At 35.0% G+C, this 115,343-nt stretch carries 106 protein-coding genes, 2 pseudogenes and 2 other annotated features (1 of these 110 running past the window's edge); of the genes and pseudogenes, 83 read left to right on the forward strand and 25 right to left on the reverse strand.

What is annotated here, in order from left to right; translation table 11 throughout:
* The first annotated feature begins 12 nt into the window (after positions 1-12).
* From CAO17_RS04455 to motS, 10 genes and pseudogenes are all read left to right on the forward strand, one after another.
* Positions 13-2,619, forward strand: a complete 2,607-nt coding sequence (locus CAO17_RS04455) for a DNA translocase FtsK (protein ID WP_085991659.1) — start codon at positions 13-15, stop codon at positions 2,617-2,619.
* A gap of 66 nt (positions 2,620-2,685) precedes the next feature.
* Positions 2,686-3,801 (forward strand): nicotinate phosphoribosyltransferase, encoded by a 1,116-nt coding sequence (locus CAO17_RS04460; protein WP_085991660.1) that lies wholly within the window; start codon positions 2,686-2,688, stop codon positions 3,799-3,801.
* The gene (locus CAO17_RS21320; protein WP_218775532.1) at positions 3,794-3,946 is read left to right on the forward strand and encodes a hypothetical protein; all 153 of its coding nucleotides are present in this window, start codon (positions 3,794-3,796) and stop codon (positions 3,944-3,946) included. The genes CAO17_RS04460 and CAO17_RS21320 overlap by 8 nt, the downstream gene beginning before the upstream one ends.
* Complete coding sequence (gene murC, locus CAO17_RS04465; RefSeq protein WP_085991661.1) at positions 3,918-5,228, forward strand: UDP-N-acetylmuramate--L-alanine ligase; 1,311 nt, start codon at positions 3,918-3,920, stop codon at positions 5,226-5,228. The genes CAO17_RS21320 and murC overlap by 29 nt, the downstream gene beginning before the upstream one ends.
* 369 nt (positions 5,229-5,597) lie before the next feature.
* Complete coding sequence (locus tag CAO17_RS04470) at positions 5,598-6,014, forward strand: DUF948 domain-containing protein (protein ID WP_085991662.1); 417 nt, start codon at positions 5,598-5,600, stop codon at positions 6,012-6,014.
* A gap of 11 nt (positions 6,015-6,025) precedes the next feature.
* Positions 6,026-6,433, forward strand: coding sequence for a YtxH domain-containing protein (locus CAO17_RS04475; protein WP_085991663.1), 408 nt, complete (start codon positions 6,026-6,028; stop codon positions 6,431-6,433).
* Positions 6,434-6,652: 219 nt separating this feature from the next.
* Positions 6,653-7,729: a bifunctional 3-deoxy-7-phosphoheptulonate synthase/chorismate mutase gene (locus CAO17_RS04480; protein ID WP_085991664.1), complete on the forward strand. Its 1,077-nt coding sequence runs from the start codon at positions 6,653-6,655 to the stop codon at positions 7,727-7,729.
* Positions 7,730-7,928: 199 nt separating this feature from the next.
* Positions 7,929-8,930 carry a catabolite control protein A gene (gene ccpA, locus CAO17_RS04485; RefSeq protein WP_085991665.1) on the forward strand — a complete coding sequence of 334 codons (1,002 nt, stop codon included), beginning with the start codon at positions 7,929-7,931 and terminating at the stop codon, positions 8,928-8,930.
* A gap of 77 nt (positions 8,931-9,007) precedes the next feature.
* A pseudogene (gene motP / locus CAO17_RS04490) lies at positions 9,008-9,827 on the forward strand (flagellar motor protein MotP).
* The gene (motS, locus tag CAO17_RS04495; RefSeq protein ID WP_085991666.1) at positions 9,824-10,582 is read left to right on the forward strand and encodes a flagellar motor protein MotS; all 759 of its coding nucleotides are present in this window, start codon (positions 9,824-9,826) and stop codon (positions 10,580-10,582) included. The pseudogene motP and the gene motS overlap by 4 nt, the downstream one beginning before the upstream one ends.
* 139 nt (positions 10,583-10,721) lie before the next feature.
* On the opposite strand, the gene CAO17_RS04500 is transcribed toward motS, so the two are convergent.
* The 4 genes from CAO17_RS04500 to CAO17_RS04515 form a co-directional block, all read right to left on the reverse strand.
* On the reverse strand, positions 10,722-11,876 hold the full coding sequence (locus CAO17_RS04500; RefSeq protein WP_085991667.1) for an acetoin utilization protein AcuC: 1,155 nt from the start codon (positions 11,874-11,876) through the stop codon (positions 10,722-10,724).
* A complete protein-coding gene (locus CAO17_RS04505; protein ID WP_085991668.1) occupies positions 11,873-12,523 on the reverse strand; it encodes an acetoin utilization AcuB family protein in 651 nt (216 codons plus the stop codon). Before CAO17_RS04505 ends, CAO17_RS04500 begins: the two co-directional genes overlap by 4 nt.
* The gene (locus tag CAO17_RS04510) at positions 12,523-13,176 is read right to left on the reverse strand and encodes a GNAT family N-acetyltransferase (RefSeq protein WP_085991669.1); all 654 of its coding nucleotides are present in this window, start codon (positions 13,174-13,176) and stop codon (positions 12,523-12,525) included. Before CAO17_RS04510 ends, CAO17_RS04505 begins: the two co-directional genes overlap by 1 nt.
* Before the next feature lie 232 nt (positions 13,177-13,408).
* Entirely contained in the window at positions 13,409-16,396 is a 2,988-nt protein-coding gene (locus CAO17_RS04515) for a transglycosylase domain-containing protein (RefSeq protein WP_085991670.1), read from the reverse strand.
* A 132-nt stretch (positions 16,397-16,528) separates the two neighbouring features.
* Positions 16,529-16,802 (forward strand) — a binding site (T-box leader).
* Between the two features lie 49 nt (positions 16,803-16,851).
* Between CAO17_RS04515 and tyrS the strand changes: the two genes are divergently transcribed.
* The gene (gene tyrS, locus CAO17_RS04520) at positions 16,852-18,123 is read left to right on the forward strand and encodes a tyrosine--tRNA ligase (RefSeq protein ID WP_085994405.1); all 1,272 of its coding nucleotides are present in this window, start codon (positions 16,852-16,854) and stop codon (positions 18,121-18,123) included.
* Positions 18,124-18,616: 493 nt separating this feature from the next.
* On the opposite strand, the gene CAO17_RS04530 is transcribed toward tyrS, so the two are convergent.
* Entirely contained in the window at positions 18,617-19,552 is a 936-nt protein-coding gene (locus CAO17_RS04530) for an aldo/keto reductase (RefSeq protein ID WP_085991672.1), read from the reverse strand.
* A gap of 414 nt (positions 19,553-19,966) precedes the next feature.
* Here CAO17_RS04530 and CAO17_RS04535 point away from each other — a divergent pair, with 414 nt between their 5' ends.
* From CAO17_RS04535 to CAO17_RS04545, 3 genes are all read left to right on the forward strand, one after another.
* Entirely contained in the window at positions 19,967-21,562 is a 1,596-nt protein-coding gene (locus CAO17_RS04535; RefSeq protein ID WP_085991673.1) for a solute:sodium symporter family transporter, read from the forward strand.
* A 328-nt stretch (positions 21,563-21,890) separates the two neighbouring features.
* On the forward strand, positions 21,891-22,223 hold the full coding sequence (locus CAO17_RS04540; protein ID WP_085991674.1) for an MGMT family protein: 333 nt from the start codon (positions 21,891-21,893) through the stop codon (positions 22,221-22,223).
* A gap of 226 nt (positions 22,224-22,449) precedes the next feature.
* The gene (locus tag CAO17_RS04545; RefSeq protein WP_143833718.1) at positions 22,450-24,570 is read left to right on the forward strand and encodes a glycoside hydrolase family 3 protein; all 2,121 of its coding nucleotides are present in this window, start codon (positions 22,450-22,452) and stop codon (positions 24,568-24,570) included.
* Between the two features lie 201 nt (positions 24,571-24,771).
* Here CAO17_RS04545 and rpsD read toward each other — a convergent pair whose 3' ends face one another.
* Positions 24,772-25,374, reverse strand: coding sequence for a 30S ribosomal protein S4 (gene rpsD, locus CAO17_RS04550; protein ID WP_085991676.1), 603 nt, complete (start codon positions 25,372-25,374; stop codon positions 24,772-24,774).
* Between the two features lie 324 nt (positions 25,375-25,698).
* Positions 25,699-26,178: a GAF domain-containing protein gene (locus CAO17_RS04555; RefSeq protein ID WP_085991677.1), complete on the reverse strand. Its 480-nt coding sequence runs from the start codon at positions 26,176-26,178 to the stop codon at positions 25,699-25,701.
* 187 nt (positions 26,179-26,365) lie between these two features.
* Between CAO17_RS04555 and refZ the strand changes: the two genes are divergently transcribed.
* The 5 genes from refZ (at position 26,366) to CAO17_RS04580 (ending at position 31,772) form a co-directional block, all read left to right on the forward strand.
* Complete coding sequence (gene refZ, locus CAO17_RS04560; protein ID WP_085991678.1) at positions 26,366-26,998, forward strand: forespore capture DNA-binding protein RefZ; 633 nt, start codon at positions 26,366-26,368, stop codon at positions 26,996-26,998.
* A gap of 159 nt (positions 26,999-27,157) precedes the next feature.
* Positions 27,158-28,852: a septation ring formation regulator EzrA gene (ezrA, locus tag CAO17_RS04565; RefSeq protein ID WP_085991679.1), complete on the forward strand. Its 1,695-nt coding sequence runs from the start codon at positions 27,158-27,160 to the stop codon at positions 28,850-28,852.
* A 165-nt stretch (positions 28,853-29,017) separates the two neighbouring features.
* Positions 29,018-30,157: a cysteine desulfurase family protein gene (locus CAO17_RS04570; protein ID WP_085991680.1), complete on the forward strand. Its 1,140-nt coding sequence runs from the start codon at positions 29,018-29,020 to the stop codon at positions 30,155-30,157.
* Between the two features lie 6 nt (positions 30,158-30,163).
* Positions 30,164-31,366 (forward strand): tRNA uracil 4-sulfurtransferase ThiI, encoded by a 1,203-nt coding sequence (gene thiI / locus CAO17_RS04575; RefSeq protein WP_085991681.1) that lies wholly within the window; start codon positions 30,164-30,166, stop codon positions 31,364-31,366.
* A gap of 196 nt (positions 31,367-31,562) precedes the next feature.
* On the forward strand, positions 31,563-31,772 hold the full coding sequence (locus tag CAO17_RS04580) for an alpha/beta-type small acid-soluble spore protein (RefSeq protein ID WP_085991682.1): 210 nt from the start codon (positions 31,563-31,565) through the stop codon (positions 31,770-31,772).
* A gap of 48 nt (positions 31,773-31,820) precedes the next feature.
* Here the strand turns inward: CAO17_RS04580 and CAO17_RS04585 are convergent, their stop codons facing one another.
* Positions 31,821-32,621, reverse strand: a complete 801-nt coding sequence (locus CAO17_RS04585; RefSeq protein ID WP_085991683.1) for an NAD kinase — start codon at positions 32,619-32,621, stop codon at positions 31,821-31,823.
* Positions 32,622-32,773: 152 nt separating this feature from the next.
* Between CAO17_RS04585 and CAO17_RS04590 the strand changes: the two genes are divergently transcribed.
* The 5 genes from CAO17_RS04590 to CAO17_RS04610 all read left to right on the forward strand — a co-directional run bounded on the left by CAO17_RS04590 (position 32,774) and on the right by CAO17_RS04610 (position 37,022).
* The gene (locus tag CAO17_RS04590; RefSeq protein ID WP_085991684.1) at positions 32,774-33,340 is read left to right on the forward strand and encodes a DUF2953 domain-containing protein; all 567 of its coding nucleotides are present in this window, start codon (positions 32,774-32,776) and stop codon (positions 33,338-33,340) included.
* Between the two features lie 71 nt (positions 33,341-33,411).
* The gene (gene ytfJ / locus CAO17_RS04595) at positions 33,412-33,963 is read left to right on the forward strand and encodes a GerW family sporulation protein (RefSeq protein WP_085991685.1); all 552 of its coding nucleotides are present in this window, start codon (positions 33,412-33,414) and stop codon (positions 33,961-33,963) included.
* A gap of 188 nt (positions 33,964-34,151) precedes the next feature.
* Positions 34,152-34,652, forward strand: coding sequence for a thiol peroxidase (gene tpx, locus CAO17_RS04600; RefSeq protein WP_085991686.1), 501 nt, complete (start codon positions 34,152-34,154; stop codon positions 34,650-34,652).
* A gap of 160 nt (positions 34,653-34,812) precedes the next feature.
* Positions 34,813-35,805, forward strand: a complete 993-nt coding sequence (locus CAO17_RS04605) for a class I SAM-dependent methyltransferase (protein ID WP_085991687.1) — start codon at positions 34,813-34,815, stop codon at positions 35,803-35,805.
* A gap of 23 nt (positions 35,806-35,828) precedes the next feature.
* Positions 35,829-37,022 carry an acetate kinase gene (locus CAO17_RS04610; protein WP_143833719.1) on the forward strand — a complete coding sequence of 398 codons (1,194 nt, stop codon included), beginning with the start codon at positions 35,829-35,831 and terminating at the stop codon, positions 37,020-37,022.
* 159 nt (positions 37,023-37,181) lie between these two features.
* Here CAO17_RS04610 and CAO17_RS04615 read toward each other — a convergent pair whose 3' ends face one another.
* Entirely contained in the window at positions 37,182-37,610 is a 429-nt protein-coding gene (locus CAO17_RS04615) for a universal stress protein (RefSeq protein ID WP_085991689.1), read from the reverse strand.
* A gap of 127 nt (positions 37,611-37,737) precedes the next feature.
* Between CAO17_RS04615 and CAO17_RS20955 the strand changes: the two genes are divergently transcribed.
* Entirely contained in the window at positions 37,738-37,914 is a 177-nt protein-coding gene (locus tag CAO17_RS20955) for a hypothetical protein (protein WP_179151834.1), read from the forward strand.
* 93 nt (positions 37,915-38,007) lie between these two features.
* On the opposite strand, the gene CAO17_RS04620 is transcribed toward CAO17_RS20955, so the two are convergent.
* Entirely contained in the window at positions 38,008-39,102 is a 1,095-nt protein-coding gene (locus CAO17_RS04620; protein ID WP_085991690.1) for a M24 family metallopeptidase, read from the reverse strand.
* Positions 39,103-39,336: 234 nt separating this feature from the next.
* Between CAO17_RS04620 and CAO17_RS04625 the strand changes: the two genes are divergently transcribed.
* The 6 genes from CAO17_RS04625 to CAO17_RS04650 all read left to right on the forward strand — a co-directional run bounded on the left by CAO17_RS04625 (position 39,337) and on the right by CAO17_RS04650 (position 44,077).
* On the forward strand, positions 39,337-39,855 hold the full coding sequence (locus CAO17_RS04625; RefSeq protein WP_085991691.1) for a DUF4178 domain-containing protein: 519 nt from the start codon (positions 39,337-39,339) through the stop codon (positions 39,853-39,855).
* Between the two features lie 12 nt (positions 39,856-39,867).
* Positions 39,868-40,539 (forward strand): PspA/IM30 family protein, encoded by a 672-nt coding sequence (locus tag CAO17_RS04630; protein WP_085991692.1) that lies wholly within the window; start codon positions 39,868-39,870, stop codon positions 40,537-40,539.
* 103 nt (positions 40,540-40,642) lie between these two features.
* The gene (locus CAO17_RS04635; RefSeq protein ID WP_085991693.1) at positions 40,643-41,293 is read left to right on the forward strand and encodes a DUF4247 domain-containing protein; all 651 of its coding nucleotides are present in this window, start codon (positions 40,643-40,645) and stop codon (positions 41,291-41,293) included.
* Positions 41,294-41,308: 15 nt separating this feature from the next.
* Positions 41,309-41,704, forward strand: a complete 396-nt coding sequence (locus tag CAO17_RS04640) for a DUF350 domain-containing protein (RefSeq protein ID WP_085991694.1) — start codon at positions 41,309-41,311, stop codon at positions 41,702-41,704.
* A 67-nt stretch (positions 41,705-41,771) separates the two neighbouring features.
* Complete coding sequence (locus CAO17_RS04645; RefSeq protein WP_085991695.1) at positions 41,772-43,328, forward strand: polyamine aminopropyltransferase; 1,557 nt, start codon at positions 41,772-41,774, stop codon at positions 43,326-43,328.
* 68 nt (positions 43,329-43,396) lie between these two features.
* Positions 43,397-44,077 carry a metal-dependent hydrolase gene (locus CAO17_RS04650; protein WP_085991696.1) on the forward strand — a complete coding sequence of 227 codons (681 nt, stop codon included), beginning with the start codon at positions 43,397-43,399 and terminating at the stop codon, positions 44,075-44,077.
* Between the two features lie 368 nt (positions 44,078-44,445).
* Here the strand turns inward: CAO17_RS04650 and CAO17_RS22075 are convergent, their stop codons facing one another.
* Complete coding sequence (locus CAO17_RS22075; RefSeq protein WP_425435907.1) at positions 44,446-44,550, reverse strand: prepilin-type N-terminal cleavage/methylation domain-containing protein; 105 nt, start codon at positions 44,548-44,550, stop codon at positions 44,446-44,448.
* 203 nt (positions 44,551-44,753) lie between these two features.
* On the opposite strand from CAO17_RS22075, the gene CAO17_RS04655 reads away from it, so the two are divergent.
* The 4 genes from CAO17_RS04655 (at position 44,754) to CAO17_RS04665 (ending at position 47,400) form a co-directional block, all read left to right on the forward strand.
* Positions 44,754-45,494 (forward strand): prepilin peptidase, encoded by a 741-nt coding sequence (locus CAO17_RS04655; protein ID WP_085991697.1) that lies wholly within the window; start codon positions 44,754-44,756, stop codon positions 45,492-45,494.
* An 11-nt stretch (positions 45,495-45,505) separates the two neighbouring features.
* Positions 45,506-45,661 carry a hypothetical protein gene (locus tag CAO17_RS20960; RefSeq protein ID WP_179151889.1) on the forward strand — a complete coding sequence of 52 codons (156 nt, stop codon included), beginning with the start codon at positions 45,506-45,508 and terminating at the stop codon, positions 45,659-45,661.
* Positions 45,662-45,793: 132 nt separating this feature from the next.
* Positions 45,794-46,021 carry a hypothetical protein gene (locus CAO17_RS04660; RefSeq protein ID WP_085991698.1) on the forward strand — a complete coding sequence of 76 codons (228 nt, stop codon included), beginning with the start codon at positions 45,794-45,796 and terminating at the stop codon, positions 46,019-46,021.
* 71 nt (positions 46,022-46,092) lie between these two features.
* Entirely contained in the window at positions 46,093-47,400 is a 1,308-nt protein-coding gene (locus CAO17_RS04665) for a DRTGG domain-containing protein (RefSeq protein WP_085991699.1), read from the forward strand.
* Between the two features lie 44 nt (positions 47,401-47,444).
* Here CAO17_RS04665 and CAO17_RS04670 read toward each other — a convergent pair whose 3' ends face one another.
* Positions 47,445-47,741: a YtpI family protein gene (locus CAO17_RS04670; protein ID WP_085991700.1), complete on the reverse strand. Its 297-nt coding sequence runs from the start codon at positions 47,739-47,741 to the stop codon at positions 47,445-47,447.
* A gap of 104 nt (positions 47,742-47,845) precedes the next feature.
* Between CAO17_RS04670 and CAO17_RS04675 the strand changes: the two genes are divergently transcribed.
* Entirely contained in the window at positions 47,846-48,787 is a 942-nt protein-coding gene (locus CAO17_RS04675) for a DHH family phosphoesterase (RefSeq protein WP_085991701.1), read from the forward strand.
* Positions 48,788-49,135: 348 nt separating this feature from the next.
* Here CAO17_RS04675 and CAO17_RS04680 read toward each other — a convergent pair whose 3' ends face one another.
* From CAO17_RS04680 to ytrH, 3 genes are all read right to left on the reverse strand, one after another.
* Positions 49,136-49,330, reverse strand: a complete 195-nt coding sequence (locus tag CAO17_RS04680) for a YtzJ family protein (protein WP_085991702.1) — start codon at positions 49,328-49,330, stop codon at positions 49,136-49,138.
* A 198-nt stretch (positions 49,331-49,528) separates the two neighbouring features.
* On the reverse strand, positions 49,529-50,032 hold the full coding sequence (ytrI, locus tag CAO17_RS04685; RefSeq protein WP_085991703.1) for a sporulation membrane protein YtrI: 504 nt from the start codon (positions 50,030-50,032) through the stop codon (positions 49,529-49,531).
* On the reverse strand, positions 50,032-50,364 hold the full coding sequence (ytrH, locus tag CAO17_RS04690) for a sporulation membrane protein YtrH (protein WP_085991704.1): 333 nt from the start codon (positions 50,362-50,364) through the stop codon (positions 50,032-50,034). The genes ytrI and ytrH overlap by 1 nt, the downstream gene beginning before the upstream one ends.
* 146 nt (positions 50,365-50,510) lie before the next feature.
* On the opposite strand from ytrH, the gene dnaE reads away from it, so the two are divergent.
* The 8 genes from dnaE to CAO17_RS04730 all read left to right on the forward strand — a co-directional run bounded on the left by dnaE (position 50,511) and on the right by CAO17_RS04730 (position 61,292).
* Positions 50,511-53,864 (forward strand): DNA polymerase III subunit alpha, encoded by a 3,354-nt coding sequence (gene dnaE / locus CAO17_RS04695; RefSeq protein ID WP_085991705.1) that lies wholly within the window; start codon positions 50,511-50,513, stop codon positions 53,862-53,864.
* A gap of 141 nt (positions 53,865-54,005) precedes the next feature.
* Positions 54,006-55,250, forward strand: a complete 1,245-nt coding sequence (ystJ, locus tag CAO17_RS04700) for an NADP-dependent malic enzyme (protein ID WP_085991706.1) — start codon at positions 54,006-54,008, stop codon at positions 55,248-55,250.
* A gap of 23 nt (positions 55,251-55,273) precedes the next feature.
* A complete protein-coding gene (locus CAO17_RS04705; protein WP_245831919.1) occupies positions 55,274-55,876 on the forward strand; it encodes a FadR/GntR family transcriptional regulator in 603 nt (200 codons plus the stop codon).
* A 136-nt stretch (positions 55,877-56,012) separates the two neighbouring features.
* Positions 56,013-56,870, forward strand: coding sequence for an acetyl-CoA carboxylase, carboxyltransferase subunit beta (gene accD / locus CAO17_RS04710; RefSeq protein ID WP_085991708.1), 858 nt, complete (start codon positions 56,013-56,015; stop codon positions 56,868-56,870).
* On the forward strand, positions 56,870-57,829 hold the full coding sequence (gene accA, locus CAO17_RS04715) for an acetyl-CoA carboxylase carboxyl transferase subunit alpha (RefSeq protein WP_085991709.1): 960 nt from the start codon (positions 56,870-56,872) through the stop codon (positions 57,827-57,829). The genes accD and accA overlap by 1 nt, the downstream gene beginning before the upstream one ends.
* Before the next feature lie 225 nt (positions 57,830-58,054).
* A complete protein-coding gene (gene pfkA, locus CAO17_RS04720) occupies positions 58,055-59,014 on the forward strand; it encodes a 6-phosphofructokinase (RefSeq protein WP_085994406.1) in 960 nt (319 codons plus the stop codon).
* A 25-nt stretch (positions 59,015-59,039) separates the two neighbouring features.
* Entirely contained in the window at positions 59,040-60,800 is a 1,761-nt protein-coding gene (gene pyk, locus CAO17_RS04725) for a pyruvate kinase (protein WP_085991710.1), read from the forward strand.
* Positions 60,801-60,902: 102 nt separating this feature from the next.
* Positions 60,903-61,292, forward strand: coding sequence for an FxsA family protein (locus CAO17_RS04730; RefSeq protein WP_085991711.1), 390 nt, complete (start codon positions 60,903-60,905; stop codon positions 61,290-61,292).
* Between the two features lie 2 nt (positions 61,293-61,294).
* Here the strand turns inward: CAO17_RS04730 and ytvI are convergent, their stop codons facing one another.
* Positions 61,295-62,401, reverse strand: a complete 1,107-nt coding sequence (ytvI, locus tag CAO17_RS04735; RefSeq protein ID WP_085991712.1) for a sporulation integral membrane protein YtvI — start codon at positions 62,399-62,401, stop codon at positions 61,295-61,297.
* A gap of 380 nt (positions 62,402-62,781) precedes the next feature.
* Here ytvI and citZ point away from each other — a divergent pair, with 380 nt between their 5' ends.
* The 19 genes from citZ to CAO17_RS04830 all read left to right on the forward strand — a co-directional run bounded on the left by citZ (position 62,782) and on the right by CAO17_RS04830 (position 84,323).
* A complete protein-coding gene (gene citZ / locus CAO17_RS04740; RefSeq protein WP_085991713.1) occupies positions 62,782-63,903 on the forward strand; it encodes a citrate synthase in 1,122 nt (373 codons plus the stop codon).
* A 219-nt stretch (positions 63,904-64,122) separates the two neighbouring features.
* Positions 64,123-65,394: an NADP-dependent isocitrate dehydrogenase gene (gene icd, locus CAO17_RS04745; RefSeq protein ID WP_085991714.1), complete on the forward strand. Its 1,272-nt coding sequence runs from the start codon at positions 64,123-64,125 to the stop codon at positions 65,392-65,394.
* Positions 65,395-65,743: 349 nt separating this feature from the next.
* Complete coding sequence (locus CAO17_RS04750; RefSeq protein WP_085991715.1) at positions 65,744-66,436, forward strand: response regulator transcription factor; 693 nt, start codon at positions 65,744-65,746, stop codon at positions 66,434-66,436.
* Positions 66,436-67,806 (forward strand): two-component system histidine kinase PnpS, encoded by a 1,371-nt coding sequence (gene pnpS, locus CAO17_RS04755; RefSeq protein WP_085991716.1) that lies wholly within the window; start codon positions 66,436-66,438, stop codon positions 67,804-67,806. The genes CAO17_RS04750 and pnpS overlap by 1 nt, the downstream gene beginning before the upstream one ends.
* Positions 67,807-68,157: 351 nt before the next feature.
* Entirely contained in the window at positions 68,158-70,797 is a 2,640-nt protein-coding gene (gene polA / locus CAO17_RS04760; RefSeq protein ID WP_085991717.1) for a DNA polymerase I, read from the forward strand.
* A gap of 14 nt (positions 70,798-70,811) precedes the next feature.
* Entirely contained in the window at positions 70,812-71,636 is an 825-nt protein-coding gene (gene mutM / locus CAO17_RS04765; RefSeq protein WP_085991718.1) for a DNA-formamidopyrimidine glycosylase, read from the forward strand.
* 192 nt (positions 71,637-71,828) lie between these two features.
* Positions 71,829-72,428, forward strand: coding sequence for a dephospho-CoA kinase (gene coaE, locus CAO17_RS04770; protein WP_085991719.1), 600 nt, complete (start codon positions 71,829-71,831; stop codon positions 72,426-72,428).
* A gap of 174 nt (positions 72,429-72,602) precedes the next feature.
* The gene (locus CAO17_RS04775; RefSeq protein WP_085994407.1) at positions 72,603-73,628 is read left to right on the forward strand and encodes a glyceraldehyde-3-phosphate dehydrogenase; all 1,026 of its coding nucleotides are present in this window, start codon (positions 72,603-72,605) and stop codon (positions 73,626-73,628) included.
* Between the two features lie 297 nt (positions 73,629-73,925).
* The gene (gene speD / locus CAO17_RS04780) at positions 73,926-74,309 is read left to right on the forward strand and encodes an adenosylmethionine decarboxylase (protein WP_342744183.1); all 384 of its coding nucleotides are present in this window, start codon (positions 73,926-73,928) and stop codon (positions 74,307-74,309) included.
* A 420-nt stretch (positions 74,310-74,729) separates the two neighbouring features.
* On the forward strand, positions 74,730-75,197 hold the full coding sequence (nrdR, locus tag CAO17_RS04785) for a transcriptional regulator NrdR (RefSeq protein ID WP_085991721.1): 468 nt from the start codon (positions 74,730-74,732) through the stop codon (positions 75,195-75,197).
* Positions 75,198-75,224: 27 nt separating this feature from the next.
* A complete protein-coding gene (locus tag CAO17_RS04790) occupies positions 75,225-76,580 on the forward strand; it encodes a replication initiation and membrane attachment family protein (RefSeq protein ID WP_085991722.1) in 1,356 nt (451 codons plus the stop codon).
* Between the two features lie 18 nt (positions 76,581-76,598).
* The gene (gene dnaI / locus CAO17_RS04795) at positions 76,599-77,525 is read left to right on the forward strand and encodes a primosomal protein DnaI (protein WP_085991723.1); all 927 of its coding nucleotides are present in this window, start codon (positions 76,599-76,601) and stop codon (positions 77,523-77,525) included.
* 436 nt (positions 77,526-77,961) lie between these two features.
* On the forward strand, positions 77,962-78,822 hold the full coding sequence (gene ytxC, locus CAO17_RS04800) for a sporulation protein YtxC (protein ID WP_085991724.1): 861 nt from the start codon (positions 77,962-77,964) through the stop codon (positions 78,820-78,822).
* Positions 78,823-79,211: 389 nt separating this feature from the next.
* Positions 79,212-81,158 carry a threonine--tRNA ligase gene (gene thrS / locus CAO17_RS04805; protein ID WP_085991725.1) on the forward strand — a complete coding sequence of 649 codons (1,947 nt, stop codon included), beginning with the start codon at positions 79,212-79,214 and terminating at the stop codon, positions 81,156-81,158.
* Between the two features lie 750 nt (positions 81,159-81,908).
* Positions 81,909-82,036: a sequence feature (ribosomal protein L20 leader region), on the forward strand.
* 66 nt (positions 82,037-82,102) lie between these two features.
* Entirely contained in the window at positions 82,103-82,609 is a 507-nt protein-coding gene (gene infC / locus CAO17_RS04810; protein ID WP_143833720.1) for a translation initiation factor IF-3, read from the forward strand.
* 33 nt (positions 82,610-82,642) lie between these two features.
* On the forward strand, positions 82,643-82,837 hold the full coding sequence (rpmI, locus tag CAO17_RS04815; protein WP_085991726.1) for a 50S ribosomal protein L35: 195 nt from the start codon (positions 82,643-82,645) through the stop codon (positions 82,835-82,837).
* 55 nt (positions 82,838-82,892) lie between these two features.
* Positions 82,893-83,249 carry a 50S ribosomal protein L20 gene (rplT, locus tag CAO17_RS04820; protein WP_085991727.1) on the forward strand — a complete coding sequence of 119 codons (357 nt, stop codon included), beginning with the start codon at positions 82,893-82,895 and terminating at the stop codon, positions 83,247-83,249.
* Between the two features lie 69 nt (positions 83,250-83,318).
* The gene (locus CAO17_RS04825) at positions 83,319-83,588 is read left to right on the forward strand and encodes a DUF1294 domain-containing protein (RefSeq protein WP_085991728.1); all 270 of its coding nucleotides are present in this window, start codon (positions 83,319-83,321) and stop codon (positions 83,586-83,588) included.
* Positions 83,589-83,750: 162 nt separating this feature from the next.
* Entirely contained in the window at positions 83,751-84,323 is a 573-nt protein-coding gene (locus CAO17_RS04830) for a TVP38/TMEM64 family protein (RefSeq protein WP_085991729.1), read from the forward strand.
* 56 nt (positions 84,324-84,379) lie between these two features.
* Here the strand turns inward: CAO17_RS04830 and CAO17_RS04835 are convergent, their stop codons facing one another.
* A complete protein-coding gene (locus tag CAO17_RS04835; RefSeq protein ID WP_085991730.1) occupies positions 84,380-84,775 on the reverse strand; it encodes a sigma-w pathway protein ysdB in 396 nt (131 codons plus the stop codon).
* Between the two features lie 278 nt (positions 84,776-85,053).
* Between CAO17_RS04835 and CAO17_RS04840 the strand changes: the two genes are divergently transcribed.
* Both CAO17_RS04840 and CAO17_RS04845 read left to right on the forward strand, forming a co-directional pair.
* Positions 85,054-85,539: a dUTP diphosphatase gene (locus CAO17_RS04840; RefSeq protein ID WP_085991731.1), complete on the forward strand. Its 486-nt coding sequence runs from the start codon at positions 85,054-85,056 to the stop codon at positions 85,537-85,539.
* A gap of 46 nt (positions 85,540-85,585) precedes the next feature.
* Positions 85,586-86,671, forward strand: a complete 1,086-nt coding sequence (locus tag CAO17_RS04845) for a M42 family metallopeptidase (protein WP_085991732.1) — start codon at positions 85,586-85,588, stop codon at positions 86,669-86,671.
* A gap of 98 nt (positions 86,672-86,769) precedes the next feature.
* Here the strand turns inward: CAO17_RS04845 and CAO17_RS04850 are convergent.
* The 6 genes and pseudogenes from CAO17_RS04850 to sspI form a co-directional block, all read right to left on the reverse strand.
* Positions 86,770-87,353: pseudogene (locus CAO17_RS04850) on the reverse strand (lytic transglycosylase domain-containing protein).
* Positions 87,354-87,516: 163 nt separating this feature from the next.
* On the reverse strand, positions 87,517-88,185 hold the full coding sequence (locus CAO17_RS04855; protein WP_085991733.1) for an ABC transporter ATP-binding protein: 669 nt from the start codon (positions 88,183-88,185) through the stop codon (positions 87,517-87,519).
* A complete protein-coding gene (locus CAO17_RS04860; protein ID WP_179151890.1) occupies positions 88,172-89,299 on the reverse strand; it encodes an ABC transporter permease in 1,128 nt (375 codons plus the stop codon). The genes CAO17_RS04855 and CAO17_RS04860 overlap by 14 nt, the downstream gene beginning before the upstream one ends.
* A 2-nt stretch (positions 89,300-89,301) precedes the next feature.
* Positions 89,302-90,534, reverse strand: coding sequence for an ABC transporter permease (locus tag CAO17_RS04865; protein WP_143833721.1), 1,233 nt, complete (start codon positions 90,532-90,534; stop codon positions 89,302-89,304).
* Positions 90,535-90,559: 25 nt separating this feature from the next.
* Positions 90,560-92,125, reverse strand: coding sequence for a DUF6583 family protein (locus CAO17_RS04870; RefSeq protein ID WP_085991736.1), 1,566 nt, complete (start codon positions 92,123-92,125; stop codon positions 90,560-90,562).
* A gap of 342 nt (positions 92,126-92,467) precedes the next feature.
* Positions 92,468-92,686 carry a small acid-soluble spore protein SspI gene (gene sspI, locus CAO17_RS04875; protein ID WP_085991737.1) on the reverse strand — a complete coding sequence of 73 codons (219 nt, stop codon included), beginning with the start codon at positions 92,684-92,686 and terminating at the stop codon, positions 92,468-92,470.
* Between the two features lie 106 nt (positions 92,687-92,792).
* Here sspI and CAO17_RS04880 point away from each other — a divergent pair, with 106 nt between their 5' ends.
* The 4 genes from CAO17_RS04880 (at position 92,793) to CAO17_RS04895 (ending at position 98,573) form a co-directional block, all read left to right on the forward strand.
* On the forward strand, positions 92,793-93,530 hold the full coding sequence (locus CAO17_RS04880; RefSeq protein WP_085991738.1) for a TrmH family RNA methyltransferase: 738 nt from the start codon (positions 92,793-92,795) through the stop codon (positions 93,528-93,530).
* Between the two features lie 431 nt (positions 93,531-93,961).
* Positions 93,962-94,996 carry a phenylalanine--tRNA ligase subunit alpha gene (gene pheS, locus CAO17_RS04885; RefSeq protein ID WP_085991739.1) on the forward strand — a complete coding sequence of 345 codons (1,035 nt, stop codon included), beginning with the start codon at positions 93,962-93,964 and terminating at the stop codon, positions 94,994-94,996.
* 13 nt (positions 94,997-95,009) lie between these two features.
* Positions 95,010-97,439, forward strand: a complete 2,430-nt coding sequence (gene pheT / locus CAO17_RS04890) for a phenylalanine--tRNA ligase subunit beta (protein ID WP_085991740.1) — start codon at positions 95,010-95,012, stop codon at positions 97,437-97,439.
* 336 nt (positions 97,440-97,775) lie between these two features.
* Positions 97,776-98,573 carry a 3D domain-containing protein gene (locus CAO17_RS04895; RefSeq protein ID WP_085991741.1) on the forward strand — a complete coding sequence of 266 codons (798 nt, stop codon included), beginning with the start codon at positions 97,776-97,778 and terminating at the stop codon, positions 98,571-98,573.
* 90 nt (positions 98,574-98,663) lie between these two features.
* Here CAO17_RS04895 and rnhC read toward each other — a convergent pair whose 3' ends face one another.
* Entirely contained in the window at positions 98,664-99,608 is a 945-nt protein-coding gene (rnhC, locus tag CAO17_RS04900; RefSeq protein WP_085991742.1) for a ribonuclease HIII, read from the reverse strand.
* Between the two features lie 220 nt (positions 99,609-99,828).
* Between rnhC and zapA the strand changes: the two genes are divergently transcribed.
* From zapA to uvrC, 12 genes are all read left to right on the forward strand, one after another.
* The gene (gene zapA, locus CAO17_RS04905) at positions 99,829-100,092 is read left to right on the forward strand and encodes a cell division protein ZapA (RefSeq protein WP_085991743.1); all 264 of its coding nucleotides are present in this window, start codon (positions 99,829-99,831) and stop codon (positions 100,090-100,092) included.
* A gap of 2 nt (positions 100,093-100,094) precedes the next feature.
* Positions 100,095-100,649: a CvpA family protein gene (locus tag CAO17_RS04910; protein ID WP_085991744.1), complete on the forward strand. Its 555-nt coding sequence runs from the start codon at positions 100,095-100,097 to the stop codon at positions 100,647-100,649.
* A gap of 381 nt (positions 100,650-101,030) precedes the next feature.
* On the forward strand, positions 101,031-102,749 hold the full coding sequence (gene polX / locus CAO17_RS04915) for a DNA polymerase/3'-5' exonuclease PolX (RefSeq protein ID WP_085991745.1): 1,719 nt from the start codon (positions 101,031-101,033) through the stop codon (positions 102,747-102,749).
* A gap of 20 nt (positions 102,750-102,769) precedes the next feature.
* On the forward strand, positions 102,770-105,109 hold the full coding sequence (locus CAO17_RS04920; RefSeq protein ID WP_085991746.1) for an endonuclease MutS2: 2,340 nt from the start codon (positions 102,770-102,772) through the stop codon (positions 105,107-105,109).
* 92 nt (positions 105,110-105,201) lie between these two features.
* Positions 105,202-105,609: a DUF350 domain-containing protein gene (locus tag CAO17_RS04925; protein ID WP_085991747.1), complete on the forward strand. Its 408-nt coding sequence runs from the start codon at positions 105,202-105,204 to the stop codon at positions 105,607-105,609.
* Positions 105,610-105,785: 176 nt separating this feature from the next.
* A complete protein-coding gene (locus tag CAO17_RS04930) occupies positions 105,786-107,471 on the forward strand; it encodes an AMP-binding protein (RefSeq protein ID WP_085991748.1) in 1,686 nt (561 codons plus the stop codon).
* A gap of 124 nt (positions 107,472-107,595) precedes the next feature.
* On the forward strand, positions 107,596-108,186 hold the full coding sequence (locus tag CAO17_RS04935; protein WP_085991749.1) for a fatty acid metabolism transcriptional regulator FadR: 591 nt from the start codon (positions 107,596-107,598) through the stop codon (positions 108,184-108,186).
* A 49-nt stretch (positions 108,187-108,235) separates the two neighbouring features.
* Entirely contained in the window at positions 108,236-109,006 is a 771-nt protein-coding gene (locus CAO17_RS04940; protein WP_085991750.1) for an enoyl-CoA hydratase, read from the forward strand.
* A 50-nt stretch (positions 109,007-109,056) separates the two neighbouring features.
* On the forward strand, positions 109,057-109,830 hold the full coding sequence (locus tag CAO17_RS04945) for an electron transfer flavoprotein subunit beta/FixA family protein (protein ID WP_085991751.1): 774 nt from the start codon (positions 109,057-109,059) through the stop codon (positions 109,828-109,830).
* A 28-nt stretch (positions 109,831-109,858) separates the two neighbouring features.
* Positions 109,859-110,836 (forward strand): electron transfer flavoprotein subunit alpha/FixB family protein, encoded by a 978-nt coding sequence (locus CAO17_RS04950; RefSeq protein WP_085991752.1) that lies wholly within the window; start codon positions 109,859-109,861, stop codon positions 110,834-110,836.
* Positions 110,837-111,025: 189 nt separating this feature from the next.
* Positions 111,026-111,340 carry a thioredoxin gene (trxA, locus tag CAO17_RS04955; protein WP_085991753.1) on the forward strand — a complete coding sequence of 105 codons (315 nt, stop codon included), beginning with the start codon at positions 111,026-111,028 and terminating at the stop codon, positions 111,338-111,340.
* Positions 111,341-111,478: 138 nt separating this feature from the next.
* Complete coding sequence (gene uvrC / locus CAO17_RS04960) at positions 111,479-113,260, forward strand: excinuclease ABC subunit UvrC (protein ID WP_085994409.1); 1,782 nt, start codon at positions 111,479-111,481, stop codon at positions 113,258-113,260.
* Between the two features lie 41 nt (positions 113,261-113,301).
* Here uvrC and CAO17_RS04965 read toward each other — a convergent pair whose 3' ends face one another.
* On the reverse strand, positions 113,302-113,739 hold the full coding sequence (locus CAO17_RS04965; protein ID WP_085991754.1) for a YslB family protein: 438 nt from the start codon (positions 113,737-113,739) through the stop codon (positions 113,302-113,304).
* 333 nt (positions 113,740-114,072) lie between these two features.
* On the opposite strand from CAO17_RS04965, the gene CAO17_RS04970 reads away from it, so the two are divergent.
* Both CAO17_RS04970 and sdhA read left to right on the forward strand, forming a co-directional pair.
* Positions 114,073-114,696 carry a succinate dehydrogenase cytochrome b558 subunit gene (locus tag CAO17_RS04970; protein ID WP_085991755.1) on the forward strand — a complete coding sequence of 208 codons (624 nt, stop codon included), beginning with the start codon at positions 114,073-114,075 and terminating at the stop codon, positions 114,694-114,696.
* A gap of 29 nt (positions 114,697-114,725) precedes the next feature.
* Positions 114,726-115,343, forward strand: partial view of a succinate dehydrogenase flavoprotein subunit gene (gene sdhA / locus CAO17_RS04975; protein ID WP_085991756.1) — the 5' end (the start) only. The gene runs 1,134 nt beyond the window's last position; only the first 618 of its 1,752 coding nucleotides appear in the window; the start codon lies at positions 114,726-114,728; its stop codon lies beyond the right edge, outside the window.

Here is a 115,343-nt window from a genome sequence, read left to right on the forward strand (position 1 = left end):
AGAGTGAGTTTGATGTTGGATAAATGGAAGAATAAAATAAAAAAATTATTTTCCGATGATTTGGAGGAAGCCCCACAGGAGAGAAAACCACCAAAAGTGGAAAAGAAAAAGCAGAGTTTAGAAGCGAAAGTTACGTACCAATATCCAAAACAAAGGCCTTTTCGCTTTCCTGTAATCCCAGATGAACCAACTCAGTATAATCAAAAAGGTAGAGGTAAAGGAAAACGTAAAGATGAACATAAACCACCTCATAATGAATCTAGTAATAATGAAAGTTTAAAGGCTAAGCCCGAGAAAAAGAAGAAGGAAGAACGTCAAGAAGAAAAAGTTTCAACAAGTAAAGGGGTTCCATCAGCTGATAAGAAAAAAATATATAAACAATCGGACGAGCCTTTCAGAGTATCCGAAGTACCATCTCCTATTTTTGGATTTCAAAAAAGGGATAAGCAAGAAGAAAAAAACAAAAGTATGCCAGCGGTAGATGACAGCAATAAGGATTATAATAATAAAAAGGAAACATCATATGAGACTAACCATGAACATAGAGTTGAATTGGAATCTTATAATGAAATCGCAAATACGGTGGAAATAGAAGAAGTCGAAGAATCCTCCCTTAATCAAGTAGAATTGGGTTCAACAGAAACAGAAGAGGATTTGATTCAGAAACATGTAACTGAAATGGAACCAGAGAATGTACATAGAAATGATGTAATGAACGAATTTGAGAACGAAGATAAAGAAACTTCTAATTTAGAACCAAAAGAAAGTGAACTGGAAGGAAATAGTAATGATGTAGACCCAGCCCAACAATTAGAAGAAGAATTGTCAATGCCAGAACAACAAGTGAATGAGAATGAGGATAAACACGAAATACTAACAGAAGAGGAAATGGAATTAAAGAGTGAACAAAAGGAAAATAATGCAGAAAATCAAGACGGGAGAAAGGAAGAACCTACACAGAAAAACAAAACACAAAAAGAAACCTTATCAGAAAATAAAGAAGAAAAACCATACGTTTTCCCATTCAATGTCATTATGACACCAAGTGATAAAAGGAATTTACAAAGGCGAAAAAAGGAAAATCAAATTCAAAAAAAGCAAACTATAAAAGATACATCAGATAATAAAACAACAGATGCGGTTGATGAGGTTAAAGAAACTCAAGGAAACGAAATCAGTTCAGAAACATCTGAGGTGCTTGAAGACGTTGAAAGAAAGGATATCTATATCCCATATCACCTGTTAGATGATCCATCGCCAATAAATAATGATGATCGTAAATGGGTGGAAGAGCAACAGGCTCTGCTTGAGCAAACACTGAAGTATTTTAAAGTTAGGGCGGAGGTTGTAAAGGCAACAAAAGGTCCTTCTGTTACTCGTTTTGAGGTTCATCCAGAACTTGGGGTAAAGGTTAGTAAAATAAAAAACCTTAGTGATGACTTGAAATTAAACATGGCAGCCAAAGATATTCGCATTGAAGCACCAATTCCAGGGAAAAATACGGTTGGGATTGAAATACCGAACGAAAAAGCTCAAACAGTAGGCCTTCAGGAAATCTTTGAAACAGAAGCGTTTAAAGAAAATGAATCACCGTTAACCATTGCTCTGGGTTTAAGTATCGAAGGAGAACCGAAAATTACGAACATCCAAAAAATGCCACATGGTTTAATAGCTGGAGCTACAGGATCAGGTAAAAGTGTATGTATAAACACCATGCTTGTAAGCTTGCTTTATAAAGCCCATCATGATGATGTTAAAATTTTATTAATTGATCCAAAAATGGTTGAACTAGCGCCTTATAATGGAATTCCGCACTTGGTGGCACCGGTAATTACAGATGTGAAGGCGGCAACTCAAAGTTTGAAATGGGCTGTTAATGAGATGGAGGATCGTTATGAGAGGTTTGTTCAGGAAGGTGTTCGAAATATAGAGGGCTATAATAAAAAAGTGAAGCAACAAGGTCACTTTAGTAAAAAAATGCCATTTATCGTTATTGTAATCGATGAATTAGCAGATCTAATGATGACGTCACCACAGGATGTAGAGGATTCTATTAGTAGAATTGCTCAAAAAGCGAGAGCATGTGGAATTCATTTAATCTTGGCAACCCAACGACCTTCTGTTGATGTAATAACAGGATTAATAAAGGCCAACATACCGACTCGAATTGCCTTTAGTGTATCCTCGCAAGTAGATTCAAGAACCATTATTGATACTAGTGGTGCTGAAAAGCTTCTAGGAAAAGGGGATATGTTATTCGTAGAGAATGGGGCAGGCAAAAGTATTCGACTCCAAGGACCTTTTGTTTCAGATGATGAAATTGAACGAATCACAAATTATGCTAGAAGCATTGCAGAACCAGATTATTTATTTGAGCAAGAGGAATTACTGGAACAGGTCCACATAGATGAAGAAGAGGATGAATTATTACAGGAAGTAATTGAATTTGTAGTAAGTCAAAATTCTGCTAGCACTTCTATGATTCAAAGACGTTTCAAAATTGGATACAATAGGGCAGCTCGATTAATGGATACACTCGAATATAGGGGAATTATTTCGGGTCAAAATGGGAGCAAACCAAGAGACGTACTAATAAGCCAAAAACAGGAAGATTTGTAAGACATATGTTAATATAAAAAAATCGATATAGTGCAATACTTCACAGTCAAAGGAGTAACATAAAAAATGAAAGAAATCACATTAAAGCTGAATGGTGAAATTAAAAGATTAACCAATAGAACATTTAAGTTTGATGAACGTATTAAGGAAGGATGGTTTTCAGCTGTCTATTTTTTGAAAACCAAGAAAATCGTAGAAGCAAAAGTACCAAATAACTATGTAACAATGCAGTTTTTTCAAAAGGACAATGCTGTACTTTGTGGTACGGATGAAGCTATAGCTTTAGTTCATACGTTTGCAGACAATCCAGAGAAATTAGAAATCCATTCATTAAAAGATGGTGACAAAATTGAACCTTTTGAGACGGTTCTTACCGTTTCAGGTTCCTATCAGGATTTTGGTTATTTAGAAGGAATTATTGATGGGATACTTGCAAGAAGAACATCCGTTGCAACGAATGTATACAATGTTGTAAAAGCCGCACAGTCTTCCGGTAAGCAAAAACCAGTTATTTTTATGGGAGATCGAGATGATCATTATACCACTCAAGCTGGAGATGGGTATGCAGCATATATTGGAGGATCAACAGCTCAAGCTACACATGCCATGAATGAATGGTGGGGAAGAGAGGGAATGGGTACAATGCCACATGCTTTAATTCAAATGTTTCGTGGTGATGTGGTGGCAGCTACAAAGGCATATCATGAAATTTATCCTGAGGATGAACTGGCAGCACTTGTTGATTATAATAATGATGTTATTACCGATTCCTTAAAAGTTGCCAGAGAATTTGGTGATCAATTAGTTTCAGTAAGGCTTGATACCTCAAGGACTTTGGTTGACAAGTACTTTCTTAGAAATCACCATCTCATGGGTTCGTTTGATCCTAGAGGTGTAAACCCTGAATTAATTTTTGCGCTTAGAAAAGCATTGGATGAAGAAGGATTTCATCATGTGAAGATTATGGTATCCGGTGGTTTTAATGAAGAGCGTATTCTAAAATTCGAATCAAAGGGAGTTCCAGTAGATATGTATGGTGTAGGCAGGAGTCTACTAGAACGGAATATTGGATTTACGGGAGACAACGTTTTATTAAATGGGGAACCGGAAGCAAAAGAAGGACGCAGATATCGACCAAATCCTCGACTGGAAAAAGTGGAATATTTTAATGTAAATGAATAAGTTAATACAGAGATATAAAAGATTATTTTATTATGATTTAATTTTTGATATAATATATCAGGATTACAAGCATTTTCAGGATGAATTATTTGATGAACATGATGGAGGTTCGTTTTATGACAACTTACCATTTTATTGGTATTAAGGGGACGGGAATGAGTGCTCTCGCACAAATACTTCATGATTCTGGTGAAATTGTGCAAGGGTCTGATGTTGATAAACGATTCTTTACACAGGAAGCTTTAGAACATAAAAACATTCCAATCTATCCCTTTTCAGAAAGTAATATTAAAGAAGAATATACAATTATTGCGGGAAATGCTTTCCCAGATAATCATATTGAGATTGAAGAAGCTAAACGGTTAGGATGTGCTTTTTATCGTTATCATGAATTTTTAGGAGAGTGGCTGAAGCAATATACCAGTATTGCTGTAACAGGAGCTCATGGGAAAACGTCTACTACAGGTCTATTAGCTCATGTTTTGAATGAGTCGTATCCCATATCTTATCTAATCGGTGATGGAACTGGAAAAGGGCATGTAGATAGTGAATATTTTGTTTTTGAAGCATGTGAATATAGAAGGCACTTTTTAAGTTACGAGCCGGATTACGCAATAATGACGAATATAGATTTCGACCATCCGGACTATTTTACAAGTATTGAAGATGTATTTGACGCCTTCCAATCGATGGCCGACCTTGTCAAAAAAGGTATCATAGCCTGTGGTGATGATGAACAATTACAGCAAATTACAGCGAAAGTTCCCGTTGTTTACTATGGATTCGGCGATACTAATGATTTCCAAGCTCAAAATATTCATGAGACGGAAGAAGGGACTACTTTTGATGTTTTTGTAAGAAATACCTACTATGATACATTTACCATCCCGATGTTTGGAGATCATAATGTTTTAAATGCACTGGCTGTTATTGCAATTTGTCATTATGAGGATGTAAAAGCGGAGAAAATTAAAAAAATGTCCATTTTCCAAGGGGTAAAGCGTAGATTTACTGAAAAGAAAGTAGGAAGTCAAGTATTGATAGATGATTATGCTCATCATCCAAGAGAGATTATGGCAACTATCGAATCAGCTAGAAAAAAATATCCAAAAAAACAAATTATAGCCATTTTTCAGCCACATACTTTTACAAGAACGAAAACTTTTCTGCAAGAGTTTGCCGATAGTTTAAGTGGTGCGGATTTTGTTTATTTGTGTGATATTTTTGGGTCTGCAAGAGAAGAGTCAGGGAAATTAACAATAAACGATTTAAAAAAACGAATTGAAAAAAGTGAAGTACTGGCATTGGATCATACGAAAGTACTTGCAAACTATAGTGACAGTGTTTTAATTTTCATGGGTGCAGGTGATATTCAAAAATTCCAGGATGCTTATGAAAATACATTAGATAATACAATTCAGCAGTAAGAAATTTATTTAAATGATGGAAGATAGAGTCTGAAAGTTATTTCAGGCTTTTTATTTTGTAATTGAAAAGTAGCGTTCAGAGCGTTCCAATTTTCGTCTATACGGTGATTGTCTACGCTTTTGATTTTAACTATTTTTTCCTTCTTTTTATCGAAAATACAACTTTTCTTGATTTTCATAAAAGGAATTTCGGTGTTCACTGTCGAAATTATTAGGAGAAAGGGATATACTAAATATGCTTATTAATTATTTTTACATAGGTTTAGGCATTTATGATTAGGGAATGAATAATGATATCTGCTATAAAATATTTCTTGATTGTCTATTCATGTAAAAATGTTATACACATACACAAGGAGCTGACATAATATGGAATTCTTATTGTACATTTCTGCTTTTATTGCTGCTATCGCTTTTGTCATACTAGTTATTTATGTTGTTGGTGCAATAAAAGCAACCAAACAGACTTTAAATGATGTTTCTGAAACGATGCAGGGGATTGAAAAGCAAATAGAGGGTGTTACCACAGAGACAACACAGTTGTTAAATAAAACAAATAAATTAGCAGATGACATGGGCCAAAAAACTACTAAATTAGACTCATTATTTGAAGGTGCAAAAGGAGTTGGAGACACTCTAAAAGATTTTAATCAATCATTATCAAAATTATCTAGCAGTATTTCCTCAGCATCAAAAGTAGATAGTGAAAAAACTGCTCAAGCAGTGAAATGGGGAGCTGCCATTGTAGATTTTGTTAATGGTAGAAAAAATAATAAAAATAAATAGGAGGTATATGGATGAGTGAAAGTAATATAGACACAAAGGATTTTGTTATTGGAACATTAGTAGGTACAATTGTCGGTGCTTCTGTAGCCTTAATATTTGCACCAAAATCCGGAAAAGAACTTCGTGGGGATATTAATCAAGGTGCTATTCAAGTGAAAGACCGTGCAGGTGATTGGAAAGAAATTGCACAGGAAAAAGGCACTAACTGGAAGGAAAAAGCATTTACAACTAGTGCAGACTTCAAACAACGTGCGATGGATACATCATCAAAAATAACAAAGAATGTTTCGCAAAAAACGCAAAACATTACTAAAAATTTATCAACTAAATTGAGTGATGAACAAAATGATGCTAATGCAACCATAGAAAATGTTGCTGAAACAGAAGAAGAAAAACAAGTAACGGAAGAAGCAAAATAAGGAAAAAAACTACAGTTAATGACGCTGTAGTTTTTTTGTGTGATAAACTTTATTATAGCCGTTTGAAAGATTGCTTATTAATGGAAATAACATAGATTATTTCTTACATAAAACATAAATCTACAAATATAGTAAAACAACTGGTGACAAATGAGCAGATTTTAGCTATAATTGTCACTAATTATTAAAATCTTAATTATTTCTACAGGGGGACTAATAATGACAAATGAATTCGAACAATTAAGAAACCAGTTGGATGATGTAAATTTAGAAATACTGCAGTTAATTAATCAACGTGCAGCTTTGGTTCAACAAATTGGCCAGGTTAAAACAAAACAAAGTATAAGAAAAGAATTTGACCCTGTAAGAGAACGTGAAATGCTGGATTTAATCACATCCAAAAATACGGGACCATTTGAAAATTCTACAATTGAGCATATCTTTAAGGAAATCTTTAAAGCCGGCTTAGAATTACAGGAGGATGATCACCGTAAAGCATTACTAGTATCACGTAAAAAGAAACCAGAAAATACGGTTATCGATATTAAGGGTGTAAAAATTGGTAATGGTAATACCAACCATGTTTTCGGTCCATGTGCAGTTGAAAGCTATGAGCAAGTAGCACAAGTAGCAGAAGTTGTAAAAAGTAAAGGACTAAAACTTCTACGAGGTGGTGCATTTAAACCAAGAACTTCTCCGTATGATTTCCAAGGTCTTGGACTAGAGGGATTGCAAATTCTTAAAGAAATAGCAGATAAGTATGATTTAGCAGTTATAAGTGAGATAGTTACTCCTACAGACTTAGAAAAAGCTGTTGACTACATTGATGTCATTCAAATTGGTGCAAGAAACATGCAGAACTTTGAATTGCTAAAAGCAGCTGGAGAAGTAAATAAACCAGTACTATTAAAACGTGGTCTATCTGCTACGATTTCAGAATTTATCAATGCTGCTGAATATATTATTTCTAAAGGTAACGGCAATATTATCTTATGTGAACGTGGAATACGTACTTATGAAAAAGCAACACGTAATACATTGGATATTTCTGCTGTTCCTATTTTAAAACAAGAAACACACTTACCAGTAATGGTTGATGTCACACATTCAACCGGTAGACGTGATTTACTTCTTCCTACTGCAAAAGCTGCCCTTGCAATTGGAGCAGACGGTATTATGGCGGAAGTACATCCAGACCCATCTGTTGCGCTTTCTGACTCTGCTCAGCAAATGGATATTCCAACTTTCGATAAGTTTTATGAAGAATTAACAGATTTAGAGAATCGTCTAAAATAATTTAGTTTCTAAAAAGACTAGCCATTAACGGTTAGTCTTTTTACAATTTAGGGAAAATATAAAGGAACAAAAGAAGAATTTTCTTTTTTCCACCTATCGAATCTGGTTTTGAACTGATAAATATTTTGTAATTTTTTTCATGATAGAGTATGATATAAACAACAGTAGTGCTTTTTGAAAATTAGGAGGTAACATAATAATGACTATAACAATATATGATGTAGCAAGGGAAGCAAATGTATCGATGGCTACTGTATCTCGAGTAGTAAATGGTAATCCGAACGTTAAGCCAACCACTCGAAAAAAAGTGCTAGCAACGATAGAACGTTTAGGTTACCGTCCAAATGCAGTTGCAAGAGGTCTTGCTAGTAAAAAAACAACAACTGTCGGTGCGATTATTCCTGATATATCTAGTATATTCTTCTCCGAATTAGCGCGTGGGATAGAAGATATTGCAACAATGTATAAGTATAATGTAATTTTAAGTAATTCTGATCAAAATAAAGATAAAGAAATTGCCCTTATTAATACAATGTTGGAGAAACAAGTTGATGGAATCCTATTTATGGGTGGTACGATTACAGATGACCATCTTCAGCAATTTAAAACAGCAAATGTTCCTGTAATCTTAGCTGCAACGTACGATGACACAAAAGAAATGGCAATGGTAAATATCGACTATGAAGAAGCGGCCTATGAAGTGACAAAATATTTTATTGAAAAGGGAAAAACACATCCTGCATTTGTTAATGGAGGAGAAGATACGAGTGTTAATCGTTATAAATATAATGGATATAAGCGGGCTTTAGAGGAAGCAAATATCTCTATTAATGAGGATTACATTGTACAAGGTGACTTTTCATATGAGTCAGGTATCGAAGCGGTTAAACAGCTAGAAAAACTAGAAAATAGACCAGAAGCAATTTTTGTAGCTTCTGATGAGATGGCATTAGGTGTTATTCATGGTGCGCAAGATATGGGATATCAGGTACCAAATGACGTAGAAGTATTTGGTTTTGATAATACACGTCTTGCTACAATGGTTCGACCTACCCTATCAACTGTGGTACAACCAATGTATGATATTGGTGCAGTAGCTATGCGTCTATTAACGAAATATATGAACAAGGAAGAAGTTACAGAAAAAAATGTGATTTTACCACATCGTATTGAGTTAAGAAATTCAACATTAGATAAATAATGCCGATATAGATTATAGATGTTGATTTATAGTCCTCATCTATTTTGTCATTTTTGAAGTTTGAGGAGATTTTAAGAATGAATAAACGTGATATATTAACTCCATTCGGCATTACCATAGGATTTATAATGATTATACTTGCGATTTTATCAAATGGAGGGACGGATGAAATTGCTTCATTCGTTGATTTAGCAGGTATTTTCATTGTTATTGGTGGCTTAATTGCTTCAATGTTGGTTACTTTTAGATTCAATGATTTAAAACAAATTGGAAAAATCCTGAAAGCTGCATCATATCAGAATAATATACCATTACCTGAACTTATAGAGCTTTTTATCACATTATCAGAACGTGCTAGAAGAGAAGGGATACTTGCGTTAGAGAATAATATAGATGAAATAGAGGACCCTTTTATTCGTAAAGGTATATTATTAGTAGTGGATGGAATGGAACCTGAAGTTATTAAGGATGTATTAGAGGCTGAAATAATGGCAATGGAAGACAGGCATTATAAAGGTAGAATATTGTTTGAAAAAGCAGGGGGAATATGCCCCGTCATGGGGAGGTACATTAATTGGTTTAGTCCGTATGCTGAATCGACTATCCAATCCCGCTACTTTGGGACCAAGCATGGCCGTTGCATTACTAACCACGTTATACGGAACTATTTTAGCTAATCTGTTTTTTAATCCCATGACTAATAAATTAGAAGGGAATACAAATGAAGAAATTTTTATAAAACAGATTATGATTGAAGGAATCTTAGGAGTACAATCCGGTCAGAATCCGCGGATTTTGGAAGAAAAATTAAATGCCTTTCTATCCAATGAAGATAAGCTTAAACAACAAGAAAATGTAAGGAAAGCATCAGAAGAACTTTTAGGAGAACATTCATGAAGCGTAGACGTGTAAAAAAGTCAACAAATAAGGGTACTCCAAAATGGATGGTTACCTATTCTGATATGATTACACTTATCCTTGTATTTTTTGTCCTAATTTTCTCTATGTCTCAAATCAACGAGGAAATGTTTGAAGCGGTATCGGAATCTTTTCAGAATCGAATGATATTTGACTTTATGCCATCAGCTGTACCAGTGGATTATCCGTCAGAGTCATCGGTGCATGATAAGGAAGCTTACGATGAGTTAGAAAAGCCATTGGATAGTAGAAAGAATAATGAAGTTTATGAAGAAGGTTCATTAAATAGTTTAGTAGAGGACATTGAATCGTTTTTAGACGATAATGAATTAAATGGTGTGATTACCGCGGAAAGATCTGACGAAGGTGTTGTATTAGTTTTACAGGAAAGTATTTTATTTGAAACTGGTCAAGCCTCTATACTAGAATCTGCAGAGTCTTTCTTAAATCAGATTGGTGTGTATTTACAAGGTGTACCAAATCAAGTGCGTGTAGAAGGCCATACAGATTCTCGTCCTATTACTAGTTATCGCTATCCATCGAATTGGGAACTATCTGGTGCAAGGGCAAGTAGTGTTATTCGCTATTTAGTTGATAGATTCAATATAGAAGAATTCAGATTTACCTCCATAGGCTATGCCGATACAAAACCTACTGTTCCTAATAACTCAAAAAATAATTGGAGAAAAAATAGAAGAGTGGAAATAGTTATTATGGAGAGTGAAAATGGCTAAGAGGCTGGGACACATAATTCATGTGTTTAACTCAAAAAACGAACAATGTTCTAATTTCCGAGTGCTTTTCGCACCGCCATGTTCGGAATTTGTTTGAAAAAACCTTTGTCACAGCCTCTTTTTTTTCCACGATAGCCAATTATACTGGTGTAGTATACTTTAATAGTTGAGTTAACAGTTTTTTATTTTTTTCCTCAATCTCTGTTTTTCTAGGAATATGTGGAATTGCCTCTTCGGTATCATGCCAAAATAATGGTAGTGAAGTATCTGACTCTTTTTGCCATTTCTTAATCCAGTTAGTTGGAAGAGAGCCAGTTGCGATGCTATCTGTATTCATTATGTTCCATATTTGAGCCCATGCTCTTGGAACAACCCTCCAAATATCATAACCACCACCGCCCAAAGCAATCCATTTACCCCCACAATATTCATGTGCTAATTCATGTGCGATTTTGGGAATTTGTTCATAAATTTTCATCGAAGCGCAAAGATGAGTTAGCGGATCAAAGGTATGTGCGTCTGCTCCATTTTGCGTAATGATGATGTCAGGTTTAAAATACTCGGTAATAGCACGTATAGCAGATTCATAGACTTCTAAAAATGACTCATCCTGTGTAAAAGCATCAATTGGTAGATTGAAAGAAAATCCATGTCCGTTTTTAATTCCTCGTTCGCTAATGTTTCCAGTACCTGGGAATAAATATCTACCTGTTTCATGAATGGATAATGTACAGACATTTGGGTCATCATAGAATGCCCATTGAACACCATCTCCATGATGTGCGTCCGTATCAACATATAGCACTCTTAAATTATAATGTTTTCTAATATATTTGATGGAAATCGCACCATCATTATAAATACAGAAGCCTGAAGCTTTTCGCCTCAAACCATGGTGGAGGCCTCCGCCAAGATTTAAAGCATGATCCGTTTTTCCATGAAGTACCTCATCTACAGCTGTTAATGACCCACCTACAATAAGTTTCGATGCCTCATGCATTCCCTCAAAAACCGGTGTATCCTCTGTTCCTAATCCAAATTCTTGGCCTTCATGCTCAATGAAGCTTCCATCGCTTGCCTTTTTCACTGCATCTATATATGTCTGATCATGAAAAAGAGCAATTTCTTCCTCTGTGGCCATTCTAGGTGAAATCAGATTATCACTGGTTAGGACATTGGAAGCCTCTAATAGTTCTTTTGTTAATAGAATGCGTTTCTGGTTAAAAGGATGTTTTTCGTGGAAGTGGTAACCTAAAAATTCATCCGCAAAAATAAAGGAGGCTTTTTTTTTCATAACCTAGACTCCTTACTATCGTTAGGCCACATTAATGAATAGCCGGCTTCTCGTAAATCTTGGATAATTGGATTTGGGTTCATGGTTTGAATACGAAATACAAGTACTTTATAATCTGGGTCATTTTTATAGGGATAGACAAGGATAGATGCTATATTGACTTTACGTCTTCCAAAGATTTCTGTTACTTTCGGTATAATCCCAGGCACATCTGGAACCTTTACTTCAACTAATGAACTTTGTACATGTGTACCAGTTAAATGGATGAAGGTATAGAGCATGTCTTTTTCTGTTACAATACCTATTAAGTTATCATCTTGCACCACTGGAAGACTAGCTATTTCCTTATCATAAAAGATATGAGCAATATCTTCCACAAAATCCATAGGGTGGACCGTAATAACCGGATGGCTCATAATCGTTTGAATTTCTTCATTTAGTACACGGTTATTCGTGGTCTGTATTAGACTGGATGGGCTTGCGTCTCGAATATCGCGATCAGAAACGATTCCAATCACACAATTTTTATCATCCACAATAGGAATATGCCTAATTCGATGCTCCTCTAGTAATGCTAATGCTTCACTAATGGGAGCAGTTGGGCGTAATGTAACAACCTCCTGATTCATAATTTCTTCTACAAGCATTATAAGCCCTCCCTCATGGAACGATGATGATGTTTCGATAGGAAACGCAATTTATCAAATCTTTCAATTGATTCGCATTGAATATTTTGGCCTATGCGAACCATTAAGCAATTTGCGGGATGTGAAATAATTTCTGGATCGTCGGTTGGGGCAGGAAGAAGACCACCTGCTGCCATCATTTTTTCCATTATTTTTCGATAGTTCCATATGCTTAGATTCGATCCTTCTAAATCCCAATGCCAATAATACTCTGTAGATATAACGATATAATTTTCCATGTAGGAATCCATCATCGATATTCTAAGTAAGTTGGATGCAACATGTTCGCCGCGAAATGAAGGAATAATTTCTACTGCACCAAGTTCAATTAATTCCTCCATGTTAAAAGTAGACCATCTTTCCAATGGATCTGGATGAAGATAGGTTACATATCCGATAATTGTGTTATCTGTTCTTGCTATAATAATCCTACCTTCTGGAAAATCCGCAATGCTTAGTATTGCTTCAAATTGCTTTTGTGCTGGTCGAAAAGCGATTAGCTGTTCATGGAAGTAATACTTTTTTAATTCAGTAGAAGGAAGTGGACCTTCAATTGTTATTTCGCCTAAAGAAGTTTCTAATTTCTTCTTATAATATGTTTTGGTGTGCTCCATTGCTTATCCCACCTATTTCGCGTGTTGTTGTCTTCTTATCATTAGTATACCGTATTTGTTAGGATAAATTTAGTGTTAATATACAAGAATTATGGCATATTTCTGACTAATTGGATATAGTGAAACTTCATTTAGCTAAAAAAGTGTTTCCTGGTAGCTATCTGTCTGATGTAATGTGAGTCTTCCTTCAACTACAATAAAAAAGAAGGGATTGTTCCCTTCTTTAAATTTCTTATTCTGATTCTTCCTCTGTGTTATCTGTTTTTGTATTTTCTTGATTCGTTTTTTCTTGTTTTGTTGATTCTTCGTTTTTACTGCTCTTTTCCTGGTTATCGGTATTTTCTATTGTTTCGTTATTGTCGTTGGTAGGTTCCTTATTTGTTTCCTTTTCCGATGTTTCTTGTTGTGCTTTTTGTTCGGCTATTACTTTATTGGAAGGGCTGGATTCATGTCCAAAATAGTCAACCGCCTTTACATAGTAACTTGCATTATGATCTTCTATAGGGAAGGTAGTTGAGGTAGTTTCACCTACATATTGGAAATTCCCATTTGATCCTTCTGAGCGATATACACGATATCCAACGATATCTGCAGTATCAGGTTTATTCCAGGTTAATGTATCTCCTGATTTTGAAAGAGATTGGGGAGCAGCTGGTGCATCTCCATCATTTTCAATAGTTAGTGATCCGATAGCCCTATTTGGTGCAGCAATTTTTTCCCATTTACCTCTTTCTGTACGAGGATATAACTTTCTAACGTCATTACCGTATCCTTTTCGTTCTAACCATTCCGGATTAAACATTAATCCATTTCCTTGTACAAATTCATCTGGTGTGTTAGATGAAGGTGCTACTGCCTTTCCGTTAACTATTACCTGGTTACCGGTGATTAAACTATCATCTACTTTTGATGGCACATATTTCGAATTGAAAATATCTGATTTTACTAATCCAGCTTTTTGGCATAAATCAGATGGAGCCATTCCGGAAATCCCACAAAAACTACTTGATACTATTCCATTAGGTTGTTTAAAGCTTTCAGACGGTGCGAGCAAATCAGGTTTAATATCAGTTGCTGCATTGATTAATTCTGCCCATAACTTAATATTTCGCTGACTATAACTTAACGGGTAATTACTCGCATAGATGGAATCCTGGTATTCATATCCAATCCATGTACCAAAAGTAACATTTGGATTTGTTGCAATAAACCAAGCATCGGAATAGCTTTGAGATGTACCTGTTTTACCAGCCCAATCAACACCACCGTGTTTTAACTGGGATCTAAGATAAGCAGCTGTTCCGTTTGAAATTACGTCTCTCATCATATCAACGGTTAAATAGGTTGTTTGTGGCGAGAATACATCAACAGGTTCCGACTTATGCTCATAAACAACCTCACCGTCCGTTGTTGTTATTTTCTCTATCATATATGCATCTACAAATTTTCCGTTATTACCAAAGGTAGCATAAGCATTTACGTTTTCTTCAACCGTAATCCCATTTGCCGAAGAACCAAGAGCAAATGAACGGATTGTATGATCTGATTTTGTTAAAGATGTAACACCCATTTTTTCCAAATACTGGGCTGGGTCCTTAGACAGGATTTTACTGTAAACTACCACAGCAGGAATGTTATATGAACTCGCTAATGCTTTTCTTACAGTAACTGTACCATAATGTCCTCCACCATAGTTTTTTGGTTGATAGCCTCCTTGAAATGTTCGTGGATAGTCAGCGATTGTGGTTCCAGGCTGAACAACACCCATTTCCATTGCTGGGGCATATACAACCAATGGTTTAGAGGTACTACCAATTTGCCTTGGTGCATCCATTGCATAGTTCAATTGGTCGTCTTCACTATAGTTCCGACTTCCTAGAAAACTTATAATTCTACCTGTCTCGTTTTCTATGAGAATACCACCTGCTTGAATATATTGGGAAACTAGTTTTTTACCCTCAGGAAAGGGCACTAATGTTTCGGTATCCGGCCCATAATATTGATAGTTTTTAGCTACTTCCTGAAAAGCATCGTAGATTTCTTTGTCTATCGTAGAGTGGATTTCATATCCTTTTGTTTTTAAATCACGAGTAGCTAATCTTTCATATTCACTCGCAAGTTCATCATTTTTTTCAAGGTCTTCTTCCGTATAACCATCCACTTCTGCTAACTTAAGCGCGATTATCTTAGCTGCTCTTTCCTGTATTTCGGTAGTTAGTAGTGGATAGTTTTCTTTAGAAGAATCATCATATTTTTTAAAATCTGCAACAATATCATATTCTAATGCTTCTTGATATTGTTCTTCCGTAATGTATTCCATCTCAAGCATTCTACTTAATACTGTTTTCATACGATTAAGCCCAGGTTCAATCCCCTCAGGATCCTTTAAACCACCTGAGTTTTTGAATGGTGTATAACGAGAAGGGCTTTGGGGAAGACCTGCCAAATATGCTGCTTGTGCTAAATTAACTTCATCAGCATTTATCCCAAAAATACCTTGTGCAGCTGTTTGAATCCCGGCGATATTTCCACCAGAAGCATTTCGTCCATAGGGAACAATATTTAAGTAAGCTTCTAGAATCTCATCCTTTTCAAAGAAACGCTCTAATCTCAGTGCTAGTAGTATTTCCTTCGCTTTTCTTTCAAAAGAAACCTCATTAGTGAGAATTTGGTTTTTGATTAATTGTTGGGTAAGTGTACTCCCGCCACTTTGGGTGCTAGCATTCGTGAATTCTTGGTATAAAGCGCGGAAAATAGCTTTAGGTACAATTCCTTTATGTTCTTCAAAATATTCATCCTCCGTAGCAATAACGGCCTGTATTAACGTTGGAGAAATTTTATTAAGAGTTGTTTTTTCTCGATATAAATCTGCATTTACATCCGAAAGATAGACATTATCTGCGAAGTACATTTTGGATGTTTCTTCATAGTTGTATATTTGCTCTTCCATATCTGCATATGCTCGTATCGGTTCATCCTTAACGAGGGAGGCAAAATAGCCTACTCCTAGGCCACCGACAAAGAAAGCACCGATAAATCCAACAATTATAAAGAATAAAATAACATTCCAAGCCACATCATATGTAATACGGGAAGTCCTCTGAATTTTTCCAGTACGCCAAATGGATTGGAATTTTTTGGTATGTTTATGGTCAAGAATGGTATTCCATCGTTCTTTTGTTTTCTCGCTAAGTCGATGAAACATCTGTTTAAGTTTCATGATAAATCCCCCCAAAATTCTTTACTTATTATAGCATATCTATGATTTTAGTTGTACGATTATTTCATATTCGTTGCATATTATAAACAAGTATGGTAATAATAATTCATAATAAAAATCATAAAATAATGCTAGGAAGCTATGAAAGATCGCAGTAGTTTTACAAATCCCTTTTATAGAGAGCTAACGGATGGTGGAAGTTAGTAAATATTTGTAGGCGAATTACAATCTGGAGCTATTTCTTTTAAAAGGTATGTTCATGTAGGTGTTCAACAGGATGATAGAAACATTCTTATTGGACGTTTTGGACAACCTCTAAATAGAACGGTGGAGACATCGTTAAAAATCCCAAGTGGCATGATTGTGCAACAAGGGTGGTACCGCGTGTTTAGAACTCGTCCCTTTTTAGGGAGGAGTTTTTTTTGTTTTAATTAAAAATATTGGGAGTGAAAGAATTGGATATTTTACATGATTTGGAAAGCCGTGGATTAATTCAGCAAATAACAGATGAGGAAGGATTAAAAGACCATCTTGCAAATAATCAAGTAACTTTATATTGTGGATTTGACCCTACAGCGGATAGCTTACATATTGGCCATCTAGTCCCACTTATTATGCTAAAACGATTTCAGAAAGCAGGCCATAAACCAATAGCACTTGTCGGTGGAGGTACAGGGATGATTGGTGACCCAAGTGGTCGCTCAACGGAAAGGTCTTTAAATACAGCTGAGGTTGTACAAGGGTACAGTGAAGGACTGAAACAGCAAATAAGCAAAATTTTAGAAGTAGAGGATAATGAAAGTTCTGTATTGGTAAGAAATAACATGGATTGGCTAGGTCAAATGACAGTTATTGACTTTTTACGTGATGCAGGAAAACATTTCAGTATTAATTATATGCTTGCAAAAGAATCTGTGTCAGCACGTATTGAAAATGGACTCTCTTTTACTGAATTTAGCTACATGATTTTGCAATCTTTAGATTTTCAAAAATTAAATGAAGAAGAAAATTGTACCTTACAAATTGGTGGAAGTGACCAGTGGGGAAATATAACTGCCGGGATGGAATTAATTCGTCGTACTAGAGAGGATCAAGAGGGAGAAGCGAAGGCGTATGGATTAACTGTCCCTTTAATTACTAAAGCTGATGGAACAAAATTTGGTAAAACTTCCGGAGGAGCAATTTGGTTAGACCCTGAAAAAACAACTCCATATGAATTTTACCAATTCTGGATTAATACGGATGACAGGGATGTTATAAAATTTATTAAATATTTTACATTTATAGAAGAAGAAGAAATCGCTCAATTAGAAGAGGAGGTTGCAAATCAACCAGAAAAACGTGTTGCCCAAATAAGACTAGCAGAAGAAATGACAAGAATGGTTCATAATGAGGAAGCATTAGCACAAGCTCAGAAAATTTCTCATGCCTTATTCAGTGGAGAACTAAAACAATTAACGGCAAATGATATTGAACAAGGGTTTAAAGATGTTCCAACATATAGGGCGGAAAAAGAAGAAATAGGATTAGTTGACCTTCTAGTTCAAGCGAAAATCTCTTCATCCAAGAGACAGGCTAGAGAAGATATTACAAATGGAGCAATTTATATTAATGGGGAACGTGAGCAAGAAGTATCCTATACACTAGGAGCGGATGATCGAATTGAAGACAAATTTATTATAATCCGACGCGGGAAGAAAAAATATTTCTTAATCGAATTTAATTAAATCGAATTACTTTTGGAGGTACAAATCATATGGTGGTTTGTATCTCTTTTTTAATACGCTTGACCATAATACTAGTTTACAATACCACTCCATCCATATGGATGAAGGAAATAATTTTTGTAAATATGAATCCTTGTTACTTTATGAATTTACACTTTTATCGCTATGTGACGATAAAGAGGGGAGAGACAGGGGGTAGTCCCTTTACCAACTTTAAAAAATTAGTTTACCGACTAGAATTGGATTATGAGGGTTAGGCTAAGTTATTTATTAATGGTTCTGAAAAAAGAAATTAAAATAGCACAATGATGAAAGTGAAATCCATTTTATTTGAGAAAGTAATCAAGAAGTATAGAAGAACTATATCTGCCCCCTAAATGTTGGAAAATTATCGAACATTTAGGGGGCAATCAGAATTTACTTCAATAGTTTCCTAGGTTCATTGCAGTGATTTAATACCTAATTATCGCTATTTTAGTTTAAGGTAATGAAATTATTTGTGGAAGATCTGATCAATTTCCTGGATTTCTTCGTTGGTTAGCTGGACATCTAGTGTTTTTAGATTATTTATTACTTGTTCTGCACTTTTTGCACCTGGGATAATGGTATCAATGGCGTCACTAGTTAAATACCAAGCTAGTACTAGGTGAGCAACTTCTACCCCTTTTGCATTGGCAATCTTGCGTACTTCTTCAACCTTCTCAAGATTTTGTTTAAATACATCCCCTTTAAAGTATGGTAAATCTTTGCGTAAGTCTTCAAAAACTGCATTTTTATTATATTTTCCAGCTAAAAGACCTGAAGCTAGAGGGAAATATGGTACAAAGGAAATGTTATTTTCTATCAAATAAGGGAATAGAGTTTCCTCTGCACTTCTACTTAATAAATTGTATTCACCTTGGAATACTTCAACATACCCATCCTTGTTCGCTTCTTCTAACTGATCAGGTGTGAAGTTGGATACACCGATAGCACGGATTTTCCCTTGCTCTTTTAATTCTTGCAATGCGCCAACTGCTTCATCTTTAGGTGTAACTTTATCTGGATAATGAATATACATCAAGTCAATATAATCAGTTTGTAGTCGCTTTAGGCTTTTCTCCACTTCTTGTTTTAAGAAAGTCGGATTGTTATCAATCTTCATTTTTTCTCCACCAAAAATTGGAGCAATTTTTGTAGCGATAACCAATTCCGAACGTTTTCCGGTTTCCTTCACCACTTCACCAACTAACTCTTCTGAACGACCAGGTCCATAAAGGAGTGCTGTATCGATAAAGTTGATTCCGTTATTAATTGCAGAACGAACAAGGTCTTTACCAGTTTCTTCATTTAGATTAGGGTAAAGGTTATGTCCACCAACAGCGTTTGTTCCTAGTCCAATAGGATTAACATATAAATCAGATTTACCTAATTTAATTTGATTTGCCATGATATCAATCTCCTTTCCAACATTTTACAACCTATACTAAACAAGGTTAAACCAATCTAATGGCGGAAGCAAATATCAGGCGGAGTGATAGCCAATTATTTAAACTACCTATAAATGAGGGGAGATTATTGTTGTCTTGACCTTTTTTGACCAAAGGGCATATAATTAATTGTAAGGAGGTGCTATATATGTAGAAATATAATGTATAGCTATTTTTTTGTGTGTGTAATTATGTGTTATGTTTCACAAATATAGCTAATTAATTTATAAGATTAACCCATTTACAGCCCAGAAAAAGCTCATAATTAGGGCTATACGATTCAGTAACTTGTGACGATAGTAACGATAGACAGAAAATGGAACTTTAAAACAAAAAGAAGCTTTTATGGTAATAACTGCATGGAAGGTGACAAAATGAATGGATTTGTTTTATTTAGTTTTATTTTGATTGTTGTTGGAATTGGAGGGTATGCTTATGTGAAAAGTCGTAAGGTTAATACGAATACTTCGGAAGGTTATTTCCTTGGTGGTCGAAGTTTAACCGGTATTACGATTGCTGGAACAGTTGTTATGACGAATCTGTCAACCGAACAGCTTGTTGGTCAGAATGGTCAAAGTTATGTTGCTGGGATGGAAGTTATGGCGTGGGAAGTGACAGCTGCTATTGCTTTAGTATTCCTCGCTCTCGTATTTTTACCGAAATATATGAAATATGGCGTAGACACGATTTCGGATTTTATTGAAATACGTTATGACACGACAACGAAACGAATCGTTTCCTTACTATTTATTTTTACATATATGACCTCGTTTTTACCAGTAGTTTTATACTCTGGTTCTCTTGTGTTTAACCACATTTTTAGTATTGATAAAATACTAGATGTTGATCCGTTGGTAGCTGTTGCGATTATATCGACTGTCATTGGTGTACTTGGTCTTGTATACTTACTATTGGGTGGACTGTCGCTAGCAGCCTTTAGTGACACCATTTACGGGGTGCTTTTAATCGTTGGAGGAATTTCTATACCAATCATTGGTCTCATGATTCTTGGTGATGGTAGTTTTCTTGAGGGGCTAAATTCTGTAAGAGAAAAAGCACCAGAAAAATTAAATGCAATTGGATCCATTGATTCCGAAATTGTTCCGTGGCCAACGTTGTTTTTAGGGATGTTTTTCAATAATCTGTACTTTTGGTGCACGAACCAAATGATTGTACAAAAAACTCTCGCTGGAAAGAATTTGAAGGAAGGGCAGAAAGGTGCCTTGTACGTGGCATTCTTTAAAATCTTTGGTGCATTGTTCTTGGTATTCCCTGGAATCATTGCATTTCATATGTTTGGAGATTCTATTGAAAATCCGGATCATGCCTACCCCGTGTTACTTACAGCAGTATTACCAGATTGGGCTTATGGTATCTTTGGTGCAGTAATTTTTGGTGCCATATTAAGTTCATTTGTAGGATCGCTTAATGCTACAGCAACATTGTTTACACTTGATTTCTATAAACCTAGGTTGAAAAAAGGTGTGACAGACTGGCAGATTGCTAGAGCAGGTAAAATAGTAACAATTCTTGTAGGTCTGATATCTATTATGATTTCACCTTTAATTTCCTTTGCACCTTCAGGATTGTATGCATTATTACAAGAGTTTTACGGATTATATAGTATGCCCCTGCTTGCAATTATTGTGTTTGGATTCTATTCGAAATATGTTACTGCACAGGGTGCAAAAATAACGTTTATATTCCATATTGTTGTATACCTGTTTGCGCAGATTTTCTTTTCTGATGTTCATTATTTGTATGTATTGAGTATTCTATTTCCGGTAGATGTGTTGGTATTATGGTTAGCAACGAAAATCAAACCATTGACTACGCCATTTACGTTTGAAACCGATGATAACAAAGTGAATGTTACGCCATGGAAACATCGCTACTTGATTAGTGCGCTTGTTGTCATAGCTATGGTTAGTGCATATATAGTATTTTCACCACTTGTTCTTGCTAATTAATGAATTATATTTAAGGAAGGCTGGTGATTGTTGAAAATTAGCTAAAAACAGATGGATCCTCATTGACAAACCCCGATTCATGCCTTCATATAGACTCTCTTACATGAACCTCAAGGTTTCATCGCAGGTTAAGGGGGCAGTAATACCCCCACCTTAAAAATAGAGGAAAAACGAATCCTTTTAGATGGGGGATATAAGAATCCTCTCACTGATTGAAGGTTCACTTTATTATAAAGAAATTCCTTTTGGTAAAATGAAGTAAGGTTCCAAATGGATCTTGTTATATGAAAGATAATGCAAAGTAAATAGATAGGAGGTAGATGGTCCATTGACACCCTTTACCAAAAATGTTATTGACATTATTCAAAAAATACCAAAAGGCAAAGTTATGACATATGGACAAATTGCAAAGCTTGCAGGAAGTCCAAGAGGTGCTCGCCAAGTGGTTCGCGTCCTTCATTCCCTGAGTAAGAGATATCATCTCCCTTGGCATCGTGTTGTTAATGTGAAAGGACAAGTAGTAATTAAAAATGAAGAGTTGTATCAAGAGCAGGTATGGAATCTAAAAGCTGAGGGAGTAGAGGTCAGTTTGGAGGGAAGGGTTAATTTGCAGAGGTATCAAGTAAAATGTAGTGCAATCCTACCTATTTCTTGGGAATAATTGATAAAATCCTGAAAATTTACACTGAAATTCTGAAAACGACAGATATTCACAGCAAGGTTTACAATGGTTTAAGCAATAAATGTTGTTTTTATAATGTTACCATTGTTATTATAAGGTAGTTGAGGTTTAAAAAGTTATTAATGATTGAAAAATCCTCACCTTCGAATATAACGGAATAAAACAAGAAAGATAAATAGAGAGGACGTAAATAGGAGGATTTCGTGTGTATAATAAACAACCAGAATTGCAAGTGAAGGTTAAGAAAATTATTGAAGAAGATGGTTTGAAATTTAAAGATCTCAATAATAATGGAAAACTAGACCCTTATGAAGATTGGCGGTTGAGCCCGAAAGAACGTGCAAAAAATCTAGTTTCATTAATGAATATTGATGAAAAGATCGGTATGATGCTTATTAATTCACGTAAGATGGGCCTTGCCCAAGAGGATAAAAGTAAGACGAGTCATGACGGGATATTAGATGAAGGAGTAATAGAAAAAGGGGAAACTATCTTTGCTACAAGTAAAGTTTACGGAACTACTCATACAATTGAAGAAAGAAAGCTTAGACACTTTATTTTAAGGGATAACTATAGTCCAGCCGAAACGGCAGAATGGATTAACAAGATGAATGAGGTAGCAGAGGGAACGAGACTTGGTATTCCTGTTATTATTGCATCCAACTCCAGAAATGAAAACGGTGAACCTGTATTTGGAATGAATGATGCAATTGGAATCCTCTCTACTTGGCCAGGAACTTTAGGACTAGCTGCTGCAGCAAAGGGAGATATTAAAAATGGTGGAGATGCCTCCTTAATTAATCAATTTGCTAGCATTGCTCGTAAAGAATGGGATGCAATCGGCTTACGAAAAGGTTATATGTATATGGCTGATGTGGTTACAGACCCGAGATGGCAACGCACTTACGGTACTTTAGGGGAAGATCCAGAATTTATTGCTGATGCGATTGGTCGGATTATTGATGAATTCCAAGGTGAAGAACTAGGTAAAAATAGTATTGCCATGACAATAAAGCATTTTCCGGGTGGTGGAGCGAGGGAAAATGGATTTGACCCGCATTATAAAGAGGGAAAGTGGAATCTCTACCCAACTCCAGGAAGTTTAGAAAAATATCACCTACCTCCATTTAGAGCAGCAGCAAAACATGGAACATCTTCTATCATGCCATACTACTCTATCCCTAGCATTAAAAAGAGTGTGGTTCAGGAATTTGAAGGGGAAGACATTCCATTTGAAGAAGTAGGATTTGCGTTTAATCATTATTTCTTAAATACAATTCTTCGCAAAGAACTAGGTTTCAAAGGTTATGTTAATAGTGATAGTGGTATTATCAATAACATGAGCTGGGGGATGGAAAATAGTAGTGAAGCAGAACGTTTTGCTAAAGCGATTAATGCTGGTACAGATATCGTTGCAGATACCAATGATATCGAAAATCTTAAATTGGCCATTACCAAGGGATGGATTAGTGAAAAACGAATTAATGAAGCGAATGTCCGACTTCTAACGGAAATGTTCGCTCTAGGCTTATTTGATGATCGTACGTATAATGAACCAGAACAGGCTACAGAGGTAGTTAATACTAAAGCGCATTGGGATATTGCATATGAAGCACATAAAAAATCCGTTACGGTATTGAAAAACACGGATGAAACTTTACCACTAACTGCAGACAAGCTCAAAGGAAAGAAAGTGTATGTGGAAGTTTTCCATAAGGAACCTGAAAAAGCTACTGCCTTCACAGAAAAAGCTAGAAATGAAGCGAAGGAACTTGGCCTATTTACGATGACAGATAACTATGAAGAAGCAGAGAAAGCTATTCTTTTCTTACAATCAAAATCCGGAGCATATTTCGACGCAACTCCAGGATTATTAGAACTGGAATTATGTGAAAATAAAGTTTTATCAGCTATGGATGGTAACTTATATCAGGAGACTACTTTAAGTGGAATGGACCATCTAAAAGAAGTGGCAGACAGCATTCATAGTCGCGGAGGGAAGGTCGTTATGAGTGTGAATATTATTCTTCCATGGATACTTAGAAATGTCGAACCATTGGCAGACGCATTAATTGCTGGCTATGATACATTCTACAATGCACAATTCGAAGTTATTGCTGGAAATCACAAACCAACAGGTGTTTTACCATTGACATTGCCAGCTAGTGACGATGTTATCGCTGTTCACCATGACGGTCACTGTATATCACCAAACGATGTTCCAGGTTATGACAAAGATAAATATATGCCAGAAGGACTCAGCTATGCCTACAAGGATAGTGATGGAAATGTCTATAAACTTGGACATGGATTACAATATGAATAGAGAATTTTAATTAGAAAGTAAAAGCCCTGAAAGCTTACATAGATTGCAAGGCTTTAATGCTGGAGGAGGGAGATATCGAACACTAGTAGTTATATGGAAAATTAGTATATTATACTATCTCGGAAACCAAATAAAAAGTCCTTAAAATGTTGATTTAACATTTTAAGGACTTTTTGTGTGTTAACATGCAAATAGTGTAGATTAACGTGAATAGAACTCAACGATAAGAGCTTCGTTAATTTCAGCTGGAAGTTCAGAACGCTCTGGGTAACGAGAGTATGTTCCTTGTAATTTATCCGCATCAAATGTTAAGTATTCAGGTACGAATGAGTTTACTTCAATTGCTTCCTTAACAATGTCAAGGTTTTGAGATTTTTCACGTAAACCAATTACTTGACCTGGTTTAACACTATAAGATGGAATATCTACACGACCTCCATCAACTGTAACGTGCCCATGGTTTACAAGCTGACGTGCTTGTCTACGAGTACGAGCAAGACCCAAACGGTAAACAAGGTTATCTAGGCGAGATTCAAGTAAAATCATGAAGTTTTCACCATGAATACCTTTCATTTTACCAGCTCTGTTGAATAAGGTACGGAATTGGCGTTCGTTTAGTCCGTACATGAAGCGTAGTTTTTGCTTCTCTTGCATTTGTAAACCATATTCAGAAATCTTTTTACGTTGATTTGGTCCATGTTCACCAGGAGCATAAGGACGTTTATCTAATTCCTTACCAGTTCCAGTTAGAGAAATTCCAAGACGGCGTGACTTTTTCCATACCGATCCAGTATAACGAGACATATAAAATGTCCTCCTTTATTTATTTTATTTGCATAAAATAAAACGAGCGTGTCCCTTACGTTGTCCATTTTGTTTTCATGTACCATCGCTCTGGCAGCAGAGAGTTACACGATACACCTCTTGACTATTCGTCATAAAGAGGAACAAAATGGGGTCATACGTCGGTTCACATAGGCTACCTATTATTTTACACAAAGTCTAGTATATAGTCATTAATTAACAATGTCAAGATTATTATAGATAAATAATAAAAAAACACGCTTGTTAGTCGATATATTAGCAGACAATTGCCAAACAAACTTGTTTCTATTGAAAAGGAGCATTCTATATATATATTTCTAATATCGCTACAAATTTTTCAAGGCATATTTGGTCTACTTGATCAAACCGGTCTTTGCTAGGACTATCAATGTCAAGAACACCATATATTTCCCCTTCTTTATAAATAGGTACAACAATTTCAGAATTACTTGCACTATCACAAGCTATATGCCCTGGAAAAGCATGTACATCAGCTATTCTCTGTGTTTCCCCTTCTTTTATTGCTGTGCCACAAACACCTCTACCATATCCGATACGAACACAAGCAGGTAATCCTTGAAATGGTCCGAGTACAAGTTCTTCCCCATTCCATAGATAGAAACCTACCCAATTTATATCATCTAAAAATTGATTTAATAGTGCAGATGCATTGGATAGGTTAGCTATCTCATCTTTTTCATCTTCAATTAATGCTTCTAATTGCTTTAATGTAGTTTCGTAATCTTTCTCTTTTTCACTTATATATGAGTTTGATTGAAACAATTTAAATCCCACCTTTTAATGTAATTGAATGTTATAGGAATGAAGGCTATATGTATAGTATCTTCCTTATTAATAAGATGCCTATATCGAATTCAAAATTCGACAACACGTACATTATTTGTCGAGAAAAAAATGAAGGATTTATCCCCCGAATGTCGTAAACAACAAGTAAGGAGTTGAATCGAAAATGAAGAATAATCCTTCTAAACAAAAAGTTATCAAAGCTGCGTCTACATTGTTTTTTCAAAAAGGGTTTCATGGAACTTCAGTACGTGATATAGCTGCACGCGCATCTGTTAATGTTTCTTCCATTAGTTATTACTTTAACAGTAAACAAGGTCTATTAGAATATGCTGTTACAAATTATTATGAAGAGTATTTAAAAGACATTGAAGATATGCTAAAACAATCTGATTTACTTACTCCAATTGAAAAATTAAAATCACTTATTTCAACAATTATACAGTATAAGCAAAGTAACTATCAATTAACGTGTTTTATTCAACGAGAACTTTCCTTAGACTCTGTATTTGTACGCGAAATGACTGTTACCTATTTAGCGAAAGAAAACTTTTATATTCGAAAAGCTTTCTTCGATGCACTAGGTAACAGGGTAATTGGGGAGCATAAGCAGTATTTACTTATGCAATTAAAGGGAATGCTTATAACACCATATATTTTGCATAATGACTGGAAAGATCAAGTGATTGGTGAATATTCCCATCGTCTGTTTGTAAAAAAATATGTCGATGTGATACAACAATGGATCGAATTTACCATTTTTAATGGATTAGAGACGGAAAATAGAGTCGCTTATTAAAAACACATGACGAATAATGAATTTATTTGTATAATTTTAGCCATAAATGGGAAATCCATGGTATCATAGTTATATAATTTTTTAGAGACATCGAATTGAATATCCTATTATATAAAATATGGAGTATCCTCTTATTGGAATTTGGTTGGGAGGCTTTTTATGGCATACATCATTGGAAGTATATTGTTCGTCATTGTTTTATTAATTATTGGGCTAATTTTCAGAAAGCGAATATATGATGCGGTAGATAAGCAGGAAAATTGGAAGCTAGATATAATGAGCAGGAATATTGCTTCGCAGTTAAGCCGGATTAAGGCGTTAAATTTATCCGGGGAAACACAAGACCGGTTTGAAATATGGAAAGAACGTTGGGAAGATATTGTTGCCAAAGAGTTGCCAGATCTTGAAGAACACTTATTAGATGCTGAAGAAGCTGCAGACAAATTTCTATTCCCAAAAGCTAAAAGAGTGTTAGCTGATGGGGAAAAGGTATTGAAAACCATTGAAAAAGATCTTGAAGAAATGTTAAATGGGCTTGAAGAACTTCTTGAATCAGAAGAGATTAGTAGAAAAGAAGTAGAGGAATTAGAACCGAGTATTAAAAAGTTAAGAAAGAAGCTTTCCCAAAATCGTTATCTGTATGGAAAGGCGGAACTACAATTTGATGTTGCATTAGACGAATTAGAGGAAGCTTTTGGGGAATATCATGAATTAGTTAATAAAGGGAATTATTTTGAAGCAAAAGAACTAGTAATTCAGATTAAACAGGACAAGGAAGAAATAGAGGACTTAATAGAGAATTTTCCTTCTATTTTAAAAAAATGTAAATACGATGTTCCTGGACACTTAGATAATCTCCTTGCAGGTATTAAGGAAATGAAAGAAGACGGATATCGAGTAGAACATCTAGGCTTTGAGAAAGATATTCATACATATCAAGAAAAACTTAAAGAATTATTACTATTACTGGAAAAAGGGAAGACGAAGGAAACAGTGCAATTTTTAGCGGAAATGGATGAACGGATAAATGAAATGTACCAGCTTCTAGAAAAAGAGGCTATTGCTAAAAATTATTTGGAAACAAGAGTACCAAGCTTTCAACATTCCCTTGATATCATGAACGATAAATATGAAAAGGCACAATCTGAGGTAGAAGAACTAAGGCATGCATATTTCTTTGAGGATAGTGACATGGAAAAGTATATGAGTCTTGGTAATTCTATATCAATGCTTGAGGATAAAATAAATGAAATATCTATGGATATGGATGATAGAGGAATTAGTCATGCAGAATTGCGTGACCGATTAGAAATTGGATACCAAAAATTGGAAGAACTTGATAAGGATTTAGAAGAATTTAAAGAAAGTATCCAGAACCTCCGTAAAGACGAGCTAGAAGCTAGGGATAAACTTGCAGAAATGCGTAGACAGCTATATAATCTAAATAGAAAATTGAAGAAAAGTAATATACCTGGAGTTCCAACGTATATTTGGAACAGTATGGAGGAAACAGCAATAAAAAATAGTAAGGTTATTGCAGCGTTAGAGAAAACACCATTAGAAATGGTTGCTGTCAATGAAGCATTATTAGAATCTAAAGTTGCACTTGATGAAACGATGGAGCAAACGGATTTAATGCTAGAGCAGGCCTATCTTACAGAACAGGTTATTCAGTATGCTAATCGCTATCGTAGTAAATATCCGTTATTAGCTGCTAAATTGGCTGAAGCGGAACGTTTGTTTAGATTATACGAGTATGAGTTAGCACTGGAAACTGCTGCAAAAACACTAGAAGAAATTGAACCAGGTGCACTCAATAGAATTGAAGAAGCACAAGCTACAATTCACAGTTAATTTTACATAGGGCTGTCGTTAAGTCTAGGGGTTGTCCTTTACTTAATGAACAGCTCTTAATTTTTGTTTTTCAAGGTTTATAGGAATTAATATTTTCCTACTGATAGAAGTTTCCATTATAATGGGAACCATACTAATAGCAAAGGTAAAGAAGGAGTTTTTTACATGATATATTTAGATAATAGTGCTACAACTAGACCTGATCCTTCTGTATTAGAAAGCTTTAACGAAGTGTCAAAAAAATTTTTTGGCAATCCATCTTCTATTCATCAATTTGGTGGAACAGCTGAGAAATTGTTGTTTTCGGCTAAAAAACAAGCTGCTGACTTACTAAATGTGGATACGGATGAAATCATATTTACTTCAGGTGGTACTGAAGGAAACAATATGGCTGTAAAAGGGATAGCACTTGAGCATCAGAATCGGGGGAAACATATTATCACAACCGAAATTGAGCATCCTTCCATCTTTGAAGCTTGCAAAAGTTTAGAGAAGCTGGGCTTTGAGACAACCTATCTACCTGTGAATGAGGAAGGGATTGTATCGGTCCAGGATGTAGAAAAGGCTATACGGGAAGATACAATTCTAATCACGATAATGCATGTTAATAATGAGCTAGGATCTATTCAACCGGTTGAAAAAATTGGCGAAATTGCGAAAAAGTATCCGAAGCTATTTTTTCATGTGGATGGTGTACAGGGATTAGGAAAAGTTCCTTTAACACTACGAAAAAGTGGTATTGATTTATGTACGTTTTCTGGTCACAAAATTCACGGTTTAAAAGGAACTGGTATGCTGTATATCAATAAAAGAACGAAAATTTTCCCTCTATTCCATGGCGGGAGTCAAGAATCAGCATTAAGGTCTGGTACGGAAAATCTAGCTGGTATTGTTTCTTTGGTTAAAGCTCTTCGTTTAATTAAGGAAAGAGAAAAAAAGGAAGGGACCCACTTATTTGAATTACAACGATATGTGATGGACCAAATAAAAGAGATAGAGGGTGTCCATATTAATACACCAGCGAATGCTGCACCACATATTGTTAATATTTCAGTTCCTGGAATTAAACCAGAAGTAATTATTCATATGCTTGGTGAGCAAGATATTTATATATCCACGAAATCAGCTTGTTCATCTAAATTAAAAGATGAAAGTAAAGTATTAGTAGCTTGTGGGTTTGAAACAAGTCGCTCAACATCTGCTTTACGTATTAGTTTGTCTTATGACAATACAATGGGAGAAATAAAACAATTTATTACAGCATTGAAAAAAGCAATTAAACAATTTAAAGATGCACTGGAGTAGATAACGATGGAATTTGATCATATATTAATCCGTTATGGAGAAATGGCATTAAAAGGAAAAAACATTAAACAATTTATAAATCAGCTACAACAGAATATACAACAAAAAATCAAAGATTTTCCTCATGTCAAGGTAAAAAGAACGCAAGGAAGAATGTTTGTATTATTAAATGGAAACGACCCAGAACCAGTTATGGAAAAATGTAAGAATGTATTTGGAATTCATAGTTTAAGCCTAGCCATAAAAGTAGAAAATGATGTTGATAAAATAAAGGATGCTGCACTTTATGCTCTTAAAAATGAAGATAATGTGAAGAAATTTAAAGTTACTGTGAAACGCATCAATAAGGATTTTCCGGTGCGCTCTCAAGAGATGAACCAAATATTAGGCGGACATTTACTAACTAATACCAATGATATCACTGTAGATGTTCATCAACCAGATGTGGAAATAAAGGTAGAAATTAGAAAAGAAGCAACCTATATTACTTCTGGGATAGTTCCTGGACTAGGTGGCTTACCTGTAGGAACCTCTGGTAAATCCCTTTTATTACTTTCGGGTGGAATAGATAGCCCTGTTGCTGGATTTTTAGCTATGAAACGTGGTGTGGAGCTGGAGGCAATTCATTTCCATTCGCCACCATATACAAGTGAGCGGGCAAAACAAAAGGTTTTAGATTTAACAAAACAGTTAACGAAATTTGGTAAGTCTATTAAAGTGCATATTGTTCCGTTTACAAAACTGCAACAGGAAATTTTTCGTGAAATGCCTGATGCTTATGCCATGACCATTATGAGAAGAATGATGTTCCGAATTAGTGAAAGAGTGTGTGAAAAAGAGGGGATTCTTTCGCTTGCATCAGGAGAAAATCTTGGGCAGGTAGCAAGTCAAACCATGCAGAGTATGCATACAATCAATGAAGTAACGAATTATCCAATTATACGACCATTAATAACGATGGATAAACAAGAAGTTATAGAAATTTCTCAACGTATCGGAACATACCAAACATCCATTTTACCTTATGAAGATTGCTGTACGATTTTTGTTCCAAAATCACCTAAAACCAAACCAAAACGAGATAGAGTAAATTACTATGAATCAACATATAATTTCTCAGAAAGTATTCAAGAAGCAATAGACGGTATTGAAACGATTAAAATAACGGATAAGAAGAATCTAGACGAATCATTTAGTGATTTATTTTAGAGGCCTTTTTCTAGAATAATCTTGTTTCTAACACTATAGCTTTATTATGCGCGGTTTCTTGACACCATTTGGTACATGTTGAATTCCACTCCCAGCATTCGCGAACGAAGATAGACTGGTAAAAACTTCTATCTAAAAAAATGTATGGATTCACTACATGGTGCACAATCTATGAGTACCAAGGAGGTGAACACACATGGCAAATAACAACAGCAACAACTCAAATCAATTAGTAGTTCCTGGTGCAGAGCAAGCACTTGAACAAATGAAGTTTGAGATTGCTCAAGAGTTTGGAGTTCAACTTGGTGCAGATACTACTTCTCGCGCTAACGGTTCTGTTGGTGGAGAAATCACAAAACGTTTAGTTTCAATTGCTGAACAACAGTTTGGCGGTCAACAACAATAAAATATAAATGGCTAGGGCTATCCATGTAGGATAGCCCTTTAACATTATTCAAAGAAACATCCTCTTTACACGATCCCAGTATGTATTGTTTTTTAATTTAACCGTTTTGACTACCTTGTCATCCATGGAAATTTCAATTTTATTTATTTTTCTAATTGGGAAAGCTTCATTATCAAAGCTAACAATGGGATGATCGTTTCCGTCTTCTATCTCAAGTAGTGTTAATTTTCGTTCTTTATTTAAAACAAAGGAAGAACCTAGTGTACGGAAATTATTATTATTCATTGATGCAATTTCAGTTACTTGATAACAAGAAATTTTAGGGTCAATGATAGCTCCATTTGTTGATTTATTATAAGCCGTACTTCCAGTTGGTGTCGCAATAACCATACCATCCCCCCGGAACGTTTCAAAATGCTGATCATCAATAAAGACATCTAATACAATGGTTTTAACGATAGTAGAGCGAATGGTAAGTTCATTTAAGCAATAAAAGTCTCTTCCTTCGTTAACCCTGGCTTTAATGATAGGAAAACGGCGAACCTCCATTTCCTCATGTAAAACGGAATACAATAATTCATCAAAATTATCCAAATTGAAATCACAATATAGACTGGATTCTCCATCACGTGAGAGTCCCGCATATATAGCGTTTTGTCTAAAATTGGATTCCCTTACAGCCTGTAGAAACATACCATCTCCACCGACACTAATAATGACATTAGCCTCTTGAATATTATCAACCAAGTTAAATTGGTTATTTTTGGCTAATTGAAATAAAGGCTTTAATTTCGCTTCGACTTCTTCTTCTTTACTGTAATAAAAATACATGTTGTTTCGCACCGACATGACCTCCTTATTTTCTTAATTTAGCTTGAGTCTTATGAAGGTAGTGTATCACGTTATTTCATCTTGCCCTAATCGTTCATAAAATAACATGATTATAATTGGAAAAGTGTAGCAAAATAAAAATGGATGAATAATTCTTTAGAGGTGCTATTATGCTATTGCTATTCGTTGTTGTTGTGCTTTTGCCTATCTTTATATTATTAAGCCTGTTGATAAAAGTCTACGTAAGAATCCATTATTCATTTAAACCAGATAATCAACAGCTCCAAGTATCTATATCCCTGTTTAAGTTTCGCATTTTCCAAAGGTCTATTCCATTAAATGATGGAATAGAAAATACTGATTTTATGAAAGGTTTAGAATTTACATCATCTCCATCATCGTTAGAAGAGTGGATAAAGTCGATTCCGAAAGCAATAGAGGCACTTCATTCCCTGTTAGGCAAAACAAAGCTCCATGAATTGAGTTGGTCTACTTTAATAGGGACGGGAGAGGCCAGTTCTACGGGAGTAGTTAGTGGAGCAATTTGGACAATGAAAGGGACTTTAGTTGGGTATCTAGCGGAAAAGTTTATATTAATGTGTAATCCAACTATACAAGTAAATCCAAAATATCAACAAGAATATATCCAAACAAATTTGGATTGTATGGTTTCCATAAGAATAGGAAAAGCTATACAAGCAATCTTACAAATTAAGCGAATAGTAAAGAAAGCATAATAAGGATTTGCTCAATGAGCAAAACGAATCCCAATTTTTCTTAAGATATTCAAATAAAGGAGGTCATTAAAATGGAAGAGCATCCTATACAAGGTTTGATGACAACTGCAATGGAAAATTTAAAAGATATGGTAGAGGTTAACACCATTGTTGGTGATCCTGTTGAATCTCCTGATGGAAGTATTATCATTCCCGTATCTAAGCTCGGTTTTGGTTTTGCAGCAGGAGGAAGTGAATTTAGCCCAAGTAGTCAAGGCGAAGCTGATACACTTCCATTTGGTGGAGGTAGTGGTGGGGGAGTTTCTATTACTCCAATTGCATTTTTAGTTTTAAATAAAGATGGGATAAAGATGGTCCATCTCGATCAACAGACACATTTATATGAAAAAATGCTAAATCAAGCACCTCAGGTTGTACAAAAAATCCAGGAAATGCTGAAGGATTCTGGTATAAGCCTACCAAAAAGAAAAGGCTCTGATGGTGGAGAACAAGGAAAGTCAAATAAGGAAAAAGAGAAAAGAGATTCAGAAGAAGAAAATAATGAGTCAAGCAATTCATCCGATAACAAAGAAGCGAATAAAGACAAGAAAAAACAAGACTCCTCCATCAATTATGATATTTAGAACCGATTAGTTTACAGATATTAACATATTCATAATCTTAATTATTGGACAGAGTATTCAGTTGGATTCATAATAGGAATAGAAGAGGTGGTTCAAAAAGTCCGGTAAAAAATGACACGTCAACGTCCTTTTTTATCCTTTTTGTTAAACACTTATTTAGAAGAAATTACGGAGGAGGAATGAATCGAATGGCTAATGTTACATTCGGGCAAGAACCTGTTACATTACTAGGAAGTGAAGTAAAAGTAGGGGACACGGCTCCAGACTTTACTGCACTATCTAATGATTTGAAGGAAGTTTCATTAGAAAATTATAAAGGAAAAGTAAAATTAATTGCTGCTGTTCCATCTGTTGATACAGGTGTATGTTCGGCTGAAGCAAAGCGGTTTAATGAAGAAGCGTCTAGCTTGGATAATGTACAAGTATTAACGATAAGTATGGATTTACCTTTTGCACAAGCACGTTGGTGTGCAGCAGAAGGTGTTAAAAATCTAGATACCTTATCAGACCACCGTGATGCTTCCTTTGGTGAAAATTACGGTGTACTTATGAAAGAAAATCGTTTGTTAGCTAGAGCTGTTTTCGTTGTTGACTCTGAAAACAAAGTGACATATGTTGAATATGTCCCAGAGGTTACAACACATCCGAACTATGAAGCGGCATTAGAAGCTGCAAAACAGGCTAAATAAATATCTATTACGGCCTCCATTTTAATGGGAGGTCTTTTCTATTGATTAAAAATTGAATAAAAATTTAAAAAACAGAAGCCTTCATGTGTTATTCTTTTACATATTCCTATATCGTTGGTACAATAAATTAGTTGTAATGAAGCGATTGGAGGCTAGTATCATGGAAAAGTCAAATGTTGAAGTTTTATTCAGCTGGTTAGATGAAACTTCTGAATTAATCCAACAGCATATGAATGAAACATACTTAGGAAGCCTAACCTTAACGATGGATATCCTTTTCTATCAGGAACCACCAGAAGAATTGGATGACATCGTCTCAGATAAACTAAAAAATGCATTATCGAAAATAGATGTATCTTCTTATAAAACAGAAGAAGTTCGTAAAGCAGTACAGCTTGCCATACTGAAAGGCATGAAAGGCTCAACACAACAGCAGCATTTGATGACACCGGAGACAGTAGCTATGATAGTGGGTTATTTAGCCGATAAGTTCATGGATGGTAAAGAACGTGTAAAATTGTTTGACCCTGCTAGTGGTACGGGAAACCTTATTACAACCGTAATGGAACAACTCAAACAGAATGTGGAAGCTTATGCTAGTGAAGTGGATCCAACGTTAATTGAATTAGCAGTACTTAATGCCAATTTACAAAAAAAGCAGATTGAGTTCTTCCATCAGGATAGTTTACGTCCATTCTTGCTAGACCCCGTTGATTTAGTTATAGCGGATTTACCTGTTGGTTACTATCCTGACGATGTTCAAGCAAGTAATTATGAATTAAAAGCAGATGAAGGCCATTCTTATGCTCATCACTTATTTATTGAGCAAGCTCTAAAATATACAAAAGATGCAGGGTATTTGGTCCTTGTAATTCCTGAGTTTTTGTTTGATAGCGATCAATCGGACAAGTTAAACAAATTTCTTCATAATCATGCACATATTGTTGGGGTTATACGTTTACCTGAAAGTGCATTTAAATCAAAAAACAATACAAAAAGCATTCTAATTCTCCAGAAGAAAGGTGAGCATACTAAAGATGTTAAACAACCACTTCTTGTCCAAATGCCATCTTTTAAAAATGCCAATGCAATGGCAGATATTTTGCAGCAAATGAATGCTTGGTTTGAAACGTATTATACTAAGAATAACTGAAATGAATGGTAGGAGTGACATCTATGAGTAACAATGTATTATCAGTAAATGCAGGAAGTTCATCTTTAAAATTTCAATTAATTAAAATGCCTGAAGAAACAGTTACAGCAAAAGGTTTAGTGGAAAGAATTGGATTAAATGATTCTATTTTTTCAATCGAAGTAGATGGAAAGAAAGATGAAAAGGTTGGCGATATCGCGGATCATGCAGTTGCCGTTAAAATGTTATTAGAATCATTAATGACTACAGGCGTATTGAAATCATTTGATGAAATTGATGCAGTTGGCCATCGTGTTGTTCATGGTGGTGAGTATTTTAATGATTCTGTGGTAATTACCGACGAAGTAATACAAAAAATTGAAGAAACATCAGAACTTGCACCATTGCATAACCCTGCAAACCTGACTGGTATCTCAGCTTTTAAGGAAATTTTACCAAGTGTTCCAATGGTAGCAGTTTTTGATACAGCTTTCCATCAAACGATGCCAGAATCATCTTACCTTTATAGCTTACCATATGAATATTATAAAGACTATGGTATCCGCAAATATGGTTTCCATGGTACGTCCCATAAATATGTAACAGAAAGAGCTTCTGAACTATTAGGTGTTCCATTGGAAAATCTACGCTTATTATCTTGTCATATAGGTAATGGAGCTAGTATTACAGCTGTTGAAGGTGGAAAATCAATCGATACTTCTATGGGATTCACACCACTTGCTGGTGTAACGATGGGAACTCGTTCAGGTAATATTGATCCTGCGTTAATTCCTTATATTATGGAGAAAACAGGTAAATCCGCGGATGAAGTTATCAATGTCTTGAATAAAGAAAGTGGATTACTTGCATTATCTGGCTTTTCTAGTGACTTACGTGATATTGAAAGTAAGGCTGATACGGATGAACGAGCACAGCTAGCATTAGATGTTTTTGCAGGAAGAATCCATAAATATATCGGTTCTTACGCTGCGAAAATGTCTGGTGTTGATGCTATTATCTTCACTGCTGGTGTTGGTGAAAACAGTGATACAATGCGAGAGAAAATTTTACACGGTTTAGAATTTATGGGGGTGTACTGGGATCCAACTAGAAATAATGTTCGTGGCAAAGAACAATTCATTAATTACCCTCATTCACCAGTGAAAGTTATTGTAATTCCTACAAATGAAGAGGTCATGATTGCAAGAGACACCGTTCGATTATCTAACATTCAGTAATGTTGGTTAAAGTTTACTTGGTTGCTTTAAATTGAACAGAACTGAAATTAAAGTACTTTTACTCAAAAAGGTTTTGTTATGTTAGCTAGCATAGCAAAACCTTTTTCTACTTCATGCGAGAGTGGATTATATATTGTAGTCATTGATTTTATAAAATAATTATCGTACAACTAGTACATCACAAGTTGCATGTCTTGTAATACTTTCCGATACACTTCCAATAATAAACCTTTCTACTGCATTTAAACCTGTTGCACCACAAATAATTAAGTCTGCATGAAAGTTGTTAGCAATAGTTTTTGCAATTTTTATTTTCGGGGAACCATATTCAATACACCGTACTAAATGTTTAAGTCCAGCATTCTTTGCACTCTCGACATAACTGTCAAGCAATTCTTTAGCATATTCCTCTGAGCGTTCTGCCAACGAACGGTCATAGGATTCTGCTGTAGCAAATGTTCGTGAATCAATAACATGGGCCAAAATTAGACGAGCATCGTTACGTTTTGCTATGTCAATTGATTTGATAAATGCTTTTTCAGCTGCTTCCGAACCATCTACAGCTACGACTATTTGTTTATATTCCAAAATAATCTCCCCCTTATACTTCCATTATATACCTATGATGTAAGCGCTTCAATGTGTGAATTGGAAATAAAAGTTACAACTTTATCACAGATATTCGAACATACTAAATGATGTGGAGGTGATTCGATTGGCTAATAAAAATAAACAGCATTTTATGCATGATACGAAGCGCCAATTTATCGAGGATAAAGATGGAATCCAATCCGTAAAAAATCAATTGTTTGAAAGCTATCAAAGTGGTGTAGTGGATGATGAATTACAAAACAATATAGGAATTCATCATTTTAACAATCAGAAGAATTAATAAAATTAATAATCAGCAAAAACCATTCATTATCATAATGAATGGTTTTGTTGAGTTTCTTCTTATTATTGAAATGAATGGTGACAATTGTGCTTATATGATTTGTAATTCCTTAGGATATTTCGTTAACACTTTTGGCCCATTTTCTGAAGTAAAAATCATATCTTCAATACGGACCCCACCTAAATTTGGAATATATACTCCCGGCTCAATCGTAAAAGACATTCCAGCTTGTAGGGGGAGGGAATTTTTACTAGTCACGGATGGGTATTCATGTGTTTCGATTCCTAACCCATGACCAATACGATGAGTAAAGTATTCCCCATATCCATTCGCAGTAATAATACCTCTAGCAGTTTGATCCATCTCTCCAACTGGTTTCCCAATAACAGCATGTTTAATAGCTTCCCGTTCTGCTTCTAAAACGGTTTCATAAATCCTTCTTTGTTCATCTGAAATAGATTGGAAGGCAACTGTTCTCGTAATATCAGAGCAATAGCCTTCATACACGACGCCTAAATCAAATAGAATTAAATCACCTGGATTTATTTTTTGGGTGGACGGTGTACCATGTGGTGAAGCTGTTTTTGTTCCAGACAACACCATCGTTGAGAAGGACATTTCCTGTACGCCTTGTTTTTTGATTTCATATTCTATGTTAGCAATAATTTCTAATTCACTAACACCCTCTCGTATGGCTTTAACTCCTATTTCTATTCCATAGTCAGCGAGTGCTGCTGCTTTCTTTAATAACCTATGTTCTTCTTTCGATTTAATCACTCGTAAATCTGCCAATATTTCTTTAGCGTCAAGGAATTCGGTATAGGGGAAAACTTCTTGTATACTATAGAATCGGTCCAAGGTGATATGATTTTTTTCTATGGCTAAGGATTGTGGGATACTCTCTGTTTTCCTTACGTATTCTAATAGTAATTGCCATGGGTTTTCATGATCGTGATAACTGATAATTTTATGTTCCCATCCACTAGCTTTCGCGTCCTCAACTTCCATTTCTGGAACAAGAATAACTGGGTCTGTCTTTTTACTTATAAAAGCAGCAATCACTCGTTCATGTGGCTCCGTGTAATAATTACTTAAGTAAAAAAAGTTTGCTTTTGATGTTACAAGCATACTATCTGCATCGATATTTTTTAACTTTTCCATTAGATTTGTTAATCTACTTGCCATGTGTCACACTCCATATGATAGAATATAATTAAATATCAGATGTGTTCCGTCTTCATAAAATGACAGATTTAAAAAAAAGGAATATTGCGACGAGCCGCTAAACTCGAAAAACAGTTTTAATTTGAATCACAAGTTATGTAAACAATATTTAAAAAAACGTTAATTTTTTTGAAACCTTTTTTATAGTTATTCGTATTACTGGTATAGGAAAAGTAATAAGTGTGAGGTGAAGTCGTGGGGTTATTTTCAAGGTTATTTTCCAATAAAAAAAAGGATAAACCTGAACCAAAAGATCGTACAGTTCTAACTATAGAAATTGGCGATATTATTACTTATGATTTAAAGGATTATGAAGTGGTAGGTAAAATCACCTATCGTGATGGCGGTTATGAATGGCTTAGTTATCAGCTGCTTGAAGATGGTAACCATGAAACGATTTGGCTATCGGCAGAAATGGATGATGAATTGGAGTTAGGTATTTATAAACGTATTCAGCTTCCGGTTTCTAAACCCTACCCAAAAGAAATAACATATGATGGTAAAACCTTTTATAAAGAAGAAGAAGGGAATGCCAGAGTATTAGGTCAGGGCAGAAGTGAGAATTTACAGGGCATGGAAACACATTATGTAGATTATACGGATAGCGAGGAAGAGAGTTTTCTGAGCCTAGAATCTTGGGGGACCGAAGTAGAAGCAAGTGTTGGTTATCCAATTAAGCCATATGAATTAAAAATTATTGCAGGATCATATTAAGGAGGAAATAGAATGTTTAAATTATTCAAACGTATGAAAACCGTAGTGAGTTCAGAATTAAATTCTGTATTGGATAAAGCAGAAGATCCAGTGAAAATGCTTGATCAGTATATGCGTGATATGTCAGAGGACATTCGTGAAGTGGAAGCTGCTGTAGCTAAACAAATTGCTAATGAAAAAATGTTAAAACGTAAAGCAAATGATGCCAATGCGATGGTGGAAAAACGGCAAGAACAAGCAGAAAAAGCGATTGAAGCAGGGAATGAAGATCTAGCTCGTCGTGCACTTCAAGATAAGAAAGATCATGCTGCAACCGCTGAAGCCTTAAACGAGTCTTGGGAGCGAGCTAAAAAGGATGCAGATACGCTTCGTGATAAATTAGATGAAATGAAAAAAGAATATCAGGAAATGAAATTGAAAAAGGATTCCTTAAAAGCACGTGCAGAATCTGCTAAAACAAGAACAAAAATGAATCGTACCATGTCTAACGTTGGAAGTGATGAATCCAAGCAAGGCTTCGAACGTATGGAAGAAAAAGTTTTACAATATGAAGCAGAGGCAGAAACAAGTGAAGATATATCCCAGGCAAGCCGTTCCATTGATGATGAATTTGAAGAGCTTGATAAAAAAGATGATATTGATGATGAATTAGCAGCATTAAAGGAAAAATTAGGAAAAGAATAATCTTATATTCGGATTTCTAATAGTAAAAACGAACAAAATGGAGCAGTTGGTGCTGCTCCATTTATGTTCATATAATACATATTTACAGAGAGGGGGATTGTTTTTGAATAAAAAATGGGTATTCCTTTTCGGACTTTTTATGGTGGCCCTCTTTTTAACGGCTTGTTCATCTACGGATAGAGGTATCCAACAAGAATCATCTATTACTGTCGGTGATATTCCTAATGAACCTTCAAAAAAAGATATTATCCAATCGATTCAGAATAGCCCTAGTACACAAATCGATGCCATTATTGCAGCGAACTTCCCATTAGTGGACGTCGTTACAGAAGATGATACTACAGCCGAAATTTATGCAACAACAAAGTTTAATCTTTCGGAGTTAAGTTCTGTTTTAACAGAAAATATAAAACCAGATGAAGAAAGTGAAGTGATTGACAACCGGCAAATATTTATATATCCCGATCATTTTGTGACATTAAAGCCAAGTGAAGCGGATAATGATGTACTCTTAGTGGAAGTAGCAAGCGAAACATTTGTTGAACGGAATTATTCTCCTAATTTTTTAAGTACGTATTTTACCATTCGAATGTTAGATAGTTTGTTTGGAAATAATTGGAGTACAAGAAGGTCTAATGCATGTGTTACTGGGGATTGCTATGGAGGATATAGTGGAGGTTCAAGTGGAGGATTTGGAACGACTAGGCGCGGGAATTCATCCTATCGTGGTGGTGGACCTAGCTTTGGAAAATAAAAGGAGGGGACGTAAATGAATGCATTTCTTGCTACCGTTGTATATTTTATTATTTCAACGGCTGTTGTATTGGTAGGATTGTATATTTTTGAAATAATGACAAGACAGTATAAAGACTATGAAGAAGTAAAAAATGGAAATATTGCTGTTGCACTATCCGTTGCTGGTAAAATTGTAGGTATTTGTATCATACTTGCTTTCGCCATTTATCATAGTACATATATTTATGATACGGTGATTTGGGGAATAGTTGGTGTTGTTTTACAAATGCTTGCGTACTATTTAATGGAGTTCTTTACTCGCAGTTTCTCTATGGAAGAACAATTGAAAAACAATAATGTGGCAGTAGGTATTTTATCTTTAAGTGTATCGATTGGCCTTGGCTTAGTTGTCGGTGCATCGATTACGTAAAAAAATAATATGTAATATTAGAGAATGGCCAGGCAAATGCTTGGCCTTATTTGTTGGAGTGAGATATATGAATAATGAAGCAATACGTAAAAGTAATATTATCTATTGGTCCAGTGGTATTGTCTCTATTTGTGGAATTATCTTTGAGGTTTTATTCGGAGCGCTAGGATCTTACATATTAGGGGATGGTGTGAAGCAATATACGCTAACCATTTCGCTATTTTTAACGGGAATGGGAATTGGTGCTAGTTTAAGTGAACGGGTGATGAAAAATTTAATTCTTGCATTTGTATGGATAGAATTATCAGTTGGTTTAATTGGTGGATTCTCTAGTTTCATGATGTTTGGAATCACTGCCTTTGCTCCTGCTGGTACGGATGCCTTTTATCTCTATTTTATAACCGTATTAATCGGTGCTTTAACTGGGTTTGAACTTCCGATATTAATTCGTAAGGCTAATGAAATTGGGGTCGATTTAAATCGAAGTACAGCACGTGTCCTATTTTCTGATTATGCTGGAGGATTAATTGGTGGGCTATTATTTGCATTTTTATTACGACCACAGCTAGGTTTAGTGAAATCTGCATTCATTGTTGGGACAATTAATGTCATTATTGCCTTAATTGTATTATGGCTTTTCCGGAAAGAAATAAAAAGATTTCTTATTCATGCCACCGCTGGACTTATCATCCTTATTGCTTTAGTTATTGGATTGTTTTTTGGGGAGGAAGCGGCTTTTCACTTTGAGCAGAAAATATATCAGGATCCAATCATGCATATGGAAGAAACAGCCTATCAAAAAATTATACTAACCCAAGATCCGAGTACCAAGGATGTTAGGCTTTATTTAGATGGATCCTTGCAATTCAGTTCAGCTGATGAATACCGTTATCATGAAGTATTGGTTCACCCAGCAATGGAATATGTCGAGCATTCAAAAAATGTTTTGATTCTTGGTGGTGGAGATGGAATTGCTGTAAAGGAAGTACTTAAACATGATGATGTAGAGGAGGTTACATTAGTCGACTTAGATCCTGCAGTTGTAGAACTAGCTACTTCTAACCGACTTTTATTAAAGGTCAATGATGGAGCGTTAACGAATGAAAAAGTAAACGTTATTAATACGGATGCCTTTCAGTTCCTTGAAAATACAGATACTTTCTATGATGTGATTATTGTTGATCTACCTGACCCAAATAATGAAAGTCTAAACAAATTGTATACATGGGAATTTTACTCTCTTGTTCGAAATCGCTTATTGCCAAATGGGGTAGCGATGATACAGGCTACTAGCCCTGTGTTTGCGACAGAAGTATATTGGACGATATCTGAAACGATTGCTTCTACCGGTTTATATATAGAAAATCTCCATGTTGATGTACCGAGCTTTGGGAACTGGGGGTTTGTGATGGCAAGCAGAAATCCAATTGACCTTCAAAATCTTGAAATTCAAGTTCCTACCAGATTCTTAACTAATGAGCTATTGCTTAGTTTAACTCATTTTGGAAAGGATGAGGACGGGGAGATAATAGATCGAAATGGTGAGAGAATTGAGCTAAAACCAAATACATTAATTGATCCACATTTGATAGGTATTTATGAGAACTCTTGGAAAAATTACTAAATATTGGATGAATGAATGAACCTTATGTAAAATGGAGGTAGAATCATTTGATAAAAGGAGAGTATATCATGAAGGTATCTTATCATGGACATTCTGTAGTAAAAGTGGAAACAGAAAATCATAGTATTCTATTTGATCCATTTATAAATGGAAATGGGGGTTGTGATTTAGATGCGAGTACGGTAAAAGCAGATGTCATTCTGCTTACCCATGCACACAATGATCATGTTGGGGACACGGTAGAGATTGCTAAGCGAAATAATTCGTTAGTTGTCGCACCAAATGAGCTGGCAAATTACTTAGGAGAAAAAGGGCTAAATGCTCATCCGATGCATATCGGAGGTTCTCATGAATTTGATTTCGGAAAAGTAAAATTCACGCAAGCATTCCACGGTTCTTCCTATACGGAGGAAGATGGTACAGTCATTTACGGTGGTATGCCTGGAGGAATTCTATTAACTATTGAAGGTAAAACAATCTATCATTTAGGGGATACGGCATTATTTACGGATCTAAAAATGTATGGAGAAATGAATGACATTGATGTAGCGTTCGTTCCAATTGGGGACAACTTTACAATGGGACCAGAAGATGCACTGGTAGCAGCTGATTGGATTGATGCAAAAATTGTTGTACCTGTACATTATAATACCTTCCCTGTAATTGAGCAGAATCCTGAGGATTTTTCTAGTAAAGTGAGGACTGGTGAAGGAAGAGTGTTGAAGGTTGGAGAAGGGATTGAATTATAAAAGGAGAGGCGTGAACTCAAAATGTTCACGCCTTCTGATATTTTGTTTTTCCATTTTATGTTAGTAATATCATTGATATGATAAATGTTTTCCTCCTTGACATTGAGGGTTCCAATCTCCTTAATATCTACTTCAATATATATATTTTTTCGTACATAAATATTGTTGTTAACTGTAACATCCACACTATTTTGAAATTTTATGCCTGAAAAAAAGCTACACTTTGGAACTCATATGTTTCACAAACCCCAGGTTTATTTATTATTACCATTTTTAAAGTGTTTTGTAAATTTTACATTTGTATCATATGAGCATTTTCCATCTTGTTTATCAAATTTTGATGGGATCATTACCTATCATTTGAAAAATCAAGTTGGGGAAAGAGTAATCACCACAGCAGATAAACCTAGAACTGCTAGTAGCTCAACGAAAGTCATCCCTTTTGGATTAAAAAAATGTCGTATTTCGTATATAGTTACATCCTAATAATGATATAATAGGATAAAAGTCTCATTACTTTTACCTATTTTTCCACAAATTTTGAGTTGGACGTAAATTACAGAAGACGAATTAGTTTTGAGTAATTTGTTAAGTCAATTTGTAAATGAAGCCAAAGGTTTAAATGTTACTAGCTTTTTTGTAGGAGTTCATTCATATTAGATTGGAGCTATAATAAATGATCATATTTTTCTTCTCGCTAGGGCTCATCCTCGGTTCTTTCTTCAATGTCGTCGGCCTCCGTTTCCCAAAAAACATACCCTTCGCAAACGATCGTTCTGCATGTCCTCATTGCAATCATCAACTATCATGGTATGAAAACATTCCAGTTTTATCATTTATCATTCAAAGGGGAAAATGTCGGCATTGCAAAGAGAATATTTCGTACATATATCCGATAGTTGAGCTATTAACTGGAATATTATTTGCAATAAGTTTTTCAATCATCGGTTTTCAACTAGAACAAATCACAGCCCTATTACTTATATCCATGCTGATGATTGTCTTTGTTACCGATATTAAATATATGCTCATCCCCAATAAAATTCTGCTTTTCTTTTTACCTGTATTTATTTTTATGAGGATCATTGTACCAATACATCCGTGGTGGTCATCTTTATTGGGGGGGATAATTGGTACAGGACTTTTAGCGTTAATTATTATCGTTAGTCGTGGAGGAATGGGTGCAGGGGATATGAAGCTATTTGGTGTTCTGGGAATTGTTTTAGGAATGGAAAAGATTTTACTAGCATTTTTCCTGTCCTGTATGATTGGTGCAATAATTGGAATTATCCTTCTTCTATTTAAAATTGTAGAACGAAAACAACCTATACCCTTTGGACCATATATCGTTTTTGCGGCTCTTATTTCATATTTTTATGGGGATGCGTTAATCATTTGGTATTTTAACTTGTTATAAGAGGTGACAGCATGGGTTTAATGAATAATGGTAGGGGGAACCTAGTAATTACCAATCATGTACTTCGCTATTCCTATTATAAGTCGAATAAGTTGGATGGCCTAGTTGATTATGTGGAAGTTGGCATACCGTCCCGATACAATGAATGTGCAATAATCCGAAAATGAAGTAACACTCTCCATCACATTTACCACTTATTACGCCGGATAGCTTTTCTTCTATTAGAAGCTATCTTTTTTAACGCTTGTTCTGACTTTCGACCTTTATTCATATGAATATAATAGGAAGGGGGGATATTCATGAAAAACTATGCAATCTTGCGTCTATTACTTGCTGGTTTTTTCTTGTATGTTGCTTGGCCAGTTTTTCCATATGCTCAAACAACACTAGAGCAGTTGTTTTGGGGATCCTGGTTAGTATTTTTATTACTTGTAGTAGGGGCAAATCTTGCTACCCTTTTACAAATGACGAGACCTCCAGTGATGGAACAGGAAGAGTTACGTTCTAGACAGGTTGATATGAATTGAGTTTCTAGGTTTTCAACTGTATAATTAATTTTATAAAGTGATATAGTACAGTTGAAGGCTGGTGTAAGTTAATGGCAACTAAACACGAACAAATTATCCAACATATCATTTCACTTGAAGTCGGGCATAAAATTTCTGTACGACAAATTGCTAAGGATTTAAATGTAAGTGATGGTACGGCCTACCGTGCCATTAAAGATGCGGAAAATCAGGGGTTAGTAAGTACGATTGAACGTGTTGGTACAATACGCATTGAACGTAAGAAAAAAGAAAACTTTGAGAAGTTGACCTTTGCGGAAGTCGTGAATATCATCGATGGACAAGTTCTCGGTGGCAAAAACGGACTACATAAAACGTTAAGTAAGTTCGTTATCGGGGCGATGCGGCTTGAGGCGATGATGCGTTATACGGAAGCTGGTTCCTTGTTGATTGTTGGAAACCGAACCAATGCACATGAATTAGCGTTAAATGAAGGTGCTGCTGTTTTGATTACAGGTGGTTTCGATACAGAGGAACATATTAAAAGATTAGCGGATGAAAAGGAATTACCAATTATTTCAACAAGTTATGATACCTTTACCGTTGCAGCAATGATTAACCGAGCAATATATGACCAATTAATTAAAAAGGAAATTATTTTAGTTGGGGACGTTGCAACGACTCTTGAAGAAACTAACTATTTAAAAACAAAGGATACAATCGCTAAATGGTATGAGTTAAATGAAGCTTCCGGACATACGCGTTTTCCAATTGTTGATAGTAAAATGCGTGTAATTGGTATGATTTCATCAAGAGATGTCGTTGGAAAAGATAAAAACGTAGTAATTGATCGGGTGATGAGCAAGAAACCTCTCGTCGTTCAATCAAAAACATCTCTTGCATCTGTCTCACATACGATGATCTGGGAAGGAATTGAAGTTATTCCGGTAGTTGATGACTTTGGAAAGTTAAGAGGAGTTGTTTCAAGACAGGATGTTCTCAAGGCAATGCAGCAAATTCAACGACAGCCACAAGTAGGACAAACAATAGATGATATTGTTTCTAGTAATTTAGAAAACTCAGATGAAGATGAAGCAATTTTTGAAACTGAGGTTATTCCACAAATGACAAATCAATTAGGGACATTGTCTAATGGTGTGTTTACAGCATTAATTACCGAGGCAAGTTCAAGGCACCTACAACAGGTCCGAAAGGCAGATATGTCTGTTGAAAGTCTGACTGTATTTTTTAATAAACCAGTACAAATTGATAGTAATCTAATAATCAAACCAACTATACTTGATGCCGGTCGATTATATGCCAAAATCGATGTGGAAGTATTTAGTGAAGAGAAATTGATTGGAAAAGGGTTAATCATGGCTCAGCTAATTCATCGTTAAAGCAGAAACGCTCAGATTATAATCTGAGCGTTAACTTTGCCATTTTAATGATCAGGATTCAAACGTTTCCATTCATTACGATAATGTCGTGTTGCCTTAAATCCATCATACATCTGGTAACCACCTAATAGAACAAAGATAACTCCGATGAATAGGGAAATTTGTGATAGATAAAATAGATATTGATTAATCCCAAAAAAGAATACAAAACTACCAAGACAGATTCTGGAACGAGAATTAAAATAGTTTTGTGTTAATCCATCTTTACTCTTTAAAATGGCAACTTTATAATATAACCATAAGACCAATGATATTACAATAAGTATAGGGAAAATAATCATGTCATCTCTCCTACATATTTCAATTTATGCTAATGTTATTGTATCTTTTTTTTTTAATTAATGCTAGGAGTAGAGTACAAATACTTATCGAATAGGGGATTTTGATGCAAAAAAAGAAGATTTTAGAAGCAATAAAAGAATTTGAGAAGATTATTATACATCGTCATGTAAGACCGGATCCGGATGCGCTTGGTTCACAGGGAGGGTTGAAGGAGATGATTAAAGCTTCCTTCCCGGACAAAAAGGTGTACATTGTAGGTAAAGAAGATCCTGAGTTAACGTTTTTAACAAAGATGGATGATATAGGGGATTCAGTTTATCAAAATGCTCTTGTCGTTGTATGTGATACAGCCAATTCGCCAAGGATTGATGATGAACGATATGGATTGGGGAAAAAAATAATTAAGATTGACCACCATCCAATCGTGGATGAGTACGGTGATATTAGGTGGGAAAACACTATGGCAAGTTCAACAAGTGAAATGATTTTTGAACTATATATGGAAGGTAAGGACCATGACTTTATTTTAAATGATGAAGCTGCAAGGCTTTTATATGCTGGAATTGTCGGGGATACGGGTAGATTTATGTTTGCTAATACAACGAATAAAACCTTTCAGTATGCTGCGGAACTTGTCACTTATCCATTTGATCGCTCTGAGCTTTATACAAATTTATATAAAGTGAGTGATAGCATTTCGAGGCTGAAGGGTTACATTCTCCAGCATTTTTATTTGTTTCCATCAGGCTTATGTGTTGTAAAATTAACAAAAGATATTTTAAACCAATTTGGTGTTACTCCATCTGAAACAAGTAAGCTTGTGAATGTTCTAAGTGATGTAGAAGGTATAAAAGCATGGGTATTTTTTATTGAGGAAGAAACGGAAATACGCGTTAGACTTCGTTCCAAAGGCCCAATCATTAATAAAATTGCAGAAAAATATAATGGTGGTGGACATCCTTTAGCATCAGGTGCGACCATTTATAAATGGGAGGAAACGGAAGCCCTTACTAAAGATTTAGATAAAGCATGCAGGGATTTTTGAACATAACAGCTGTGAACAAAAACGTGAGTACCTATATAGCGTGAAGGAAGTTTCGCTACTCAGGTTTGTAGAGGTCATAACTGTTCATGATTGGAATTATATGTCTAGTATTTTATCGCTTGTTAAAGGCAGTAGTAACACCTCCACCTTAAAAAATGGAGGATAAACTGCCTCTAAAAGCCCGAATCGTTCGGGTCTACAGGACGTAGGTCTCAGTAGGTGGTAACGGACATTGCGACTTTAGATTTTGTTCAGTGGGGGGTGGAAGAATGCCTCGCTGATTAAAGGTTGACTTTATGGCTAATAGTTAAAAAAGAGATGATACATTAACATGTTATCATCTCTTCATTAGCTGCTTTTTCTTTCATCTAAAGGAATAAACCAGCATCCGGTATTTGTTTCATCATACAAAATATTTAAATGTTCTTTTTCGATATGACGTTTTATTAGACGGATAAGTTCTGAGGACTCAGCATATGCATTATGGCCTTTTTTTAGTTGGGTGATTTTAATATCACGTAAACGATTTCTGTTGATAATCATGTCAATCAACTCCTTTTAAATTTTTGTAAGATTTTGTTTATAATTACTTTTCTGTCTCTTGGATTTATTATACAATAAATTTAATTCTGATACTATAGTATACAATGAATTTTCAAAAAGTGTTCAAAATGAATTACTCCCTGTTTACTATATGACAATGGAATAATAGTTGTGACATTGTTATTGTAGAACACTTTATTAGTCAGTTAATTTCACGTCTAAGGTTAATTTCAGTGTATCCCAAATATATAGTTTTCTTATTTCAAAGTAGTAGGTTGTCTTATCAATGGGAAATCGTTTGTTTTCAATAGCACGTTCTAAGAGAAAGTCACTCTCTGCAACTTGAGAAATTTCCTCTCCGATTAGGTGGTTTATCTCCTCTTTTACCATTTCCTCCAATTGATGAACAATTAAACGATCCAATTTAAGCTCTTCCCAATTGGGTATTTCTACTTCTATGCTTTCAATAATCGGCTCTTCATTTGTTTTTTCATTAAGGTCTTCATAATCTTTAATTAGGGCTTCATTTTGTAGTTTTAATTCATTAATTTCTGACTCCATCTCGTAATTTTCCTCCATAAGTTGTTCATACATGGAGCCATACATGTACAATAGAGTCATATAAGCAACGATTCCTCCAGTAATTGCACCAACGATAAACCGTTGCCAGGATGGTTTTTTATGATAAGGAGGAATATGCATTAAGTAATTTCCTCCTGGATGAGCCATTCGATTAAAATGGTAGCCATTTTCACGCCACCCATTGCTGATAATATTAAGAGGACTTGTTTTAGTAAATCTATTGTTGAACCGTCTAATAAACCTCTTTGAAAATTTTCAATGGCATCGAATGTTCCGCCAATTGCAGCAACAATTGCCCAAATACGTAAATTATTGGCTGTTCGAACAATGGATGTCAGTGGTGCGTCTCCTGTTGCGAAAGCTCCAATACTACCGATTATGGACCCACCAACAATGACGCCGAATGCAATAAAAAAACAATGAATAAATGATTCGAAAAAACGTTCTTCCATATAGACAATCCTCCTTAAGGAAGGTTCTATATACTTTATGATAGAATGAGACAAGTTATGATTAAGACTAATGCGGTAGTGTTCAGAAGGATGACCGTATGCATGTTCTGTCTAAAATAGATTTAATGAAAGAAGGCGGGATATAGATGGCATATACACACTTACAAATAAGAAGCGGTTATAGCATTATGAACAGTTCAATCACGATTCCAAAATTAGTTAAAAAAGCAAAGGAATTGCAAATGGAGGCAATTGCGCTTACCGATGAACATGTTTTATACGGAGTTATTCCCTTTTATAAGGAATGCGTGAAAAATAACATTAAACCGTTAATTGGAATGATTGTTCAAGTTAAGATAGAAAATCGAATGAATGAAATGGTGCTACTTGCAAAGAACCATGTTGGATATCAACAACTTGTGCAACTTAGTACCACCTTACAATTAAACAAGCAATCATTCATAGAAATAGATCATTTATTTACATATACCAATGAATTAATTGGTGTACTATCTGCTAGTAATGAAGACTTGTCTGAAAACTTACGAACAAACTCTTTCAGTCAAGTAGAGTCATATATCGCAAATTGGCGAGACCTATTTCAAGAAGGGGATTTTTATATTGGGGTACAACCAGAATGTAAGGAAGAAATTATTCAATCTTTAAAGGCCTTTCAAGATCAATACCATGTTCCTGTTGTTGCACATTGTGATGTTCGTTATCTAGATGAAAAAGATGAGATTGCATATGACATTTTGCAAGCTATGAGAAAAGGAAAACAATGGCGAATGAGATTATCTTCACAAGATGTAAGGAATAGACATTTACGATCTGAAATGGAGATGGAGAAATTCTTTTATTTCTGGCCAGAAGTATTGCAGGAAACGGAGGCGGTAAAGGAAAAATGCAATGTTAAGTTTGACTTTGAGCAACGATTACTTCCTTCTTTTCCTGTTCCAGAGGAAATGAATGCTGATTCTTATTTGAATAAGCTTTGCTGGGAAAATGTTAAGGATAAATATGAACACATTACGGATACAATTTCTAATCGCTTGAAATATGAATTAAGGATTATCCAAAAAATGAAATTCAGTGATTATTTTCTCATTGTTGCAGATTTCATCAATTATGCAAAAGAGAATAACATCTTAGTTGGCCCTGGTAGGGGATCTTCGGCAGGCTCACTTGTTGCCTATGTTTTGAATATAACGGATGTAGATCCAATTAAATACAATCTATTATTTGAACGATTTTTAAATCCTGAAAGAAAGACTATGCCAGATATTGATGTCGATTTTTCTGATGAACGCCGAGATGAGGTGATCCATTATGTTCGACATAAATATGGAGAGAATCGAGTTGCTCAAATAATTACATTTGGAACATTTGCTACCCGTTCCTTACTTCGAGAGTTAATGAAGACATTAGATGTTAGTCAGCAGGATGCCTATTTTATTCTCAAACAAATTCCCCAACAAACATCGAAGAAAATAAAAGAAATCTTCCAAGAATCAGAGGAATTAAGAGAATATGTGAATAGTTCCAAATCATTAAAAGTATTGTTCGCTGCCGCTATGAAATTGGAGGGGATACCGAGAAATATATCAACACATGCAGCAGGGATTGTAATTAGTGAGAATCCCTTAGTAGAGCATATACCATTGACGATAGGTGCAAATGATACGTATTTAACACAGTTTACGATGAATGACTTAGAATCATTAGGTTTATTAAAAATGGATTTCTTAGGTTTGAGAAATTTAAGCTTACTGGAAAAGATGATAAAGTCCATTCGATATACTACGTCCAAACATCTAACATTAGATGGCATACCAGAGCAGGATGAAAAAACTTATGCCTTATTGCGAAGGGGAAATACAAATGGAATATTTCAATTGGAATCCCAAGGAATGAAGGATGTTTTGACAAAGTTAAGCCCAGATACATTTGAGGATATTGTTGCGGTAAATGCTCTGTACCGCCCGGGACCAATGGATTTTATTCCTGTATATATTGCTAGAAAAGAAGGCAGGGAAGAGGTTCACTATCCTCATCCGGATTTAGAACCAATTTTAAATAAGACGTATGGTGTTTTAGTCTATCAGGAACAAATCATGCAAATTGCCCATCAAATAGCAGGATTTACTCTTGGGGAAGCTGATATTTTAAGAAGAGCCGTAAGTAAGAAAAAACACGAAGTAATGAAAGAACAGAAAGAAGCATTTGTCCGCGGCTGTTTGAATAATGGTTATTCCCAAAATGTAGCTAATGAAATATTTAGTTGGATTGTTAGATTCTCCAACTATGGGTTTCCAAGAAGCCATGCGGTGGCATACAGTAAGATCTCTTATCAATTAAGCTACATAAAAGCACATTTTCCTGCTAATTTTTTTGCCGAATTATTAAGTTCTTTTCGAAATCAGCAGGAAAAATTAACCCTTTACTTGAAAGAGTTAAAGGAAATAAAATTACAGATATTACCACCATCGATTAACCATAGTTTTGGAAAGTATTCTGTAGAGAAAAATCGAATACGAATGGGATTATCTGCTATCAAAGGGGTGGGGAATCAGGCAATTAATGAAATAATACGAGTGCGAAAGGAGGGGAAGTTTAAACATCTTTTTGATTTCTGTATGCGTGTGGATGTGAAATTAGTAAACAGACAAACTATCGAGAATTTGATAATGGCTGGTGCATTTGATGAAACCTATGCGAATAGGGCAAGTTTACTTGCTTCTATCGATCAGGCAATAGAACAAGGGGAATTATTTAGCGAGTTTTCCAATCAACCTAGCTTGTTTCATGATCAGCTTGAATTGGAAATTGAATATGTTGATATTGAGGACTTCAGTATTGTAAAAAAATTAGCAGATGAAAAGGAATTAATTGGAACATATGTATCTAGTCACCCTTTAAAAGAATATCGTTCAAGACTTCGTGCCAATGGTTTTATTGCTCTTAAGAATGCACCAAAAATGGTGGGTAAACGTAATGTGAAAAGCACCGTTATTATTCAATCCATCAAAGCCATCCGTACAAAACGTGGAGATCCAATGGCCTTTATTACGATAGGTGATGAAACAAGGGAAATGGATGCAGTTGTATTTCCAGAACTTTATCGTAACAGTAATAGATGGCTTAAAGAAGAGATGATGGTTGAAATTCACGGGAAAATCGAAACAAGAAATAATCGGATTCAATGGGTTGTGGAACAAATCCGTCCATTTGATGAAAAGGAATTAACAGCAGTTTCCGATAAGCGGTTGTTTATTAAGGTGAATGAGGAAATGGAAAATCAAGCATTGCAATGGATTCAAAGGATAGCAGAGAAGTACCCAGGAAGTACGGTCATTATTATTTATCATTCAAAGAAAAAGCAGACATATCGTTTAGCAAGTGAATATTCCATCCATGAGACATATGAATGTTTAGAAGCTTTTAGAAGTTATTTTGGTAAGGAAAATGTTGTATTACAAAAATCAAATGGAAAAGAATAGAAAATAATATTTATCATAGACTAATACATTACTTTACAGGAGAATACCATCTGATATAATGTAGGATTATAGGTGGTCAGACCACCTGTGAAATCTTAAATAGGATATGAATTCAATACCACAAAGGAGCGAATTTTTAAAATGGCGAGCTTTAAAGATGAAGCACTACACATGCATAAAACAAACCAAGGGAAACTTTCAACCGAATCAAAAGTACCTGTACGAAATGCAGGAGATTTGAGTTTAGCATATTCACCAGGTGTTGCAGAACCTTGCAAAGAAATCTATGATCGTAAAGAAACCGTATATGACTATACGATGAAGGGAAACATGGTAGCTGTTGTGAGTGATGGCTCAGCTGTTCTAGGGTTAGGTAATATTGGACCAGAAGCAGCACTTCCAGTAATGGAGGGTAAATCGGTATTGTTTAAAACTTTCGCTGGTGTTGACTCCTTTCCGATTTGTTTGGACACGCATGATGTAGACAAAATTGTGGAAACCGTTAAATTAATGGAACCGACATTTGGTGGTGTTAATTTAGAGGATATTGCCGCTCCGAACTGCTTTATAATTGAAGAACGTCTAAAAAGTGAAACGAATATTCCTATATTCCACGATGATCAACATGGAACAGCAATTGTAACAGTTGCGGGATTAATGAATGCATTAAAATTAGTAGGAAAGTCTTTTTCTAATATACGTGTGGTAGCCAATGGTGCTGGAGCTGCTGGAATAGCAATTATTAAGCTGCTAAAAAGCCTTGGTGTTCATGAAATGATAATGTGTGATTCAAAGGGTGCTATATTCGAAGGTAGAACATACGGCATGAATAGTATAAAAGATGAAGTAGCAAAATTTACGAATCGAAATAAAATTGAAGGTAGTTTAGAGGAAGTATTAGAAGGGGCAGATGTATTTGTTGGTGTATCCGTTGGTGGAGCTCTTTCTAAAGAAATGGTTCAAAAGATGAATGATAATCCGATTATTTTTGCTATGGCTAACCCTGAACCGGAAATTATGCCTAAGGATGCTAAGGAAGCAGGTGCACGTGTTATTGGTACTGGCCGTTCTGATTATCCAAATCAAGTGAATAATGTTTTGGCATTCCCGGGTATATTCCGTGGGGCTTTGGATGTTCGAGCAACGCGCATAAATGAGGAGATGAAAGTAGCTGCTGCGGAAGCAATAGCTTCATTAATTAGAGAAGACGAGTTAAGTGATAATTATGTTATTCCTGCTCCTTTTGATGAACGTGTCGCACCAGCTGTTGCAGCTAGTGTAGCAAGAGCTGCTATGGATACGGGAGTTGCTCGGATAACCGTTGAACCAAGTGAAGTAGCTGATAAGACAAGAAAATTAACAAATCAAGATAGGAATACTCTTTAAAGGAGTGGAAGCAAGCTGTGACAATGTTTCCCAATCAGAAAGTTTATCACGGAGTATTAGAACAGATTCGCACATTTATAGAAGACAACAACCTAAGTCCTGGGGATAAACTTCCGTCCGAACGAGAACTTTCGGATACACTACATGCTGGAAGGTCTTCTGTTCGGGAAGCATTACGTGCTTTAGAACTACTGGGAATTATCGAAACAAAACTTGGGGAAGGTACCTTTCTTAGTTCATATAAATCATTCCAGTCGGTAGAGATATTAGCCTCATTTATTTTGAGGGATAAAAGTACAAAAGAAAGTTTGCTGACGACAAAAAAATTAATTGAAAAAGAAGCGTCTAAGCTCGCGTTTTCTAATATGGAGAATCCAGATATTATTAAGTTGAAGAATATAACTGAAGAGTTCACATCCAGTCCTATAGGAACGCATATCCGATTTTTCCAGTTTATATTACAGAAAACAGACAATGTGCTGTTAATAAAAATTTGGCACCTCATTGTAGAATTTTCACAGACATTTGATAAGCAAACCTATACAATGCAATTCTATAAAAATCTTATTAATTTATATGAAACTGGAGAATATTCAAGGATAGAACAGCTTTTTATAAACGAATAATATAAATTCCACTGAAAAGGGAAATTTTTGACACTTATCATCGTTATTCTCTAAAATGATGAATTACACTTTTATATCATTTAAGAATCATACATAACGAGTAGAACAGTAAAAGTGTAGTAGAGGAGGAAACAGTTTGCAGCTTAAAGGAATTTTTACTAAACGTAGAAAATATGCAACCATTCCTAGTGAAAGTAGTAAAGTAGATGTTCCACAAGGGTTAATGCAAAAATGCAAGGGTTGTAATAAAATATATTATCGTAAAGAATTAATTAAATCTTTAAATGTTTGTCCAAATTGTGGCTACCATCATCCCTTATCAGCTTGGGAACGGATAGACAGTTTAGTGGATGAAGGTACATTTGAGGAATGGGATCAAGATATAACTTCTTCCAATCCGTTAGATTTCCCAGGTTATGAAGAGAAAATAGCGAAAGATAGAGATAAAACAGGTTTAAACGAAGCTATTGTAACAGGAAAAGGATTAATCAATGAACAGGCTACTGCCATAGCGGTTATGGATTCCTTTTTCCGTATGGGGAGTATGGGTTCGGCAGTTGGAGAAAAAATTGCCAGAGCAGTCGAAAATGCACGTGAACAAGGATTGCCAATTCTAATTTTTACAGCCTCCGGCGGGGCAAGAATGCAAGAAGGTGTCCTAAGCTTAATGCAAATGGCTAAAACATCCGTCGCAATTAAACGTTTTCATGATGAGGGCGGTTTAATGATTTCCATCATGACACATCCTACAACTGGTGGAGTATCAGCAAGTTTTGCTTCCATTGGGGATTATAATTTTGCGGAACCTGGAGCACTAATAGGGTTTGCAGGTAGAAGAATTATTGAACAAACGATACGGGAAAAACTTCCTAAGGATTTTCAGACAGCAGAATTCTTACTGGAACATGGGCAATTAGATAAGATTATTCATCGTCATGAAATGAAAAGCCTTCTAACTACTTTATTGGAAATGCATCAGAAGGAGGCTAAATAATGGGAAATCAAGTTCTAGATTTTGAAAAGCCAATCGTTAATTTAAAAGAGAAAATTAATGAATTAAAAAAGTTCACTGAGGATAGTGAAATAGATTTAACGGAAGAAATATCCACTCTAGAAAATAGATTGCGGGAATTAGAAAGTGATATTTATGGGAATTTAAAACCATGGAACCGAGTTCAGATGGCAAGACATTCTGAACGACCAACGTCTTTAGATTATATAGACAAGCTATTTACCAATTTTATCGAATTTCATGGAGACCGTCGCTTTGGTGATGATCGAGCAATTATTACCGGTGTCGCATATTACAAGGATCAGCCGGTAACTGTTATTGGACATCAGCGAGGCAAGGATACAAAAGAGAACATAAAGCGAAATTTTGGAATGCCGCATCCTGAAGGATATCGTAAAGCATTACGTCATATGGAGCAGGCAGAGAAATTTAACAGGCCCATTATTTCCTTTATTGATACGAAAGGGGCATATCCTGGGAAGGCAGCTGAAGAGCGAGGACAAAGTGAGGCGATTGCTAGAAATCTAATGGAAATGGCAGGGTTAACTGTACCAATAATCTGCATCGTTATCGGTGAAGGTGGAAGTGGAGGTGCATTAGGGTTAGGTGTTGGTGATCATATCCACATGCTTGAAAATTCCACATATTCCGTTATTTCCCCCGAGGGTGCTGCATCAATCTTATGGAAGGATGCAGGATTAGCAAAAAAAGCAGCTGAATCTATGAAAATCACGTCATATGATTTAAAGGAACTAGAAGTAATTGATGAAGTTATTCCGGAACCAAAAGGAGGGGCACATAAAAATATTGATGAACAAGCCCATTATATTGAGCAAGTATTAACTCAATCTATTAAGGAGTTATCTGAATATTCTTCGGTTGAATTACTTGAGAATAGGTGGGAAAAATATAAAAGAATAGGCGATTACAAACTGTTGTAATCACTTTCATTAAAGGTTGATAGTACACATTATCAACCTTTAATTTGTTGCTTAATTTAAAATATTAATTCTTTGTCAATTTATGAGGGTTTTTGTTGATATTTAAACGTTTTTACTTTATCGTTAACATGTATAAGGTATTTATGACATTTATAGTACAGAACAAATATATTGGTTAGTACAGTTTGGAGTAGCTAATTTGAATATACAGAGGTGAACGAAATGATTAAGAAGATAGGTGTATTAACGAGTGGTGGAGATGCACCAGGCATGAATGCGGCAATACGTGCGGTTGTCCGTAAAGCCATATACCATGATGTAGAGGTGTTCGGTGTCCGTTATGGTTTCCAAGGTTTAATGGACGGGAATATTAATCAAATGGCGTTAGGTACTGTCGGAGATATCATTCAACGTGGTGGAACTGTTCTTTCAACCGCTAGAAGTTCAGAGTTTAAAACGGACGAAGGACAGCAGAAAGCCATTGAACAAATGAAAAAACGTGGTATTGAAGGGCTTGTAGTTATCGGTGGTGATGGTAGTTTCCAGGGAGCGAAAAAACTTACGGAGAAAGGCTTTCCGTGTATCGGGGTTCCCGGAACAATTGATAATGATATTCCAGGCACTGATTTTACGATTGGTTTTGATACTTCCCTGAATACGATATTAGAAGCTATTGATAAAATTAGAGATACTGCTACTTCTCATGAACGTACATATATCATTGAAGTAATGGGTAGAGATGCTGGAGATTTAGCATTGTGGGCTGGATTATCCGGTGGTGCAGAAAGTATTATTATTCCTGAGGAGAAAGAGAGTATAGACGATGTAATTTATCGTCTTAAACGTGGTCAGGAAAGAGGTAAAAAACATAGTATTATCATTTTAGCTGAAGGTGTTGGGAGTGGTTTTGAATTTGGTAAGATGATCGAAGAACGTAGTCAATTAGATACACGCGTTACCGTTCTAGGTTATATTCAGCGTGGTGGCTCTCCAACTGCACAAGACCGTGTACTGGCAAGTCGTATGGGGGCTAAAGCCGTAGAACTGTTAATAGAAGGTAAAGCAGGAAGAATGGTTGGAATGGAGAACAATCAATTAGTTGACTACGACATAAATGAGATTTTATCTAAAAAACATCAAATTAATATGGATATGTACAAACTATCTAAAGAATTAGCAATATAGTTGCCATCTAGGAGGAGATGTAAAGATGAGAAATACGAAAATTGTATGTACGATAGGACCTGCTTCAGAATCTGTAGAAATATTGGAAAAACTGATTGATGCTGGGATGAATGTAGCACGATTAAATTTTTCACATGGTGATTTTGACGAGCACAGAGCTCGTATTGAGAACATCCGTACTGCTTCTAAAAATAAAGGGAAAACGGTAGCTATTTTGTTAGATACAAAAGGTCCAGAAATTCGAACTGGGAATTTTAAGAATGGACAAGATGAGATTATCGCAGGAAAAACAGTCTATGTTTCAATGAATGATGTAGAAGGTACCGCGGAGCGTTTCTCTGTTACATATGAGGGACTGATTAATGATGTTCATGAAGGATCCAAGATTTTACTTGATGACGGATTAATTGAACTTGAAGTTGTAGCTATTGACAAAATGGCTGGTGAAATTAAAACAACAGCATTAAATAGTGGAACAATTAAAAATAAAAAGGGTGTTAATGTCCCGAATGTGTCGGTGAATTTACCCGGTATTACAGAAAAAGACCGTGCAGATATACAATTTGGGATTGAGCAGGATGTGGACTTTGTTGCCGCATCGTTTGTACGCCGACCATCCGATGTACTTGAAATAAGAGAAGTACTAGAGGAAAACAATGCTAGCCATATTAAAATCATTCCTAAAATCGAGAACCAAGAAGGTGTCGACAATATTAATCGAATCCTAGAAGTAAGTGATGGGCTAATGGTTGCTAGGGGAGATTTAGGTGTTGAAATTCCTGCTGAAGATGTTCCTCTTGTACAAAAGCAATTGATAAAAAAATGTAATAATGTAGGGAAACCAGTAATTACAGCAACGCAAATGTTGGACTCTATGCAAAGAAATCCACGACCAACAAGAGCTGAAGCATCCGACGTGGCAAATGCTATCTTTGATGGAACGGATGCAATCATGCTTTCTGGTGAAACAGCTGCAGGGGACTATCCTGTTGAATCTGTAAAAACCATGAATAATATCGCTGTTAAAGCAGAATCAGCTTTAGATCATACGTCTATTTTAAGCGAACGTTCAAAAAATGTTGAAAAGTCAATTACGGAAGCTATTACTCAATCTGTATCCCATACAGCAATGAATCTAAACATTGATACGATTATTGCTCCAACAGAAAGTGGACATACAGCAAGAATGATTTCGAAGTACCGTCCAAAAGCGCCAATTTTAGCTGTAACTTTTTCTGACCATGTAAATCGTCAGCTCTCATTAGTTTGGGGTGTTCATGCAGTAGTTGGTCAAGAAGCACAATCAACGGATGAAATGTTGGATATCGCTATTGATCGAGGATTGGATTCCAACCTTTGTCAAAGAGGTAGTCGTGTAATAATAACTGCTGGTGTTCCAGTAGGAGAAAGTGGTACAACGAATTTATTAAAGGTACATGTAATTGGTGATGTTGTTGCAAAAGGACAAGGGATTGGTAAACGAAGTGCATATGGTAAGGCTGTCTTTGCTAAGAATGCAGAGGATGCATTGAATAAAGTAAAAGATGGAGATATCGTCATTGCATACGGTACAGATCGTGACATGATGCCTGCACTGGAAAAAGCCGGTGGAATTATAACGGTAGAAGGTGGATTAACCTCCCATGCTGCAGTCGTTGGTTTGAACCTTGGTATTCCAGCTATTGTTGGTGTGGAGAATATTTTTGATGTATTGGAAGAGGGCCAAGATATAACTATTGATGGTACAAAAGGTGATATCTATAAGGGACATGCAAGAGTACTTTAATAAGTGACGATTGAAATAGAAAAGAGGAATCGGCAGGTAGACTGATTTCTCTTTTCTATTTAGTTATAAGAATGTTAATATAAAGAAAAGGGGGTACAATGGATGCGGTGGTTACTATTAATCCTATTTATTCTTCCGGCAATGGAAATAGGTGTGTTTTTATGGATTGGTGGAAAGATTGGGCCGTGGTGGGTTGTTCTGCTTATCCTTCTAACAGGAATTATAGGTATATCGATTGCTAGAATGCAAGGAATGGATACATTGAATAAGGCAAAGGTGTTAATGAACAAAGGTCAAGCCCCAACCGAGCAATTAGTAGATGGTATTTGTATTTTTATTGGTTCGGTATTTCTATTTGCGCCAGGCTTTATTACCGATACCATTGGCTTTTTCTTGGTTTTACCAATAACAAGAAGACCGTTTAAACGTATTATTGCCGAATTGATTAAGAAGAAAATGAATAATGGAACAATCATTTATCGTAAATGGTAAAACTATCCTCTAATAAATTGCCAAACCCATTTTAGTGCACCTGTTTTTAACATAACATTAATCAAGATAATAGCTATTGGAGCAATCAATAAGCCAAAAAGCCCCCAAATCTGAAGCCCTAAAAAATACCCTATTAATGCCACTAGAGGGTGAATACCGATATTGGAAGATAGTATTTTAGGCTCAAGAATTTGCTTAGTGATGACAGTAATCATGTAAAGGATTGTTATCCCAATTGTTAATGTATAATCTCCGCTAAGAAATAAATAGATAATCCAAGGCAAAAAAATAATTCCTGTTCCGATAAATGGTATTATATCAACGAAGGTACTTAGTATGGCAATCGTTAATGCATGATTAACCTGAAGGATTAGTAGTCCCATAAAAATTAGTGCACCAGATATGCTCACTAATATAAGTTGAGCTTTTACGTATCCTCCAAGTGCTGATTTGAAATGAAAAACTATTTTTTTAGTAGATGAATTCATATTTTCTGGAATCATTCTTTGAGCATGATTACTCAGGTTTTGCCAGTCATTTGCAATAAGGAATGTTCCTATAAGGATGAAAATAAGAATGGTAACTGAATTAGGTAGATGCGACAGAATACTTGGAATATTTGTAAGGGCCTGTCTTAATAAGTCTGATCCGGTCATTGCAATATGATTTAATAATTCATTTAAGCTTCTTTTTAATGATTCCTGTTGTGACGGGTCCAGTGAGAAAAAAATGGATAAAAGCTTTTCTTGAATTGGTATAATTCTTGTATTGAAAATTGTTTCAAAATATAGGATAAGATCCTGGAAGTATACTGGTATTTTTTCAGCTAAGAATACTGTCCCATGATATATTTCAATACTGATAACAACTACTATGCCAATAGATACAATAAAAATACTACTAATGACGGTCAACGTTGCCAAACTTCGGGGGAAATGTAATGTATTTTCCGTAAACCGAATAAATGGCTTGATAATATAAGCGAAAAGTACCGATAATAGTAAAGGGTATATATATGGAATTGTATATGATAAAAATAAATAACTTAGAATGATAAAGATAAGTGTGGTTAGAAATCTTATAAGTTGCATTAATTGTTTTTTATACATTCTCTACTCCCCCGAGTTAATAAAGCTTGTACTACTTTTATTTATGTTCCAACAATGGGAAATAGAAGTTTTTGGTGCAAATAGCTGTCTGTTACTTTAATTAATAGTGTAAAAAGAAAGTTGTTTTCAAACGAATTCTATTAAGTTTTTTATGTTATTTTAAAAACTTAAGCGGTTTCAATTCACATTATCTTGATAATACTTTATAATTAGGTTTGGGGAGGACAATATTTATACACATTATCAATTATTTTTCGTTATTTTATAATTGAATAATTTTGATACTTCGATAAATACAATATTAATGGTATAATGAGAATATAAATATTGTCAGAAAGTTGTTTATTAGGCAACAATAAATAGAAAAGGAGAGGTTTCTTATGACAACAACTACTAAAGGGCTTGAAGGGGTAGTAGCATCAAGGTCACAAATAAGTTCTATCATTAATGATCAACTTACGTATGTTGGTTATTCTATCGATGATTTGGCTGAGAATGCTAGTTTTGAAGAAGTAGTTTTCTTATTATGGAATAAGAGGTTGCCAAATCAATCCGAATTAGATGCAATTCAGAAGGACCTTGTTGATAACATGGAAGTGCCTGAAGCAATTTATGATCATTTAAAATCGTATGATTTAACTAAGGTACACCCAATGGCGGCACTACGTACAGCTGTATCTCTTCTAGGGTTATATGATGATGAAGCGGATGTCATGGACACGGAAGCGAATGAACGTAAAGCAATTCGTATTCAAGCGAAAATTTCTACCGTTGTGACTGCGTTTGCAAGAATTCGCAAGGGTTTAGAGCCGGTTAAACCTAAAAAGGGTTTAAGCTATTCCGAGAATTTCTTATACATGTTAAATGGAAAAGAAGCGAATGAAGTGGAAGTAGAAGCAATTAACAAGGCGTTAGTTCTACATGCTGATCATGAATTAAATGCATCTACATTTACCTCCAGAGTTTGTGTAGCTACATTATCAGATGTTTACTCTGGTATTACAGCTGCAATTGGAGCGCTTAAAGGACCGCTTCACGGTGGGGCTAATGAGAATGTAATGAAGATGCTTCTTGAAATTGGAGAAGAAGAAAATGCAATTCCATATGTTGAAAAGAAATTAGCTAATAAAGAAAAAATAATGGGTATGGGACACCGTGTATATAAAAATGGTGATCCTCGTGCTAAGCACTTAAAAGAGATGTCAAAACAACTGACGAAGATTACTGGACAAGAAAAATGGTACAATATGTCAGTCAAGATTGAAGACTATATTAAGAAGAATAAAGGTCTTCCTGCAAATGTTGATTTCTACAGTGCTTCTGTCTACCACAGTCTAGGTATTGACTACGATTTATTTACACCAATATTTGCAGTTAGCCGTACATCTGGCTGGTTAGCGCATATTCTAGAGCAATATGCAGACAATCGACTCATACGCCCTCGTGCAGAATATATCGGTCCAAAAAATCAAAAATATGTAGTCGTTTCCCAACGTGGATAAGATTATTTGAAAAGGGCAGTTATATATAGGTATCTACAAATATAATAATAATTATTTGATTATAGGTGGATGCAGACTGCCCTAAGCAATTATGAATTTGTGCAGAAATTTTAAAAATAAATGTAATATTACTTTATTTAAATATAGCAATCTATTAAAATAGTCTGTGGAATAGTAACACACACTATTCACCTGTATAACATTAGGAGGTATTTGTTCATGACACAAGGAGAAAAAATCGTAGTAGAAAATGGTAAAATGACTGTACCAAATAAACCAGTTATTCCTTTTATTGAAGGAGATGGAACCGGTCCCGATATCTGGGCTGCAGCTAAGCGAGTAATTGAGGCAGCTGTTGAAAAAGCCTATAATGGAGAAAAATCAGTTGATTGGTTAGAAGTTTATGCAGGAGAAAAGGCATATAACAAAACAGGAGAATGGTTACCACAGGATACATTAGATAAGATTAATGAATATAAAATTGCTATTAAAGGACCTTTAACAACACCAATTGGTGGTGGAATTCGTTCCTTAAACGTTGCACTTAGACAAGAACTTGACTTATTTACTTGTCTTCGTCCAGTCCGTTACTTTAATGGGGTACCTTCTCCGGTTAAACGACCTGAGGATGTAGACATGGCTATCTTCCGTGAGAATACAGAAGATATCTATGCAGGTATTGAATGGCAAAAAGGTTCAGATGATGTGAAGAAAATAATTGATTTTCTAAAAAATGAAATGGGTGTTAATAATATTCGTTTCCCTGAAACTTCAGGTATTGGTGTTAAACCTGTTTCAGAAGAAGGGACGAAGCGCTTAGTACGTTCTGCAATTCAATATGCTTTAGATGAAGGACGTAAGAGTGTTACTTTAGTACATAAAGGTAACATCATGAAATTTACAGAAGGTGCTTTCAAGCAATGGGGTTATGAAGTTGCGGAAGAAGAGTTTGGTGATAAAGTCTTCACTTGGGCTGAATATGATCGTATCGTTGAGAAAGATGGTAAGGATGCTGCAAATAAAGCCCAGGATGATGCATTAGCAGAAGGTAAAATCCTGGTTAAAGATGCTATTGCGGACATTTTCTTGCAACAAATTCTTACACGTCCGAAAGAATTCGATGTAGTAGCTACTATGAACTTAAATGGTGACTACATTTCTGATGCATTAGCAGCTCAAGTTGGTGGTATTGGTATTGCTCCAGGTGCAAATATCAATTATGACACAGGACATGCGATTTTCGAAGCTACTCATGGTACTGCTCCAAAATATGCAGGATTAGATAAGGTTAATCCTTCTTCTGTAATTCTTTCAGCAGTATTAATGTTAGAACATATAGGCTGGAGAGAAGCGGCAGATCTAATTACAAATTCAATGGACAAAACGATTGAATCTAAAGTAGTAACGTATGACTTTGCTCGCTTAATGGATAATGCAACAGAAGTAAAATGCTCCGAATTTGCGGATGAATTAATTAAAAACTTAGGATAATAAACAAAAATGTATTACACGCAAGAAATTTTCGATTGATTTCTTGCGTGTTTTATAATTTACCTGGTTTTATCGTAGGTTAACACATTATGTTCATTAAATGGATAGAGCGAAATAGTGTATAAATAACGCTACGGAAAGCGATTGCTCGTAACGGAAATAAACGTTCACAAACGAATGAACATGATCCTTAAATGTGTGAGAAAAAAGAATAAAATAGATTCTAAATAAATTTCATATATACTTGTGTAAATTTTTATTAACAAACCTCCGTTTTGGTTCATAGAAACCTTGTTCAATGGTAAGATGAAAGATATAACATATTTTACATACTGATGGGGGATTATTCATGAATGAAAAAATTCTTATCGTTGATGATGAAAAATCTATTGTAACTCTATTAAGCTATAATATTGGAAATGCTGGTTTTGAGACAGATGTTGCATATGATGGGTTAGAAGCAATTGAAAAGATAGAAAATAATGACTATGATTTAGTTGTTTTAGATTTGATGTTACCAGGGATGGATGGTATGGAGATTTGTAAACATTTACGAAATAATAGAATGGATACACCTATTCTTATGTTAACAGCAAAGGATGATGAGTTCGATAAGGTGTTAGGCTTAGAATTAGGTGCTGATGATTATTTAACAAAGCCATTTAGCCCGAAAGAGGTCATAGCAAGAATCAAGGCTATATTAAGAAGAACAAAAAATACATCTCAAATTAAATTTAATAAAATAGTAGTTGGCGATTTGGTCATTTATCCTGAAAGATATGAAGCGGAAATGAATTCCAATCTTGTTACATTTACTAGAAAGGAATTTGAATTATTGTATTATCTTGCAAAAAATGTAGGAAAGGTTATTTCAAGGGATCAGCTTCTCAGTGGTGTTTGGGATTATGATTTTGTAGGAGATAGCCGTATTGTGGATGTTCATATTAGCCATTTAAGAGAAAAAATAGAACCGAATTCAAAGAAACCAATTTATATTAAGACAGTTCGGGGGTTAGGATATAAATTGGAGGATCCTTCATAATGAAAATCTTATTCAAAAAACCCTTAAATCGCTATGTACTTTTGTTTTTACTTACTACTTTATTTAGTGGAATGATTTTATTACCTTTTACAGAAAATATAATTATTCTTTTTGCCGTGTTATCTATCAACTTTATTATTTTGGTCGTATTTTTTCAGTTTCTATTTACAAATTATATAAAACCTTTAAATAAAGCAACAAAAACGTTAGGGGAAATGAATAAAGGAAATTTTAGCGCACGTTTTCACCATTCTTCACCTAATATTTTAGGAGAATTAAGTATTAAAATAAATTCACTTGCTCGCCATTTAAGTGAATTTTCAATTCAAGAAAAAATTCAAAGGGAACAGCTATCTACGATTATTGAGAATACTGAGAACGGTTTAGTGCTTATCGATGAGAAAGGGTATATCCATCTAGTTAATAGGAAATTTCTAACGATGTACGGAGGAGGACCTAGAAATTACAATGGTTATCTGTACTATGAAGTATTAGAGCATAATGTCTATCATGACACGGTTCAACAGGCATTTCTTTATGAAAAGAATGTAAAAAACGAATTTTCACATTATATTGGGATTGATAAATTTTACTTTGAAATTGTAGGTGTTCCAGTTTTCAATAATAATAATAATCGATTAAAGGGTGCTATTCTTGTTATTCATGACATAACGGAAATGAAGAAATTAGAGTTAATGCGTAAAGACTTTGTAGCGAATGTTTCCCATGAATTAAGAACACCAATTACTTCAATCAGGGGATTTGCAGAGACTTTATTAGATACGGGATTAAAAGATACAGAAACTGCAAATGAATTTCTAAAAATTATCTATAATGAAAGTGATCGGTTGCAGTTGTTGATTGAAGAATTATTAACACTATCAAAATTAGAAGAAGAAAATTTCCAGCTTGTTCTACACCAAATAAATGTAGAGGAACTGATAAAGGATATTACGACATCCTTTCAGATGAGAGCAAAAGATAAAAATATTGACTTATCTATCGTAATTGAAGAAAACCTGGAGTTTAAAGCAGATAAAGACAAGGTTAAACAAATTATTGTGAATTTATTAGATAATGCCATAAACTATACTTCTGAACTAGGCAAGATTACCCTAAATATGACTTCAACAAAAGATGAAGTTCACATTAAAGTGACAGATACGGGAATAGGAATTGATCAGGAATCAATTCCACGAATATTTGAGCGGTTCTACCGGGTTGATAAAGCTAGGAGCCGAAATACGGGGGGCACAGGTTTAGGCCTAGCAATTGTTAAGCATATTGTTGATGTACATGATGGTAAAATTGAAATTGAAAGTGAAGTAGATCAAGGAACTACTGTACATGTCTACTTACCGAAGAAATAACATCCTTTGTGTGTAAAGGGTGTTTTTTTGAATGTATTAAAAGATTGTTGGAATTGCACACAATCTATATAATTGCGCAGTAGATAAAGAAAGCTTCGGTAGCATTATATCTTCGTTAGAAAAAGTACTTTTCTATCGTGGAGGCTGAAGCCATGTACTAAGGCACGACTGTTTGTAGCGAAAATAAATAAGCGCAAAAATAAAGGTACTGCTCCTTATCTTTTAACAATGATGAATTCTTCTGTTTTTTCGAATGAAACTATGCTTTCTACTTAAAATTGGTCTTATTTTTATTTCCTATAAGACAGTGCTAAAATAAGAATAACTGTATATAATGGAGGTTTTTGTTACATGGCTAGGAAAAAAATGGTTTTAATTGATGGAAATAGTGTTATTTATCGGGCATTTTTTGCATTGCCTTTATTAAATAATGATAAAGGTGTTTACACGAATGCTGTATACGGTTTTACAACAATGCTACTAAAAATTTTAGAGGACGAGAAGCCCACCCATCTCCTTGTTGCCTTTGATGCTGGTAAAACAACCTTTCGACATAATACATATAAAGAATATAAGGGAGGGAGGCAGAAAACTCCTTCAGAGCTTTCGGAGCAGTTTCCAGTTCTAAAAGAATTACTGGATGCATTTAAGATCCAACATTATCAATTAGAACAGTATGAGGCAGATGATATTATTGGAACACTTTCCTTACAAGGGAAGGAAAAAGACTATGATGTTACTGTTATTTCCGGTGATAAGGATATGTTACAGCTTGTTTCAGAAAAAGTAACTGTAAGTGTTACCAAAAAAGGGATAAGTGAAGTTGAAAAATACACACCAGAATATTTAATAAATAAAATGGAAGTCACTCCAGAGCAAATTATTGATTTAAAGGCTCTTATGGGGGATAAATCGGATAATATTCCTGGTGTACCTGGTGTAGGGGAAAAGACAGCCGTTAAATTGTTAAAGCAGTTTCCTACATTAGAGGAAGTGTATGAACATGTTGATGAAGTTAGTGGGAAGAAATTAAAGGAGAAACTTTCCACACATAAAGAGGATGCCTTTATGAGTAAGGAGCTTGTGACCATTAATCGAAATTCACCCGTTGAAATAACAATAGAGGATATTGTATATGAAGGTTTTGAACAAGCAAAGGTAAGTGCGATGTTTAAAGATTTAGGTTTTTTATCACTCTTAAATAGGATTTCAGGGGATTTTGATGTAGAGGAGGAAAGTAAAGACTTAGAGGAAGTCCACTTTCAAAAAGTCGATGATATTACATCTGATATGCTAACAGATGGTGCTGCACTTGTTGTTGAAATGCTTGGTGATAACTATCATAAAGAGGAAGTATTAGGCTTTGGTCTTGTTAATGATAAAAACAAGTACTTTATACCAACAAAGGTTGCGCTAGAATCGGATACTTTTAAACAGTGGGCGGAGGATTCCAAGAAGACAAAAAATGTATTTGATGCTAAAAAAACATTAGTAAGCTTGTTACGATACGGCATACATATGAGAGGTATTATATTTGATATGTTATTGGCATCTTATTTAATTAATCCATCCGAAAACAATCATGATATTCCTGCTATTGCCAACCGAATGGGTAAAACGAATGTATTATTTGATGAAGAGATATATGGAAAAGGTGCAAAGCAAAAAATTCCAGAGGATTCCGTTCTAGAAGAACATATCATCCGTAAAACCATTATCTTGCACGAATTATACAATCAAATGGTTGACAGGTTAAAAGAAAATGAGCAATATCAATTATTAATCGATTTAGAGATGCCACTTGCCTTAATTTTAGGAGAGATGGAGCATCTAGGTGTTCTAGTTGATATAGATCGAATTAAGGAAATGGGAGATGATTTAACCAATCGTCTTCAAACTCTAGAAAAAGAAGTATATGATTTAGCAGGTGAGGAGTTTAATTTGAATTCTCCTAAGCAATTAGGTCCGATACTGTTTGAAAAATTAGAACTTCCTGTTATTAAAAAGACAAAAACAGGTTACTCCACAGCTGCAGATGTTTTGGAACAACTAAAAGATAAACATGAAATTATTCCGAAGTTGCTTTTATATCGTCAATTAGGGAAGTTACAATCAACATATATTGAAGGATTATTAAAAGTAGTTCATACCGATTCCAGTAAGGTACATACTCGATATAATCAAGCATTAACACAAACTGGTAGACTAAGTTCTATTGACCCTAATCTACAAAATATTCCTATACGACTAGAAGAGGGAAGAAAAATTCGTAGGGCTTTCGTGCCTTCGAAAAAAGATTGGATCATGTTTGCGGCTGATTACTCACAAATTGAACTTCGTGTGTTAGCACATATAGCTAATGACGATAAGTTAATGCAAGCATTTAAAGATAATTTAGATATTCATACACAAACAGCAATGGATGTGTTTCATGTCCAAAAAGAAGAAGTAACTTCCAATATGAGAAGACAAGCAAAAGCAGTGAACTTTGGTATCGTATATGGAATTAGTGATTATGGTCTATCCCAAAACCTTGGCATAACAAGGAAGGAAGCGAAACAGTTTATAGAACGATATTTTGATATATATACTGGTGTAAAAAATTATATGGAAGAAATTGTACAGGAAGCCAAACGTAATGGATATGTAACGACAATTATGAATCGTAGAAGGTATTTGCCAGAAATAACTAGCAGAAACTTTAATTTACGTAGTTTTGCGGAGAGAACGGCCATGAACTCACCAATTCAAGGAAGTGCAGCTGACATCATTAAAAAAGCAATGATTGATTTACATGAGAAATTAAAAGAAGAAAAAATGCAAGCGCGTATGCTACTTCAAGTACATGATGAATTAATCCTTGAAGCACCGAAGGAAGAATTAGATAAACTAAAAGAAATTGTGCCAGAAATGATGGAGAATACTGTGGAATTAAACGTTCCATTAAAAGTTGATTATGCATATGGAGAAAGCTGGTATGATGCAAAATAAGGAGTCCAATCGATATGCCAGAATTACCTGAGGTAGAAACGATAAGAAAAACACTAATCCCCTTAGTGACAAGTAAAACAATTAAAGAAGTGCAAGTATTTTGGCCAAAAATGATTAAGGAACCAGATGATGTCCAAGAATTTAAACAAAAATTAATCGGGCAAACGATTCAAAGAATAGGAAGGAGAGGAAAATTTCTATTGTTTTATCTTGATCAATATGTTCTTGTATCCCATTTGCGAATGGAAGGGAAATATCGGGTAGCGGATTCAAGTAAGCCTGTGCGGAAACATACCCATGTTATTTTCTCGTTTACAGATGGTGAGGAGCTTCGATATAACGATGTTCGTAAATTCGGTACGATGCATCTTTTCCCAATAGGAGAGGAATTCACTCATAGTCCCCTAAATAAACTTGGTCCAGAACCATTTGACGAAACATTTACTTTTGATTATATGTACAATAAGTTACAGAAAACAGAAAGATCAATAAAGGCAGTTTTACTAGATCAACGTATTGTAACGGGGCTTGGAAATATTTATGTTGACGAAACGTTATATCGAGCTGGTGTTCACCCTGCGAAAAAAGCTAGTACATTAACGGAGGAAGAAATTGAATCTATTAGGAAGGAAGCTATAGAAACACTAAGGAATGCAGTAAAACAAGGTGGTACAACCATACGTTCCTATGTGAATAGCCAGGGAGAAATGGGAATGTTTCAACAGGAACTCTTTGTATATGGTCAAGAAAATAAATTATGTAAGCATTGTGGTAGTCCGATTGTTAAGATAAAAGTTGCTGGACGTGGAACTCATATTTGTACGGAATGCCAAAAATGAAGGTTTCCGCTAAACGATTATAATTTAATAATTAATGATGGTTGTGCGCATAGTTGTTTTTTTATCTCGCAAGGTATTTTCCGTAGTAGTTAATTCCGCTATTTAGCATCTCAAGAATTACTGAGTATTTTTGTAACTCTGACAAAAAAGGTAACAAAACTTATAAAAAGCTAATGAAGGAGGTGATTTTGGGTGGCGTTGATTATTGGATTAACAGGTAGTATAGCAAGTGGAAAAAGTACTGTTAGTTTGATGTTTGATGATTTTAATATACCAGTTATTGATGCAGATAAAATTGCCAGAGAAGTGGTAGAACCGGGAGAAGAGGCATATGAAAAGGTAATCGAAACTTTTGGCAATCAGATACTTAGGGAAGATAAAATATTAGACCGAAAGAAACTCGGTGCCATTGTGTTTGCTGACGAGGAGAAATTAGCCACATTAAATGGAATTGTACACCCTGCTATAAGAAAAAAAATGATTGACAAAAGGGATGCTCTTGTGAAAAACGGCGCGACATGTGTTGTAATGGACATACCTTTACTTTTTGAAAGTAAGTTAACTAGCATGGTTGATAAAACAATTGTTGTTTATGTTGATGAAGAAGTTCAATTGAAACGTTTGATGGAACGGGATGAATTTTCAAAAAGTGAAGCAGAGCAACGGATTCAATCCCAAATTCCTGTGAAGGAAAAAGCAAAACTAGCAGATGCAGTTATTAATAATAATGGTACAAAAGTAAATTCCTATGAACAGCTTGAAAAACTCTTATCAGAGTGGAATGTCGTGTAAAGCAATAACCTAATTTTTTAATTAAAACCTAATTTATTTGTCCTAACCAATTCTTTTGTTGTAAAAAATGTGCATAAATTTATAAAAAGTAAAGCACATTTAAAGTTTATTGTGTTATACTAATTAATATAGAGGGGAAATAAGTATAGCACAAACAGGAGGATGGGAAAGGAAATGAATAAAACGCGTATAGCTATTAATGGATTTGGTAGAATCGGACGGATGGTATTTCGTCAAGCAATAGTAGATGATACACTTGATGTAGTAGCAATCAATGCAAGTTATCCTTCAGAAACTCTTGCACATTTAATCAAATATGATAGTGTACACGGTCCATTTCAAGGTGAAGTTCGTGCACTGGACGATGCAATTAAGGTAGATAATAAAATTATTGAGGTTGTTAGCTCCCGTGAGCCAGAGAAGTTGCCATGGAGTAGACTAGAAATAGATGTAGTGATTGAAGCAACAGGGAAGTTCAAAACAAAAGAAACTGCTGGATTACATATCCAAGCAGGAGCAAAAAAAGTTGTAATCACAGCACCAGGTAAACAGGTTGACAATACGATTGTTATGGGTGTTAATGATCAAACATATCAACCAGAACAAGATGATGTGATTTCCAATGCATCCTGTACTACAAATTGTTTAGCTCCAGTTGTTAAAGTGTTAGATCAAAATTTTTCAATTATAAATGGACTTATGACTACCGTACATGCTTTTACTAATGATCAAAAAAACCTGGATAATCCACATAAAGATTTACGACGTGCTCGTAGCTGTACTCAATCGATTATTCCTACATCAACTGGAGCAGCTAAAGCATTGGGAGAAGTAATGCCACATTTACAGGGAAGACTACATGGTATGGCATTACGTGTTCCAACACCGAACGTTTCGTTAGTTGATTTAGTAGTCGATGTACAAAAAGATGTAACCATTGATGAGGTAAATGCTGCTTTTAAGAGAGCGGCAGAAAATGAATTAAAAGGTATTATACAATATAATGAAGAACCACTTGTTTCCATCGACTATACAACATCTGAATACTCATCCATTATCGATGGTCTTTCAACTATGGTATTAGACAATAATAAAATAAAGGTACTTGCTTGGTATGATAACGAATGGGGTTATTCTAAACGTGTATTAGATCTTACAAAACTTGTTGGCCGTCATTTACAAGAACGAGTAGAAATATAATTAAGATTAACGGACCGCCTATCTGGAATGGATAGGTGGTTTTATATTTTACTAAAATTAAATTTCGTATAAACATTTTATGTGTGAATAAAATTAATGATAAGATAACCTTTTACAAGTTTTTAGTAATTATATTGCAAAACCACTAAAAACGAGATATACTTCTCTTAATTGTTTAAGTTGTTGTATACTGTTCGCTTAAGGGTTGGGTCCTTATCGTACTAACTTTCCCCCGTGGCGTGGCAAAAAATTAAATATAGGTAATTAATACTATTTATTGATTGAGGGGGAATTAGTGTGAAGGATACAATTGGAAAACATGTAATTGCAGAGTTATGGGATTGCAATGTTAATAAATTGAATGATGTAGGTTTAATGGAGCGTATTTTTGTTGATGCTGCTTTAAAAGCAGGAGCAGAGATTCGTGAAGTTGCTTTCCATAAATTTGCACCATTTGGAGTTAGCGGGGTTGTGATTATTTCGGAATCTCACTTGACGATTCATAGTTTTCCAGAGCACGGATATGCAAGCGTTGATGTATATACTTGTGGTAATATTATTGATCCGAACATTGCTACAGAATACATTGCACAAGCATTAGAAAGTAAATCCTGTGATCGAGTAATATTATCTCGTGGAATGGGTTCAATTAAAACACAGGATTCTCAAAAAGTATATTAAATTTTAAAATATAAAAGAAGGGTTGACTTTTATTGTCAGCCCTTTTGTTTATTCCAGGTTAAGGGGCGGTAATACCCCCACCTCAAAAATGGAGGGAAAACGAATCCTTTTAGGTGGGGGATAAACTGCTTCTAAAAGCCCCCCCATTTATTGAAGACTTACTTTACGAAAGATAAGGTTTAACGTTATTCCATTTGGAAATCACTTTTGGTCTCTTTTGTTGATATTTGCCTATGGTATGTATAGAGGAATTAGGTGAAACATGTTACAATATAGGGAAATAGTTGTATTGTAAGTACGGATTATAGATTTAAATTGTTAATTTATAATTATTTTACTCTTTTATTAGTTATTTACCAAATGGTTAAAAATATAACATCTTTTAATTATCTAGGGTAAGTAAGGAATGGGGTTAAAAAGATGAGATGTCCTAATTGCCAATATAAAAACACCAAGGTTTTTGATTCTCGTCCAACCGATGAAGGTAAATCTATACGGAGACGAAGAGAATGTGAAAAATGCAATTATCGATTTACAACATTCGAACGGATGGAAGAACCGCCTTTAATTGTTGTAAAAAAAGATGGTGTTAGACAAGAATTTTCAAGAGAAAAATTAGTTAGAGGACTTATAAGAGCATGTGAAAAACGTCCAGTTCCTCTGGATAAAATAGAAGAGATTGCTTTAGAAGTGGAAAAGGACCTTCGTAACACTGGAATATCTGAAATTGACAGCAAGGAAATAGGGGAAAAAGTAATGGACCTCCTTGCTGAAGTTGACGAAGTAGCATATGTACGATTTGCATCTGTGTATCGTCAGTTTAAAGATATCAGTGTATTTTTGAATGAGCTAAAAGATTTAATCAACGTAGATAAAAAAGAATCTTAAGCATTTTTAATTAATAAGGGTGATATAATGCGATTTATTGGACAGATATTACCTGTAGACGGGTATTATGTCATTTTAAGAGGTCATTTACCAAATGATTATACAACATCATTGACTCATCTGTATCAGCCGCTCATTGGTGTCCATGGGGTAGTACTATATCTAACATTGCTTCATGAAATGAAACTGCAAGGCCAATCACCACAAACCCACCATACATTAATGAATTATTTAAACCTCCCTTTAGATGAAATATATAGAGCTCGGTTAAAGCTTGAAGGAATCGGCTTATTAAAATCATTTAAAAAGATTGAGGACCAGATATCTATATATACGTATGAATTGCAAAGTCCTTTTGCACCTATAGAATTCTTTAAGGATGCTATGTACTCGCAGTTATTATATCATCAAATCGGAGAACAAAAGTATCATTTTCTAAAGAATCGATTTTCTGATGTTTTACATGAAAATAAAGGGGAAAATATAACTGTTTCATTTAATGATGTTTTCGAGACTATTACACCATCTATTGAAATGACGAGTTCTGGGTTAAGTGATGATGACCCAGTAAATCACCAAGAGGATATGGCGGATTTATCATGGATTGAGCAAATGCTTAAACAGCGAATGATTCCTGTAGGGAAGGTTTTAACAAAAGAAAATCGTAAATTGCTTTCACAAATGATGTTGCTCTATGACTTAGATAGCTACGAAATTGAAAAGTCTGTTTTATGGGCGTTAAATGAGGAAAATCGCTTGGACAAAGAGGAATTTAAAACTGCCTGTCATGATCTATTTAAATCCAAATATAAAAATAATACCGTCCATTTAACAGAAAAAGTGAATCCTGATAAGGTTCAAGAAGAGAAACCAAAAACGAAAGAAGAAATGTTGGTACATGAATTAGAAACAATTTCTCCAAAACAATTATTAGAAGACTTATCAGGTGGAAATCAAGCTTCTGAACAGGATATGAAGGTTATTCGAGAAGTTATGACATCACAGGGCTTACCATCTCCAGTTATGAATGTTTTAATTCATTATGTCCTATTACAGTCAAACATGAAACTTTCGAAAGCTTACTTAGAAAAAATAGCAAGCCATTGGTCACGTGCAAAAATAAAAACTGCAAAGGAAGCCATGGATTTTGCCAAAAAAGAAAAAGAAAGATTTTCAAAATCTGCGACAAAACGAAAGCAGTCGACTTATAATACTTATTATAGAAAAAGTAATAATTCAAAAGAAATTGTACCTGATTGGTTTAAGGAAAGAAAGGCAAAACAGGCAAAAACTGTACAAAGTAAACAACCTGTTATTAACTTAGAAAAGGAAAAGGCGGAGTTACAGGCATTCCTAAACCAAACGAATCAAAAAAATAATTGATTTCAAGGATGATTTATTATGGATCCAATTCAAACATCTCTTTCCAAATGGATGAGAGAGAATAGAAATTTCCAAGAAAACTATGCGAAAATTAGGGAAGAAGTTTTAAGGGACCCGGAAATTAATGAGTTCCTATCACTTCATTCAGAGTTGGGAAAAAGAGAGATAAACAAAAGCTTAATAAAATTATATGAATATAAAACACAATCTAAACAATGCTCAGGGTGTTCGTCATTTGAGAATTGTCAGAATATGCTACAAGGATACTCTCCTATACTTCATGTGGATAAGGGTGAAATACACTTATCGTATGAAAAATGTCATAGTCGTATGATGTATGAAAAAGATAAGAAACAGCAAAAGCTTGTACAAAGTGTTCACGTACCAAAAGAGATTTTACAAGCTTCCCTTAATGACATTGAAAGTGATGATGTTAGAGATAATGCTGTAATGGAAATGTTTCGTTTCATTAAAGAAGCAAGCAATGGACTACCGAAAAAAGGATTCTACTTCTACGGTCCATTTGGTGTTGGAAAAACATATTTATTAGGTGCATTAGCTAATGAATTGAAAAAAATGAACTATTCTTCCATGATTATTTATATGCCAGAATTTGTTCGTGAAATAAAATCATCTTTTAAGAATGATACAACGAATGAAAAAATAGATTACTTTAAAAAAGCAGATATATTGATGCTTGATGATATTGGTGCAGAAATGCAGTCAGCGTGGTTTAGAGATGAAATATTAGGATCCGTCTTACAATATCGAATGATGGAGCAATTACCTGTTTTCTTTACATCGAATTATAGCTTAGAGCAATTAGAAGGGGTTCTTTCTACAACAAGGGATGGTATAGAAACCGTAAAAGCCGGTCGGATTATTGAGCGAATCAAACAAGTCAGCAACGAAATTGAAATTCTCGGGGAAAATAGAAGGAAATAGAGGGAAAACTAGCATACCAAGTCATGCTAGTTTTTTCTTTTGGCTATTACTGCGTAAATAGAAAGATGATGTGACGCAACACAGTAAATTTTGTCAATGCATGTTGATTTCCACTGCGGGCAGTCATGGAGCTTAGAGCATGGCTTTAGACATGTGCTATTCCCACAAGACATGGGAATCTTTGTGTGAAGAAATTTATGACATAAATATAAGGCGTTGTGATGATGTTTAGCACCAACCAGTGTATTTCCGCAGCGGTATTAAACATCTCTAATAGGTTATTGCGCATTCTATATATATTGCGTCATTATCAACAATCTTTAAAGAAAACACTTTTTATAAACAAAAAGAGTTACTAGATTAGGTGGTTTAATCATTTTTTTGCCCTTTTGTCCATATAATGTAACAGTTTGGTTGTGGGTGAGGGTGATGGTTATTGCTGGAGGCATATTTCGAATCAGATAAAGAAGTGCTAACGTTTTGTGAACATTTATTTCTTAAATCAAATCAAATTGAGTTACAATGGAAAATTCACAAAGATTGGGGGAATCATATACAGATTAAAAGAAACATACCTCAAAAAAGTCTATTAGAGATTATCTCCAAATCATTGACAAATGTTTTTATTGCGTATCGTTTAGGGAGCTTAATCAAATATATAATTAAAAAGAACTATTATTTTACCAATAATGAAGAAATAGAAAGAATTCATGATTTAACGATTTGGATAGTATCAGGAAATGATGAAGGTAGTTTACAGGTGAGAAAAAGGACAGACAAAGATCCATGGGAATTACTACATTCTTTATTTTTTGATCATATCAAGGAAACAAAAACGATCCACTATGATTCCATCGTTAAATTTGGCTTAAAGGTTTTTAAGGATCAAATGATTCACTATGTTGGACTAGCTATTGATGAATATAAGCGAGAAGAAGATCATCAGGAATTTTTAAGTGTACTTCGCGATTATATTACAAAGAAGGAATCTAAAATCTCCATGGTCCATATTCTTCAAGGTGATTCTTTTACCTTTTTTAAAGAAAGTGGTAAACCATTTTCCATTATGGAATTACGAACAATGATGCAACAAGAACCTTTATATATATTTGGTTTAGAAGATGAAATGAATTTAGCTCCCCTCATTGCGATGGCACCAGAAAAAATTAAAATTTATGGGGAGGACCCTGCGGAACCAAAAACATTAACAGTTATAAATGTTTTTCAAGAAAAAGTTAAATTTGAATCAGTTCGTACCTTTCCTTTTCGTTTTCGTTCCAAAAGAGAGCAAAAATAGACTTGCTTTTATAATTTTATAAGGATATAATACGAATTATAATATCAATCATAAATCGTTTAAAAGTGTTGAAGAGGACATGATTATTTGGTCACCGTATAGAAAAGAGAGGGATGTCATGGCTGAAAATATCCCCTATAACGGCAAATAATTACCACCTTTGAACTCTGCCCTGAAATAAGTAGGGAGCAGCGTGGATTCTGCGTTAAAGAAGGAATGAGCCGCTATTGATGCGGGAATGAGGGTGGAACCACGATCGTCATACGATGCTCGTCCCTTTTGCATATATGCAAAAGGGACGAGCTTTTTTGTATTATTATATATAATGAACAATCGATGGTTCCCGAATAAACGATTTTGATTTTACGACTATGAAAGGAGCAATATATATGGCAGCAGAAATTATGATTACATTCCCAGATGGTAATGAAAAAGGATTTCCAGTTGGTATAACAGGGGAAGAGATTGCGGCTTCGATCTCACCTGGATTAAAAAAGCAAGCTATTGCTATTAAGTTGGACGGGGAACATGTTGATTTACGTCGTGAACTAAAGCAAGGTGGAAAAATAGAGATTTTAACATATAAAAATGATGAAGGAATAGATATTCTTCGCCACTCGACAGCACATCTTATGGCACAAGCAATTAAACGCCTATATAAGGATGTTCAATTTGGAGTGGGTCCGGTTATTGAAGAGGGATTCTATTATGATTTGGATATGGAACATAAAATAACTCCAGAAGATTTACCGAAAATTGAGAAGGAAATGAAGCGTATTATAGATGAGAACCTTGAAATTAAGCGTATTGAGGTATCTCGTGAGGAAGCGAAAGAAAGATTTAAAGAAATTAATGATGAGTTAAAATTAGAGCTCATCGATGCGATTCCAGAAGGAGAACAAGTGACTATTTATGAGCAAGGTGAATATTTTGACCTTTGTCGTGGAGTGCATGTTCCTGCAACAAGTAAAATTAAGGCATTTAAGCTTTTAAGTATTTCAGGTGCTTACTGGCGTGGAGATAGTAATAATAAACAACTTCAACGTGTTTATGGAACGGCTTTTGAAAAGCCAGGACAATTAGAAGAGCATCTACGTATTTTAGAGGAGCGGAAAGAACGAGATCATCGTAAGTTAGGGAAGGAATTAGATATATTTACCGTTTCGCAAAAAGTGGGACAAGGTTTACCGCTTTGGCTTCCAAAGGGCGCAACAATTAGACGTACAATTGAACGATACATTGTTGATTTAGAGGAACGTTTAGGTTATGACCATGTTTATACACCAGTTCTAGGCAGTAAAGAATTATATGAAACAAGTGGACACTGGGATCACTATCAAGAGGATATGTTTCCACCGATGGATATGGATAATGAAACATTAGTATTACGCCCGATGAACTGTCCACACCATATGATGGTATTTAAAAATCAATTCTGGAGTTATCGCCAATTACCGGTTCGAATTGCAGAGCTTGGAACAATGCATCGCTATGAAATGAGTGGTGCTTTAGCTGGACTTCAAAGGGTGCGAGGAATGACATTAAATGATGCGCATATCTTTGTACGTCCTGATCAAATAAAAGAAGAATTTGTTCGTGTTGTAAATTTAATTCAACAAGTTTATAAAGATTTTGGACTTAATGATTATTATTTCCGCCTATCTTATCGTGATCCTGAGGATAAGGAAAAATATATTGATGATGATGAAATGTGGGAATTGACTCAAAGTAAATTAAAAGAAACCATGGAAGAAATGAATTTGGAATATGTGGAAGCGGAAGGTGAGGCCGCGTTCTACGGTCCTAAACTTGATGTACAAGTAAAAACGGCGTTAGGTAAAGATGAAACTTTATCTACGGTTCAATTGGATGTTCTTTTACCTGAACGCTTTGATTTAACATATATTGGGGAGGATGGAAAAGAACATAGGCCAGTTGTTATTCACCGAGGGGTTGTTTCTACGATGGAAAGATTTGTTGCTTTCTTAATTGAGGAATACAAAGGAGCATTCCCTACATGGCTTGCACCGGTACAAGTTAAGGTTATACCTGTATCTCCACAAGTACACTTAGATTATGCGAAGGAAGTAGCAGAAAAACTTCGTTATCAGGGTGTACGGATCGAAGTAGATGAGCGTGATGAGAAAATTGGTTATAAAATTCGTGAAGCTCAAACGCAAAAAGTACCATTTATGCTAGTTTTAGGTGACAAGGAAATTGAAGATAATTCGGTCAACGTACGTCGCTATGGAGAACAAAAATCAGAAACGTTATCATACAGTGACTTTGAGTCGTTGATTAATAAAGAAGTTTCAGAAAGAACCTTGAGAAAATAGCTATATACCAATATTACAGGTAAATTGAGACTGGGACAAAAGTATTTTCTCTAAGTAAAAGTCGAACATAATTGGTGGATAAAAATCGCTCCGGAAATATACTTCGCGCACCTTAGGGCGGCTGATGAGCCCCCTTCGTGCTAACGCACTACGTCTCACCTAGGCCTCTCATCCCGCAGGACTAGGAACGCTACGGCAGCAAGGCATCGCACGAAGAAAATTGCACTTTATTTTCGAGGAGTCTACGTATATTTCCTCCGCTAAGTAGTGTGTTATTCGTCTTTTGAGTTAAATACTTTAGTTATGTCCCAGTCTCAATTTTTTAAAGTGATCATTAAACCCCTTGGAAATAAAAATCAATTATCTAACGAAGGTGTCATACTGACGGGGGCCTTCCTTGTTCTTTGGGAATAGGAGGTATCTAAAAACTCCGAAGCGGTGGTCTTCCATTACGGAGGCTGAAGCCGTGCCCTAAGGTTCGCGAACTTAAACGTGCACCAAAAAAATTTATTGTTCAATAAGTATTAAGCCAATAAGTAAAGTTACATCGACATGCACCGATAAATTTCATCAGTTGCGTCATATCATCCTTCAAAAGTGAAGGAAAACGTGTGGTAGAATTAATAAGACATGCTTGGTCTTTTCTAACATCTATGTTATACTATTAAAAGTGAAATCAAAAAGGATTGTTGTTTGACACAGTCTTTTTTAGATGTTATACTTTAAAAGTTGAAAAAATAAATGATCTGTAAAGACAAGTAGAAGCACCCGCTTCTCACCTGATCGACGCCATAGTGAGCAGTTGACTGGTTCCAAAATTATCATCTTTGATTGGAAACGTGTGGGTGCATTGTGTGTACCGACACTTTTTTAATGTATGAACAAATGCTTGTCCCAATAGATCAGTGAAAAAACTTTGGAGGTGGCTGAACATTAGCAAAGAGATGAACGTCAATGAAAAGATTCGTGCTAGAGAAGTACGTCTTATCGATTCAAATGGGGATCAGCTTGGTGTGAAATCACGTCAAGAGGCATTGGAGATTGCACAAACTAGAAACTTGGACTTAGTTTTAGTTGCACCAAATGCAAAACCACCTGTTTGTCGTATCATGGACTATGGTAAATACCGTTACGAGCAACAGAAAAAGGAAAAAGAAGCTCGTAAAAAGCAAAAGGTAATTAACGTTAAAGAAGTGCGTTTTACACCTGGAATTGGCGATCATGATTTCGAAACGAAATTAAAAAATGCAAGAAAATTCCTTGCAAAAGGCGATAAATTAAAAGCATCTGTTCGTTTCCGTGGACGTGCGATTACACACAAAGAACTTGGTAAAGAGGTTTTAACCCGCTTAGCTGAAGAACTTAAAGATATCGCGACAATTGAATCCAAACCGAAAATGGAAGGTCGTAATATGTTTATGATGCTCGCTCCGGTTAATGAGAAGAACTAATAAAGATGCAACATTACGAGGAGGAAATACATTATGCCTAAAATGAAAACTCATAAAGGGACTCAAAAACGTTTCAAAAGAACTGGTAGTGGAAAACTAAAAAGATCTCATGCATATACAAGTCACTTATTTGCAAATAAATCACAAAAACAAAAACGTAAACTACGTAAAAGTGCCGTTGTATCTGCAGGAGATTACAAACGTATTAAGGATATGTTACCAAGATAAATAAATGAGAGAATAATAAATAGATATTTCGTGAATGTACTAGGAGGGAATTATTATGCCACGTGTAAAAGGTGGAACAGTAACACGCAGACGTCGTAAACGCGTATTAAAATTAGCTAAAGGTTATTATGGTTCAAAGAGAACACTATTTAAAACAGCAAAACAACAAGTAATTAAATCAGGTCAATATGCTTACCGTGACCGTAGACAAAGAAAGCGTGACTTCCGTAAATTATGGATTTCTCGTATTAATGCTGCTGCTCGTTTAAATGATATTTCTTACAGCAAATTAATGCACGGATTAAAAGTAGCTGGTATTGATATCAACCGTAAAATGTTATCAGATTTAGCTGTAAATGATGAAAAAGCATTTACTCAACTTGTTGAGAAAGCAAAAGCAGCAATCAAATAAGTTGTATAAAAGACCGAGTTCATTTTATGATGAATTCGGTCTTTTTATTATAGAAGAAGGAGTATTACAATGGAAAATTTACATATAATCTTACCTTATGTACTGGGGGTTAACTTGGTTGGCCTTTTACTAATGCGCGTTGATAAACAAAAAGCAATCAAGAAGAAATACCGTATCCCAGAAAGAACCTTTTGGTTAATTGCATTACTAGGTGGAGCAATGGGAACTTATATTGGTATGAGAATGTTCCGACATAAGACAAAGCATACTTCGTTTGTTGTTGGTATGCCAATAATCATCCTTATAAATATCATATTCTTTTATTATTTAGTGTCATAAAGGCTCGTCTTATGTCATATAGATGTACAAGAGAAAAACGCTAGACCTTCTTCTTAAGCGGGGACTCAGATGATGGATGAGAATTGTTTCATATAGGTGAATCGTAAAAACTTCCTTATTTTATTAACGCATCAGGGAACTACATGACAAAGGAGGAAGGACATGGAATATGTCGGGAATTATATAATGGCGTTTATTGAGATGGGAGGATTGTTATCTCCTTTGTTCTTTATTTGTTTTCATTTGATTAGGCCATTATTTTTTATCCCGGTAATTTTTATTTGTGTTTCCGGTGGTATTCTATATGGCCCTATTGCAGGTACTATTTATTCTATTGTTGGAATCACGCTTTCTAGTGTTCTATTTTATGGTATTATTCATCGTATGCCGAAAAAGTTAGAGAGATTAGTCAATTTAAAACAAAAAATATTAGGTAAACATGCCGAAGTAAATACATCACAAGTGGCCTTACTTCGACTCATTCCTTTTATTCATTTTCATTTATTATCCTTATGCTTAATCGAAATATCGGCTGGGCTAAAAGATTATACTAGATCATCTTTGTTATCAACTATCCCACTATCAATTGTCTACACTTCAATTGGTGGATGGCTCTCGAACTTATCTCCATTTCATATCGTTATTTTTCTTATTGGTTTATTACCATTCATTTATCTATTAAGAAGTAAGGAAATCATTATTAAATGGCAAGATTTCTTTCAAGTAAGCACATAGAATGTAAAAATAAAAACTCGGCATTTTCCTTAAATGGAATTGCCGGGTTTTTATTTCTATTCTTCCATTTTTGTAATCACTAAATCATCAATAGGATGGTTCCATTTTATGGTTGCGTGCGGATAACGTTGAAGAATTTCATTTTCAAGATAATAGATATCATTGCGAGTAAATCCTTTTAATTCAAAGGGATCACGTACAGTGATATGAATATCAACTACTTCAAATGAATTTTCTGTTGTACCTAAATATTTTTCGCCATCAAAAAGACAGCCCTTATATACAAAATGTAGATTTTTTTTGCTGTCATTGGGTTCATCCAATAAGTAGAATTCCTTCAATTCTTTTGCTATACGAAGCTTTCTGTCGGGATTACGAATGTATTGAATCCAAGTATAGACCAATAAAACAATAGCCAACAAGATAAGTAACCGAAATAAAATGATAATCATACAAAATCGACTCCTATATACTATTTATTAGTCATTTAAAATTTATAATTATATGTATCTTTCCTTTACGTTACGTTTTTACAATAGCTTTGGTTTCACTAATTTCAAAATTTCATGATACAATCATGGAAAAAGAAGGGCATTTTTGGATATATTGTTATTCCTTGTTAGTGCGTTAATATTCAATACGTGCATAAATAGGGTTTATGTACATTCTATCTATTTAGTACCAAAACAACAATTTTTTAAAAAACAGCAAAAGAAATGAGGACGAAAAAATGGATTGGGATATTTTATTTTCAATGCAAAGTCAGTTGGATACATATATCAAGGAAAATCATAGCCTTGCAGAAAGAGACTTATTTCAGGAAAAATGTTTAGCTTTATTAGTAGAAATTGGTGAGCTGGCAAATGAAACTAGATGCTTTAAGTTTTGGAGTAACAAACCACGCAATGATGTCAATGTTATCTTAGAGGAATATGTTGATGGAATTCATTTTATTTTATCATTGGGGATTGATAAAGGGTATAGATACGAATCAAAAGGATTAAGTGCTGTTTCCAATAGTGAAACAGTGCAATTCAATCGAGTATTTACTACATGTGCTCAATTTCGAAGCAATCCATCGAAAGAGAATTATGAAACCTTATTTGACTCCTATATACAGTTAGGTAATATACTAGGATTTACAGAATCAGACATAAAGGATGCATATTATAAGAAGAATGAGATAAATTATGAAAGGCAGAATAAAGGATATTAGTACCAGAAAACGGTATAATTAGAAATAAAAAGGAGGCATTACATATATGACTAAGTTAGATGAAACATTAACGATGCTTAAAGATCTTACAGATGCAAGAGGTATTCCGGGTAATGAAAAGGAAGTACGTGGTGTATTTGAAAAATATATATCATCCTATGCAGATGAAATGACAACAGATAATTTAGGAAGTTCTATAGCTAAAAAAATAGGCGATGATAAAGGACCGAAAATTATGATAGCCGGACACCTTGATGAAGTAGGCTTTATGGTAACACGTATTGACAAAAAAGGCTATATTTATTTTCAAACGGTCGGCGGTTGGTGGAGCCAAGTTATGCTTGCACAAAGAGTAACTATTCTTGGTTCAAAAGGGGATGTAACAGGTGTTATTGGTTCCAAGCCACCACATGTACTTCCTGCAGAGGCACGTAAAAAGCCGTATGATATTAAGGATATGTTTATAGATATTGGAGCTTCCAGTAAGGAAGAGGCGGAAGAGTTTGGTGTGAGACCAGGAGATTCTATCGTACCTTATTTTGAATTTACGCCACTAAAAAATGAAAAAATGCTATTAGCAAAAGCTTGGGATAATCGTATAGGGCTAGCAATTGCAATTGAAGTTCTAAAACAACTTAAGGATACTAATCATCCGAATGTTGTTTATGGTGTAGGTGATGTTCAAGAGGAAGTAGGTTTACGTGGTGCGAAAACAGCTACTAATAAAATCCAACCAGACATTGGATTTGCTGTTGATGTTGGTATTGCTGGCGATACACCCGGAATTAAACCGCATGAAGCAGATAGTAAGCTAGGGGAAGGTCCTCAAATTATACTCTATGATGCTTCCATGGTTTCTCATAAAGGGCTACGTGATTTAGTTGTAGATACAGCAAATGAAAAAAATATCCCGTTCCAATATGCATCCATTGCTGGTGGGGGAACAGATTCAGGTTCTATTCATCTATCTGGAAACGGTGTCCCGTCATTATCCATAACCATTGCCACACGTTACATTCATTCCCATGCTGGCATACTGCATCGTGATGACTTTGAAAATGCAGTTAAATTAATAGTTGAAGTAATTAAAAAATTAGACGCAGATACAGTGAGAGAATTAATATTGGCTTAATAAAAACTCAGGCAGAAAATAAATGATATGCTCCCCTTAAGGTAGACAGATTAAAAATAAAAATTTGTTTCTATCTTAGGGGAGGTTTATAAGTTCTATTAAGCAAAGTATTGGTTCATTACTTTCTTTACATAATTCTGAGTTTCTTTAAAAGGCGGAATTCCTTGGTATTTATCTACATTACCAGGACCTGCATTATATGCAGCAAGAGCGAGCTCGATAATCCCGTTATACTTATCAAGCATTTGTCTTAAATATTTTATCCCACCCTCAATATTTTGCTTAGGATCAAGAGGATTGGATACTCCTAGACCGCGCGCTGTTGCTGGCATTAATTGCATAAGACCTTGTGCTCCTGCTGTACTTTTTGCTATCGAATTATAATTTGATTCTGTTTTAATAATTGCATCAATGAGCTTTTCATCAATTCCATACTTTCAGATGCGGCATTAATTTCTGATTGGAAAGATGTATTAGTAGATAAGGATGATACATTCCCAAATGATGTTCCATTACTGATGATTGAGTTTTGTTGGATGATAGATGTATTTAGTTTTTCCTGTAGCATATGTTTAAACGTAAATTCTGCCATAGGGAATCCCCTAGATGATGGATTTCTATGTGAAGTTATAACGGACAATGCTTGTAATTGAATAAATTTCTGTAAATCCCTTATTTCCATATTGTCAATTTTCCTTCATTTTCTATGACTGTATTCTAAAAGCTTGTTGTTTTCGATACAATAACCTTCGCTGGTTTGGTACTTACCACTCCATTAATTAAAGAGCAGCAAGATGAACAAATCATACCATTTATTTTACGGGTAATCCCGCTGATTAGCAAAGTTAAAACGATAGGATTTCCTTCCCAGAATTTGCTAGTAATTGTTGATAGAAGTTATCCTCTCCTATACATACAATCCGATCACATAAACTATTTATTTCGTCCATATCATGGGAGGTGTATACAATCATAATTCCAGAATTTGCAAGTGCTTTTAAGTGGTTTCCGATTTCTATTTTTGATTTTAGGTCGATGCCAACGGTGGGTTCATCTAATAATAATAGTTTGGGATCATGAATGAGACTGATTGCTAGATTTAATTTACGTTTCATTCCACCAGATAATACTTTCGTTGGCTCTTGCCACTTGTCTAATTTCATATTTAAGCAAAGCTGTCTTAATTGGTCTTTATCTTTCTTCACCCAGGATAGTTTTTCAAAAAATAACATATTTTCTTCCACCGTAAAATCCTCCCATAAGGCAATTTCTTGAGGGACAAAACCAATTTGTTTGCGAATCTCTTTTTTATTTATTGGGAATTTAAGTTCATTTAGAGAAAAGGATCCCTTTGATGGGGATTGAAGTGTAGCCAGAATGGAAAGCAGAGTGGATTTCCCCGCACCATTCTCTCCAATAAGTCCAACAATTTCTCCAGGCTGAACAAAAAAAGATATATTATTGAAAATCTTCTTTTTGCCGTAAAATTTTGTTAATGAATCAATTTTTAACATAAGGTTTCCCTCCTTTTATTAGCCATATAATCATCCATATTATGAATAATATTAGCCATGGATTTCCCCAGTTTTTTTCTAAAAAGCTCTGAAATGGATTGATGGCTTCTATCCATGGAAAATGTTTTATTATCCTGTCCATGGGAAGAATAGCTCCGCTTATAATAGTAACAATCATGGTAATAATAAAGGATACAGAATAATAGACATATAGTTTATTAAACAGTAAGGCAATCAAGAATGCTGCTAAGTTAACCATCACCCGATATAGAAATATAAAGAACAGTAATTTCCATGTAAGGTTTTCCTGTACGAATATATAGAATAAAATGCTAGCTACTATATCGAACAAATAAAAAAGTATGGTATGTAGAAGCAGGTTTCTTAGCAAGAACCCCTTCCATGAATATTTCATAAAAGTAAATCGCAATCTTGTAGCGGATTGCTGCCCTTTAATAACCCAATCAAAAAGGAAAAAAGTAGATAAAATAGTTAGGATTGCCCAAATTCCCCAAATACTCCAGATGTTCGTAGTCGAATCTCCTTTTCCTTTACCATTTATAGAAAACGTAGTTCGTAGGAGGTTTTCTCTTAACTGAATTTCCTTTGTTTTTGTAATTATTTCTTGCAATGTCCAATTACTTTTAGCTTCTTCATTTATGGCATAAATGGCTGCGGCAGCTTTAGAACGGCCCGTATCTTCTTGTACATAGGAAACAATCATTTCTTTTACAGGTTGATAAGCAAAGGATAGGTTTGATGAGTACGCCGTTATTAACCAATTACGATTTCCTTTTATGATTTCCTTTTCATAGTTTTCTTCAATAATAAATGCACTGTCAAGTTTGTGGTTTTGTACCATTTGCTTAGCTTCTATTTCGGTGAGTTCATCTATTCGTATGAAGGGTGTTTGCTTTATGGACTGATAAAGCTCCTCAGCAAGGTGAGACTCATCTTCCATTACTATTCCAACAGGTATTTTGCTATCCTCCTGTAGGGTATTCAGAACTTGTAATAAAACTAATGTTCCAATGATTGGAAACAATAGCCAAAATAGTAGGCTGAATATTTGTTTTTTCCAATGGAACCAGCGTGTAGTTAAGATTTCTACCATAACTATACACGCTCCTTCCATAATGAAATCCCAAGTAAACTAAAAAGAAATGTTAATGTTATAAAAAACAAAGTTATTAAATCAATAAAGATACGTCCCTGTAGTATAATTTGATTAATCCAGTAAAAAGCCTCATAGAAAAAGTTATAGCTTATAAGGTTTTGTAACCAGATTGGAAAATATATGACTGGAATGATAGCACCGCTTAATAATAATCCTATAAAAGCAAATAATGATTGTACGAGTAGACGTAGTTTGAATGATGAGATGATTGTTTCTATTAATGCTAAACAAGCTAATAAAGTAAGACTGTATAATAACCAAATTAATCCAATACGTACAAAATCGGAAAACCCCCATGTAACATGTAATAAAGTCAGGATACCAACGAATAGCAACATAGAAAGAAAGTATACGACGATAATGGTTACGACTATGTTTGCTACAATACGCTGTATCGAAGTCACACCATAAAGCTTGAGGCGGTCTTTCATTCGTTTGTGCTCTTCTACATAAAAAAAGTTATATACGACTAGAAGCCAAAGCGTTCCGATTATAAACCAGAAACCAATACTAAAATAAGAAACTGGAGAAGATGTTGCCACATTTCTGATTTCTTTCTCATTCACGATTTGATTGGAACCTAATGTATAAAAGACGAATTCCTTAAATTGCTCTAAAACTAAATCGGCTCTCTCATCTTCCTTCATTCCTAGCTTTTTTGCATAATGATTGATGGTTAAGATATTAGCCTGTGAAGCACGAATATGTCTCGCAATACTCTCCACGATTTCACGTATCAACAAGCTATCTATTTGTTTACGTGGATTTCCCACTATTGGCAACTCAACAGAGGTGCCTTGATATAAATTATTTGTAAACTGTTCAGGAAAAATGATGTAAGCACTTATGGTATTTTTTTTAATAGCTTCTTCTGCTTCTTCTTCCGATATGCTGTGTATTTGAATGTATTTACCAAGGTGGGTGGATTCCTCAATTAATTGGGAAACTAGTTGTGTTTCTTTTGATTGATCTAAATCCACTAACCCAACATGGATGGGATTCTTTTCCTCAGGGTAAAAAATAGATCCTATAATAAAAAGGATAGTCCCTACAATTATTAAGGGAAACATGAAAAGAAGAGGAAGTGTTAGCCACTTCCTCTTTAACCTAAGCATATTATTATGAATGAATAAAAAGATATATTTTATTGTATGCATATAGGCACTTCCCATTCAAAAATAGAATTATACGGTTAACTTAAAAACCTGATCCGCCAGCCATGATTCCAAATAGCCATTGTTGAAAACGAGGAGTAAGTTCGGATTCTACATAATCCATTAGTTCTACAGCACTCATTCCACCTAAATCTTTTACATTCTCCTCAGATGGCATTTCTACAGATTCGATGACGTTACCATCTACAAGTAATTGTAAATTTATTAAATTACCCATATCAGAGGTTTCTATAGATAGATGGTGTTCGGAATTCATTTGCTCGCTCTCAAAGGTTGATGATCCGTCCCAAATTAATTTACCATCATTGAAACCATCGTTAAAAGAGAAAGTTCTTTCAAAATTTCGTGTTCCATTTTCTAAAGTTTCAGTAGCTACATATGATAGGGTGGTTTCTCCAGCTGTTAGTTTAATAGAGTCTTCTGCATTGTTTCCATCCCATGATAGGTCGCCAGTTACATTCATTGTACCTTGATTAGCAGGATCAGCAAATTCGAAATCATAATTAAAATGTTGTGTTGTCTCAGTAAACAATTGTGTACCATTTACACTAAAGGAAATGAGATTATTCTTATCTGGTCCAAGTTCCATATTCATGTCACGTTTAGCAATCATGTCATTGTGAACCCAAATAGTAGAAGTAAAACCATTTGGTATGTGGAAGTCTTGTATTTCTTCCTTCGCCTGTCCTAATCCATCTTCAAAATCGGATAGTATTTGGTCTACATCATCATCTAATGTTGGATTACCAATTTGACTGGCAGTGAGCTGAGTTCGTAGTATTTCCTTTAATCTATCGTCGTTTTCCAATTTCTCAAAAATAGTTGTTAACAGATCTCTTACTTGTTGTTCATTTAAATGAAGTTCAATTTTTTCTGTATCAAGTGATTCACCGTTTATTTCGATTGTTTCATTTGTAGTCTCAAATGCATCATCTGGCAATTCATCGTAAATCATTTTTCCATATTCCGTTTTGAGATATTCCAAATCTTCATCACTTAGGCCACCATTTTTCTCAAACAATGTATCTAATTCTAAGGTTTCATCGCCAGTGAATGTTACTGGATCCAATTCTTTTAGTAACGGTCCTAAATCATCATCTTTAATCTGTAAATATTCCTCAATAAATGGTAATCCAACCATTACTTTTTCATCTGTTAGATAAGCACTCAGTCCGTCAACCTTTATTCCAGCAATATCTAAAGCAATCTCACTGGCAATTTGTTTATTCTCCATATCTGCCTGTGCTTTCAGACTAATGCTGGAATTATTAATAATCTGGGCCGGATTAATGGTTGTGTATCCTTCAGTAGCGGTTGGTCCGTTATATTCTGCAGACAGTTTTACCGATTGTTCTGTTGGATTTTCATATGACAATTCATTCCAGTCTAGTTCTGCTTGATAACGATCTTTTATCGTGTCGCCAACAAATTCCAATGTATTTTTTTCTGCTAGAAAATAAGTTTGTTTTGGAGAGGTGTTAATGATAAGCGTAAATGCTGCAACACTTCCTCCAATAACTAATATTGCAGCTACAATAATAGCTATAAACCCTTTGTTAACCCCTTGTTTTTTGTTTGAATCTTCCACGTAATATCCCCTTTCTCTTCAATTCTTATATATGTATTTATAAAAACATTAAAACATACTTACAATTACTATTATACTAGACAAATAGATTATATCGCCCTATATAGGAATTGTATATACTTTCTTTGTATGAATTTAACTAATTTACTAATAACTGGAATAATACGTGTTACTCATAGACAATGGGGGTAAAACAAAAAATAATTTGAAAGTCCTAATATAGTGGATTTTTGAACGGTATTACTTCTAAGTAAAGAACACCAAAAAATGTCAAAGTTGTAAGATCTTAAACATTTTTTTGGTGTTTACTTTACTTCTAAATGATTATTTTTTAAACAATGACTAACTACCTGCTTGTTTTACACCTTGCTCTAAGGCTTCAATCATTTCCTGCTTATCCTGTTCACTAGATTGATTCCAGATCAGTTCAAATAAAACTCCTAAACCAGGTAACATTTTTTCTTCACCTGTTTGTATAGCGTCAACAATTGTTTCTTCTAATTGATCTTGATTATTATTAGAAATGTTATGCAAAATTGCTTTACGAATATTTAAATCCATTTTTAACGCTCCTTTCCATGCTAAATAAAAACTTAGGGATAGTTTGACCGATAGCAGTAAAAATATGTATGATGAATAAAGAAAAATGGATAAGGATGAAAAAATAATGATTACCTCATTAAAAAATGAAAAAGTGAAATCTTGGAAGAAGCTACATAAGCGTAAGGAACGTAAAAATACAGGAGTTTTTCTTATTGAAGGCATTCATCTTTTGGAAGAGGCCTGGAATAGTGATTGGCAAATAAAAGAAGTGATTATTCAAGAAGACACAATAATTCCGGAATGGTGTAGAAGCTTACACATAACGACAATTAGTAAAAACGTATTTGAACATATTTCACAAACAAAAACACCTCAAGGGATAGCTGCTGTCGTTGAAATAAAACAGATTCATACAATCACAGGCAATCATTTATTATTAATTGATTCCATTCAGGATCCTGGTAATTTAGGAACAATGATTCGTACAGCAGATGCTGCTGGTTTTAATGGCATCATTTTAGGTGAAGGAACAGTGGATTTATTTAATGACAAAGTCATTCGGTCAACCCAAGGATCTATTTTTCACATTCCAATCTATGAAAGAAATTTGAAGGTGACGATACCTCATTTAAAACAAGATGGATTTGCTATATGGGCAACTGCTTTGGAAAATGCAGTAAAATATAATGAATGTAAAATAGATGAAAAAGTGGCTATAATCATGGGAAATGAAGGTGCAGGAGTTAATAAGGATATTCTTGCTCAATCTGATAAAATAGTCAATATTCCAATTTATGGTAAAGCCGAGTCTTTAAATGTAAGTATTGCTGCAGGCATTTTAATGTATTATATTAAAGGATAGTTGCAAACTATAAATGATTTACTTATAATGTATTATTATATGAAGAGAATGAATGAAATATTCAAAGAAGCGTTGAAAGAGTTAGATAGCATGATGAGCGATTCAGGGAAGAGGTGCCTTAGATTGGAAGCATTTCTATCGTATATGATGTTATCATTTCACTCTGGAGCAGGCACTTGGACCTTTTATTATGGGCGATACGTCAGGCGGTATTCATGATATAAGTAAAGGTGTCCCGGAATTATTCCGTTATCATGTTAGAGCCGGATGCTAGTAAATGCTAGTATCAATAAGGGTGGTACCGCGAATTTAGTCCTCGTCCCTTTTATATGGGAATGAGGGCTTTTTGTGTTTCGTGGAAAAGACTAATGATTGGTAAATGGAAATTCCAAATTTCATTCAAAACTTGAATTAAAGGAGGCTAATTAGTTATGAAAGAGCAATTAGAAGCGATTCAGGAAGAAGCTTTAGAAAAAGTATCTCTAGTCGATAGTCCGAAAGAGCTTCAAGAAATTCGTGTTACATATTTAGGTAAAAAAGGTTCATTAACGAAAGTTTTAAAAGGGATGGGAAAACTGTCCAAAGAAGAAAGGCCTGTTATTGGACAAATTGCCAATCAAGTACGAGATACTATAACAGGAGCATTAGATGAAAAAGCTGAAAAACTTGAAAGAGCTGCACTTGAACAAAAACTAGAGGAAGAATCTATTGATGTTACCCTACCCGGAAGACCAGTAAGGGTTGGAGGACCGCATTTATTAACAGATATTGTAGAAGAAATTGAAGATTTATTTATTGGAATGGGCTATGAAGTGAAAGAAGGACCGGAAGTAGAAACGGATTACTTTAATTTTGAAGCATTAAATTTACCTAAAAATCACCCTGCTAGAGATATGCAGGATACATTTTATATTACAAATGAATTATTATTGCGTACACATACATCACCCGTTCAGGCGAGAACGATGCAAGAATATAAGGGTGAAAAGCCAGTTAAAATGATTTGTCCTGGAAAAGTTTATCGTCGTGATACAGATGATGCAACACATTCCCATCAATTTACGCAAATTGAAGGATTATATGTTGATAAAAATGTTCGGATGAGTGATTTAAAAGGAACATTAGATAAGTTCGCGAAGAAAATGTTTGGAGAGGAGCGTGAAATCCGTTTACGTCCTAGCTTTTTCCCATTTACGGAACCTTCTGTGGAAATGGATATCTCTTGTAAGGTTTGCCATGGAGAGGGATGCAGTGTTTGTAAAGGAACGGGATGGATTGAAATTCTTGGAGGTGGAATGGTTCATCCTAAAGTTCTGGAAATGGCAGGATATGATCCTACTGTTTATTCTGGATTCGCATTTGGTATGGGACCAGAACGAATTGCAATGCTGAAATATGGCGTCAATGATATTCGTGGATTCTATACCAATGATGTACGATTCTTAAAACAATATCATAAGGCTTAAGGGAGGGACCGACATGTTAGTATCTTATAATTGGTTAAAAAACTATGTTGATTTAGGAGATATAACTCCTGAAGAACTTGCGGAGAAGATTACAAAATCTGGTATTGAAGTAGAAAGTGTTGAATATTTTGCAGAAAAAAGTACAAATGTGGTAGTAGGTTATGTTCGTTCATGTGAAAAACATCCTAATGCAGATAAATTGAATCTCTGCCAAGTTGATGTAGGTGAAGAAATATTACAAATTATCTGTGGGGCACCGAATATTGCAGAAGGACAAAGAGTTGCAGTTGCAAAACCTGGTGCAACGCTTACTGGAAATGTGAAAATTAAAAAGGCGAAATTACGTGGGGTAGAATCCAATGGAATGATTTGTTCCCTTCAGGAACTAGGTGTAGATGAAAAGTATATCCCAACTGATGTAGCTGATGGGATTTTCGTTTTTCCAGAGGATGCCCCTATTGGTGAAAGCATCGTACCGTTATTAAACCTTGATGATGCCATTTTAGAATTAGATATTTTAGCAAACCGTGCAGATGCAATGAGTATGCTAGGAGTTGCTTATGAGGTGGCAGCAATTCTTGATAAGGAAGTTCATTTACCCCATGAAACGGTAGATGTCTTAGAAGATGAATCTACAGGAGATTATATTTCAGTTGAAGTACAAGCTCCAGAATTAAACCCTTATTATGGTGCATTTGTCATTAAGGATGTTGAAATTAAAGCTTCTCCATTATGGATGCGAAATTATTTAATGGCAGCCGGGGTTCGTCCAATTAATAATGTAGTAGATATAACGAACTATGTACTAATGGAATATGGGCAACCGCTCCATGCATTTGACTATGACCGTTTCTCATCAGATAAAATTGTTGTACGTCGAGCGGCAGATGGAGAAACAATGATTACATTAGATGATCAAGAAAGAGTATTATCTGAAGAACGTCTGGTGATTACAAATGGAAAAGTACCAACAGCCCTTGCTGGTGTAATGGGTGGAGCTAACACAGAAGTAACAGAAGAAACAACCAATGTATTATTAGAGGCAGCTTTTTTTGATGGGGGTTCTGTTCGTAAAACAGTGAAAGCTACGGGCCTTAGAAGTGAATCTAGTACAAGATTTGAAAAAGGTGTCGATCCAAATCGTGTAAAAAAAGCTGGGTTAAGAGCTAGTTATCTTCTCCAGAAATATGCGAATGGTAAAGTATTATCCGGTGTGGTGGAATTTGATGAGTTAGATAAGGAAGAGAAAATGGTGACCGTTGAAACGGATAGAATTAACGAACGATTAGGTACCAATATTACACCAGAGGAAATAGCTGGTATCCTTACACGCCTTAACTTCGCATTCGAACAGGATAATAACACATTCATTGTGAAGGTCCCAACTCGTCGTGGTGACATTACGATTTTTGAGGATATGGTAGAAGAAATAGCAAGAATTTATGGTTATGATAAATTGCCATATACATTGCCAGAAGGTGCAAGTCAAGCTGGTGGTTTAACAGAGCTTCAGTTACTGAAACGTAATGTGAAGCAGTTTATGCAAAGTATTGGACTATCTGAAACCCTTACATATTCTCTTACAAATGAGGAGAATGTAAATCGTTTAGTTAGTCCAGATGTAAGTGATCTGCAACCACATCCAATTTCTTTGGCAATGCCTATGAGTGAGGATCATAGATATTTACGTTTAAGTATTCTACCGGAAATGCTCCAATCTATCTCCTATAATATTGCAAGAAATCAAATGGATCTTGCATTTTTTGAAATGGGATCTGTGTTCGTTTCGAATGAAGAAGGAATTACTAAACAGCCTAATGAAATGCTACGTCTCTCTGCAGCATTAACTGGTTTATGGTTAGAACAACCCTGGCAGCAAGAGAAGAAGCAGATTGACTTCTATGTTGTCAAGGGAATCGTAGAAGGTTTATTTGGGTATTTAGATATTCCTGTAACGTTTGAAAAGGCAAAAATTAATGATATGCATCCTGGTAGAACTGCTGTTATTAAATTACAGGATAAAACAGTAGGATTTATTGGCCAGGTTCATCCAGGCACTGCAAAAGAATTGGACCTAAAAGAAACATATGTATTTGATATTAATTTAGAAGAAGTATTTTCTAACTATGAGAATGTTCCAGCATATCAAGATATTCCCAAGTATCCATCCATAGCAAGAGATATTGCATTTATCCTTGATAAGGATGTACAAGCTGGTGAAGTTAAACAGGTTATTGAAGAAGTTGGAACACCGCTTGTTAAACGGGTGCAAGTTTTTGATGTGTATGAAGGAGACAACATTCCAGAGGATAAGAAATCCATTGCATATAGTCTTTTATATCAAGATCCGAATAAGACGTTAAAAGATGATGAAGTAGAAGCATCTTATGAGAAGATTGTGGAAGCAGTAAAAAATAAGTTTCATGCGTATATTCGTTCATAACGTATAAATTTTTAATACACATAGAGGTACTGCCAAATTGGGAGTACTTCTATGTGTTTTTTGACTGTTTTCTAGAAGGTTGTTGCTTTTGGCATGAAATCTAGTAAGTATAAAAGTATTAATGATGATTTTGAAAACCTCTTTTTATATGACAGATATGACAGGCCATAAGTGCTCTACTACATTATATGTTGGAAATATAAAAATAGAACTAATTAAACAAAATATATTCTAATTGTAATGCTCGATATAAACACTTAACTAGGCTGTAACCACAAGTGGGTGCTTGTCATGGTACGATTGGCTTGTCAATTTGGTTATGAGGAGGATTACATAGTGAAAAAATTATTTACTGCTATTATCGGAATGATTTTTTTTAGTATCTTTACAACCACTGTGTCAGCTGAAGAGTATGAGGTGAAAAAAGGAGATACACTTTGGGAAATAGCACAAACTTATAACACGTCTGTAAAAGTGTTAATGGATATAAATAAATTGAATTCCTCTTTGATAATTCCAGAACAAGTTTTAAAAATCGAGAGTGATATAGAAACATATGAAGTGCAAAAAGGTGACACCTTGAGTGGAATTAGTGATCGTTATGGTGAGGATGTAAGTACAAAGGAATTGATGGCTTGGAATGAACTATCTTCTGATTTGATATTAGTCGGTCAGCAGTTAGTTGTTAATGGACATGAAGTGAAAGGACAATTAGCAGTGAAATCATCAGATAATACGGAAAAGCAAGCTTCCGTTTCCATTGCTAGTCACAATGTAAGTGGTACTGAAAAGAAACAGAAACCAGAACAAGTGTCTAATAGCGAAGACCCAAAAGTGGAAGGGAAAACATTTTCTGTGGAAGCTACTGCTTATACAGCATATTGTTCAGGGTGTTCAGGCATCACTGCCACTGGTATGAATTTAAAAGCAAATCCAAATGCAAAAGTGATTGCTGTAGACCCTAATGTTATTCCACTCGGTACAGAAGTCTATGTGGAAGGTTATGGTCAAGCTATTGCTGCCGATACGGGTGGTGCTATTAAAGGCAACAAAATTGATGTCCATGTTCCCACGAAAGACGAAGCATATAGCTGGGGAAGAAAAAATGTAGAAGTGACAATTTTAGAAGAATAACCAATTAAAACCTAAATTAAAAGCATTACCAAATGTTCATGATACACACAAGAAGCGTTTGGTAATGCTTTTTGCTATTGTCTATTCCATTTATAAATAACGTTTCGCTTTTTGTGAATTGGCGAAATGCACTTTAGCACACGATGGTAGAACGCTTTCTCCTTTATAACGTATAACTTTTGCTATAGTTTGGTCCACTTTACTTGATGCCCCTTTTGGTAGTTCAATTTCCAGTTTGGCTGATAATTTATCCATTTCCTTGACAAAACTGGTTCTAGCTATAATAGAACCGGCAGCTACAGCAATCGAGTAGCTTTCCGCTTTCGTCATAAAGAAGGTTTTCTCAGGTAATTTCCTTTTTTCGGATGATAAATAATTAATGTACACGTTTGGTTCACAAAATTGGTCAATTAATATACCTTCATATTCTGATCCATCTATTTTTCGCTTTAAATGATTAATGGCAGAGTGGTGCAGCATTGCCTTCATCTTTCCTTGTGACCAGCCTTTTTTTTGCAACTTGTTATACTTTTCGTTATGTAGAATGACTAGAGAGTAAGGTATATTTAACTTTACAATCTCCTTTGACAAGTCTTTAATAACATCATCCGTTAAGTTTTTGGAGTCCCTAATTCCTAATTCTTTTAATTGTTTTATTTGCTGTTTTTCTACGTATACTGCACCAACCGTAATGGGTCCAAAATAATCACCAGTACCTGCTTCATCCGAACCGATATGACTGCCTGTAAATAAGGTTTTTGGTGGTGAATATAAATTAGACTTCTTTGGTGGTTTATTAGAATACGATCGTTTTGTAGAGTTATTTTCAATGATTTCGTTTTCCCATTTTCCTGCCTCTACTTCTGGTGAACTTCCTTGAAAGAGTACTTTTCCAGACGTATAGGATGTAATCACAGCATGTTGGGTCTTTGCACGAAAGATTGCTCCTTGAGGAGGGGAGGTAAGCGATTCTTGATAGTAAGTTTTCATTTTATGGATTGTTTGTAATGTATATTTATTGACAATTTGTCCCAAATTTTACTCTCCTTCTTGTACCAGTTTGAACAATAGTGTAATAATATTCATGTATGACCAATTCACATCATATATAAAACTATAGCAAATAGAGTGTGTTGTGAAAAGCCGAATCACTTCATTTTCGGTTGTTTTAAAGACCCGTTTTAAATACTTCTTTTTAAAAAACAAACTTCATGTTAATATAAAGTGTAGAATTCTTGAGCGGGGGGCTATTCACGTGACAGAAAAAAAGGAACGTGTATCCGTAGAAATACATAATCGATCATATACTGTTGTTCCAGATGATGAATCGGCAACACATGTTCGTTTGGTCGCCAGTTTAGTTGATCAAAAGATGAAAGAGATTCAACATTCTAATAGACATCTTGATACGGCAAGTCTTGCTGTATTGACGGCACTTAATACGATGAATGATTACTTGAAACTGAAAGAAGAATATGCTAGATTGCTAGGTTCAAAGAAAAGAAAAGAGGAAAATTAAGTATGTTTACTCTTATTTTAATGATGATTTTGATATTTGGATTTTTAATGGGCCTAAAACGTGGCTTTGTTTTGCAATTTTTGCATTTAATTGGATTTGTAGTAGCATTTATTGTTGCTGCTATGTATTATGACACTATTGGAAGTAGAATAGCGTTATGGGTTCCATATCCTGAATTACAGGATGATAGTATTTTGGCAAATTTCTTACAGACCTTACCTGTCGAGGGAGCCTTTTATAATGCTATTGCATTTGCACTCATATTCTTTGTTGTAAAAATCATATTGCAGATTATAGCATCTATGTTGGATTTTGTAGCTTCTATACCTATTCTCAATTCTGTTAATAAGTTGCTAGGTGCCATTCTTGGATTTTTAGAGGTTTATTTATTAGCATTTATTATTTTATACATATTAGCATTAACACCAGTAGGAACGGTTCAGGAATGGATAAATGGCTCATCTCTCGCTTTGTTTATTTTAGAACAAACCCCGTACTTTTCTGAAAAAGTCCTTGAATTATGGTTTTCCTACATTGGGGAGGAGCAAGGAAAATAACTTTACCTTTAGACTGATTCATCTTATTAGTGATACGATTGTATGTCATGTACAATAGTATTAAAATAAGGAATCAGTCTTTTTAGAGGTTGTTCAAAAAGTCGACTAAGTACCGTCACGTTCTGTGACGAACGTCGAAGTCACCAATCCTGTGGAAGCTCGCTGGCTTGCTTTTCCGCTCCTGGTGTTCTTCTTAGTGTACACCAACGTCTTCAAAGCTACGCCGCTTCGAACTTTCGACACACAGGACGTGCTAGTGTCGGCGTTGCAATAAATGGTTTTGGTAGTACAACTAATCGCAGTCCCAAGAAGTCGCGAACTTAGTTTGACCGGTCCTTTTTATTCTCCCTTTAAATTTGAATCATATGAAAGGTGAAAAAAATGTCAGTTAATAAAAAAGATGTTATTAAGTTATTGGAAAAAATAGCAGTTTTATTAGAGTTAAAAGGCGAAAATCCTTTTAAGATATCGGCATATCGAAAAGCAGCACAAGCGCTTGAACGCGATGAGCGATCATTAGGAGATATTGAGGATTTTACGAAAATAAAAGGAATTGGTAAGGGAACAAGTACCGTAATTGTAGAATATATAAAAACAGAACAGTCAGAAGTACTTCAAAAATTAGAGAAAGAAGTTCCAGAAGGTTTGGTTCCATTATTAAACTTACCGGGGCTTGGTGGTAAAAAATTAGCCAAGCTTTATCAGGAACTTGGAGTAACCGATGCAGACTCATTAAAATTAGCTTGCGAAAATGGAGATGTTGAAAGATTAGCAGGTTTTGGTAAAAAATCAGCAGAAAAGATTTTAGCGGCGATAGAAGAAGCGGGAAATAGACCAGAAAGATTACCAATTTCTAATGTCGTTCCAGTTGCTGAAAAAATTGAAGCCTACATCGAAAAAATGAGTGATGTAGAGACTTTCTCCCTAGCAGGAAGTTTACGGAGGATGAGGGAAACGATTAGAGATATTGATTTTATCATTGCAACACCTAATCCTAGTTCGGTTAGGGATCAATTACTACAAATTCCGAGCATAAAAGAGGTTATTGCTAAAGGAGAAACAAAGGTTTCTGTAACGATTGATGATATTTATGATATCAATGTCGATTTTCGAATGGTAAAGAAAGAAGAATTTCCTACAACATTACATCATTTTACCGGTTCAAAGGACCATAATGTAGCGATGAGACAGTTAGCTAAATCTCGCGGAGAGAAGATAAGTGAATATGGTGTTGAATTAGAAGAAACACAGGAAATTTTGACATTCTCGAGCGAGCAAGCATTTTTTAAACATTTTAATTTAACCTATATTCCACCAGAAGTAAGGGAAAATACTGGTGAAATAGAATCTTTCCGGGAAAATTATCCACTAATTAAGTTGGAAGATATCAAAGGTGATTTACATATGCACACGACTTTTAGTGATGGTGCTCAGTCTATAGAGGAAATGGTTAACCAAGTAAGAAAAAAAGGTTACTCCTATATAGCTATTACAGATCATTCAAAGTATTTACGTGTGGCAAATGGTTTAGATGAGACACGTTTACGGCAGCAACGAGAGGTTATCCATGAATTAAATGAGAAATATGAGGACATTCATATTTTTGCTGGCGTAGAAATGGATATTTTACCTGATGGAAGTCTTGATTTTTCTAATGAATTCTTGAAGGAAATGGATTTTGTGATTGGTGCAATTCACTCTAGTTTTAATCAAACGGAAGAGCAAATTATGAATCGTTTATTTAATGCATTAGAAAATCCATTCGTAAATATAATTGCTCATCCAACTGGGAGATTAATTGGAAAAAGAGATGGTTATAAGGTAGATGTTGAGAAATTGATTGACAAGGCAAAAGAAATGAATACAGCATTAGAAATTAATGCTAATCCTAATCGATTAGATTTATCTGCTGAATGGGCTAGAAAAGCTCAAGAAGCGGGAGTTAATTTGGCAATCAATACAGATGCACATAGTTATCAGATGCTAGAGCATATGAAATATGGAGTAGGAACAGCTAGACGGGGCTGGATTCGTAAGGATATGGTCTTGAATACGTGGGATAAGGATAAATTAATCGATTATTTTAATCAGAACAAATAGCTTTAAAAGGAGTAAGATGCATGAACGAACGGATTTTTCGTGTATTAGAATTTCAAAAAATAATTGAACAATTAATAAAACATGCAGCAACATCTATTGGTAAAGATTATGCTTCAAAATTAAGACCAGTATCAAATATTGATGACGTCGTACGATTACAAGATGAAACAGATGAAGCAGCACAAATTCTTCGGTTAAATAAGACGATTCCCTTTGGTGGGATAACAGATATACGTATGAGTCTGAAACGAAGTACAATTGGTGGTGTATTATCTCCAGAAGAATGCTTAAATGTTGCAGATACGATTTATGGTGGACGGCAAGTAAAAAGCTTCATTCAAAACTTAGAGGAGAACGTACCTATTTTAAAGGGGTTTGTTGAACGAATTACTCCTCTTAAAGAATTAGAAAGAAAGATTAAGAACTGTATTGATGATCACGGTCAAATGATGGATAGTGCGTCACAGGCACTACGGAGTATTCGTACATCCATTCGTACCTTTGAATCAAGGGTACGTGAAAAGTTGGAGGGTTATACAAGAACAAATAGTAAAATGCTATCCGATGTGATAGTAACGATTAGAAATGACCGTTATGTACTACCAGTTAAACAAGAATATCGTGGTTCCATCGGTGGCATTGTACATGACCAGTCATCGTCAGGACAAACATTATTTATGGAACCAAAAGCAGTAGTGGATTTAAATAATCAACTACAGGCTGCATATAGCAAAGAGAAACAGGAGATTGATCGGATTTTGAAGGAGCTTAGTGCTAAAATAGCGGAACATAATGAATTTTTATCTGAGAATGTTTCGGTTTTAGCGGAAATGGATTTTATTAATGCAAGGGCTTTGTTAGGGAGCCATATGAAAGCAGCTAAACCAAAGATGAATAATAAAGGCGTTATTAAAATGAAGCAAGCGAGGCATCCGCTAATTTCAATGGATGAAGTTGTTGCGAATGATGTGGAAATAGGTGATACCTACACAACAATTGTAATAACTGGACCCAATACTGGAGGAAAAACGGTAACATTAAAAATGGTCGGCTTATGTACGTTAATGGCCCAGGCTGGTTTACAGGTTCCGGCTTTAGATGGTTGTGAACTCGCTGTTTTTAAAGATGTATTTGCTGATATAGGTGACGAACAATCCATTGAGCAGAACTTAAGTACATTTTCTTCTCATATGACAAATATTGTTGAGATTATAAAGCATGTGGATCGTGACTCGTTAGTATTATTTGATGAATTAGGTTCAGGAACTGATCCGGGTGAAGGGGCTGCACTAGCTATGTCTATTTTAGATGAAGTCATTGCTAGAGATGCAAGAGTCATTGCAACGACCCATTACCCAGAGCTAAAGGCATATGGATATAATCGTGATAATGTGATTAATGCATCTGTTGAATTTAATGTGGAAACATTGCAGCCTACATACCGATTATTAATTGGCGTACCAGGAAGAAGCAATGCATTTGAAATATCAAGACGACTTGGATTAAATGAAGAAATAATAAACCGTGCAAAAGGTCTAATTGGAGTTGACTCTAAGAGTGTAGAAAATATGATTGCTTCTCTTGAAAAATCACAGCTGTCTGCTGAAAAGGATTATGAAAAAGCTCACGAAATTTTACTTGAAAGTGAACAGCTCCGAGACCAGTTAAATAGGGAATGGAATCAGTTCCAAAGTAAACGAGAAAAATTGTTTAAGAGAGCTGAGGAGAAAGCGGAAAAAGCAATTAAGCAAGCACAGGAAGAAGCGGAAATAATTGTAAAAGAAATTAGAAACATGAAATCCAATGTTGAGTTAAAAGAGCATGAATGGATTGAAGCCAAGAAAATGCTCGAGGATGCTACACCTAATTTAACAACGAAAAAACCAAAAAGTAAGACTGTGTCTAACGAAAGTAAAGAACTTCAACCTGGGGATGAAATTAAACTTCTGACTGTAAATCAAAAAGGTGAGGTATTGGATAAAGTAAGTGAAAATGAATATCTCGTGCAAGTAGGTATTATGAAAGTTAAGGTTAAGCGAAATGATTTACAGTTCCTAGGTAAACCAAAACAAACGTACGAGAAGCCAATTGCAACGATCAAAGGAAACAATTACCATGTGAAAACAGAACTTGATTTACGTGGTGAGCGTTATGAGGACGCATTGCTTAAATTAGAAAAATATATTGATGATAGTTTACTTGCAGGTTATCCAAGGGTATCGATTATTCATGGGAAAGGAACTGGTGCACTTCGTAAAGGTGTACAAGAGTTTGTCAAAAGCCATCCAGGTATTGCTAACTCAAGGCCAGGTTCAAGTGGAGAAGGAGGTAGTGGGGTAACAGTAATTGAGTTTAAGTAGAGGTAAATAATTTATTAAAATCACGCTCATTAATAGGGATGGGCGTGATTTTACCAAAAGAAATGATAAGGGGAAAGGTGGGTAGAAAAGGAATGGAACATTTTTGGGAAAACATTATGGTTATTACAGCGGCAAGGTACAGTGTGGTTGTTCTATGTACAGTTGTGTTCCTTGCAGTTTTTGAACTGGTAACTTCATATAAAAATTGGAAGGAAATTAAAAATGGAAATTTCTCCGTAGCTATGGCGACTGGTGGAAAGCTTTTTGGAATTGCAACTATTTTCCGTTATTCTATAGAACATAATGATACAATCCTCCAAAGTATTGGATGGGGAGCATTTGGATTTATTTTACTTTTATTTGGATATTTCATTTTTGAATTTTTAACACCCACCATTCGAGTCGATGAAGAGATTGGTAAAGGGAATCTTGCTGTTGGTTTCATCTCCATGATGATTTCCATCGGACTTGCTTTTGTAATTGGGGCAAGTATTTTATAGAGGAGGGGTAATATGGTGTTTGAAAGGCTAGCAAAAATTTTAATTGTTGTTGCTATAGTGTTTATTATTACCGGTATTTTTTACTTTTTATAATATTGTTTCAATAAAAAATAAAATAAAGTTTCTAAAAGCAGAAAATTATCGGTATAATGGTTATAAGTAAGAATTTAGGAGGAATGCAAATGGAAAGCAAGTGTTGGTATAATCATTATCCGAATGAAATCCCGACAAGTATTAGTTATGATGAGAAAGCTTTACATGCATTTCTAGAAGATACTGCAGATAAAAATGGTAACCGAGTTGCACTTCATTTTATGGGAAAAGAAATGAACTATGCTAATCTCTACTATCGATGTACACAAATAGCTCATTACCTACAATCACTTGGATTAAACAAGGGTGATAAGGTTGCTATTATGTTACCCAACTGCCCACAGGCTGTGATTGGTTATTATGGAGTGTTGATGGCTGGTGGAGTAGTAGTGCAAACCAATCCACTATACACAGAAAGAGAATTAGAATTTCAATTAATGGACTCAGAGTCAAAATTTATTATTTGCTTGGATATTCTCCTTCCAAAAGTAGCGAAAGCACGCGAAAAAACAGACCTCGAACACACAGTTGTTACAGGGATTAAAGATTATTTACCATTCCCTAAAAATATAATTTATCCATTTATTCAAAAGAGGGAATATAATATAGTTGTCAAACCTAAACAATCAGAGGGCATTCATATTTGGAAAAATATAATGGAAACTGCTACATCAGATTATTTGGAAGTGGATATTAATCCCAAGAAGGACTTAGCTCTACTTCAGTACACAGGAGGAACAACGGGAAATCCAAAGGGTGTAATGTTAACCCATTATAATTTAGTGGCAAATGTTCAAATGTGTGAGGCTTGGTTATACAAATTGAAGTCAAAATCTCAGACGGTTTTAGCAGTTTTACCATTTTTTCATGTATATGGTATGACAACAGTAATGAATTATTCAATTATGCAGGCTTCTAAAATGATTTTGATGCCTAAATTTAATTCTACTGATGTTTTGAAAACGATTTCAAAACAAAAACCTTCCCTTTTCCCAGGAGCACCGACAATTTATATCGGTTTGTTAAACCATCCAGAAATTCATAAGTATGACCTTTCATCTATAGAAGCGTGTATAAGCGGATCGGCTCCCCTCCCTTTAGAGGTTCAAGAGCAATTTGAGAAAATAACTAGAGGAAGATTAGTAGAGGGTTATGGACTTACAGAATCTTCACCAGTCACACATTCTAACTTTGTTTGGGGGAGAAGGATAAATGGATCAATTGGAGTTCCATGGCCTGATACGGATGCCAAAATTTTACGTTTACATTCAGATATGGAAGAAGCTGAAATTGGTGAGGTGGGAGAAATTGTTGTAAAAGGACCACAAATTATGCAGGGGTATTGGAAAAATCCTGTAGAAACAGAGAAAGTATTAAAGGATGGGTGGTTATTCACTGGTGACCTAGGTTACATGGATGAAGAAGGATATTTTTATATTGTTGACAGAAAAAAAGATATGATTATTGCGGGTGGGTTTAATGTATATCCAAGGGAAGTGGAAGAAATATTATACGAACATGAGGCAATCCAAGAAGCAGTCGTTGCAGGCATTCCTGATCCATACCGCGGTGAAACGGTGAAGGCCTACGTTGTACTAAAGCAAGGGTATTTTGTAACGGAAGCGGAGTTAAATTCATATGCAAGAAAAAATTTAGCCGCCTATAAAGTTCCTAGAGTTTACGATTTCCGTGATGAATTACCAAAGACTACGGTTGGAAAGATATTAAGAAGGAAATTAGTAGAGGAAGAGAAAGAAAAAATGTTATAACTTAGCCTTCTTTTTTTACTCTGTTTTTGGACTGGCATTAATTGACAATTATGATGTATATAGTTACTATGTTCATATGAATGACTATTCATTCATTTTACCATAGAATAAGGAGAAATAAGATATGAAGACAAATAAGCCGAAGTATCACCAAATAATTGATGCCGCAGTTGAGGTTATAGCTAAAAATGGTTTTCATGGTTCACAAGTATCTAAAATAGCAAAAGCAGCAGGTGTTGCTGATGGTACCATTTATTTATATTTTAAGAACAAAGAAGACATATTAGTGACAATGTTTAAGGAGAAGATGGGACAATTTATTGAAAAAATTGTAGATAATATTAGTCAAAAACAATGTGCAGATGAAAAATTATACAAGTTAATAGAGATGCATTTCTTACAACTGTCAGAAAACCATCATTTAGCAATTGTTACTCAATTGGAATTAAGACAGTCTAACTATGATTTACGGTTGGAAATAAATAAAGTCTTAAAACCTTATTTATTGGTTATAGATGACATTATCAAAGAAGGTATCGAAACTGGTATATTCCAAGAGAACTTGAAGATTCCGATGGTGAGACAGATGATTTTCGGTACGATAGATGAAATGGTAACTAATTGGGTGATGAAAGAGTGTAAATACGATTTGCTCGAGGATATCCCTGTTGTACATGAATTATTATTGGGAGGAATTTCAAAAGAAAAAAAATAGTTTAAATTTTTCCTTAATTATATTACAATAGAAGTGAGGGGGGGAGAAATTGGGACACATACAATTAGAAGTAGCAAAACATATCGCTTACTTAACGATTAAAAGTCCGCCAGCAAATGCATTGTCCAGTAATTTATTGGATGATTTAGAAAGCCAATTAAACACGATTGAAGAGGATGGTTCAATAAAGGTAATCGTTCTTCATGGAGAAGGGAAATTCTTTTCTGCGGGAGCGGATATAAAGGAGTTCACCTCTTTAAATGATCCATCGGCTTATAAGTTTGCTGAACGAGGACAGAAATTATTCGATAGGCTTGAAAATTCCTCTATACCTGTTATCGCCGCTATCCATGGTGCTGCACTCGGTGGAGGGCTAGAGCTCGCTATGGCATGCCATATGCGCATAGTTACGGAAACCGCAAAATTAGGTTTGCCAGAAATAACGCTTGGTATTATCCCTGGTTATGCTGGTACGCAGCGGCTTCCGAGATATGTAGGTACTTCAAAAGCATATGAAATGATATTGACTGGAAAACCTATTTCTGGTCAGGAAACCTTATCATTAGGTTTAGCAAATAAGGTTGTTAAAGAAGATGACTTAATGAAAGAGGTCAATGAACTGGCAAAATCAATTTCTTCAATGAGTAAACCATCAATTAACGAAATTATGCGTTTGTTGTCCTTTCAAAAGTCTGAACATTTTGAACAGAATGTTAATGAAGAAGCACTTTCGTTCCAAAGGGTTTTTGGAACAGAAGATGCGAAAGAAGGGATTCAAGCGTTTTTAGAAAAGCGTAAACCAAAATTTCAGGATAAATAATAAAAAATAGTGTGAATAACATATAATCGTTGTACAAGGAGGAAATCTAGATGAATATTTACGTACTATTAAAAAGAACTTTTGATACAGAAGAAAAAATTGCTGTATCAAATGGGACAATTGAAGAAGATGGTGCAGAATTCATTATTAATCCATATGATGAATATGCTGTGGAGGAAGCAATAAACCAACGTGATGAACATGGTGGAGAAGTAACCGTTGTCACTATTGGAGATGAAGAATCTGAAAAACAATTACGTACTGCTTTAGCAATGGGAGCTGACAAAGCAGTATTAATTAATACTGAAGAGGATCTTGAAGAAGGGGATCAATATACGACTGCCAAAATTTTAGAAGCATTCTTTGAGGACAAAGAACCAGATTTGATTCTTGCAGGTAATGTTGCTATCGATGAAGCTAGTGGACAAGTAGGACCAAGAGTTGCCGAACTTATAGATATACCTTACGTAACAACTATCACAGATTTATCTATTGATGGTGATAAGGTTAAAATTAATAAAGACGTTGAGGGTGATGTTGAAGTTATAGAAACATCTCTACCATTACTTGTTACGTGTCAACAAGGATTAAATGAACCACGGTATCCATCCCTTCCAGGTATTATGAAAGCAAAGAAAAAACCATTGGATGAAATCGAACTAGATGATTTAGATTTAGAAGAGGATGACGTTGAAGCGAAAACCAAAACAATTGATATCTTCTTACCTCCAGAAAAAGAGGCAGGAAAAATTTTAGAGGGAGAAATTAAGGAACAGGTTCAAGAATTAGTTGAATTACTAAAAAATGAGGCAAAAGTAGTTTAATAGGTGAAGAGAGAAAGGGGAGCGCAAAATGAGTGAAAAAATTTTAGTAATTGCAGAAGTAAAAGAAGGGGAACTGAGAAACGTATCTTTTGAGGCAATTGCTGCTGCCAAAGAAATAAACCAAGAAAGTGAAATTGTTGGAGTTGTATGTGCTGACGATGATCTAGAAAACTTAGCTCAAGAATTAATATATTATGGTGCTGATCGGGCGGTAACTGTAAAACATGATAATTTGAAGTCTTATACATCCGAAGGGTTTGGTCAAGCTGTATTAGCTGTAATCGACGAAGAGTCTCCAGATGCTATTGTGATGGGTCATACATCTATAGGTAAAGATTTAACTCCGAAACTAGCAAGTAAATTGGATACAGGATTAATCTCAGATGTTGTCGGTATTGATGTGGATGGAAGCCAAACTGTATATACAAGACCAATTTACTCTGGAAAAGCATTTGAAAAGAAAGTTGTCTCTAGTGGATTACCATTTGTTACTGTAAGGCCAAATAATATAGAAAAACTAGATCGTGATGCCTCTCGTTCAGGCGACATTCGTAATATTGATGTAGATATTAAAGATTTACGTACAGTAGTAAAAGAGGTCGTTCGTAAAGCTTCAGAAGGAGTAGACTTATCAGAAGCAAAAGTTATTGTTGCTGGTGGTCGTGGAGTGAAAAGTGAAGATGGGTTTAAACCATTGTATCAACTTGCTGATCTCCTAGGTGGAGCTGTTGGTGCTTCCCGTGGTGCATGTGATGCAGATTACTGTGATTACTCCTTACAAATCGGTCAAACAGGTAAAGTTGTTACACCGGACTTATATATTGCGGTTGGTATCTCTGGTGCCATTCAACACTTAGCTGGTATGTCAAACTCAAAAGTTATTGTCGCTATTAATAAGGACCCAGAGGCAAATATTTTTAACGTAGCTGATTATGGTATTGTTGGTGATTTATTTGAAGTAATACCATTATTAATTGAGGAATTCAAAAATGTAAAAGTAAGCTAATTTTTAAAGATAAAGAGTCTAGTCATTTTGATTAGGCTCTTTTCGTATACCTTTCATAGCGGATTCTTTATAAGTAACAGGAGTTAGAACCACTTTTTTTATGCTTGAATAAGCAAAGTATTAGGAAGAGAATACTAACGATGATATACTCTACCTAAGTGGTTAATGTAATGAAAGGGAGGAAATAAAATGGCAATAGAACATGTAACTGATCAAAATTTTGCTGAACAAACTTCTAAAGGGTTAGTTTTAGCTGATTTTTGGGCACCTTGGTGTGGACCTTGTAAAATGATTGCCCCAGTTTTAGAAGAAATTGATGGCGAAATGAACGAAAAAGTTCAGATTGTTAAATTAGATGTAGATGAAAACCAAGAAACAGCTAGTAAATTTGGTGTTATGAGTATTCCAACTTTACTTTTATTTAAAGATGGAAATGTCGTAGATCAAGTAGTTGGTTATCAACCAAAAGAAGCTCTAGTTGATTTAATTAATAAACATGCATAATTTTTAACCACATTTATCCCTTGTTGCTTAGGTAACAAGGGATTTTCTAAGAATTGAATGTATAAACATTGTCATTTATCCCTAATGTTAAATGTTCAAATTATAATAGATTGGCTAAACAGAAGGAATGGAATGAAGATGAATCGAAATATAAGTGAGAAATTAGCTGTTTTACCTGCCCAGCCAGGGTGTTACTTGATGAAGGATAGGCAGGGGACAGTTATTTATGTTGGAAAGTCAAAAACATTAAGAAACCGTGTCCGTTCTTATTTTACCGGTGCACATGACAAGAAAACACAGAGACTTGTACAGGAAATAGTAGACTTTGAATACGTTGTGACAACTTCTGAAATGGAAGCTTTAATCTTAGAAATGAACTTAATTAAAAAATATGATCCCAAATATAATGTGATGTTAAAGGATGATAAGTCATATCCGTATCTAAAGATTACTTCCGAAAGACATCCTCGATTATTGATAACTCGAAAGGTGAAGAAAGATAACGGAAAATATTTTGGGCCTTATCCCAACGTTCTTGCTGCTAGAGAAACGAAGAAATTGTTAGACCGTTTATATCCTCTTAAAAAATGTAAAAATCCTCCTGGAAGACCTTGTCTTTATTATCATATGGGTCAGTGTCTTGCATGTAGTAAAACCCCACCAACTTCAGAGGAATATCGTCAAATTGTACAAGAGATAACTTCTTTTTTGCATGGTGGATTTAAAGATATTAAAAATAACCTTACAGACAAAATGTTAGAAGCTAGTGAACAGTTGAATTTTGAACGGGCTAAAGAATTCCGTGATCAAATTCAACATATAGAATCGGTAATGGAGCGTCAGAAAATGACATTAAACGATCAAGTAGATCGTGATATATTTGGATATAGCTATGATAAAGGTTGGATGTGTATTCAAGTCTTCTTTGTGAGACAAGGAAAGTTAATGGAAAGAGATGTGTCGATTTTTCCATTTTTTGATTCCCCGGAGGATGCTTTTTTAAGCTTTATCGGTCGCTTTTATCTACACAAACAGCATATTAAACCTAAACAGATCCTTGTACCAATTGGAACAGATACAAATATATTAAGTGAACTTTTAGCAGTGGATGTTCATACACCTTTCAGAGGAAGAAAGAAAGAGTTAGTCGAATTGGCCATTAAAAATGCTAAAATTGCAATACAAGAGAAATTCACTTTAATTGAAAGAGATGAAGAACGAACCATAGTGGCTGTCGAAAAGCTTGGTGATATATTGAGTATTGAAACACCTCATCGAATTGAGGCTTTTGATAATTCGAATATACAGGGTACTGATCCTGTTTCTGCTATGGTTGTATTCATTGATGGTAGACCTAGTAAAAAAGATTACAGGAAATATAAGATAAAAGACGTAGAAGGTCCTGATGACTATGAAACAATGCGTGAAGTAATTCGTCGAAGATATACCAGAGTATTAAAGGAAGAACTACCTTTACCAGACTTAATAGTTGTTGATGGTGGAAAAGGACAGATGAATGCAGCATTAGATGTATTAGAAAATGAATTAGGATTGGATATTCCTTTAGGTGGATTAGCGAAAGATGATCGACACCACACGAGTGAACTTCTTTATGGAAATCCCCCAAGTATCGTTCCATTATCTAGAAAATCACAGGAATTTTATCTCGTTCAACGTATCCAGGATGAGGTACATCGGTTTGCTATTTCTTTCCATAGGCAATTACGTGGGAAAAATTTGTTTCAGTCTGAATTAGATAATATACCAGGTGTTGGCGAGAAACGTCGTAAACGATTACTTCAGCATTTTAAATCAGTTGATGAAATTAAAAGAGCGAATTTAGGTGATATTACTAAGCTAGGTATACCGAGCAATGTTGCCGAGGATATTATAGATTATTTAAATAGTAATAAAAAATAAAGCTGCGCTCAAATATTAAGCTGCAGCTTTATTTTATCTAATTAATTTGTAATAACGACAGTAAAGGTAATTACATGTATTTTTTTATTAATCTCTTCTTTACATTCACATTCTTTTCCTAATATTTGCTGAACTCCTTCTGCTAGAAAACCTGATTCTAGACGAAATTCAGTTTTAAATGGTGCCTGTAAGCGTAATACAACAGAATCTGCCATCAATTGGAATGTCAGTTCGTTTTTCTTTTCTTTTACCATCTCAAGCTTTCCCCAACCTAATTGGTCAATAATTGTAATAAGATCTTCAAATGAAGCCATTTTAAATTTTCTTGCAAGGTTCTTCCCCATAAAATATAGAATGGTATCCGATTCTACTCCAAGCATTTCAGGTAAGCTTATGTATCGTAAAATATCGTAACCGGCACCAGATGTATATAAGTTATTAAGCTGTGAAATCGTAAGTTGCTCCAACTTCTTTGACAATGGATGTCATCCTTTCTTCACCCGGTATATCTCCTATATAGGATTTCTTAAATAAGAATTAGAATACTGCGACTTAGATTCAATAACAAAGATTATTATCTATTTAATTTGATGATTTATCAAGTGTGTTCGATAATTATCGCCAATTTTGTTGTTTTTTCCTTTAATTTATAAATTTTCCGTTTGGTTTTCTTGACGCTTTCAGATGTTAGAAGTACAATAAAATTGTTTAAGAATTGTACAATTTAAAAAAGTAATGAAAGTCGTAATAAAAGCGCTTTACTTTTTTAATGTACACAACTAGACTATTAATCTACTAAGGGGGGAGAAACCATGGCAGATCAACATCGTGAATTTTTTTACAGAAGGTTGCATTCACTACTAGGTGTGGTACCGATAGGGATATTCTTGGTACAGCATTTAGTTGTGAACCATTTTGCTGTGTATGGTGAGGAGAGCTTTAATAGGGCTGCAGGATTTATGGCAAATCTACCATTTGTAATCGTATTGGAGATTTTTATTATTTTTCTACCAATCTTGTATCATGCGGTACTAGGGGTATACATTGCATTTACCGCAAAAAACAATACGAGTAGATTTGGATTCTTCAGAAACTGGATGTTTAAATTGCAACGCATTACAGGTATTATTACACTTATTTTTATTGTTTGGCATGTGTGGGAAACACGTGTACAAGTAGGCTTAGGTAATGCAGAAGTAAACTATAGCCTTATGGAAGGTATACTAACGAACCCGTTTATGTTCTGGTTTTATATCGTTGGTATTATATCCACAGTATTCCATTTTGCTAACGGTCTTTGGAGCTTTTTGGTATCATGGGGTATTACACAAACTCCAAAGTCACAAAAAATTGCAACATACGCTGTTATAGTAGTATTCTTGGTAGTTAGTTACATTGGAGTAAGAACATTAATTCAATTTGCTTACGGAGTTTAAGATAGAGACAAGGGAGAGTGAGTATTATTATGAGTAATCGCAAAATCGCTGTTGTAGGCGGTGGCTTAGCAGGCCTAATGGCCACTATAAAAGCTGCTGAAGCAGGTGTCAACGTAGATTTGTTCTCCATCGTACCTGTTAAACGCTCTCACTCAGTATGTGCGCAAGGTGGTATAAATGGTGCAGTTAATACAAAAGGTGAAGGGGATTCACCATGGATTCACTTTGATGATACCGTTTATGGTGGGGACTTTTTAGCAAATCAGCCACAAGTTAAAGCGATGTGTGATGCAGCACCAGGCATTATACATATGTTCGACCGCATGGGGGTTATGTTTAACCGTACACCAGAAGGGCTTCTTGATTTCCGTCGTTTCGGTGGTACTCAGCATCACCGTACAGCCTATGCTGGTGCTACGACAGGGCAGCAATTATTATATGCTTTAGATGAACAGGTTCGTCGTTATGAAGTAGAAGGACTAGTTACGAAATTTGAAGGATGGGAATTCCTTGGTGCAGTGTTAGATGAAGATGGTGTTGCAAGGGGAATTGTAGCTCAAGACATTAAGACTCATGAAATTAAATCATTCCGCTCCGATGCAACTATTTTCGCAACAGGTGGCCCTGGGATTATCTTTGGTAAATCA

The organism is Oceanobacillus senegalensis, assembly GCF_900176885.1.
Lineage (GTDB): Bacteria > Bacillota > Bacilli > Bacillales > Amphibacillaceae > Oceanobacillus > Oceanobacillus senegalensis.

Coding starts and splice junctions, on each gene's coding strand:
- CAO17_RS20960 (WP_179151889.1), top strand. CDS start 45,506: ATGGGTTTAATGAATAATGGTAGGGGGAACCTAGTAATTACCAATCAT.
- CAO17_RS04950 (WP_085991752.1), top strand. CDS start 109,859: ATGAGTGAAAAAATTTTAGTAATTGCAGAAGTAAAAGAAGGGGAACTG.
- CAO17_RS04620 (WP_085991690.1), bottom strand. CDS start 39,102: ATGGCAAGTAGATTAACAAATCTAATGGAAAAGTTAAAAAATATCGAT.
- CAO17_RS04675 (WP_085991701.1), top strand. CDS start 47,846: ATGCAAAAAAAGAAGATTTTAGAAGCAATAAAAGAATTTGAGAAGATT.
- CAO17_RS04470 (WP_085991662.1), top strand. CDS start 5,598: ATGGAATTCTTATTGTACATTTCTGCTTTTATTGCTGCTATCGCTTTT.
- polA (WP_085991717.1), top strand. CDS start 68,158: ATGGCTAGGAAAAAAATGGTTTTAATTGATGGAAATAGTGTTATTTAT.
- CAO17_RS04650 (WP_085991696.1), top strand. CDS start 43,397: ATGAAGGTATCTTATCATGGACATTCTGTAGTAAAAGTGGAAACAGAA.
- rplT (WP_085991727.1), top strand. CDS start 82,893: ATGCCACGTGTAAAAGGTGGAACAGTAACACGCAGACGTCGTAAACGC.
- CAO17_RS04515 (WP_085991670.1), bottom strand. CDS start 16,396: ATGAAACTTAAACAGATGTTTCATCGACTTAGCGAGAAAACAAAAGAA.
- CAO17_RS04455 (WP_085991659.1), top strand. CDS start 13: ATGTTGGATAAATGGAAGAATAAAATAAAAAAATTATTTTCCGATGAT.
- CAO17_RS04920 (WP_085991746.1), top strand. CDS start 102,770: ATGAACGAACGGATTTTTCGTGTATTAGAATTTCAAAAAATAATTGAA.
- CAO17_RS04935 (WP_085991749.1), top strand. CDS start 107,596: ATGAAGACAAATAAGCCGAAGTATCACCAAATAATTGATGCCGCAGTT.
- CAO17_RS04655 (WP_085991697.1), top strand. CDS start 44,754: ATGATCATATTTTTCTTCTCGCTAGGGCTCATCCTCGGTTCTTTCTTC.
- CAO17_RS04535 (WP_085991673.1), top strand. CDS start 19,967: ATGAATGGATTTGTTTTATTTAGTTTTATTTTGATTGTTGTTGGAATT.
- CAO17_RS04845 (WP_085991732.1), top strand. CDS start 85,586: ATGACTAAGTTAGATGAAACATTAACGATGCTTAAAGATCTTACAGAT.
- CAO17_RS04730 (WP_085991711.1), top strand. CDS start 60,903: ATGCGGTGGTTACTATTAATCCTATTTATTCTTCCGGCAATGGAAATA.
- pnpS (WP_085991716.1), top strand. CDS start 66,436: ATGAAAATCTTATTCAAAAAACCCTTAAATCGCTATGTACTTTTGTTT.
- CAO17_RS04570 (WP_085991680.1), top strand. CDS start 29,018: ATGATATATTTAGATAATAGTGCTACAACTAGACCTGATCCTTCTGTA.
- refZ (WP_085991678.1), top strand. CDS start 26,366: ATGAAGAATAATCCTTCTAAACAAAAAGTTATCAAAGCTGCGTCTACA.
- CAO17_RS04880 (WP_085991738.1), top strand. CDS start 92,793: ATGATTACCTCATTAAAAAATGAAAAAGTGAAATCTTGGAAGAAGCTA.
- CAO17_RS04910 (WP_085991744.1), top strand. CDS start 100,095: ATGTTTACTCTTATTTTAATGATGATTTTGATATTTGGATTTTTAATG.
- ezrA (WP_085991679.1), top strand. CDS start 27,158: ATGGCATACATCATTGGAAGTATATTGTTCGTCATTGTTTTATTAATT.
- motS (WP_085991666.1), top strand. CDS start 9,824: ATGAAGCGTAGACGTGTAAAAAAGTCAACAAATAAGGGTACTCCAAAA.
- CAO17_RS04825 (WP_085991728.1), top strand. CDS start 83,319: ATGGAAAATTTACATATAATCTTACCTTATGTACTGGGGGTTAACTTG.
- infC (WP_143833720.1), top strand. CDS start 82,103: ATGAACGTCAATGAAAAGATTCGTGCTAGAGAAGTACGTCTTATCGAT.
- ytrI (WP_085991703.1), bottom strand. CDS start 50,032: ATGCATATTCCTCCTTATCATAAAAAACCATCCTGGCAACGGTTTATC.
- CAO17_RS04835 (WP_085991730.1), bottom strand. CDS start 84,775: ATGATTATCATTTTATTTCGGTTACTTATCTTGTTGGCTATTGTTTTA.
- rpsD (WP_085991676.1), bottom strand. CDS start 25,374: ATGTCTCGTTATACTGGATCGGTATGGAAAAAGTCACGCCGTCTTGGA.
- thrS (WP_085991725.1), top strand. CDS start 79,212: ATGGCAGCAGAAATTATGATTACATTCCCAGATGGTAATGAAAAAGGA.
- CAO17_RS04610 (WP_143833719.1), top strand. CDS start 35,829: ATGAGTAACAATGTATTATCAGTAAATGCAGGAAGTTCATCTTTAAAA.
- CAO17_RS04480 (WP_085991664.1), top strand. CDS start 6,653: ATGACAAATGAATTCGAACAATTAAGAAACCAGTTGGATGATGTAAAT.
- CAO17_RS04475 (WP_085991663.1), top strand. CDS start 6,026: ATGAGTGAAAGTAATATAGACACAAAGGATTTTGTTATTGGAACATTA.
- CAO17_RS04750 (WP_085991715.1), top strand. CDS start 65,744: ATGAATGAAAAAATTCTTATCGTTGATGATGAAAAATCTATTGTAACT.
- CAO17_RS04865 (WP_143833721.1), bottom strand. CDS start 90,534: ATGGGAAGTGCCTATATGCATACAATAAAATATATCTTTTTATTCATT.
- ytfJ (WP_085991685.1), top strand. CDS start 33,412: ATGGAAGAGCATCCTATACAAGGTTTGATGACAACTGCAATGGAAAAT.
- CAO17_RS04930 (WP_085991748.1), top strand. CDS start 105,786: ATGCAAATGGAAAGCAAGTGTTGGTATAATCATTATCCGAATGAAATC.
- CAO17_RS04660 (WP_085991698.1), top strand. CDS start 45,794: ATGAAAAACTATGCAATCTTGCGTCTATTACTTGCTGGTTTTTTCTTG.
- CAO17_RS04970 (WP_085991755.1), top strand. CDS start 114,073: ATGGCAGATCAACATCGTGAATTTTTTTACAGAAGGTTGCATTCACTA.
- CAO17_RS04680 (WP_085991702.1), bottom strand. CDS start 49,330: ATGATTATCAACAGAAATCGTTTACGTGATATTAAAATCACCCAACTA.
- uvrC (WP_085994409.1), top strand. CDS start 111,479: ATGAATCGAAATATAAGTGAGAAATTAGCTGTTTTACCTGCCCAGCCA.
- pyk (WP_085991710.1), top strand. CDS start 59,040: ATGAGAAATACGAAAATTGTATGTACGATAGGACCTGCTTCAGAATCT.
- ccpA (WP_085991665.1), top strand. CDS start 7,929: ATGACTATAACAATATATGATGTAGCAAGGGAAGCAAATGTATCGATG.
- CAO17_RS04530 (WP_085991672.1), bottom strand. CDS start 19,552: ATGGCAAATCAAATTAAATTAGGTAAATCTGATTTATATGTTAATCCT.
- citZ (WP_085991713.1), top strand. CDS start 62,782: ATGACAACAACTACTAAAGGGCTTGAAGGGGTAGTAGCATCAAGGTCA.
- CAO17_RS04665 (WP_085991699.1), top strand. CDS start 46,093: ATGGCAACTAAACACGAACAAATTATCCAACATATCATTTCACTTGAA.
- ytrH (WP_085991704.1), bottom strand. CDS start 50,364: ATGGAAGAACGTTTTTTCGAATCATTTATTCATTGTTTTTTTATTGCA.
- dnaE (WP_085991705.1), top strand. CDS start 50,511: ATGGCATATACACACTTACAAATAAGAAGCGGTTATAGCATTATGAAC.
- ytvI (WP_085991712.1), bottom strand. CDS start 62,401: ATGTATAAAAAACAATTAATGCAACTTATAAGATTTCTAACCACACTT.
- CAO17_RS04510 (WP_085991669.1), bottom strand. CDS start 13,176: ATGGAGCACACCAAAACATATTATAAGAAGAAATTAGAAACTTCTTTA.
- tpx (WP_085991686.1), top strand. CDS start 34,152: ATGGCTAATGTTACATTCGGGCAAGAACCTGTTACATTACTAGGAAGT.
- pheS (WP_085991739.1), top strand. CDS start 93,962: ATGAAAGAGCAATTAGAAGCGATTCAGGAAGAAGCTTTAGAAAAAGTA.
- CAO17_RS04830 (WP_085991729.1), top strand. CDS start 83,751: ATGGAATATGTCGGGAATTATATAATGGCGTTTATTGAGATGGGAGGA.
- thiI (WP_085991681.1), top strand. CDS start 30,164: ATGGAATTTGATCATATATTAATCCGTTATGGAGAAATGGCATTAAAA.
- polX (WP_085991745.1), top strand. CDS start 101,031: ATGTCAGTTAATAAAAAAGATGTTATTAAGTTATTGGAAAAAATAGCA.
- CAO17_RS04645 (WP_085991695.1), top strand. CDS start 41,772: ATGAATAATGAAGCAATACGTAAAAGTAATATTATCTATTGGTCCAGT.
- accA (WP_085991709.1), top strand. CDS start 56,870: ATGGGAAATCAAGTTCTAGATTTTGAAAAGCCAATCGTTAATTTAAAA.
- CAO17_RS04840 (WP_085991731.1), top strand. CDS start 85,054: ATGGATTGGGATATTTTATTTTCAATGCAAAGTCAGTTGGATACATAT.
- CAO17_RS04500 (WP_085991667.1), bottom strand. CDS start 11,876: ATGAAAAAAAAAGCCTCCTTTATTTTTGCGGATGAATTTTTAGGTTAC.
- sspI (WP_085991737.1), bottom strand. CDS start 92,686: ATGGATTTAAATATTCGTAAAGCAATTTTGCATAACATTTCTAATAAT.
- CAO17_RS04460 (WP_085991660.1), top strand. CDS start 2,686: ATGAAAGAAATCACATTAAAGCTGAATGGTGAAATTAAAAGATTAACC.
- CAO17_RS04505 (WP_085991668.1), bottom strand. CDS start 12,523: ATGCTTGTAGAAGAAATTATGAATCAGGAGGTTGTTACATTACGCCCA.
- CAO17_RS04585 (WP_085991683.1), bottom strand. CDS start 32,621: ATGTCGGTGCGAAACAACATGTATTTTTATTACAGTAAAGAAGAAGAA.
- mutM (WP_085991718.1), top strand. CDS start 70,812: ATGCCAGAATTACCTGAGGTAGAAACGATAAGAAAAACACTAATCCCC.
- trxA (WP_085991753.1), top strand. CDS start 111,026: ATGGCAATAGAACATGTAACTGATCAAAATTTTGCTGAACAAACTTCT.
- CAO17_RS04705 (WP_245831919.1), top strand. CDS start 55,274: ATGTTTCCCAATCAGAAAGTTTATCACGGAGTATTAGAACAGATTCGC.
- ystJ (WP_085991706.1), top strand. CDS start 54,006: ATGGCGAGCTTTAAAGATGAAGCACTACACATGCATAAAACAAACCAA.
- CAO17_RS04630 (WP_085991692.1), top strand. CDS start 39,868: ATGTTTAAATTATTCAAACGTATGAAAACCGTAGTGAGTTCAGAATTA.
- CAO17_RS04855 (WP_085991733.1), bottom strand. CDS start 88,185: ATGTTAAAAATTGATTCATTAACAAAATTTTACGGCAAAAAGAAGATT.
- CAO17_RS04590 (WP_085991684.1), top strand. CDS start 32,774: ATGCTATTGCTATTCGTTGTTGTTGTGCTTTTGCCTATCTTTATATTA.
- dnaI (WP_085991723.1), top strand. CDS start 76,599: ATGGATCCAATTCAAACATCTCTTTCCAAATGGATGAGAGAGAATAGA.
- CAO17_RS04860 (WP_179151890.1), bottom strand. CDS start 89,299: ATGGTAGAAATCTTAACTACACGCTGGTTCCATTGGAAAAAACAAATA.
- CAO17_RS04775 (WP_085994407.1), top strand. CDS start 72,603: ATGAATAAAACGCGTATAGCTATTAATGGATTTGGTAGAATCGGACGG.
- rpmI (WP_085991726.1), top strand. CDS start 82,643: ATGCCTAAAATGAAAACTCATAAAGGGACTCAAAAACGTTTCAAAAGA.
- CAO17_RS04925 (WP_085991747.1), top strand. CDS start 105,202: ATGGAACATTTTTGGGAAAACATTATGGTTATTACAGCGGCAAGGTAC.
- CAO17_RS21320 (WP_218775532.1), top strand. CDS start 3,794: ATGAATAAGTTAATACAGAGATATAAAAGATTATTTTATTATGATTTA.
- pheT (WP_085991740.1), top strand. CDS start 95,010: ATGTTAGTATCTTATAATTGGTTAAAAAACTATGTTGATTTAGGAGAT.
- CAO17_RS04640 (WP_085991694.1), top strand. CDS start 41,309: ATGAATGCATTTCTTGCTACCGTTGTATATTTTATTATTTCAACGGCT.
- CAO17_RS04605 (WP_085991687.1), top strand. CDS start 34,813: ATGGAAAAGTCAAATGTTGAAGTTTTATTCAGCTGGTTAGATGAAACT.
- CAO17_RS04790 (WP_085991722.1), top strand. CDS start 75,225: ATGCGATTTATTGGACAGATATTACCTGTAGACGGGTATTATGTCATT.
- murC (WP_085991661.1), top strand. CDS start 3,918: ATGACAACTTACCATTTTATTGGTATTAAGGGGACGGGAATGAGTGCT.
- nrdR (WP_085991721.1), top strand. CDS start 74,730: ATGAGATGTCCTAATTGCCAATATAAAAACACCAAGGTTTTTGATTCT.
- CAO17_RS04580 (WP_085991682.1), top strand. CDS start 31,563: ATGGCAAATAACAACAGCAACAACTCAAATCAATTAGTAGTTCCTGGT.
- CAO17_RS04945 (WP_085991751.1), top strand. CDS start 109,057: ATGAATATTTACGTACTATTAAAAAGAACTTTTGATACAGAAGAAAAA.
- CAO17_RS04670 (WP_085991700.1), bottom strand. CDS start 47,741: ATGATTATTTTCCCTATACTTATTGTAATATCATTGGTCTTATGGTTA.
- icd (WP_085991714.1), top strand. CDS start 64,123: ATGACACAAGGAGAAAAAATCGTAGTAGAAAATGGTAAAATGACTGTA.